General features: G+C 68.9%; 107 protein-coding genes, 1 tRNA gene and 1 pseudogene (2 of these 109 running past the window's edge). 49 read left to right on the top strand and 60 right to left on the bottom strand.

Annotation, left to right across the window (positions count from 1 at the left end; translation table 11 throughout):
- Positions 1-633, bottom strand: the start of a protein-coding gene (pdxR, locus tag LA521A_RS04560) for a MocR-like pyridoxine biosynthesis transcription factor PdxR (protein WP_281781177.1). 807 nt of this gene lie to the left of the window's left edge; the window shows 633 of its 1,440 coding nt (coding positions 1-633); its start codon is at positions 631-633; its stop codon lies off the left edge, out of view.
- 125 nt (positions 634-758) lie between these two features.
- On the opposite strand from pdxR, the gene LA521A_RS04555 reads away from it, so the two are divergent.
- The 4 genes from LA521A_RS04555 to LA521A_RS04540 all read left to right on the top strand — a co-directional run bounded on the left by LA521A_RS04555 (position 759) and on the right by LA521A_RS04540 (position 3,397).
- The gene (locus LA521A_RS04555) at positions 759-1,277 is read left to right on the top strand and encodes a hypothetical protein (RefSeq protein WP_281781176.1); all 519 of its coding nucleotides are present in this window, start codon (positions 759-761) and stop codon (positions 1,275-1,277) included.
- A gap of 205 nt (positions 1,278-1,482) precedes the next feature.
- Complete coding sequence (locus LA521A_RS04550; protein WP_281781175.1) at positions 1,483-2,322, top strand: helix-turn-helix transcriptional regulator; 840 nt, start codon at positions 1,483-1,485, stop codon at positions 2,320-2,322.
- On the top strand, positions 2,310-2,831 hold the full coding sequence (locus LA521A_RS04545) for a hypothetical protein (RefSeq protein WP_281781174.1): 522 nt from the start codon (positions 2,310-2,312) through the stop codon (positions 2,829-2,831). Before LA521A_RS04550 ends, LA521A_RS04545 begins: the two co-directional genes overlap by 13 nt.
- Before the next feature lie 92 nt (positions 2,832-2,923).
- On the top strand, positions 2,924-3,397 hold the full coding sequence (locus LA521A_RS04540; RefSeq protein ID WP_281781173.1) for a hypothetical protein: 474 nt from the start codon (positions 2,924-2,926) through the stop codon (positions 3,395-3,397).
- An 88-nt stretch (positions 3,398-3,485) separates the two neighbouring features.
- On the opposite strand, the gene LA521A_RS04535 is transcribed toward LA521A_RS04540, so the two are convergent.
- The gene (locus LA521A_RS04535) at positions 3,486-4,877 is read right to left on the bottom strand and encodes an NAD(P)(+) transhydrogenase (Re/Si-specific) subunit beta (RefSeq protein ID WP_281781172.1); all 1,392 of its coding nucleotides are present in this window, start codon (positions 4,875-4,877) and stop codon (positions 3,486-3,488) included.
- The gene (locus LA521A_RS04530) at positions 4,874-5,173 is read right to left on the bottom strand and encodes an NAD(P) transhydrogenase subunit alpha part 2 (protein ID WP_281781171.1); all 300 of its coding nucleotides are present in this window, start codon (positions 5,171-5,173) and stop codon (positions 4,874-4,876) included. The genes LA521A_RS04535 and LA521A_RS04530 overlap by 4 nt, the downstream gene beginning before the upstream one ends.
- Positions 5,174-5,350: 177 nt before the next feature.
- Here LA521A_RS04530 and LA521A_RS04525 point away from each other — a divergent pair, with 177 nt between their 5' ends.
- From LA521A_RS04525 to LA521A_RS04510, 4 genes are all read left to right on the top strand, one after another.
- A complete protein-coding gene (locus LA521A_RS04525; protein ID WP_281781170.1) occupies positions 5,351-5,980 on the top strand; it encodes an RNA polymerase sigma factor in 630 nt (209 codons plus the stop codon).
- Entirely contained in the window at positions 5,977-6,384 is a 408-nt protein-coding gene (locus LA521A_RS04520) for a hypothetical protein (protein ID WP_281781169.1), read from the top strand. The genes LA521A_RS04525 and LA521A_RS04520 overlap by 4 nt, the downstream gene beginning before the upstream one ends.
- Before the next feature lies 1 nt (position 6,385).
- On the top strand, positions 6,386-6,841 hold the full coding sequence (locus LA521A_RS04515; RefSeq protein ID WP_281781168.1) for a DUF3106 domain-containing protein: 456 nt from the start codon (positions 6,386-6,388) through the stop codon (positions 6,839-6,841).
- A gap of 141 nt (positions 6,842-6,982) precedes the next feature.
- Complete coding sequence (locus LA521A_RS04510) at positions 6,983-8,125, top strand: NAD(P) transhydrogenase subunit alpha (RefSeq protein ID WP_281781167.1); 1,143 nt, start codon at positions 6,983-6,985, stop codon at positions 8,123-8,125.
- A 375-nt stretch (positions 8,126-8,500) separates the two neighbouring features.
- Here LA521A_RS04510 and LA521A_RS04505 read toward each other — a convergent pair whose 3' ends face one another.
- Positions 8,501-10,774, bottom strand: a complete 2,274-nt coding sequence (locus LA521A_RS04505) for a DUF1631 family protein (RefSeq protein WP_281781166.1) — start codon at positions 10,772-10,774, stop codon at positions 8,501-8,503.
- 143 nt (positions 10,775-10,917) lie between these two features.
- Between LA521A_RS04505 and LA521A_RS04500 the strand changes: the two genes are divergently transcribed.
- The 3 genes from LA521A_RS04500 to LA521A_RS04490 are packed head-to-tail and all read left to right on the top strand — an operon-like array spanning position 10,918 to position 13,059.
- Complete coding sequence (locus tag LA521A_RS04500) at positions 10,918-11,520, top strand: nitroreductase family protein (RefSeq protein ID WP_281781165.1); 603 nt, start codon at positions 10,918-10,920, stop codon at positions 11,518-11,520.
- Entirely contained in the window at positions 11,505-12,455 is a 951-nt protein-coding gene (locus LA521A_RS04495) for a 5'-3' exonuclease (protein ID WP_425494566.1), read from the top strand. Before LA521A_RS04500 ends, LA521A_RS04495 begins: the two co-directional genes overlap by 16 nt.
- 37 nt (positions 12,456-12,492) lie before the next feature.
- A complete protein-coding gene (locus tag LA521A_RS04490) occupies positions 12,493-13,059 on the top strand; it encodes an NUDIX hydrolase (RefSeq protein ID WP_281781164.1) in 567 nt (188 codons plus the stop codon).
- 50 nt (positions 13,060-13,109) lie between these two features.
- On the opposite strand, the gene LA521A_RS04485 is transcribed toward LA521A_RS04490, so the two are convergent.
- Both LA521A_RS04485 and pip read right to left on the bottom strand, forming a co-directional pair.
- Entirely contained in the window at positions 13,110-14,522 is a 1,413-nt protein-coding gene (locus LA521A_RS04485) for a sugar porter family MFS transporter (RefSeq protein ID WP_281781163.1), read from the bottom strand.
- A 130-nt stretch (positions 14,523-14,652) separates the two neighbouring features.
- Positions 14,653-15,597: a prolyl aminopeptidase gene (gene pip / locus LA521A_RS04480; RefSeq protein ID WP_281781162.1), complete on the bottom strand. Its 945-nt coding sequence runs from the start codon at positions 15,595-15,597 to the stop codon at positions 14,653-14,655.
- 165 nt (positions 15,598-15,762) lie between these two features.
- Between pip and LA521A_RS04475 the strand changes: the two genes are divergently transcribed.
- Positions 15,763-16,386 carry a hypothetical protein gene (locus LA521A_RS04475; protein WP_281781161.1) on the top strand — a complete coding sequence of 208 codons (624 nt, stop codon included), beginning with the start codon at positions 15,763-15,765 and terminating at the stop codon, positions 16,384-16,386.
- A 69-nt stretch (positions 16,387-16,455) separates the two neighbouring features.
- On the opposite strand, the gene prmC is transcribed toward LA521A_RS04475, so the two are convergent.
- Complete coding sequence (prmC, locus tag LA521A_RS04470; protein ID WP_281781160.1) at positions 16,456-17,316, bottom strand: peptide chain release factor N(5)-glutamine methyltransferase; 861 nt, start codon at positions 17,314-17,316, stop codon at positions 16,456-16,458.
- Positions 17,317-17,534: 218 nt separating this feature from the next.
- Here prmC and ahpC point away from each other — a divergent pair, with 218 nt between their 5' ends.
- The 3 genes from ahpC (at position 17,535) to oxyR (ending at position 20,934) form a co-directional block, all read left to right on the top strand.
- Positions 17,535-18,098, top strand: a complete 564-nt coding sequence (ahpC, locus tag LA521A_RS04465; RefSeq protein WP_281781159.1) for an alkyl hydroperoxide reductase subunit C — start codon at positions 17,535-17,537, stop codon at positions 18,096-18,098.
- 211 nt (positions 18,099-18,309) lie between these two features.
- A complete protein-coding gene (gene ahpF, locus LA521A_RS04460; RefSeq protein WP_281781158.1) occupies positions 18,310-19,896 on the top strand; it encodes an alkyl hydroperoxide reductase subunit F in 1,587 nt (528 codons plus the stop codon).
- Between the two features lie 102 nt (positions 19,897-19,998).
- On the top strand, positions 19,999-20,934 hold the full coding sequence (oxyR, locus tag LA521A_RS04455) for a DNA-binding transcriptional regulator OxyR (RefSeq protein WP_281781157.1): 936 nt from the start codon (positions 19,999-20,001) through the stop codon (positions 20,932-20,934).
- A 110-nt stretch (positions 20,935-21,044) separates the two neighbouring features.
- On the opposite strand, the gene LA521A_RS04450 is transcribed toward oxyR, so the two are convergent.
- The gene (locus tag LA521A_RS04450; RefSeq protein WP_281781156.1) at positions 21,045-21,566 is read right to left on the bottom strand and encodes an adenine phosphoribosyltransferase; all 522 of its coding nucleotides are present in this window, start codon (positions 21,564-21,566) and stop codon (positions 21,045-21,047) included.
- A 47-nt stretch (positions 21,567-21,613) separates the two neighbouring features.
- Positions 21,614-21,889 (bottom strand): putative signal transducing protein, encoded by a 276-nt coding sequence (locus LA521A_RS04445; RefSeq protein WP_281781155.1) that lies wholly within the window; start codon positions 21,887-21,889, stop codon positions 21,614-21,616.
- A 142-nt stretch (positions 21,890-22,031) separates the two neighbouring features.
- Between LA521A_RS04445 and LA521A_RS04440 the strand changes: the two genes are divergently transcribed.
- The 5 genes from LA521A_RS04440 to LA521A_RS04420 all read left to right on the top strand — a co-directional run bounded on the left by LA521A_RS04440 (position 22,032) and on the right by LA521A_RS04420 (position 26,750).
- Positions 22,032-23,798, top strand: coding sequence for a glutamine--tRNA ligase/YqeY domain fusion protein (locus tag LA521A_RS04440; protein WP_281781154.1), 1,767 nt, complete (start codon positions 22,032-22,034; stop codon positions 23,796-23,798).
- A 20-nt stretch (positions 23,799-23,818) separates the two neighbouring features.
- On the top strand, positions 23,819-24,271 hold the full coding sequence (locus tag LA521A_RS04435; RefSeq protein WP_281781153.1) for a hypothetical protein: 453 nt from the start codon (positions 23,819-23,821) through the stop codon (positions 24,269-24,271).
- Positions 24,271-24,846: a nucleoside deaminase gene (locus LA521A_RS04430; protein WP_281781152.1), complete on the top strand. Its 576-nt coding sequence runs from the start codon at positions 24,271-24,273 to the stop codon at positions 24,844-24,846. The genes LA521A_RS04435 and LA521A_RS04430 overlap by 1 nt, the downstream gene beginning before the upstream one ends.
- Positions 24,847-24,859: 13 nt before the next feature.
- The gene (rlmM, locus tag LA521A_RS04425; RefSeq protein ID WP_281781151.1) at positions 24,860-25,930 is read left to right on the top strand and encodes a 23S rRNA (cytidine(2498)-2'-O)-methyltransferase RlmM; all 1,071 of its coding nucleotides are present in this window, start codon (positions 24,860-24,862) and stop codon (positions 25,928-25,930) included.
- A gap of 121 nt (positions 25,931-26,051) precedes the next feature.
- On the top strand, positions 26,052-26,750 hold the full coding sequence (locus tag LA521A_RS04420; protein WP_281781150.1) for an EF-hand domain-containing protein: 699 nt from the start codon (positions 26,052-26,054) through the stop codon (positions 26,748-26,750).
- Positions 26,751-26,804: 54 nt separating this feature from the next.
- Here LA521A_RS04420 and LA521A_RS04415 read toward each other — a convergent pair whose 3' ends face one another.
- Together LA521A_RS04415 and ubiH are read right to left on the bottom strand one after the other, a co-directional pair.
- Positions 26,805-27,998: an FAD-dependent oxidoreductase gene (locus LA521A_RS04415; RefSeq protein WP_281781149.1), complete on the bottom strand. Its 1,194-nt coding sequence runs from the start codon at positions 27,996-27,998 to the stop codon at positions 26,805-26,807.
- Entirely contained in the window at positions 27,995-29,194 is a 1,200-nt protein-coding gene (gene ubiH, locus LA521A_RS04410) for a 2-octaprenyl-6-methoxyphenyl hydroxylase (protein WP_281781148.1), read from the bottom strand. Before ubiH ends, LA521A_RS04415 begins: the two co-directional genes overlap by 4 nt.
- 158 nt (positions 29,195-29,352) lie before the next feature.
- Between ubiH and LA521A_RS04405 the strand changes: the two genes are divergently transcribed.
- The 3 genes from LA521A_RS04405 to LA521A_RS04395 are packed head-to-tail and all read left to right on the top strand — an operon-like array spanning position 29,353 to position 31,469.
- Positions 29,353-29,979, top strand: a complete 627-nt coding sequence (locus tag LA521A_RS04405) for a DUF6580 family putative transport protein (protein ID WP_281781147.1) — start codon at positions 29,353-29,355, stop codon at positions 29,977-29,979.
- 10 nt (positions 29,980-29,989) lie between these two features.
- Positions 29,990-30,544 (top strand): cob(I)yrinic acid a,c-diamide adenosyltransferase, encoded by a 555-nt coding sequence (locus tag LA521A_RS04400; protein ID WP_281781146.1) that lies wholly within the window; start codon positions 29,990-29,992, stop codon positions 30,542-30,544.
- 13 nt (positions 30,545-30,557) lie between these two features.
- Positions 30,558-31,469: a histone deacetylase family protein gene (locus LA521A_RS04395; RefSeq protein WP_281781145.1), complete on the top strand. Its 912-nt coding sequence runs from the start codon at positions 30,558-30,560 to the stop codon at positions 31,467-31,469.
- Between the two features lie 15 nt (positions 31,470-31,484).
- Here the strand turns inward: LA521A_RS04395 and msrB are convergent, their stop codons facing one another.
- Positions 31,485-31,904 carry a peptide-methionine (R)-S-oxide reductase MsrB gene (gene msrB, locus LA521A_RS04390; protein ID WP_281781144.1) on the bottom strand — a complete coding sequence of 140 codons (420 nt, stop codon included), beginning with the start codon at positions 31,902-31,904 and terminating at the stop codon, positions 31,485-31,487.
- 128 nt (positions 31,905-32,032) lie between these two features.
- On the opposite strand from msrB, the gene lptD reads away from it, so the two are divergent.
- The 6 genes from lptD to LA521A_RS04360 all read left to right on the top strand — a co-directional run bounded on the left by lptD (position 32,033) and on the right by LA521A_RS04360 (position 39,176).
- On the top strand, positions 32,033-34,504 hold the full coding sequence (gene lptD / locus LA521A_RS04385; RefSeq protein ID WP_425494565.1) for an LPS assembly protein LptD: 2,472 nt from the start codon (positions 32,033-32,035) through the stop codon (positions 34,502-34,504).
- Positions 34,501-35,862, top strand: coding sequence for a peptidylprolyl isomerase (locus LA521A_RS04380; protein ID WP_281781142.1), 1,362 nt, complete (start codon positions 34,501-34,503; stop codon positions 35,860-35,862). The genes lptD and LA521A_RS04380 overlap by 4 nt, the downstream gene beginning before the upstream one ends.
- A gap of 12 nt (positions 35,863-35,874) precedes the next feature.
- Complete coding sequence (pdxA, locus tag LA521A_RS04375; protein ID WP_281781141.1) at positions 35,875-36,867, top strand: 4-hydroxythreonine-4-phosphate dehydrogenase PdxA; 993 nt, start codon at positions 35,875-35,877, stop codon at positions 36,865-36,867.
- Positions 36,868-36,874: 7 nt separating this feature from the next.
- Positions 36,875-37,699 carry a 16S rRNA (adenine(1518)-N(6)/adenine(1519)-N(6))-dimethyltransferase RsmA gene (rsmA, locus tag LA521A_RS04370; RefSeq protein ID WP_281781140.1) on the top strand — a complete coding sequence of 275 codons (825 nt, stop codon included), beginning with the start codon at positions 36,875-36,877 and terminating at the stop codon, positions 37,697-37,699.
- A gap of 72 nt (positions 37,700-37,771) precedes the next feature.
- Positions 37,772-38,155, top strand: a complete 384-nt coding sequence (gene apaG, locus LA521A_RS04365) for a Co2+/Mg2+ efflux facilitator ApaG/CorD (RefSeq protein ID WP_281781139.1) — start codon at positions 37,772-37,774, stop codon at positions 38,153-38,155.
- Positions 38,156-38,165: 10 nt separating this feature from the next.
- The gene (locus LA521A_RS04360; RefSeq protein ID WP_281781138.1) at positions 38,166-39,176 is read left to right on the top strand and encodes a symmetrical bis(5'-nucleosyl)-tetraphosphatase; all 1,011 of its coding nucleotides are present in this window, start codon (positions 38,166-38,168) and stop codon (positions 39,174-39,176) included.
- Between the two features lie 664 nt (positions 39,177-39,840).
- On the opposite strand, the gene LA521A_RS04355 is transcribed toward LA521A_RS04360, so the two are convergent.
- The 8 genes and pseudogenes from LA521A_RS04355 to LA521A_RS04320 form a co-directional block, all read right to left on the bottom strand.
- Positions 39,841-40,335, bottom strand: a complete 495-nt coding sequence (locus tag LA521A_RS04355) for a dihydrofolate reductase (protein ID WP_281781137.1) — start codon at positions 40,333-40,335, stop codon at positions 39,841-39,843.
- A 2-nt stretch (positions 40,336-40,337) separates the two neighbouring features.
- Positions 40,338-41,132, bottom strand: coding sequence for a thymidylate synthase (locus LA521A_RS04350; RefSeq protein ID WP_281781136.1), 795 nt, complete (start codon positions 41,130-41,132; stop codon positions 40,338-40,340).
- A 15-nt stretch (positions 41,133-41,147) separates the two neighbouring features.
- Positions 41,148-42,029, bottom strand: coding sequence for a prolipoprotein diacylglyceryl transferase (gene lgt / locus LA521A_RS04345; RefSeq protein ID WP_281781135.1), 882 nt, complete (start codon positions 42,027-42,029; stop codon positions 41,148-41,150).
- A gap of 81 nt (positions 42,030-42,110) precedes the next feature.
- Positions 42,111-42,599, bottom strand: a complete 489-nt coding sequence (locus tag LA521A_RS04340) for a TPM domain-containing protein (protein WP_281781134.1) — start codon at positions 42,597-42,599, stop codon at positions 42,111-42,113.
- Positions 42,600-42,609: 10 nt separating this feature from the next.
- Positions 42,610-43,469 (bottom strand): annotated as a pseudogene (locus tag LA521A_RS04335) (TPM domain-containing protein).
- Positions 43,470-43,572: 103 nt separating this feature from the next.
- The gene (locus LA521A_RS04330) at positions 43,573-44,232 is read right to left on the bottom strand and encodes a LemA family protein (RefSeq protein ID WP_281781133.1); all 660 of its coding nucleotides are present in this window, start codon (positions 44,230-44,232) and stop codon (positions 43,573-43,575) included.
- Between the two features lie 242 nt (positions 44,233-44,474).
- Complete coding sequence (locus tag LA521A_RS04325; RefSeq protein WP_281781132.1) at positions 44,475-45,209, bottom strand: TerC family protein; 735 nt, start codon at positions 45,207-45,209, stop codon at positions 44,475-44,477.
- Positions 45,210-45,227: 18 nt separating this feature from the next.
- The gene (locus LA521A_RS04320) at positions 45,228-45,608 is read right to left on the bottom strand and encodes a diacylglycerol kinase (protein ID WP_281781131.1); all 381 of its coding nucleotides are present in this window, start codon (positions 45,606-45,608) and stop codon (positions 45,228-45,230) included.
- A 294-nt stretch (positions 45,609-45,902) separates the two neighbouring features.
- Between LA521A_RS04320 and LA521A_RS04315 the strand changes: the two genes are divergently transcribed.
- Together LA521A_RS04315 and LA521A_RS04310 are read left to right on the top strand one after the other, a co-directional pair.
- Positions 45,903-46,205, top strand: coding sequence for a putative quinol monooxygenase (locus LA521A_RS04315; RefSeq protein ID WP_281781130.1), 303 nt, complete (start codon positions 45,903-45,905; stop codon positions 46,203-46,205).
- A 73-nt stretch (positions 46,206-46,278) separates the two neighbouring features.
- Complete coding sequence (locus tag LA521A_RS04310; protein WP_281781129.1) at positions 46,279-46,749, top strand: VOC family protein; 471 nt, start codon at positions 46,279-46,281, stop codon at positions 46,747-46,749.
- A 201-nt stretch (positions 46,750-46,950) separates the two neighbouring features.
- Here the strand turns inward: LA521A_RS04310 and LA521A_RS04305 are convergent, their stop codons facing one another.
- The 6 genes from LA521A_RS04305 to LA521A_RS04280 all read right to left on the bottom strand — a co-directional run bounded on the left by LA521A_RS04305 (position 46,951) and on the right by LA521A_RS04280 (position 54,026).
- The gene (locus tag LA521A_RS04305; protein WP_281781128.1) at positions 46,951-47,979 is read right to left on the bottom strand and encodes an isoaspartyl peptidase/L-asparaginase family protein; all 1,029 of its coding nucleotides are present in this window, start codon (positions 47,977-47,979) and stop codon (positions 46,951-46,953) included.
- 293 nt (positions 47,980-48,272) lie between these two features.
- A complete protein-coding gene (locus LA521A_RS04300) occupies positions 48,273-49,514 on the bottom strand; it encodes an ABC transporter permease (RefSeq protein WP_281781127.1) in 1,242 nt (413 codons plus the stop codon).
- Positions 49,511-50,224, bottom strand: coding sequence for an ABC transporter ATP-binding protein (locus tag LA521A_RS04295; RefSeq protein ID WP_281781126.1), 714 nt, complete (start codon positions 50,222-50,224; stop codon positions 49,511-49,513). Before LA521A_RS04295 ends, LA521A_RS04300 begins: the two co-directional genes overlap by 4 nt.
- The gene (locus LA521A_RS04290; protein ID WP_281781125.1) at positions 50,221-51,777 is read right to left on the bottom strand and encodes an efflux RND transporter periplasmic adaptor subunit; all 1,557 of its coding nucleotides are present in this window, start codon (positions 51,775-51,777) and stop codon (positions 50,221-50,223) included. The genes LA521A_RS04295 and LA521A_RS04290 overlap by 4 nt, the downstream gene beginning before the upstream one ends.
- Before the next feature lie 245 nt (positions 51,778-52,022).
- Positions 52,023-53,300, bottom strand: a complete 1,278-nt coding sequence (locus LA521A_RS04285; RefSeq protein ID WP_281781124.1) for a sensor histidine kinase — start codon at positions 53,298-53,300, stop codon at positions 52,023-52,025.
- 9 nt (positions 53,301-53,309) lie between these two features.
- Complete coding sequence (locus tag LA521A_RS04280) at positions 53,310-54,026, bottom strand: response regulator transcription factor (RefSeq protein ID WP_115843669.1); 717 nt, start codon at positions 54,024-54,026, stop codon at positions 53,310-53,312.
- Between the two features lie 106 nt (positions 54,027-54,132).
- On the opposite strand from LA521A_RS04280, the gene LA521A_RS04275 reads away from it, so the two are divergent.
- Positions 54,133-54,474 (top strand): DMT family protein, encoded by a 342-nt coding sequence (locus LA521A_RS04275; protein ID WP_281781123.1) that lies wholly within the window; start codon positions 54,133-54,135, stop codon positions 54,472-54,474.
- 510 nt (positions 54,475-54,984) lie between these two features.
- Here LA521A_RS04275 and LA521A_RS04270 read toward each other — a convergent pair.
- The 4 genes from LA521A_RS04270 to nudE all read right to left on the bottom strand — a co-directional run bounded on the left by LA521A_RS04270 (position 54,985) and on the right by nudE (position 57,705).
- Positions 54,985-55,287, bottom strand: a complete 303-nt coding sequence (locus tag LA521A_RS04270; protein WP_281781122.1) for an Mpo1-like protein — start codon at positions 55,285-55,287, stop codon at positions 54,985-54,987.
- 22 nt (positions 55,288-55,309) lie between these two features.
- Positions 55,310-56,131, bottom strand: a complete 822-nt coding sequence (gene mazG / locus LA521A_RS04265) for a nucleoside triphosphate pyrophosphohydrolase (protein WP_281781121.1) — start codon at positions 56,129-56,131, stop codon at positions 55,310-55,312.
- Positions 56,132-56,341: 210 nt separating this feature from the next.
- Positions 56,342-57,157, bottom strand: a complete 816-nt coding sequence (gene cysQ, locus LA521A_RS04260) for a 3'(2'),5'-bisphosphate nucleotidase CysQ (protein WP_425494564.1) — start codon at positions 57,155-57,157, stop codon at positions 56,342-56,344.
- On the bottom strand, positions 57,154-57,705 hold the full coding sequence (gene nudE / locus LA521A_RS04255; protein ID WP_281781120.1) for an ADP compounds hydrolase NudE: 552 nt from the start codon (positions 57,703-57,705) through the stop codon (positions 57,154-57,156). The genes cysQ and nudE overlap by 4 nt, the downstream gene beginning before the upstream one ends.
- 173 nt (positions 57,706-57,878) lie before the next feature.
- Here nudE and bioA point away from each other — a divergent pair, with 173 nt between their 5' ends.
- Together bioA and LA521A_RS04245 are read left to right on the top strand one after the other, a co-directional pair.
- Complete coding sequence (gene bioA / locus LA521A_RS04250) at positions 57,879-59,204, top strand: adenosylmethionine--8-amino-7-oxononanoate transaminase (protein ID WP_281782011.1); 1,326 nt, start codon at positions 57,879-57,881, stop codon at positions 59,202-59,204.
- Positions 59,195-59,932 (top strand): 16S rRNA (uracil(1498)-N(3))-methyltransferase, encoded by a 738-nt coding sequence (locus LA521A_RS04245; protein ID WP_281781119.1) that lies wholly within the window; start codon positions 59,195-59,197, stop codon positions 59,930-59,932. Before bioA ends, LA521A_RS04245 begins: the two co-directional genes overlap by 10 nt.
- 23 nt (positions 59,933-59,955) lie before the next feature.
- Here the strand turns inward: LA521A_RS04245 and LA521A_RS04240 are convergent, their stop codons facing one another.
- From LA521A_RS04240 to pilG, 9 genes are all read right to left on the bottom strand, one after another.
- The gene (locus tag LA521A_RS04240; protein WP_281781118.1) at positions 59,956-60,294 is read right to left on the bottom strand and encodes a hypothetical protein; all 339 of its coding nucleotides are present in this window, start codon (positions 60,292-60,294) and stop codon (positions 59,956-59,958) included.
- 20 nt (positions 60,295-60,314) lie between these two features.
- A complete protein-coding gene (locus LA521A_RS04235) occupies positions 60,315-61,373 on the bottom strand; it encodes an acyltransferase family protein (RefSeq protein ID WP_281782010.1) in 1,059 nt (352 codons plus the stop codon).
- Positions 61,374-61,462: 89 nt separating this feature from the next.
- Positions 61,463-61,978 carry a chemotaxis protein CheW gene (locus LA521A_RS04230; RefSeq protein WP_281781117.1) on the bottom strand — a complete coding sequence of 172 codons (516 nt, stop codon included), beginning with the start codon at positions 61,976-61,978 and terminating at the stop codon, positions 61,463-61,465.
- A gap of 17 nt (positions 61,979-61,995) precedes the next feature.
- On the bottom strand, positions 61,996-63,735 hold the full coding sequence (locus LA521A_RS04225; protein ID WP_281781116.1) for a chemotaxis protein CheB: 1,740 nt from the start codon (positions 63,733-63,735) through the stop codon (positions 61,996-61,998).
- A complete protein-coding gene (locus tag LA521A_RS04220) occupies positions 63,728-70,240 on the bottom strand; it encodes an Hpt domain-containing protein (protein WP_343226709.1) in 6,513 nt (2,170 codons plus the stop codon). The genes LA521A_RS04225 and LA521A_RS04220 overlap by 8 nt, the downstream gene beginning before the upstream one ends.
- 79 nt (positions 70,241-70,319) lie before the next feature.
- Positions 70,320-72,341, bottom strand: coding sequence for a methyl-accepting chemotaxis protein (locus tag LA521A_RS04215; RefSeq protein WP_281781114.1), 2,022 nt, complete (start codon positions 72,339-72,341; stop codon positions 70,320-70,322).
- Positions 72,338-72,937: a chemotaxis protein CheW gene (locus LA521A_RS04210; protein WP_281782009.1), complete on the bottom strand. Its 600-nt coding sequence runs from the start codon at positions 72,935-72,937 to the stop codon at positions 72,338-72,340. Before LA521A_RS04210 ends, LA521A_RS04215 begins: the two co-directional genes overlap by 4 nt.
- 14 nt (positions 72,938-72,951) lie before the next feature.
- The gene (locus LA521A_RS04205) at positions 72,952-73,317 is read right to left on the bottom strand and encodes a response regulator transcription factor (protein ID WP_281781113.1); all 366 of its coding nucleotides are present in this window, start codon (positions 73,315-73,317) and stop codon (positions 72,952-72,954) included.
- A gap of 18 nt (positions 73,318-73,335) precedes the next feature.
- Positions 73,336-73,734: a twitching motility response regulator PilG gene (gene pilG / locus LA521A_RS04200; RefSeq protein WP_115843698.1), complete on the bottom strand. Its 399-nt coding sequence runs from the start codon at positions 73,732-73,734 to the stop codon at positions 73,336-73,338.
- 455 nt (positions 73,735-74,189) lie between these two features.
- On the opposite strand from pilG, the gene gshB reads away from it, so the two are divergent.
- Both gshB and LA521A_RS04190 read left to right on the top strand, forming a co-directional pair.
- On the top strand, positions 74,190-75,140 hold the full coding sequence (gshB, locus tag LA521A_RS04195; RefSeq protein ID WP_281781112.1) for a glutathione synthase: 951 nt from the start codon (positions 74,190-74,192) through the stop codon (positions 75,138-75,140).
- A 55-nt stretch (positions 75,141-75,195) separates the two neighbouring features.
- Positions 75,196-76,071 carry an energy transducer TonB gene (locus LA521A_RS04190; RefSeq protein ID WP_281781111.1) on the top strand — a complete coding sequence of 292 codons (876 nt, stop codon included), beginning with the start codon at positions 75,196-75,198 and terminating at the stop codon, positions 76,069-76,071.
- Between the two features lie 148 nt (positions 76,072-76,219).
- Here the strand turns inward: LA521A_RS04190 and tsaB are convergent, their stop codons facing one another.
- The 4 genes from tsaB to mrcB all read right to left on the bottom strand — a co-directional run bounded on the left by tsaB (position 76,220) and on the right by mrcB (position 82,334).
- Complete coding sequence (gene tsaB / locus LA521A_RS04185) at positions 76,220-76,933, bottom strand: tRNA (adenosine(37)-N6)-threonylcarbamoyltransferase complex dimerization subunit type 1 TsaB (RefSeq protein WP_281781110.1); 714 nt, start codon at positions 76,931-76,933, stop codon at positions 76,220-76,222.
- A 131-nt stretch (positions 76,934-77,064) separates the two neighbouring features.
- A complete protein-coding gene (yoaA, locus tag LA521A_RS04180) occupies positions 77,065-79,173 on the bottom strand; it encodes a DNA repair helicase YoaA (protein ID WP_281781109.1) in 2,109 nt (702 codons plus the stop codon).
- A 243-nt stretch (positions 79,174-79,416) separates the two neighbouring features.
- Positions 79,417-79,953: a tetratricopeptide repeat protein gene (locus LA521A_RS04175; RefSeq protein ID WP_281781108.1), complete on the bottom strand. Its 537-nt coding sequence runs from the start codon at positions 79,951-79,953 to the stop codon at positions 79,417-79,419.
- On the bottom strand, positions 79,953-82,334 hold the full coding sequence (mrcB, locus tag LA521A_RS04170) for a penicillin-binding protein 1B (RefSeq protein WP_425494563.1): 2,382 nt from the start codon (positions 82,332-82,334) through the stop codon (positions 79,953-79,955). Before mrcB ends, LA521A_RS04175 begins: the two co-directional genes overlap by 1 nt.
- A gap of 56 nt (positions 82,335-82,390) precedes the next feature.
- Here mrcB and LA521A_RS04165 point away from each other — a divergent pair, with 56 nt between their 5' ends.
- Positions 82,391-83,734 (top strand): glycosyltransferase family 4 protein, encoded by a 1,344-nt coding sequence (locus LA521A_RS04165; protein WP_281781107.1) that lies wholly within the window; start codon positions 82,391-82,393, stop codon positions 83,732-83,734.
- On the top strand, positions 83,731-85,119 hold the full coding sequence (locus tag LA521A_RS04160) for a glycosyltransferase (RefSeq protein WP_281781106.1): 1,389 nt from the start codon (positions 83,731-83,733) through the stop codon (positions 85,117-85,119). Before LA521A_RS04165 ends, LA521A_RS04160 begins: the two co-directional genes overlap by 4 nt.
- Here LA521A_RS04160 and LA521A_RS04155 read toward each other — a convergent pair.
- Together LA521A_RS04155 and LA521A_RS04150 are read right to left on the bottom strand one after the other, a co-directional pair.
- Positions 85,116-86,777: a tetratricopeptide repeat protein gene (locus tag LA521A_RS04155; RefSeq protein ID WP_281781105.1), complete on the bottom strand. Its 1,662-nt coding sequence runs from the start codon at positions 86,775-86,777 to the stop codon at positions 85,116-85,118. The two genes, LA521A_RS04160 and LA521A_RS04155, sit on opposite strands and share 4 nt — an antisense overlap.
- Before the next feature lie 68 nt (positions 86,778-86,845).
- Complete coding sequence (locus LA521A_RS04150) at positions 86,846-89,020, bottom strand: RelA/SpoT family protein (protein ID WP_343226708.1); 2,175 nt, start codon at positions 89,018-89,020, stop codon at positions 86,846-86,848.
- A gap of 80 nt (positions 89,021-89,100) precedes the next feature.
- Between LA521A_RS04150 and LA521A_RS04145 the strand changes: the two genes are divergently transcribed.
- Both LA521A_RS04145 and LA521A_RS04140 read left to right on the top strand, forming a co-directional pair.
- Entirely contained in the window at positions 89,101-89,592 is a 492-nt protein-coding gene (locus LA521A_RS04145) for a hypothetical protein (RefSeq protein ID WP_281781104.1), read from the top strand.
- 64 nt (positions 89,593-89,656) lie between these two features.
- Entirely contained in the window at positions 89,657-90,133 is a 477-nt protein-coding gene (locus tag LA521A_RS04140) for a hypothetical protein (RefSeq protein WP_281781103.1), read from the top strand.
- A gap of 20 nt (positions 90,134-90,153) precedes the next feature.
- Here the strand turns inward: LA521A_RS04140 and hrpA are convergent, their stop codons facing one another.
- A complete protein-coding gene (gene hrpA / locus LA521A_RS04135) occupies positions 90,154-94,101 on the bottom strand; it encodes an ATP-dependent RNA helicase HrpA (protein ID WP_425494562.1) in 3,948 nt (1,315 codons plus the stop codon).
- Positions 94,102-94,185: 84 nt separating this feature from the next.
- On the opposite strand from hrpA, the gene LA521A_RS04130 reads away from it, so the two are divergent.
- The 9 genes from LA521A_RS04130 (at position 94,186) to LA521A_RS04090 (ending at position 100,609) form a co-directional block, all read left to right on the top strand.
- Positions 94,186-94,740, top strand: a complete 555-nt coding sequence (locus LA521A_RS04130) for a Dps family protein (RefSeq protein WP_281781102.1) — start codon at positions 94,186-94,188, stop codon at positions 94,738-94,740.
- 155 nt (positions 94,741-94,895) lie between these two features.
- Complete coding sequence (gene recQ / locus LA521A_RS04125; RefSeq protein ID WP_281781101.1) at positions 94,896-96,710, top strand: DNA helicase RecQ; 1,815 nt, start codon at positions 94,896-94,898, stop codon at positions 96,708-96,710.
- Positions 96,711-96,816: 106 nt separating this feature from the next.
- Positions 96,817-97,221, top strand: a complete 405-nt coding sequence (locus LA521A_RS04120) for a GFA family protein (RefSeq protein WP_281781100.1) — start codon at positions 96,817-96,819, stop codon at positions 97,219-97,221.
- Positions 97,222-97,250: 29 nt separating this feature from the next.
- On the top strand, positions 97,251-97,685 hold the full coding sequence (locus tag LA521A_RS04115) for a GFA family protein (RefSeq protein WP_281781099.1): 435 nt from the start codon (positions 97,251-97,253) through the stop codon (positions 97,683-97,685).
- 541 nt (positions 97,686-98,226) lie between these two features.
- Positions 98,227-98,616 carry a hypothetical protein gene (locus LA521A_RS04110; RefSeq protein WP_281781098.1) on the top strand — a complete coding sequence of 130 codons (390 nt, stop codon included), beginning with the start codon at positions 98,227-98,229 and terminating at the stop codon, positions 98,614-98,616.
- Between the two features lie 175 nt (positions 98,617-98,791).
- The gene (locus tag LA521A_RS04105; protein ID WP_281781097.1) at positions 98,792-99,190 is read left to right on the top strand and encodes a hypothetical protein; all 399 of its coding nucleotides are present in this window, start codon (positions 98,792-98,794) and stop codon (positions 99,188-99,190) included.
- Between the two features lie 90 nt (positions 99,191-99,280).
- Positions 99,281-99,553, top strand: a complete 273-nt coding sequence (locus LA521A_RS04100; RefSeq protein ID WP_281781096.1) for an HU family DNA-binding protein — start codon at positions 99,281-99,283, stop codon at positions 99,551-99,553.
- 186 nt (positions 99,554-99,739) lie between these two features.
- Positions 99,740-99,934: a hypothetical protein gene (locus LA521A_RS04095; RefSeq protein ID WP_281781095.1), complete on the top strand. Its 195-nt coding sequence runs from the start codon at positions 99,740-99,742 to the stop codon at positions 99,932-99,934.
- 351 nt (positions 99,935-100,285) lie between these two features.
- Complete coding sequence (locus LA521A_RS04090) at positions 100,286-100,609, top strand: hypothetical protein (protein ID WP_281781094.1); 324 nt, start codon at positions 100,286-100,288, stop codon at positions 100,607-100,609.
- A 105-nt stretch (positions 100,610-100,714) separates the two neighbouring features.
- Here the strand turns inward: LA521A_RS04090 and LA521A_RS04085 are convergent.
- The 14 genes from LA521A_RS04085 to ruvC form a co-directional block, all read right to left on the bottom strand.
- Positions 100,715-100,790 (bottom strand) — tRNA-Lys (locus LA521A_RS04085).
- Positions 100,791-100,907: 117 nt separating this feature from the next.
- The gene (gene queC / locus LA521A_RS04080) at positions 100,908-101,606 is read right to left on the bottom strand and encodes a 7-cyano-7-deazaguanine synthase QueC (protein ID WP_281781093.1); all 699 of its coding nucleotides are present in this window, start codon (positions 101,604-101,606) and stop codon (positions 100,908-100,910) included.
- Between the two features lie 41 nt (positions 101,607-101,647).
- Positions 101,648-102,325: a 7-carboxy-7-deazaguanine synthase QueE gene (gene queE / locus LA521A_RS04075; protein ID WP_281781092.1), complete on the bottom strand. Its 678-nt coding sequence runs from the start codon at positions 102,323-102,325 to the stop codon at positions 101,648-101,650.
- Positions 102,326-102,342: 17 nt separating this feature from the next.
- Positions 102,343-103,146, bottom strand: coding sequence for a tol-pal system protein YbgF (gene ybgF, locus LA521A_RS04070; RefSeq protein ID WP_281782006.1), 804 nt, complete (start codon positions 103,144-103,146; stop codon positions 102,343-102,345).
- Positions 103,147-103,155: 9 nt separating this feature from the next.
- On the bottom strand, positions 103,156-103,665 hold the full coding sequence (gene pal / locus LA521A_RS04065; RefSeq protein WP_281781091.1) for a peptidoglycan-associated lipoprotein Pal: 510 nt from the start codon (positions 103,663-103,665) through the stop codon (positions 103,156-103,158).
- 80 nt (positions 103,666-103,745) lie between these two features.
- On the bottom strand, positions 103,746-105,062 hold the full coding sequence (gene tolB, locus LA521A_RS04060) for a Tol-Pal system beta propeller repeat protein TolB (protein WP_281781090.1): 1,317 nt from the start codon (positions 105,060-105,062) through the stop codon (positions 103,746-103,748).
- A 158-nt stretch (positions 105,063-105,220) separates the two neighbouring features.
- Positions 105,221-106,192: a cell envelope integrity protein TolA gene (tolA, locus tag LA521A_RS04055; RefSeq protein WP_281781089.1), complete on the bottom strand. Its 972-nt coding sequence runs from the start codon at positions 106,190-106,192 to the stop codon at positions 105,221-105,223.
- Positions 106,192-106,656 (bottom strand): protein TolR, encoded by a 465-nt coding sequence (gene tolR, locus LA521A_RS04050; RefSeq protein WP_281781088.1) that lies wholly within the window; start codon positions 106,654-106,656, stop codon positions 106,192-106,194. The genes tolA and tolR overlap by 1 nt, the downstream gene beginning before the upstream one ends.
- Positions 106,657-106,794: 138 nt before the next feature.
- Positions 106,795-107,580 (bottom strand): protein TolQ, encoded by a 786-nt coding sequence (gene tolQ / locus LA521A_RS04045; RefSeq protein WP_281781087.1) that lies wholly within the window; start codon positions 107,578-107,580, stop codon positions 106,795-106,797.
- A gap of 108 nt (positions 107,581-107,688) precedes the next feature.
- Entirely contained in the window at positions 107,689-108,123 is a 435-nt protein-coding gene (gene ybgC / locus LA521A_RS04040; protein WP_281781086.1) for a tol-pal system-associated acyl-CoA thioesterase, read from the bottom strand.
- 1 nt (position 108,124) lies between these two features.
- Positions 108,125-109,153 (bottom strand): Holliday junction branch migration DNA helicase RuvB, encoded by a 1,029-nt coding sequence (gene ruvB, locus LA521A_RS04035; RefSeq protein ID WP_281781085.1) that lies wholly within the window; start codon positions 109,151-109,153, stop codon positions 108,125-108,127.
- A gap of 138 nt (positions 109,154-109,291) precedes the next feature.
- Positions 109,292-111,214: a potassium transporter Kup gene (locus tag LA521A_RS04030; RefSeq protein ID WP_281781084.1), complete on the bottom strand. Its 1,923-nt coding sequence runs from the start codon at positions 111,212-111,214 to the stop codon at positions 109,292-109,294.
- 47 nt (positions 111,215-111,261) lie between these two features.
- Positions 111,262-111,852: a Holliday junction branch migration protein RuvA gene (ruvA, locus tag LA521A_RS04025; RefSeq protein ID WP_281781083.1), complete on the bottom strand. Its 591-nt coding sequence runs from the start codon at positions 111,850-111,852 to the stop codon at positions 111,262-111,264.
- A protein-coding gene (gene ruvC, locus LA521A_RS04020) for a crossover junction endodeoxyribonuclease RuvC (protein ID WP_281781082.1) crosses the window boundary here: on the bottom strand, positions 111,849-112,260 show its 3' portion. It continues 116 nt past the right edge of the window; only the last 412 of its 528 coding nucleotides appear in the window; the start codon falls outside the window, past its right edge; its stop codon occupies positions 111,849-111,851. The genes ruvA and ruvC overlap by 4 nt, the downstream gene beginning before the upstream one ends.

Raw genomic sequence — 112,260 nt, 5'->3', positions numbered from 1 at the left:
CGGTTCTTCCAACAGCACGTCGTCGCCCGGATCGAGCAGCACGCGTGCGGTGAGCGCGACCGCCTGCTGCGTGCCGGCGACGATGACCACGTCCTGCGGCTCGGCCTGGATGCCGCGACGGCGGGCGAGGTAATCGCACACGGCTTCGCGCAGCGCGGGCACGCCCTGCGACGCGGGATAGTTCGGCGAGGTGTACGCCGCGGCGTGCGCGAGTTCGCGCGCCCACGCGCTGGTCAGCGCGGGATTGGTCAGTGGCACGCCGTACTGGAAGGCGTAACGCACGCCGGGAATCGCGCGTCCGGGAATGCGCAGGTGGTCGTGCACGATGCGCGCGCGCCGGGCGAACTGCGATTGCGCGGGCAGCGGCGAATCGACCGCGTGCAGCGGGCGCGCGTCCTGCAGCGGCGGCGTCACGTAACTGCCCGATCCCACGCGGCCATCGACGAAGCCTTCGGCGCGAAGCTGTTCGTAGGCGGCGAGCACCGTGTTGCGCGAGACGCCAAGCTCCCGCGCCAATTGCCGCGTGGCCGGCAGACGGGCGCCCTCGCTGACGCGACCGGCGAAGACCGCACTCTTGAGCGCACGCGTGAGCTGCGCATGGAGCGGGCCGCGGCCGTCGAGCTGCAGGTGCATGGCGGGCTCTCCCATCGATGAACGCGCCGGACGGCGAATGGCCCCATTCAACCCCCTTGAATTGGCCCTTGCCAGTGCCAATTCCGCGCGGCCTCATAGGGCCATTCGCCCGCCGGAGTGCGTCGATGAAAGCCCTCGTCCGACCGTTCGCCCCATCCCGCGCCCGCGCGGTCCGTTCGCGTCCCGCACTGTGGGCCTGGATCGCCCTGGGCGGCCTCGCCGTCGGCAGCGCGGACATGCTCTTCGCGATGGCCTGGTGGGCGCAGTCCGACGTCCCGGCGGCGCGCATCCTGCAATCGGTGTGGGCGTGGGTCGCCGGACGCGAGGCGGCGTTCGGCGGTGGCGCCATGACGGCCTTCGCCGGCGCGGCGCTGTACTTCGTGATGATGTCGATGATCGTCGGGCTCTATCACGCCGCCGCGCGCGAACATCGCGTGCTGCGCGAGCGCCCGGTGCTGTTCGGCGCGCTGTACGGCGCGGGGTGGTTCGTGCTGCTGCACGTGATCGTCGTGCCGCTGTTTTCCGCCGCGCCGCCGAAGCGGTTCCTGCCGGACTGGGACCTCGCCTGCCTGCTGGCGCACATGCTGCTCATCGGCATTCCCAGCGCGTGGATGGCGCGGCGCTGGTACGCGGGAACCGGCTGATCTCCCGTCCGGGGCGCGGCCTTCGGCCTGACCGCCCATAACCGCATGATCGATGCGCGCCGGCCGTGGCTCACGGCCGGCGCATCCGTTTGCGTGCGACAACGCGAATGGCCCCTGCAGGCGGCTCCGGATTGGTTCTCCAAACGCACCGCCGGCGCGACTAGCGTGGAGCCAATGGGCGCGATCGCCCGACCGGAATGTCGACATGACGCTGCATCGCTACGTCCCGCCGTTCTCGCTTCCACCGCATGGCGATGCGCTCGCCGCCGATGGTTGGCATGTCATCGCCGGACGCGGCGCCGCAACGCTGCAACTGCCTGCCCACTGGCCGTCGCTGTGGATGCCGATGCGCGGCCGGTTGTCGATGCAGGCGCCTGACGCGAACTGGACGCTCATCGGCGGCGAGGCGCAGCTGTGGCGCGGCGGCACGTTGAACGTGCACGCGTCGCACGAATCGCGCTGGCTTGCGCTGGTCGCCGCGCCGGCGATGTGGGCGCGCGCGTTCGGCGACGTCGTCACTGAACACGAGCCGCTGCCGTGGCGTGGCGATCCGGGCGAAGGCGTGCACGATGCGATGGAGCGGCTCGCACACGACGACGAAGCGCTCGCATTGCTGTTCCCCGCGCTGATCGAACGGCAACGCGACGTCGCGGCCTGCCTACCGCGCTGCCGCGGCCGCACGCTCGCGCATCGCCGCCAGGCGCTGCTGCGGCTGCTGAACCTGCGACACCTCATGCTATGCCACGTCGATACCGATGACGACGCGGGCATCGACGTGCCGTGGCTCGCCGAACGCGCGCATTATTCGGCGGGGCATCTCATCCGCCTGCACCGCGCGGTGTTCGGCGAAACGCCGAGCGACTACTTCACCCGCCTTCGCCAGGCGCGCGCGTGGGAACTTGTGCGCGAAACCGACATGCCGGTGGCGACGATCACGCACCGGCTGGGCTTCGAAAGCCAGAGCGCGTTCTGCCGCGCGTTCAAGCACGCGTTCGGCATGACCGCGACGCAGGCGCGCCGGGAGGCCGACGCATGCGCCGCGTGACCGCACGCGTGCTCGCGTGGGGCGCCCTCGGCGGCCTGCTCGCCGGGACGCTGGACATCCTCTACGCCACCGGCTTCTGGGCGCTGCGCGACGTACCGGCGCAGCGCATCTTCCAGAGCATCGCGGCGGGCGCGCTCGGTCGTCCGGCGTTCGCCGGCGGATGGGCGACGGCGTTGCTCGGCCTGTCGCTGCATTACCTCATCGCCTGCGCGATGGGCCTGGCCTACGCGTACGCCGCGCGCGACGTGCCCGCGCTGCGCGATCGTCCGTGGCGCTACGGCGCGCTGTACGGACTGCTGCTTTATGCGCTCATGAACTTCGTCGTCGTGCCGCTTTCGGCGTCGCCGCGCGGCGGTGCGCTGCCAACGTCGTGGACCGTGTGCAGCGTGATCGCGCACGTCGTGCTCGTCGGCTGGCCGTGTGCGTGGTTCGCGCGACGCGGCTGGCTCGGCCGATGGCGGTCGTCGCGAACATCGCCGTCGTCCGCGCTCGCCGGCTCGATTCCCTGATTCCCGCCGCATTCCTTCTCGCTCGCGCGCCCGCCGGGAGCACGCGCGGTGCCGCACTGCGCGCTGCGGCCCGCAACGCATGGAGTCCTGCCATGAACGTCGTGAAGCCTGCCCTGCTCGCCCTGCTCGTCGCGAGCGCATCGATCGCCCTTCCCACCCTCGCCGGCGAGTGCAAGAAGATCCACGCCGACCTCGACGAGATCCAGTCCACGCAGGGCTGCAACGCGGGCCTGGCGAGCTGTTTCCTCGGCGAGGTCGACGGCAACCATGGCCTGCGCGGCACCACGCATTTCGCCGCCGACAGCGCGCGTGCGGGCCCGGCCACCTCGCCGACGTTCGTGTCCTACAGCGGACCGTTCGAATACCGCACCGGACGCGGCAACATCACCGTGCGCGAAACCGGGGTCACGACCAGCGGTCCCGAGGGCGTGGTCACCGCCTATCAGCAGATCGTGTCGGGCACCGGCGATTTCGCGGAGGCGACCGGCTACTTCTTCGTCAGCGGCCACAAGACGGGCGGCACCATCGACACCTTCGTCAACGGCGAGATCTGCGGGACGCGCTAACGCGTCGTCCGTCATCCCGGCCTGCGCCGGGATGACGTTGAGGCGGTTGCCGAGCGGCCGCGACGACGCAGCGGCCGTCACGTACCCCTCAGTGCCCGCCGCCGTCCAGTGCCTTGAGCTCGCTCACCAGCGCACTCGCCATCTCCGCGCCGTCGCCGTAGAGCATGCGCGTGTTGTCCTGGTAGAACAGCGCGTTTTCGATGCCCGCGAAGCCCGTGCCCTTGCCGCGCTTGATCACGATGGTGTTCTTCGAGTTGGCGACATCGAGGATCGGCATGCCGTAGATCGGCGAGGCCGGATCGGTCTTCGCCACCGGGTTCACCACGTCGTTCGCGCCGATCACCAGCGACACGTCGGTGTTGGGGAACTCGGGGTTGATGTCGTCCATGTCGGCGATGAGGTCGTACGGCACGCCGGCTTCGGCGAGCAGCACGTTCATGTGGCCGGGCATGCGGCCGGCGACGGGATGGATGGCGAACTTCACCTTCACCCCGCGCTCCATCAGCTTCTGCGTGAGTTCCCAGATCTTGTGCTGCGCCTGCGCGACGGCCATGCCGTAACCGGGCACGATCACCACGCGTTCGGCGTAGGCCATCATCGCCGCGACGTCGCCGGCTTCGATCGGTTTCTGCGAGCCGCTGATCTCCTGTGCCTGCCCGCCGCCGCCGAAACTGCCGAACAGCACGTTGCGGATCGGTCGGTTCATCGCCTTGGCCATCAGCTGCGTGAGCAGCGTGCCGGCCGCGCCGACCATGGTGCCGGCGATGATCAGCGCCTCGTTGCCCAGCACGTAGCCCTCGAACGCGACCGCAAGGCCGGTCAGCGCGTTGTAGAGCGAGATCACCACCGGCATGTCGGCGCCGCCGATGGGCAGCGTCATCAGCACGCCCAGCGCGAGCGCCAGCACGAAGAAGCCGACGATCGCCGGCACGCTGAGCGAGTGCACGACGATGCCGCCGAGCACCAGCATCGCGACGAATACCGCGAGGTTGAACAGCTGCTGCCCGGGGAACACCACGCGCTTGTCGAGGCGGCCGTCGAGCTTGGCCCACGCGATGATCGAACCCGACAGCGAGATCGCGCCGATCGCGGCGCCGATCACCGCCAGCACCAGCGCCGTCGGCGACGGTGCCTGGCCTGCCGACGAAAAACGCAGCAGTTCGACCGCGCCGATGGCCGCCGCCGAGCCGCCGCCCATGCCGTTATAGAGCGCGACCATCTGCGGCATGTCGGTGATGGCGACCTTCTTGCCGGAGATCCACGCCGCCGCCGTGCCGATGACCAGCGCGAGCACGATCAGCGGCAGGTTGTGCAGGCCCGGCAACAGGAACGTCGCCGCCGTGGCGATCACCATGCCAAGGCCAGCCCACCGGATGCCGCTACGCGCGGTCACCGGCGAGGCCATGCGTTGCAGGCCCAGCAGGAACAGCGTGGCGGCGACGAAGTAGCTGGCCGAGGCGACCCACGCGAGGGCGCTCATGCCTTGCCCCCGGGCTTCCGGCTCGACTTGAACATGTCCAGCATCCGCTCGGTCACCACGTAGCCGCCGGCGGCATTGCCCGCCCCCAGCAGCACGGCGAGGAAGCCGATGACCTTCTCCAGCGTGGTGTCGGCGTGCCCGAGCACCACCATCGCGCCGATCAGCACGATGCCGTGGATGAAGTTGGAACCCGACATCAGCGGCGTGTGCAGGATGACCGGCACGCGCGAGATGATCACGTGGCCGGCGATGGCCGCCAGCATGAAGATGTACAAAGCCACGAACCCGTCGCCCATCCGTCATCCCCATCGAGTTGTCTTCCGCATCATAACCGCGGATGAATGCGGCGCCACTCGTGTCAACCGCCCCGCGCGCCGGGCGTTCCCCTCCGCGCAAGGCCCCTCCGGGCCGAGGACGAGGCGGGCACCGATGGACCAGCTCTCCCTTGGCACGGCCATCGACACGGACCCCGTATGCTCCGACGCGTGAATCGCGAACTCGACGACGACACGCCGTCCGTCCCGGCGGCCGACGCGCATGCGCGCGCCGCGGCCGAAGCGGTCGCGCCGGAGGTCGGGCAGGCGCCGGTGCGGTTGCCCGCATCGCTGGAGGAATTCCTCGCCGGCATCGGCACGCGTGCGTTCCGTTTCGCCGAGCTGGGCCTGCGCAACCGCGACGACGCACTCGATGCGGTGCAGGACGCGATGATGAAGATGCTCGCCTATCGAGAGCGTCCGTCGGCGGAATGGACGCCGCTGTTCTGGAGCATCCTGCGCAGCCGGATCATCGACGTGCAGCGACGCCGCACGTTTCGCCTGCGCTGGCTGATGCCGGCGCCGGAGCGCGAGGAAAGCGCCCTGGACTGGGCCGACGACGCGCCCGATCCGTCGCGCGCGCACGAGGGCCGCGAGGCCTACGGGAAGCTCGCCGATGCCTTGGCGGCCCTGCCCGCCCGGCAGCGCGAAGCGTTCACGCTGCGCGTGCTGGAAGAACTCGACGTCGCCACGACCGCGCGGGCGATGGGTTGCAGCGAAGGCGCGGTGAAGACCCATCTGTCGCGCGCGCGCGAAGCGCTGCAGCGGCAACTGGAGGATTGGCGATGACATCCCGCGAACACGACACGATAACCACGAACGACGAACGCTTCGACAACGCCATGCGCGAGTTGCACGCGCAGGCGGTCTCGCAGGTGTCCTCCGCGACGCGCGCACGCCTTCGCGTCGCCCGCCATGCAGCAGCGCGCCCGACCGCGGAGCGCGAACCGCGCCGCGGTTTCCACTGGGTGCTCGGCAGCGGACTGGCGGCGGTGTTCGCGATCGCGATCGGCCTGCAGCTTCGTCCGGCGCAGACGCCGACGCCGTCGGCCTCCACGCCGATGGTGGCGAGTGCGCCCACTGGGGCGAGCCCGTTCGACGCCGACACGGCCATCGCCGCGCTCGACGAAAATCCCGACCTGTACCTGTGGCTCGCGTCGAACGACGACGCGGTGCCGTCCCTGGAGCCGTGACATGCGCAACGCCCTGACGTCCCTCGCCTTCGCCCTGCTGATCGCCAGCGCGCCGGTGCTGGCGGCCGATCCGCCCGCGGCCGACGCCAAGCCGCTGCCGGCGTGGGAACAGCTGACGCCGGCGCAGCGCGAAACGCTGCTGGCGCCGATCCGCGACCGCTGGAACACGCAGCCCGACGAACGCGCGCGCATGCTCGAGCGCGCCCAGCGCTGGCAGCAGATGACGCCCGAACAGCGTCAGCGCGCGCGCCACGGCATGCAGCGCTGGGAAAGCATGAACCCCGAGCAGCGCGAGCAGACGCGCGCCCTGTTCGCGAAGATGCGCACGCTCGACGAGGCGCAGCGCAAGGAACTGAAGGCGAAGTGGCGCGCGATGTCGCCAGAGGAACGCAAGGCATGGGTGCAGGCCAATCCGGCCCCGGCCGACATGCCGCCGGGCCCGCCGCCGCGCCATTGAGGTTCTCGGCCAGGCGCTTGCTTGCGCCCCGTCATCCCGGCGAACGCCGGCACCCAGGCCCGTAGCTTCGGCGCCGTCGCCCGGCCCGCCCACAGGCGAGCCCTTCCGCTACGATGCGGAAAAACCGACGGGGAGCAGGCGATGGCGGGCATCACCATTGGCGTGGCAAGCGAGACCGCAAGCGGCGAACGGCGCGTCGCGCTGACGCCGGAAACCTGCAGGAAACTCGTCGCGCGCGGCGCGCAGGTGCGCGTGCAACGCGGCGCGGGGCGGTCCTCGTCGTTCACCGACGAGGCCTACGCCGAAGCAGGCGCCGAACTCGTCGATGGCGCCGCCGCCGCATTGCGCGATGCCGACCTCGTCCTGTGCGTGCAACCGCCGACCTCGCCCACCCTGATGAGCCTGCGCAAGGGCGCGGCGATCGTCGGCCTGCTCGCGCCGCAGGCCGACTCCGCACGCGGCGAAGCGATCAACGCGCGCAACCTGCTTGCCTTCCCGCTCGAGCGCCTCCCGCGCACCACGCGCGCGCAGGCGATGGACGTGCTGAGTTCGCAGGCAGGCATGGCCGGCTACAAGGCCGTGCTGATCGCCGCGCAGCTCGCGCCGCGTTTCTTCCCGATGCTGACCACCGCCGCGGGCACGATTCGCCCTTCGAAGGTGCTGATCGTCGGCGCGGGCGTCGCCGGCTTGCAGGCCATCGCTACGGCCAAGCGCCTGGGCGCGCAGGTCGAAGGCTTCGACGTGCGGCCGGAAACGCGCGAGCAGATCGAATCGCTGGGCGGACGCTTCCTCGACCTGGGCGTTAGCGCAGCGGGCGAAGGCGGCTACGCGCGCGCGCTCACCGATGAGGAACGCGCCGAACAGCAGCGCCGTCTCGCCGAACACCTGAAGAACGTCGACGTGATCGTCTGCACCGCCGCGGTGCCGGGCCGCCCCGCGCCGAAGATCGTCACCGCCGCGATGGTCGCCGGCATGCGCCCGGGCAGCGTGATCGTCGATCTCGCCGCGGAAACCGGCGGCAACTGCGAACTGACGCGACCGGGCGAGACCGTGGATGTCGGCGGCGTCACGATCGCCGGCCCGCTCAACCTCGCCAGCATGGGCGCGGTGCACGCCAGCGAGATGTATGCGCGCAACGTCTTCAACTTCGTCAGCCTGTTCGTGACAGACGAGGCCTCGCGCGAGGGGAAACTGGCGCTGGACTGGAACGACGAACTGCTCGCGAAGACGGTGTGGCCCGAGCGCGTGGTGGCGAGTGCTACGGCGGAGGCGTCGGCGACGTGAGCGCGTCGTCGTGCGGCTGCTTCGCTGGTTCGATCACGGGTGAGTGCGTTGCGGTACGAATCGGGAATCGGGAATCGGGAATCGATTTTCGTTGAGCGAGCGGGGAAAGCGACTTGGCGCGACAGGCGGTCGGAAAGCTTCGTGGGTGATTCTTTGATGCGCTGAGTTGGAAGCGTGGAAAGTCCCTGGATCCCCGCCTTCGCGGGGATGACGATCAGGTACAGGGACAACGACGATGGCAACGGCTCTTGTAGCCCGGGTAAGCGAAGCGCACCCGGGACGGAGGAGTGGCGTGCCCCCGGGTGCGCTTCGCTTACCCGGGCTACAAAGGCGCTGTTGCTGTTGCTATCGACCGCGGTTGCGACCAAGCGCCACTCAGCGTGTCGCCGATGCCCGGTCCAGATGCCGCTTCACCTGCCGCATCGCCTCGTCGAACGCCGTGCGTTCGGCACCGATGGTCAGGCGGCCGGCGCCGGCGAGCGCCGCCAGCTCCTCGGCCGACGCGACCAGCACGCGCAGGCCGCGGCGGTTCACCAGCAGGTAGCGCGAGGTGAGCGGGCTCAGCCAGGCGACCTTCACCGCCGTGCTTTCGCCTTCAACATTGGTCAGGCGCAGCCAGTCGCCCACTTCCAGCGTGCTCATGCGCTCGGCGAGCAGCGGGTCGTGGCGGACGGTATCGGTGCCGGCGGCCAGCCACAGGCGACGCTCGGCTTCGCCGGAATCGTCTTCCGGCATCGACAGCGGTTCGGCCGGGCGTTGGCGACGCGGCGTGTCGGGCGTGGCTAGGGCGCGCACCAGCCCCGCCATGCCGTGCTGGGCGGCACTGTCGTCCAGGCCGGAGCTGGCGAGGCAGTCGATGATGGCCGGCTGCAGGGCCAGCAGCTGGTCGGCGAGTTCGCGTCCGCGACCTTCCCCGGCGAGGCGGTCGGCCATCACCAGCGCGTCGCCGAGCGCGATCGCCTCCGCGTGGCGGCGCTGGTCGGCGTTCTCGCGCAGCAGCGTCTGCACGACATGGTGGCGCCACGGCATGGCGAGGAAGTCCGCCACCGCCTGCGTCAGCGTCGTGTCGCCCAGGCGCTCTTCCAGCGCGGACTCGGCCTGCGCGCGCGCGGCGCCCAGACGCTCTCGGCCGTAGGTCGCCTTCGCGGCGCGCTGCTCCTGCAGCTCGAAACGGCGGCGCTGCTGCGCCAGGACAGCGTCGAGCTCGGCGTGCGCCATCTCGAACACCGCGAGGTCTTCGTTGTAGTCGGCCACGATGCGCTGCGAAATCTCGGTCGCGCGATCGAGCAGCTCGCGATCCTGCGGCGTCTCGCCATCGTTGCCTTCGCAGGCCTCGGTGATCGCGTCGAGCAGGCGACGCGCCGGATGCTCGCGCTTCACGAACACGGCGTTGTCGGTCAGCGCGACCTTCACGTACGGCAGCACGAGGCGCGCGTACAGGCGGCGCGCACGATCCTGCAGCGCGTTGTGGCGGAACAGCGAGTCGAACAGCATCGCGACCAGGTCGATCGCGTCTTCCTCTTCCGGACTGAAACAGGCCTGGTCGGGATTGAGGCCGAGGCGGCGCGCGCCGTCCTGCAGGTGGTCCCGGATGGTTTCGCCGAGGCGGCCGGTGACGGCCAGCGCGCGTGCGAACGCGTCCGGCGGCTCGGCCTGCAGCAGCGAGGCCACGCTGAGGATCTCGTCCACGCGCATTTCGCGACGCTGCCCCACCGGGCGCTCGGGCGCATGCGTGCCGCCGCTGCCGGTGGCGACGTCGCCGCGCGAGATGGACTCGCGCCAGGCGTGCAGCTGGCCGCGCAACTGGGCCAGTTCCTGGGCCATCGCGGCGATGTCCTGCTGCGACATCGGCGGGGCCGAACCGCGTCCCGGTTCGCCGACCGTGCCCGGGCCCGGGCCGTAGCCGCCGGGGGCGCCGTAGCCGTCCTGCGGACCATAGCCACCACCGTAGCCGGCCGGCGCAACGCCTTCAGCACCGCGGCGCAGTTCTTCCGGCGGACGCGGCGCGAGCGGCGCGCCATAGCCGGAGCTGCCCAGCAGCGCGTTGATGCGTGCGTAGAGGTCGCCGAGCAGTCGGATCAGTTCGGTTTCGTAATGACGGAACAGGCGGCCGCGCAGCGTGTCGGGCACCTGGGCGTCCTGCAGGGTCTGCGAGAACGCCGTGACCAGGCGTTCCGGCCCGATCGGGTTGAGCCCCGCCGGCACGCGCAGCGACTCGGAGAGCGCCTGCAGGCGGCTCTGCAACGTGTCCAGCGGGCGGGCGAAGCGCGCGACCAGCGATTCATTGAGGCGGCCGCTGGCCAGCTCGTATTCCAGTTGCTGTTCGTCGAGCAGGCGCAGCGGGACTTCGCCGCCGCTGCGGATGCGCAGCGCGCGGAAGTCGTCGAAGGCCTGGGCGATCTGCTGGCGGAACTTCATGACGTGCGTGGCCTGGTGCTGGCGCAGCACCCACAACGCCGCCTGTTCCTCGTAATGGTTGGTCTTGCCGTCGCCCTTGAGCATGGCGACCTTGAGAGCGTCTTCCACGGGTCCATACAGCGTGCCCGGCAGGCCGCCGAGGACCTCCAGGGACAAACGCTTGATTTCCTCGAGCACGCGCAAGGGATCGGTACGCGTGGCTTGAGCGACGCCGTGCGGGTAGCCGGACACTTCGATGTCCCCTGTTACATCATGAAGCGGTGCGAAGAGATGACGCGGAACTTGGACCAGACCTGCCGCTCGCCGGCAGTTCCCCGGCGCATAGTGGCAAGATACGACACCTCTTGCAGGCCCACATTAGATAATTGTGACTGATGTCGCTAAACACTTCTGACCCTCGGCAAATCGACCTGGCCCTGGCCGGGCTGGACGCCCGCCGGTCGGTCCCGCCCAAGCAGCTCGGCGAGCCCGCCCCCGATCCCGACACCCTCCTGCGCATGCTCCAGTCGGCCGTCCGCGTGCCCGACCACGGCAAGCGGGTTCCGTTCCGGTTCCTGAGCTTCCGGGGCGACGCCCGGCACGCGTTCGGCGAGCGCCTGGCCGCCCGCAGCCGCGAGCGCGACCCCGGCGCCAGCGAGGCGGTATTCGAGAAGGACCGGAGCCGATTCTCTCACGCGCCACTGGTCGTGGCCGTGATCGCCGTGCTCGGTCCGGACGAAAAGATTCCTGAATCCGAGCGGTTCTCCACGGCCTCGTGCGTCTGCCTGACCCTGCTCCAGGCCGCCCAGGCGCTGGGCTTCGCCGGGATCTGGCTGACCGGCTGGCTCGCCTACGACGAGGAAGTCGCCCGCTGGCTCGGCCTGGCGGGGCATGAGCGCGTGGTCGGCTACATCCACCTCGGCACGGCCAAGCTGGACGCCCCCGAGCGCGACCGCCCGGATCCGCGCGAGCTGCTGACCGAATGGACGCCGTCGTGAGCACGCCCGCCGCAACGCCCGGCACGGGCACGCTTTATCTGGTCGACGCGAGCATGTACGTGTTCCGCGCGTGGCACTCGATGCCCAACGAGTTCCACGACACCGACGGCTGGCCAACCAATGCCGTGCACGGTTTCGCGCGCTTCCTGCTGGAACTGCTCGACCGGGCGCGTCCGCAGCACATCGCCATCGCCTTCGACGAGGCACTGGACTCGTGCTTCCGCAACGCGATCTACCCCGCCTACAAGGCAAATCGCGAATCCGCGCCGGAAGAGCTGCGCCGCCAGTTCGTCCACTGCCGAACGCTGTGCGCGGCGCTGGGCCTGGCGGTGCTTTCGCACGGCGAGTACGAAGCCGACGACCTGATCGGCAGCGCGGTTGCGGCTTCGCGCGCGCACGGGTTCCGCTCGGTCATCGTCTCGGCCGACAAGGACCTGTCGCAGTTGCTGGGCGATCACGATGAGCAGTGGGACTTCGCCAAGGGCCAGCGCTGGGGCGCGGCCGGCGTGCCGGAGCGCCACGGCGTCGGCGCGCACCAGATCGCCGATTACCTCGCGCTTACCGGCGACGCGGTCGACAACATCCCCGGCGTGCCCGGCATCGGCTCCAAGACGGCCGCCGCGCTGCTGGGGCATTTCGGTTCGCTCGACGCGCTGCTCGAACGCGTCGAGGAAGTGCCGTTCCTACGCCTGCGCGGCGCCGCGTCCACCGCCGCGAAGCTGCGCCTGCATCGCGAACAGGCGTTGCTGTGCCGCCAGCTGACGACCATCGCACTGGACGCGCCGCTGGGCGAGACCTCGCTGCACTTCGCGCGCGGCAACGCCGATGCGGCGATCCTCGGTGCGTTGTGCGACTCGCTGCGCTTCGGTCCGATGACGCGCCGCCGGCTGTACCAGTCGGCCGGGCTCGACTTCGCCCCGTCACAGGCGTCGTAATAGCATCGGACGCAAACGCAACGAGCCCCCGCACCGCATGAACGCCAAGCCCGCCGGACACGACGACGAACCCGTGGAAACCCTGTACGAAGGCCCGTGGCTGCGCATGCTGCGGCGCGGTCGCTGGGAGTACGTCGAGCGCACCACCGGCGACGGCATGGCGGTGATCGTCATCGCCGTGACGCCCGAGGACAAGCTGCTGTTCGTCGAGCAGTTCCGCGTGCCGCTGGGCGCGCCGACGATCGAAATGCCCGCCGGCCTGGTCGGCGACAACCACGACACCGACACGCTGGAAGCCGCCGCCGGTCGCGAACTGATCGAGGAAACCGGCTGGGCCGCGCAGCGACTGGAAGTGCTGCTGGTCGGCCCGACATCGGCCGGCATGAGCAGCGAACGCATCGCCTTCGTGCGTGCGCGCGGCCTGACGCGCGTGGGTTCCGGCGGCGGTGTCGACAACGAGGACATCACCGTCCACGAAGTCCCGCGTGCGCAGGCGCCGGCGTGGCTCATGCAGAAGCAGCGCGAAGGCTACGAGCTCGACCTGAAGCTCTGGGCCGGGTTGTGGATGCTCGAACACAATCCGGACGGCTCGCCGGCGGATTGATCCGCCAGGCCATCCCTCTCCCACCGCAGGAGAGGGAGGCCGCGCGGGCCTCAGCCCTGCATGTCTTCCAGCTCGATGCCGCGCGTTTCGCGCACGGCCTTGAGCACGAACACCAGCGACACCAGCGCGAACGTCGCGTACAGGCCGTAGGCGAAGCTCAGGCCGATCTCCGCCAGCTTCGGGAAGCTCACCGTGATGGCGAAATTCGCCAGCCACTGCGCCGATGCCGCCACGGCGAGCGCGATCGCGCGGATGCGGTTGGGGAACATCTCGCCCAGCAGCACCCACACCATCGGGCCCCAGCTCAGGCCGAAGAACACGACGTACGCATTCGCCGACACCAGCGCGACCATGTTCCACGGCTGCGGCAACGACAGCGCCGTGCCGGTGCCGGTCGCCTGCGCGAAGCACAGCGCCATCAGGCCCAGCGTCACCGTCATGCCGATGGATCCCACCACCAGCAGCGGCTTGCGGCCGATGCGGTCCACCAGCGCGATGGCCAGCAGCGTCACCAGCACGTTCACGATCGACGTGACGACGGTGATGGTGAAGGCGTCCGACTCGCTGAAACCGACCGAATGCCACAACGTCGAGCTGTAATAGAAGATGACGTTGATGCCGACCGCCTGCTGGAACACCGACAGCGCGATGCCCACCCACACCACCGGCAGCAGGCCGAAGCGCGGACCGCGCAAATCGCGCAGGCGCGGACGCACTTCGCTGGCGAGGCTGCGGCGGATGTCCTGCAGCTTCAGTTCCAGGACCGGTCCATCGCCCAGCGCAAGCATCTGGCGCAACACGTCGCGCGCCTCGTGGATGCGCCCCTTCGCCACCAGGTGGCGCGGCGATTCGGGAACGCCCAGCACGAGCGTGCCGTAGATCAGCGCCGGCACCGTCGCGACGAGGAACATCCAGCGCCACGCTTCCAGCCCGAGCCACGCCGGCTTGGCCGCACCGCCCGCGACGCCGGCGATCCACGCATCGCTCAGCAGCGCGGCGAAGATGCCGAGCACGATGGCCAGCTGCTGCAGCGATCCCAGTCGACCGCGCACGTGTGCCGGCGAGACTTCGGCGATGTACGCCGGCGCGATCACCGACGCGACGCCGATGCCGACGCCGCCGACGAAGCGCCACGCGATCAGGTCCCACAGTCCGACGACCAGCCCCGACCCGAGCGCGCTGGCAGCCAGCAACACGGCCGCCACCTGCATCGTGCGCACGCGCCCCCAGCGATCGGCGACCGGCCCGGCGTACCACGCGCCCAGCGCCGCGCCGAGCAGCGCGCACGACACCGCGAAGCCGATGCGCGCCGCGTCCAGCGCGAAGCCGCCGCGGACCGCGTCCACCGCGCCGTTGATCACGGCCGAATCGAAACCGAACAAAAAGCCGCCCATCGCGGCGGCCAGGGAAACCAGCACCACGCGCGAGGTGGCGTGCTGCTGTGCGTGCATCGTCGTATCCATCGTCTCTCCGGGACGCCCACAACGGGCGCCGTGCGCGGCCGATTGTGCGTGGCCGCGCGCGCAGCGGAAGACGTGAATACGTATGCATGCGCCCGGACCGGTCGATCCGGCCCAGGCGCATGAGAAAAAGTCAGCCGGCGAAACGATCCGTGGCGCGCACCAGTGCGTCGACGTTCTCCGCCTCGAACGCGGAGTGGCCGGACGCCGGCGTGATCTCCAGGTCCGCTTTCGGCCACGCTTTTTTCAGGTCCCACGCGTTCGCGACCGGGCACACGACGTCGTACCGGCCATGCACGATCACCCCCGGGATGTCGGCGATGCGATGCGCGTCGCGAAGCAGCTGATCGTCGACTTCGAAAAATCCGCTGTTGACGAAGTAGTGGTTTTCGATACGCGCGAACGCGAGCGCGAACTGCGGATCCTCGTGACTGGCGGCGAAGTCCGGATCGATGTGCAGGAAGCTCGTCGCGCCTTCCCACACGCTCCACGCCTTCGCGGCAGCAAGGCGCGTGGCTTCGTCGGGCGAGGTCAGGCGACGATGGAACGCGCTGATCAGGTCGTGGCGCTCCACCACCGGGATCGCGGCGAGGTAGTGCTCCCACGCGTCCGGGAACAGGCGCGAGGCACCCTCCTGGTAGAACCATTCCAGTTCCCAGCGACGCAGCATGAAGATGCCGCGCAGCACCAGCTCGGTCACGCGCTGCGGATGCGCCTGCGCGTAGGCAAGCGCGAGCGTCGAGCCCCACGAACCGCCGAACACCTGCCACGCCTGGATGTCGAGCTTCCCGCGCAGGCGCTCGATGTCGGCGACGAGGTCCCACGTGGTGTTGTCGACCAGGTCGGCGTGCGGCGTCGAACGCCCGCTGCCGCGCTGGTCGAACAGCACGATGCGGTAGCGCGCCGGATCGTGGAAACGCCGCATCTTCGCGCTGCACCCCGCGCCCGGACCGCCATGCAGCAGCACGACGGGCTTGCCGTCGGGGTTGCCGCACTGCTCGTAGTACAGCGTGTGGCGCTCGTCGACCTTGAGCGTGCCGCTGTCGAAGGGTTCGATCTCGGGGTAAAGCGTGCGCATCGCGTGATCTCGCCGAATGAGTGGACAAATTCTAGCGCGCGCACCGACGACGACGTTTTCTCGCCAAACGAATTTTTAAGAACCGTCCGATGGGGCACGGCGTGCAGGCGCGGGTTTACTGCGCGCCCGGCCGTTGCCGGATTGCCCCCTCATAAGGAACACCCCGTGAAGAAGTCCCTGTTTGCCCTGGCGCTCGTCGCCGCTCCCTTCTTCGCCCATGCCAGCGAGTCCAACGGCATCGGCTACACCTACGCGCAGCTCGACTACGTCTATCAGGACGGCGCGCAGATCGACGGCTTCAACACCTACCCGAACGGCTTCAACCTGAGCGGCTCGTACGCGTTCACCGACAACGTGTTCGCCACCGCCTCCTACGGCGGCACCGAAGACTCGCGCTACCACGCCAAGTACAAGAACCCGAACTGGTCGCTGGGCGTGGGCTTCAACAACGCCATCGGCGCGAACGCCGACTGGGTCTCGCAGCTCACCTACGTCGACAGCGACGCACGCGTCCGCCTGGATTCGGATTTCTGGGGCTGCACCGACTGCCGCGCCAACATGAACTACCAGGGCGGCACGATCACGACCGGCGTGCTCGGTCGCGTCGTCGACGGACTCACCGCCAACGCCTACCTGGGTTACGAGGATTACAACCACCGCTACGACGGCAACTTCTTCGCCGACTTCGGCGTGGTCTACGCGTTCAACAAGACCTGGGGCCTGCACGGCGGCCTGAAGCTGGCCGAAGGCGTCGACACCTACACGGTCGGCGTGCGCGCAAGCTTCTAAGCGTCACCGCCTCGTCGTTTCGGAGGGCCCGCATTGCGGGCCCTCTGCTTTTGCCGGACTGGAACGCACTCAACGTCGGCCGAGCGTCACGCGGTCGCGCTGTTCCCAGTCCTGCGCGGTCTCCACCTGTTCGAAGCCGGCGCGTTCGAAGATCGCACGCACCACCGGGCCCTGGTCCCAGCCGTGCTCCACCAGCAGCCAGCCGCCGTCGTTGAGATGCGCCGGTGCATCGGCGGCGATCCGGCGGATGTCGTCGAGCCCGTCCGCCCCGGACGCCAGCGCACTCGCCGGTTCGAACCGCAGATCGCCCTGCGACAGGTGCGCATCGTCGTCGGCAATGTACGGCGGATTGCTGGCGATCAGGTCGAAGCGCTCGCCCGCGAGCGGTACGAGCCAGTCGCCTTCGCGGAACTCCACGCGCGTCAGTCCCAAGGCTTGCGCGTTGCCACGCGCGACGAGCAGCGCCGGCGCGCTCGCGTCGGTCGCCACGACGTGCGCGAGCGGACGTTCGTACGCGATTGCCAGCGCGATGGCCCCTGTACCGGTGCCCAGGTCGGCCACGCGCGATGGCGTGTTTTCCGGCAGGCGCTCCAGCGCGAGTTCGACCAGCCGTTCGGTCTCCGGCCGGGGAATGAGCGTCGCCGGCGTCACCGCCAGATCGAATCGCCAGAACCCGCGCCGGCCGAGCAGGTAGGCGACCGGCTCGCCCGCCACGCGGCGATCGACGAGCCCCTGGAACGCGGCAACCTGATCCGGCGCAGGGACGTCGTCGCGATGCGTGTAGAGCCAGGTCGGCCCGACGCCCAGGGCGTGGGCGAGCAGGCGATCGGCCTCCGCCCGGGCTTCGTCGCCGGGCAGCCGGCGGGCGGCTGCGGCGAGGAGTTCGCCGACCGTGGCGGCCGGTTGGGGGGAACTGGGGGTAGTGGGCATCCGGCCATTCTGGCGTGCCGCACGCCGGCCGGCAGCCCTTGCGCCGCGCGGCGGTACCCGCATGTCGAATGGATGCCGGTTCCTATCGACCCGGCACGCTCATAGACAAAATCTATCGTATTGATCTCATCAATCAACTTGATGGATAGGATTGGCGACCCTAACCTAGTCGCACTGGTTTTCCACCCCTCACCCACCCAGCCAAAGGAATCATCCTGATGTCGCTGATCAACACCGAAGTCCTTCCGTTCAAGGCCACCGCCTACAAGAACGGCGAGTTCATCGAAGTCACCAATGCCGACCTGAAGGGCAAGTGGTCCGTCGTGTTCTTCTACCCGGCCGACTTCACCTTCGTCTGCCCGACCGAGCTGGGCGACCTCGCCGACAACTACGCCGAATTCCAGAAGCTCGGCGTCGAGATCTACGGCGTGTCGACCGACACCCACTTCACGCACAAGGCGTGGCACGACACCTCCGACACGATCAAGAAGATCCAGTACCCGCTGGTCGGCGATCCGACGGGCGTGATCACCCGCAACTTCGGCGTGATGATCGAGGAAGCCGGCTTGGCCGATCGCGGTACCTTCGTGATCGATCCGGAAGGCAAGATCCAGATCGTCGAGATCAACGCCGGTGGTATCGGCCGCGATGCGGGCGAGCTGCTGCGCAAGGTCAAGGCCGCCCAGTACGTCGCCGCGCATCCGGGCGAAGTCTGCCCGGCCAAGTGGAAGGAAGGCGAGCAGACCCTGAAGCCGTCGCTGGACCTGGTCGGCAAGATCTGACGACCGCAGGCCGCGCCCTGCCAGCAGGGCGTGGCATGGACGGGGCGGCGATCCGCGCAGCGCGCAGCCGCCCCGCTCCAACGCCTCCGTCGCGAGGCCATCCGGTCGGATCGACCGCCTCTTTCGAATGTCGCGACGCCCGGGCCTCTCTCCCTCCCTCCGCCCGGGCGCTCGCGGCGTTCACCCTCACCAAACGCATTGGAGTCATCGCATGTTGGACGCCGATCTCAAGACCCAGTTGAAGGCCTACCTCGAAAAGGTCACGCAGCCGATCGAGCTCGTCGCCTCGCTCGATGACGGCGAGAAGTCGCGCGAGCTGGAAGGCCTGCTGCAGGACATCGCCGCGCTGTCGGACAAGATCGCCTATTCGCGTCGCGACGACGACGCGCGCCGCCCGTCGTTCGCGATCAACCGCGCCGGCACCGATGTGGGCGTGCGCTTCGCCGGCATTCCGATGGGCCACGAGTTCACCTCGCTCGTGCTCGCCCTGCTGCAGGTCGGCGGGCATCCGTCCAAGGCCGCGCCGGAATTGCTGGAGCAGGTGCGCGACCTCGAAGGCGAATACCACTTCGAAACCTATTTCTCGCTCTCGTGCCAGAACTGCCCGGACACGGTGCAGGCGCTGAACCTGATGAGCGTGATCAACCCGAACATCCACCACGTCGCCATCGACGGCGCCCTGTTCCAGAACGAAGTCGAGCAGCGCCAGATCATGTCGGTGCCGACCGTGCTGCTCAACGGCCAGCCGTTCGACCAGGGCCGCATGACGATCGAACAGATCATGGCCAAGCTCGACACCGGCGCATCAACGCGCGACGCCGAGAAGATCAGGGCCAAGGACGCATTCGACGTGCTCGTCATCGGCGGCGGCCCGGCTGGCGCCGCGGCGGCGATCTACGCCGCGCGCAAGGGGATCCGCACGGGCGTGGCGGCCGAGCGTTTCGGCGGCCAGGTGCTGGACACGATGGCGATCGAGAACTTCATCTCGGTCACCTACACCGAAGGCCCCAAGCTCGCCACGGCGCTGGAACAGCACGTTCGCGAGTACGACGTCGACATCATGAACCTGCAGCGCGCGAGCAAGCTGATTCCGGCCAGCGAGCCGGGCGGCCTGATCGAAGTGCAGCTGGAGAACGGCGCGTCGCTGAAGTCGCGCAGCGTCGTGCTGTCGACCGGTGCGCGCTGGCGCCAGATGAACGTGCCCGGCGAGCAGGACTACAAGAACAAGGGCGTGGCGTACTGCCCGCACTGCGACGGTCCGCTGTTCAAGGGCAAGCGCGTGGCGGTGATCGGCGGCGGCAATTCGGGCGTCGAGGCCGCGATCGACCTCGCCGGCATCGTCGCGCACGTGACGCTGATCGAGTTCGATGCGCAGCTGCGCGCCGACGAAGTGCTGCAGCGCAAGCTGCGTTCGCTGAAGAACGTGGACGTGATCGTCAGCGGCCAGACGACCGAAGTGCTCGGCGACGGCCAGAAGGTCACCGGCCTGGTCTACAAGGACCGCATCGAGGGCGACGCGCACCGCATCGACCTGGAAGGCGTGTTCGTGCAGATCGGCCTGCTGCCCAACACCGAGTGGCTGAAGGGTTCGGTGGCGCTGTCGCCGCGTGGCGAGATCGAAGTCGATTCGCACGGCCGCACGTCGGTGCCGGGCGTCTTCGCTGCCGGCGACGCGACGACCACGCCGTTCAAGCAGATCGTGATCGCGATGGGCGAAGGCTCGAAGGCGGCGCTGAGCGCCTTCGACCACCTCATCCGCACCAGCGCACCGGCCCAGGCCACCGCCGCCGCTGCATGACGAAACCCACGCGCCCTTCGCTCGCTTGCGGGCGGGGGGCGCGGGGTTGATGCTTCACCCGACACGCCGCCTCCACGCAGTCATCGACGCGAGGGAACCGCCTTGAACCTGCGCGATCTCAAGTACCTGGTGGCCCTGGCCGACCACAAGCATTTCGGCCGCGCCGCGGCGGCGAGCTTCGTCAGCCAGCCCACGCTGTCCACCCAGATCAAGAAGCTCGAGGACGAACTCGGCGTCGCGCTCGTCGAACGCGCGCCGCGCCGCGTGATGCTCACGCCGGTCGGCCGCGAAGTCGCCGAACGCGCGCGCAAGGTCATCGCCGACGTCGAACAGATGGCGGAAATCGCGCGGCGCAGCCAGGACCCGGAAGCCGGAACGGTGCGTCTGGGCCTGTTCCCGACGCTCGGCCCGTACCTGCTGCCGCACGTGGTCCCGCGCTTGCGGCAACGTTTTCCGCGACTGGAACTGCTGCTGATCGAAGAGAAGACCGACCAGATCCTGCAGCGTCTGCGCGACGGCCGCCTCGACGCGGGGCTGCTCGCGCTGCCGATCCACGACGACCAGTTGCACGTGGAAGTGCTGTTCGACGAACCGTTCCTGCTGGCCGTGCCGCAGCAGCATCCGATGGCCGAACAGGATTCGCTGGAACTGGGCGACCTCGACAACCAGCACCTGCTGCTGCTCGAGGAAGGCCACTGCCTGCGCGACCAGGCGCTGGATGTCTGCCACATGGCCGGTGCCGACGAGCGCGACGGCTTCCGCGCCACCAGCCTGGAAACCCTGCGGCAGATGGTCGCCGCCGGCGTCGGCATCACGTTGCTGCCGGTGCTCGCCGTGCAGCCGCCGGTGCCGTCGTCGCCCGACATCCACCTGCTGCGTTTCCGCGGCAACCCGCCGCATCGCCAGATCGCGATGGTGTGGCGCCGCAGTTCGGCGATGGGCGATTTCCTGAAGCAGCTCGCGGCGCAATTCCGCTCGCTACCCGAGCAGTTGCTGCGGCCGCCGCAGCCGGCGCCGTCGCAGGACAGCCGGCTGTAGTAGCCAGGCTTTAGTAGCAGCCCGGTTTTTGTCGCGTAGTTTTTGTAGCCCGGGTAAGCGAAGCGCAGCCGGGCTACAACAGCTACAACAGCGTCGACCGCGTCGAACGATCAGTAATGCAGCAACGAATGCAGGCGCACGTCGGCGCCCCAGCGTTCGCGCCCACCCAACGCATCCAGTTCGATCAGCACGCTCGCGCCGACCAGGTTCGCGCCGAGCTTCTCGACCAGCTCGCGCGCGGCCGCCAGCGTGCCGCCCGTGGCGAGCACATCGTCGACGATCAGCGTGCGCTCGCCCGGACGCAGCGCGTCGCTGCGCGCCTGCAGGCGATCGGTGCCGTATTCCAGCGCGTAATCCACCTCGACCAGCGGCGGCGGCAGCTTCCCCGGCTTGCGCAGCGGGACGAAACCCGCGTGCAGTTTCTGCGCGAGCGCCGCGCCGAAGATGAAGCCGCGCGATTCGATGCCGCACACGGCCTGCACCTCGCTGCCCTGCCACGGCTCGGCCATCGCGTCGATGCAGCGCGCGAAACCGCCCGCGTCGGCCAGCAACGGGGTGACGTCGCGAAAGGTGACGCCGGGCTTGGGGAAATCCGCGACGGCGCGGATCAGGGAATCGAAATCGAAGGACATGGCGCGAGGTCCGCGAAACGGCCGGTCACGATACCGGAAAGCGCCGTTCAGGCCGGAAGCCAGCCCTGCGAAGAATCCGGGGCCGCATCGTCGTCGGCCAGCGGCTCGACGGGCTGGTTCAGCGGCAATGCGTCGACGATCTCCTTCGCCTGCGGCCAGATCACGTCGGGCACGCACACCAGGATGGCCCCGAACAGCGGCAGCTCGCCCATGCCGCCCGTCAGCGCCTCGCCCTGCAGGAAGACGGGGATTTCCCCCGCCTCCAGCGCGTGCCGCACGAGGTGGGCGTCGATGAGGTTCGCGGCCTGGTAGACGATTTTCATTGCGATGCTCCGGGGGAGAGGCTTGCGCCAGCATACGCCGGGCCTGAACGAGCGGCTCGCGGCGTTCGCCGCCGCTGAGATGACGGCGGGGACCGGCCGCACCGGCTAAACTTGCCGGTCTTACCCGCTCCCGGCTTCAAGCATGTCCGCTACGCCCCACCACGCCGCTCCCGCCACTGCGTCCGCCCCCGAAGCCGTCGCGCCCGCGAAGCAGGACTTCATCCGGCAGATCGTTCGCGAGGACCTGGCCAGCGGCAAGCACCACGCGATCCGCACGCGTTTCCCGCCCGAGCCCAACGGCTACCTGCACATCGGCCACGCCAAGGCGATCTGCCTGGACTTCGGCATTGCCGCGGAGTTCGGCGGCGACTGCAACCTGCGCCTGGACGACACCAACCCGGTGAAGGAAGACCCCGAATACGTGCGCGCGATCCAGGACGACGTGCGCTGGCTCGGCTTCGAGTGGCACGACCTGCGCCATGCGTCGGACTACTTCGGCGTGCTGTACCTCGCCGCGGAAAAGCTGATCCGCCAGGGCGATGCCTTCGTGTGCGACCTCACGCCGGAACAGGTGCGCGAATACCGTGGCACGCTGACCGAGCCGGGCCGCGAATCGCCGTTCCGCAACCGCAGCGTCGAGGAAAACCTGGACCTGTTCCGCCGCATGCGGGCCGGTGAATTCCCCGACGGCGCCCGCACGCTGCGCGCGAAGATCGACATGGCCAGCGGCAACATGAACCTGCGCGATCCCGCGCTGTACCGCATCAAGCACGTCGAGCACCAGAACACCGGGCACGAATGGCCGATCTACCCGATGTACGACTTCGCGCATTCGCTCAGCGACGCGGTGGAAGGCATCACGCATTCGCTGTGCACCCTGGAGTTCGAAGACCACCGTCCGCTGTACGACTGGTGCGTCGACAAGGTCGACCTGGCGAACTCGCCGGAGCTGCTGGAGCCGGTGCTGTCGAAGGGGTTCCCCAAGGAAGCGAGCAAGCCGCGCCAGATCGAGTTCTCGCGCCTGAACTTCAACTACCTGGTCATGAGCAAGCGCAAGCTGCTCGCGCTGGTGAACGAAGGCCTCGTCGACGGTTGGGACGATCCGCGCATGCCGACGCTGCAGGGCATCCGCCGTCGCGGCTACACGCCGAGCGCGCTGCGCCTCATGGTCGATCGCGTCGGCATCAGCAAGCAGAACTCGCTGCTCGACATCTCCCTCCTGGAAGGCGCGCTGCGCGACGACCTCGACGCCGCCGCGCAGCGCCGCATGGCCGTGATCGATCCGTTGAAGCTGGTCATCACCAACCTCGATGCGGGCCACGAGGAATCGCTGACGTTCCCGAACCACCCCAAGGACGAGAGCGCCGGCACGCGCGCCGTGCCGTTCTCCAACGAGCTGTGGATCGAGCGCGAGGACTTCGAGGAAGTGCCGCCGAAGGGCTTCAAGCGCCTGATTCCGGGCGGCGAAGTGCGCCTGCGCGGCGCCGGCATCTTCCGATGCGATGAGGTGATCAAGGACGGCGACACCGTCGTGGAGATCCGCGGCGTGCTCGATCCCGAATCGCGCCCGGGCATGGCCGGCGCCGATCGCAAGATCAAGGGCACGATCCACTGGGTCAGCGCGAAGCACGCGGTGAAGGCGCAGGTGCGCCTGTACGACCGCCTGTTCGTCGTGCCCGATCCGGACAGTGAGGAAGGCGGCAAGACGTACAAGGACCACCTCAATCCCGAATCGCGCCGCGTCGTCACCGGCTACGTCGAACCCGCCGCGGCGAACGCGAACCCGGAGCAGTCATTCCAGTTCGAGCGCATCGGCTACTTCGTCGCCGATCGCTACGACCATCGCAGCGATGCGCCGGTGTTCAACCGCAGCGTCACGCTGCGCGACACCTGGACCACGAAGGGTTGAACAACGCGAAGGAGCACGCCATGCGCCGCCTGCTGACCGCACTGCTGGTTACGTCCCTGCTCGCGCTCGCCGCGTGCGCCGCGCCGTCGCATGAAGGCGCGCAAGCGGCCGTCCCGGCGGCGAGCGATGTTCAAGCCGCCCCGTCGGCGGCCGACGATGCGCAGGCGGCCGCGCAGCCGACGCGCGCACGCGCGCCGGAGCCCGCGCCGAAGGAGCGCACCGCGGGCACGCCCGTGAAGCTCGACTTCGCCTGCAAGACCGATTCGGACTGCGCGGTGAAGAACGTCGGCAACTGCTGTGGCGCCAAGCCCGCGTGTGTCAACGCGAACAGCCCGACCGATCCGGCTGGCGTCAAGGCCGAATGCGCGCGCAAGGGCATGATGTCGGTATGCGGCTTCAAGCCCATCGACGGCTGCCAGTGCGTGCAGGGCCAATGCAAGGACAAGATCGCCCAAGTGGAGATGGTGCACTGATGCTCTACGCGCAGGTTCACCTCACCCTGCCCGCCTGGGTCCACGAATCGGTCGATACGCAACGCCTCTACGTCGGCGACGCCGCGAAGGTCGAGCTCGCCATCGCCTTGTCGCGCATGAACATCGAAGCCGGCAGCGGCGGGCCGTTCGGCGCGGCGGTGTTCGGGCCGGACGAGCGCATCATCTCGATCGGCGTGAACCGCGTGCTGCCGCATACGTGCTCGCTCGCGCACGCCGAGACGATGGCCTACATGCTCGCGCAGCAGCGCACGCAGCGCGCGCGGCTCAACGAGGACGCGATCGGCGAGCGTCTCGGCCCGATCACGCTGGCGACCTCGTCGCAGCCGTGCTGCCAGTGCTACGGCGCGACGATCTGGGCCGGCATCGACCGCCTGGTCATCGGCGCGCGCAGCGAGGACGTGGAAACGCTGACCGAATTCGACGAAGGCCCGCTGCCCGCGGACTGGATCGGCGAACTCGAACGCCGCGGCATCGAAGTCGTGCGCGACGTGCATCGCGACCTCGCACGCGACGTGCTGCGCGCATATGGCGAGTCCGGCGGCGAGCGCTACTGACGACCGCAGCGACATGATCCCGGCCGACGCCCTGCTCTGCTATTGCCGCCCCGGCTTCGAGCCCGAACTCGCGGCCGAACTGGGCGAGCGCGCGGCGCTCGCCGGCCATCCCGGCTACGCGCGTACCGATCGCAACAGCGGCTACGTGGAATTCCTCGGCGCCGACGCCGGCGCGCTGACGCGCGCAATGCCGTTCGATTCGCTCATCTTCGCGCGGCAGAAGCTTGCGCGTTTCGCCGAGCTGCGCGGCCTGGATCCGAAGGACCGCATCACGCCGATCCTGCGCGCGCTCGAAGCGACGCTCGGCAACACCTACACCTTCGGCGAGTTGTGGGTCGAGCATCCCGATTCCGACGAAGCCAAGCCGCTGGCCGGCCTGGCGCGCGCCTTCGGCAACGCGCTTCGCCCCGTGCTGCGCAAGGGCGGCTGGCTCACGCAGTTCGACGATTCGCGCAAGTCCCGCCTGCATGTCGTGTTCCTTTCCGGCGACCACGTGCTGCTCGCCATCGGCGAAGCGGGCGACAGCGCGCCGTGGCCGCTGGGCATTCCGCGTTTGCGCATGCATGCCGATGCGCCGAGCCGTTCCGCGCTGAAGCTCGAGGAAGCGCTGATGGTGCTGATGAGCGAGAAGGAACGCGAACGCCTGTTCCGCGACGGCATGCGCGGCGCGGACCTCGGCGCGGCGCCCGGCGGCTGGAGCTGGGTGTTGATGCGCCAGGGATTGCGCGTGATCTCCGTCGACAACGGACCGCTGCAGGACAAGCTGTTGGAAAGCGGCCGCGTCGAGCACCTGCGCGAGGACGGTTTCCACTGGCATCCGCGCGCACCGCTGGACTGGATGGTCTGCGACATGGTCGAGCAGCCGCGCCGCGTCGCCGAGCGGATGGGCACGTGGTTCCGCGAGGGCTGGTGCCGGCACGCGATCTTCAACCTCAAGCTTCCGATGAAGAAGCGCTGGGACGAGACGCGTCTATGCCTGTCGCTGTTCGAGGAACGCGCCGGGAAACCGCTGCAGGTACGCGCGCGCCAGCTCTACCACGACCGCGAAGAGATCACGGTATTCGCCACCGGGCGTTTATGCTGACGCCGCTGTCACGTCGGTGAACATTGCGCGCGCCGGCGCGTGAATTCAGGCGTGAATTTACCTGTGGTTGATGCGTGCGGGACTAGCGTCGGCCTCGCCACCCCAACAGGCGAGACGCACCATGAAATCAGCGCATGTTCTTTCCCCGAAGCTGCTGGCGGCCGCGATCGTCGCGACGATGGCCCTTGCAGGCCCTGCGGCTGCCGAGCGCACGCAGGCGCAGCCGGCGAAGTCGCAGCAGCAGGCCGAAGCCGCGGCGCAGGCGGCGACCGCTGAAGCGGAAACCGCGCGCGATGCCGCGCAGAGCGCACGCGACGCGACCAAGATGACGACTGGCGGATACACCACCACGCACCAGCAGGCCGACGAGGCGCAGCGCGCCGCCAACAAGGCGACGAACGCATCGCATACGGCGCACGACGCGCACTCGGCGGCGCAGGCTGCGGCCAACCCGGCGATCCCGGCGGCCGAGGCGCGTCAGGCTGCCGCCGCGGCCGGTGATGCCAGCCTGCAGGCGCAGGACGCCGCGGATGCGGCGGCCCAGTCGGCCAATCCGCCACCGGCCCGTCCGACGACCTCGACCACGACCGGCGCCACCACGACGAGCACGCCGACGCAGCAGGAAGTCAACGCGACGTCCAGCACGCCGAGCTCGACGCTCGCCAACAAGGTGAACTTCGACTCGCTCGACGCCAATCACGATGGCAACCTGACACGTGCCGAGGTCAAGTCCGAGACGACGCTCACCGCGGACTTCAACTCGATCGACGCCAACCGCGACGGTCGCATCAGCAAGGCCGAGCTTGCCGGCGGTAAGTGATTCCTCGAAACCGCAGGCGATGGCGAACCCCTCCCGGCCCGGGAGGGGTTCGCTTTATTGTCCGGCCGCGTGACGCCAGAAGGCGTGCGTGAGCGGCGGCAGCTTTCCCGCCAGCCCCAGCAGCGGACCGCGCAGCAGCGTCGCGGTGATCGAATCGTTCGAGAACAACCGGTTGATGCCGTCGAAGGCATGCGCCGACAACGCGTTCTCGCTGCGTTGCGTGCGCGCCCAGCGCGGCAGGCGCGCGGCGAGGTCCAGCCCACGCGACCGCGCATCGACCAGCGTGCGCCGCAGCGTCGCCACGTCGCGCAATCCCAGGTTCACGCCCTGCCCCGCGAGCGGATGCACCGCGTGCGCGGCATCGCCGATCACGGCAACACGGCCTTGCGCCAGCGATTGCGCAAGCTGCAGGCGCAACGGAAACGCGGCACGTCGTGATACCCGCCTCGACGCGCCGAGCGTCCCGGCGAACGCGTTGTCGAGTTCGCGCAGGAACGCCGTGTCGTCGACGTCGAGCAGGCGCTGCGCTTCGACCTCCGGCAGCGTCCAGACGATCGAGCTGACGTGCCCGTCGTCGAAGGGCAGGAAGGCGAGCGGGCCGGTTGGCAGGAAGCGCTGCCAGCACGTCTGCCGATGCGGCCGCTCGCTCTCGACGAACGCCACCAGGCCGCGCTGCCCGTAATCGTGGCGCGACGCCTCGATCCCGGCGAGCGAACGCAGCTTCGACTCCGCGCCATCGGCGGCCACGACAATCCTCGAACGCAGCGAAAGCCCGCTCTCCAGACCCACCGTTGCGCCCGCGTCGTCCTGTTCGAGCGATACGACGCTGTCGGGGCAATGCAACTGCACTCCAGCGGCGGGCAACGCATTCCACAGGCGGTCGACGAGCAGCGCGTGTTCGACGATCCAGCCCAGTTCGCGCCGGCCGAACGCATCGGCATCGAAGGCAAGCTCTCCGCCACCGGCTGCATCCCACACGCGCATCGCGCGATAGGGCTGCACGCGTGCGTTGCTTACTTGGCGCCAGATGCCGAGATCATCGAGCAGCGCCGCGTTGTCGGGCGCGAATGCGTACACGCGCAGGTCGATGCGATCGGAATCGATCGGCAACGGCTGCCATGCGGGCGGCTGCCGCGTTTCCACCAGCGCAACCTGCAGTCCATCGCGCGCGAAGGCCAGCGCGGCGGCTGCACCGACGACACCGGCGCCGACGACGACGACATCGAGTCCGGATCCGCGGCGGCTCATGCGCGCACCTCCCGGCACAGCGCCGGCACGTCGCCGCGATACCCCATGGCGCCGCCGACGAGGAACGATTGCACCGACGCCACCCGATCGACCGCGAACAGCCCGAGGCTGCGCAACGGCCGCAGCAGCGTCGCGTCGTTGGCGGTCAGCCGGGCGAGGCCATCGGAGAAACCGATGGTGCGTTCGCGATCCTCGCGCCGCCGCTGCGCATACCGTTGCAGCAATGCATCACTGCCGACGTCGGCCTGCGCCTGCGCAGCGCGCGCGTCGGCGATGAGTTCGGCCAACGTGAGTGCATCGCGCAGGCCGAGGTTGAAGCCCTGCGCGCCGATCGGATGGATCGTCTGCGCGGCATTGCCGACGAGCACCGCGCGCGGCGCGGTCGTGCGCTGTGCAACGACGCGGATCGCCGCGTGCGAACTGCGCGGCCCGCACGAAAGGAAGCGCCCCGCGCGCCAGCCGAACGCCTCCTGCGCGCGGGCGAGGAAGCCGGCTTCGTCCAGCGCGGCGACGGCGTCAGCGTCTTCGCGCGCGACGGCGTGGATCAGGCCGTAGTGACGATCGCCGCGCGGAAGCAGGGCGGTCGGCCCGTCGCGGGTGAGGCGTTCGTATGCGGTGCCGTCCGGCGCGCGCGAGCCGCGCACGCGGGTGACGAACAGCGTCTGCGCGTAATCGTGCTCATCCACGCCGATGCCCAGTGCGTCGCGCACCGCACTGCGCGTGCCGTCGGCGGCGACGACCAGGTGTGCGTGCAGCAGGCGTTCGCCATCGGCATCGGCGACGCGGATCGAGCGCACGTCGCCGGCGTTCTCCTGGAACCCGAGAAAGCGCAACGGCCGATGACGCACCAGTCGCGTCGCGTCGGCGAGCCGCGCTTCCAGCGCTTCGCCGAAATCGCGCGCGACCACGACGCGGCCGAACTCGGTGCGTCCGTAGCGCGAGGCCTCGAGCAACCCCCGGCCGAAATCGCCGCGACGGCTGACGTGGATGCGCGCGATCGCCCCGGTGGGCGCACGCAGCTTCTGCATCACGCCCAGCGCGGTCAACGCGTTGACGGTGGCTTCGGCGAAGCTGAGGTTGCGCTCGTCGAACACCGCCGGTAGCGCGCCGGCAGGCGTGGCTTCGATGAGCCCGACACGCAGGTCCAGCCGCTCCAGCGCGATGGCCAGGCTGGCGCCGACCAGTCCACCGCCCACGATCAGGACGTCGTGGAGATCGGGGAGCGGGCCCTGGGCGGGGCGTGGGTCGAGGGCGTCTCCGGGCGCGCCGGAGGGCGGATTTGAGGGGGCCGCGACAGGCATTGCGCTATGCTAGCGGTTCCTGAAGGCCGTGACCTTCTCAAGACCCGAACACGATGAACCGTCCCGCTTCCGCCTCGCCTGTCACCTCCGGTCCGACCGCGTCCGGCCTGTTCGCGCCCGGTCCGCTGGTGCTCATCGGCATGATCGTGATCGCCGCGCTCACGCGCCTGATCCCGCACCCGCCGAATTTCTCGCCCGTCGAAGCGGTGGCGCTGTTCGGCGGCGCCTACTTCGCCTCGCGTGCGATGGCCATCGCAGTGCCGCTGGTGGCGATGCTGGTGTCGGACCTGATCCTCGGCGCGACGCTGGGCGGGACCTACTTCGAACACTTCACCAGCCCGGCCTACCTCGTGACGTGGCTGTCGGTGTATGCGTGCATCGCGCTGTCGGCGGCGTTGGGCTTCGGCCTGCGCGGCCGCGTGAACGGCGCGCGCGTGCTGGGCTATTCGCTCATGGGTTCGGTGCTGTTTTTCGTGGTGACGAACTTCGCCGTGTGGGCGACGGCCACGCCGATGACCGCGCACCCGTCGTGCATGGTCGGCCTGGCGCCGTGCTACGCCGCCGCGCTGCCGTTCTTCCAGTGGACCGTGCTCGGCACGCTGTTCTACGCGGCGCTGCTGTTCGGCGGCTTCGCGCTGCTGCGTCGCCGCGTCCCGGCGCTGCGCGCGCAGACGGTGTAAGCCCCGTCGCGTGGGCAACCGTCTTTCGAAGATCTACACCCGCACCGGCGACGACGGCACGACCGGTCTGGGCGACGGCAGCCGCGTCGCCAAAGATTCGGACCGCGTCGCCGCCTACGGCACCGTGGACGAAGCCAATTCGTGCATCGGCCTGGTGCTGGCGTCGGAGATTCCCGACGACGTTCGTGCGCTGCTGACGACGGTGCAGCACCAGCTGTTCGACCTCGGCGGCGAGCTGTGCATCCCCGGGCACGCGGCGATTTTCGATGCCGACATCGAGCGCCTGGAGCAGCACCTTGATGCGTTCAACGAGCCGCTTCCGCCGCTGAAGGATTTCATCCTGCCCGGCGGCGGCGAAGCGGCGGCGCGTTGCCACATCGCACGCACGGTCGTACGTCGTGCCGAGCGCGAGGCGGTGTCGCTCTCGCGCGTCGAGGACGTCCGCCCCGAGGCGGTGCGTTACCTCAACCGCCTGTCCGACCTGCTGTTCGTGCTGGCCCGCGTGCTCGCGCGCGCCAGCGGCCAAGGCGAAGTGCTGTGGAACCACGAGCGGCGCAAGGCCTGACGCGCCGCGCGCCATGCGCATCTACACGCACCCGGCGTGCACGCGCCACGATCCCGGCCCCGGCCACGCGGAACGTCCCGAGCGGCTTGCGGCTGTAACCGACGCCTTGCGTGACGCCTTCCCTGCCCTGGCGTGGGAAGAAGCGCCGCGCGCGACCCGCGGGCAGTTGCTGCGCGTGCACGATGATGCGCTGCTCGCGCTGGTGCTCGACACGCCCGTCGACGGGCCCATGCCGCTGGACCCCGACACCGTGCTCGGCCCAGGTTCGGCCGAAGCGGCCCTGCGTGCAGCCGGTGCCGGCATCGCCGCGGTGGACGCGGTGATGCATGGCGAAGCGCGTCGCGTCTTCTGCGCGGTACGACCGCCGGGCCATCACGCCACGCCCTCGGCGGCGATGGGCTTCTGCCTGTTCAACAACGTCGCCGTCGCGGCCGCGCATGCCTGCGACAAGCACGGCCTGTCGCGCGTGGCCGTCGTCGATTTCGACGTCCACCACGGCAACGGCACGCAGGCGATCTTCGACACCGATCCGCGCGTCATGTACCTGTCCTCGCACCAGATGCCGCTGTATCCGGACACCGGTTACGCGAACGAGCGTGGCGTGGGCAACATCATCAACGCGCCGCTGCCGCCGGGGTGCGACAGCGACGGGTTCCGCCGCATCTGGCGCGAACAACTGCTGCCGACGCTGGATTCGTTCCGGCCGCAGCTGCTCTTCATTTCGGCCGGGTTCGACGCGCACGCGCGCGATCCGCTCGCGCAGATCGAGCTGGTCACCGGGGATTTCGAGTGGATCACGCGCGAACTCGTCGCCATTGCGCGCCGGCATGGCGACGGTCGCGTCGTGTCGATGCTGGAAGGCGGCTACGACCTCACCGCGCTTGGCGAAGCCAGCGTCGCCCACGTCGGCGCACTGGCCGAATGAGCGACGCCCCGGCGCTTAGGCGTCGGGCGTGAACTCCAGCGACGCCGAATTGATGCAGTAACGCAGGCCGGTCGGCGGCGGGCCGTCGGGGAAGACATGCCCCAGGTGCGAGTCGCAGCGCGCGCATTTGATCTCCACGCGGCGCATCCCGTGGCTCTCGTCCACGTGCTCGGTCACGGCGTCCCGGGACACCGGCTCCCAGTAGCTCGGCCAGCCGCTGCCGGAGTCGTACTTGACCTTCGACGAGAACAACGCGGCGCCGCAGGCGACGCAGGTATACGTACCGGCTTCCTTGTGGTTCCAGAAGCGGCCGGTGAAGGCGCGTTCGGTGGCCGAGCATCGGCACACCGCGAACTGTTCCGGACTCAGGCGCTCACGCCATTCGTCGTCGGTCCGGCAGACCGGTGCATGGTCGGAAGAAGGTTGCTGGGACATGGGCCACCTCGTCTTGACGCGGAAATGAACAGTGCCGGGAGCAAGATGGTGCTCGCGTTGCCCCCTTGCAAGGGATACGGCAAGCTAGCGACCCCGTTTTCCTGAACGCCGACGATCACGGTTCCCGAGTGCACCGACCCCTCCGCTTGCTCCCGTTATCGCTGTGCATCGCGCTGGCCCTGCCGGCGCACGCTGCCGATGGCGACCAGGACGACTGGGGTCTGTGCCCGATCATCGACGTCGTCCCCGTGTTCGAGGATGCGCCCGCACCGGTGGGCGGCATCGAGAACCGCGGCAGCGAACCCACCGACATCGACGGCGGCCAGCTCGAACGCGCCGGCACGGCGGAGGACATCGTCGTGCAGGACAACGTCCGCCTCAATCGCGGCGACCAGTTCCTCGGGACGGACAAGCTCACCTACAACGCCGAGACGGGCCGCTACAGCGCGGTCGGCAACGTGCGTTACCAGGACAGCGGCATGCGCATCCTCGCCGAGCGCGCCGAAGGCGACCAGAACGCCGACCGCCATCGCATCGAGGACGTGCAGTACCAGCTGACGCAGCGCCGCGGCAACGGCGGCGCCGAGCGCATCGAGCTGGAAGGCGCGCGCGGTCGCATGATCGGTTCGACCTACTCCACCTGCGCGCCGAACCAGCGCGCGTGGGAGCTGCGCGCGAACAAGATCGAGATCGACACCGCCAAGGGCATGGGCGTCGCACGCAACGCCACGGTGCGCATCGGCAAGGTGCCCGTGCTCTACGTGCCGTGGTTCATGTTCCCCGTCGACGACCAGCGGCGTACCGGCCTGCTGTATCCGCAGTTGTCGATGTCCGGTCGCAACGGCTTCGATTACAAGCAGCCGATCTACCTCAACCTCGCGCCCAACTACGACGCGACGCTGTATCCGCGCATCATGGCCGATCGCGGCGGGCTGCTCGGCGCCGAATTCCGCTGGCTGTACGAGCGCGGCAAGGGCGAGGTCTACGGCAACTGGATGCCGAGCGACAAACTGCCGGGCGACGAGCCCGACCGCTATCTCAACCCGGAAGTCGGCTTCCCGGTGTCGAGCCTGCCGGAGAAGAACCGCGGCCAGTTCGCGCTGTCGGCCTCGCACAACATCAACAGCGCCTGGTACGCCAACACCAACCTCGGCTGGGTCAGCGACACCCACTACTTCGAGGATTTCAGCAGCAGCCTGTACGGCATCTCGGCGTACTCGATCCGCAGCGACGCAGGCGTGTACGGCCGCGGCCGGTTCTGGTCCGGCGGCGTCATGGCCGACCATTACCAGCTCGCCGACTACACGCTCAACGAGACCAATCTTCCCTTCGACCGCCTGCCGCGTGCCTTCGTCAGCTGGTCGCAACCGTTCACGCCCTGGCTGCAGGCCGGCGTGGATGCCGAAGGCGCGCGTTTCGAGCACCAGGAATTCCTCGGCGGCACGCGACTGGACGTGAAGCCGTTCGTTAGTGTCCCGCTGGAAGGCGCGAGCTGGTTCATCCGGCCCAAGCTCGCCTGGCGCTACACGGCGTACCAGCTGGACGGCAACGCCCAGACCCGCGCGGCCGAGTTCGTCGCCCGCAACGGCGGTACGGTGACACCGGAACTCATCCAGCAGTTCCAGGACAACAACCTCACGCGCAGCCTGCCGATCACCTCGATCGATGCCGGCGTGTACTTCGACCGCAACACCACCTTCCGCGGCACGAGTTACCTGCACACGCTCGAACCGCGCCTTTACTACCTGAACGTCCCGTACCGGGACCAGGACAATTTCCCCGTCTTCGACACCGGCCCGATGACCTTCAGCTGGGGCCAGCTGTTCCGCGACAACCGCTACACCGGCGCGGACCGGCAGATGGACGCCAACCAGCTGACCGCGGCGCTCACCACGCGCTTCATCAGCGAGGAAGACGGCCGCGAGCGCCTGGCCGCGAGCATCGGCCAGATCCAGTACTTCGACGACAGCCGCGTCACGCTGCCGAACCAGTCCACGATCGAATCGGGCAAGTCGGCCTGGGTGGCCGACGCCAGCGTCTCGCCGAACGATCGCTGGAACCTCGGCGCGACCTACATCTGGAACCCCAAGTACCGCGGCGAGGACTTCGTCAGCGCGCGCGTGCGCTACCTGTTCGAACGCGGCGGCGTGGTGAACCTGGGCTACCGCTATCGTCGCAACGCCGCTTTCCGCGAGGGGATCGATCCGCCGGCGTTCCGCGACCAGCTCGAGCAGGCCGACTTCTCCTTCCTCTATCCGATCAACGAGACCTGGAGCGTCGTCGGGCGCTACTACTACTCGATCCTGGACAAGAAGGAACTGGAGACGATCGCCGGTGTCCAATGGGAAAGCTGCTGCTTGGCCGCGCGCCTGGTGGGCCGCCGATACCTGCGTAATCGAGACGGTGAACTGGACACCCGCATCATGTTCGAATTCGAGCTGAAGGGCCTTGGCTCCGCGGGCCAGAACACGGAGCGCGTCCTGCGCCGTGGTATCCTCGGCTACGACCGCGACGACCTCTATCTCGTGCCGCCCACCTCCACGCAGCGCCTGAACAACGGCGGCGGCCAAGTCGAATCCACCCCCGACCCGACCCTATGAAGAAACTACTCGCGTCCGCCCTTGCCGTCGCGGTGCTCTCCGGCGCCGTCCTGCCCGGCGCGACCGCGCTCGCCCAGACGGCGGCGTCCGTCCAGCCCATCGATGGCATCGCCGCCATCGTGGACGAGGACGTGATCCTGAAGACCGAGCTGGATCGCGCGGTGAACAACATCCTGGCCCAGTACGCAGGACGCGAGAACCAGCTGCCGCCGCGCGACGTGCTGCAGCGCCAGGTGCTCGAGCGCCTGGTGCTGGTGAAGCTGCAGGTCGCACGCGCCCAGGGCACCGGCGTCCGCGTGACCGACCAGGAAGTCGAGCAGGCCATCGCCGGCATCGCGCAGCAGAACCGCGTCAGCCCCGAGCAGCTGCGCCAGCAGCTGGCGCGCGAAGGCACGCCGTACACCGATTTCCGCAATTCGATCCGCGACGAGCTGCTGATCCAGCGCCTGCGCCAGCGTTTCGCGCAGAGCCGCGTGTCGGTGAGCGAGGCCGAGGTCGACGCCGCGATGGCCGCGCAGGCCAACCAGGGCGCGCAGTACCACCTCGCCCACATCCTCGTGGCGCTGCCCGAGGGCGCGACCGCCGAGCAGATCGCCACCGCCCAGAAGAAGGTCGAAGGCGTCAAGTCGCTGATCGACAAGGGCGAGATGGACTTCTCCGCCGCTGCGGTGCGCTACTCCGACAGCCCCAACGCGCTGGAAGGCGGCGACCTGGGCTGGCGCAGCATGGACGAGATCCCGAACGCGTTCGCCTCGCTGATGCGCAACATGTCGGCCGGCCAGGTCACCGACCCGATCCGTGGCCCGAGCGGCTTCCAGCTGCTCAAGCTCGTCGAGGTGCGCGACGCCTCGCAAGCCGGCCCGAACATGGTCACGCAGTACCAGGCGCGCCACATCCTGATCCGCATCAGCGACTCGGTCGACGACGCCAAGGCCAAGGCACAGATCCAGACGCTGCAGGCCCGCCTGATGGGCGGCGCCGACTTCGCCCTGCTCGCGCAGGAGAACTCGCAGGACCAGAGCTCCGCCGGCAAGGGCGGCGAGCTGGGCTGGTTCACGCGCGATGAATTCGGCCCCGAGTTCGGCAACGCCGTCGCCGGCCTCCAGCCGAACCAGGTGTCGCAGCCGATCCGCACCCAGGCCGGCTACCACCTGATCAAGCTCGAAGGCACGCGCGAGACCGACGTGGGCGACCGCAACCGCCGCGCGCAAGTCCAGGAAACGATCGGCCGCCGCAAGCTCGAGGACGAATGGAACCGCTTCCTGCGCGAGATGCGCGGCGAAGCCTTCGTCGACGTGCGCGTCGGCAAGACCGCCGACGCCGAAGCCACGCCTGCCGCCCCGGCCAGCAACGGCTGAGGTGAGCCGGACATGACCCCAGTTCGGCTCGCGCTGGTGCCGGGCGAGCCGGCGGGAGTCGGTCCGGAACTCTGCGTCCGTCTGGCGCAGCAACCCCGCGATTACGCCCTGACGGCCTTCGCCGATGCGCGCACCCTGCGCGCCGCGGCGCAGGCCGTTTCGCTACCGCTGCGCCTGCTGGGCCCGGACGATGCGGCAACGCGGCCCGGCGAGCTGGCGCTGGTGGATATCCCGAACGCGGCGCTCCCTGAATTCGGCCAACCCGATCCGCGCAACGCGGCAGCGGTGATCGACGCGCTTCGCGAGGCCGCGCAGGGATGTCTCGACGGCCGCTTCGATGGCGTGGTCACCGGCCCCGTACACAAGGCGGTGATCAACGAAGGCGGCATCGCCTATACCGGCACCACGGAGCTGCTGGCAGAACAGGCGGGCCGCGACGTGGTGATGATGCTCGCCAACGACGTGGTACGCGTGGCGCTGGTCACCACGCACCTGCCGTTGCGAGAGGTCGCCGACGCGATCACCGCGCCAGCCCTGGAACGCACCCTGCGCATCACGCACGACGCGCTCCGCCGCGACTTCGGCATCGCCGAGCCGGTGATCGCCGTGCTCGGCCTCAACCCGCACGCCGGAGAGGCGGGGCATCTGGGGCACGAGGAAATCGAGGTCGTCGAGCCGCTGCTGGCACGACTGCGCGACGGCGGCATGCACCTGGTCGGGCCGCTTCCGGCCGATACGGCGTTCCTGCCGGCCAAGCTGCGCGGCTTCGATGCGGTGGTCGCGATGTACCACGACCAGGGGCTGCCGGTGCTCAAGTTCAGCGGGTTCGAGCGCGCGGTGAACCTGACCCTCGGCCTGCCCTACCCGCGCGTCGCGGTCGATCACGGCACCGCGTTGGAGCTGGCCGGCCGCGGCACCGCCGATCCGTCCAGCCTGTTCGCCGCGGCCGACACCTGCGCTCGCATCGCACAGCTCCGCAACCCGACCCGCCAGCCCCCGGCATGATGCCCGCATGAGCACGCGCAGCCCCCATTTCACCGAGCCCGCCAAGAAGCATCTCGGCCAGCACTTCCTGACCGACCGCGGGATCATCGACAACATCGTGCGCGCCGTGGACCCCAAACCCGGCGATCGCCTCGTCGAGATCGGTCCCGGCCAGGGCGCGATCACCTTCCCGCTGCTCGATCGCCACAAGGAACTGACGGTGATCGAGTTCGACCGCGACCTCATCTTCCCGCTAACCGAGGCCGCGCGTGCGCACGGCACGCTGGAAGTGATCCATCGCGACGTGCTCACCGTCGATTTCACCGCGCTGGCGCGCAACGCCGGCGACGAGGGCGGACAGATCCGCCTGGTCGGCAACCTGCCGTACAACCTGTCCTCGCCGATCCTGTTCCATGCGCTGGAACATGCGGCGGCGATCCGCGACATGCACTTCATGCTGCAGAAGGAAGTCGTCGATCGCATGGCCGCCGGGCCCGGCAGCAAGGTGTACGGGCGCCTCGGGGTGATGCTGCAGGCGTACTGCCATGTCACCGCGCTGTTCGACGTCCCGCCGGGCGCCTTCCGCCCGCCGCCGAAAGTGGACTCGGCCGTGGTGCGGATGGTGCCGCGCGCGCCCGAGTCGATCGGCATCGACGACCACGCGCTGTATGCGGCCGTAGTGCGCGACGCCTTCGGCCAGCGCCGCAAGACGCTGCGCAACGCGCTGTCGAACCAGTGCGACGCCGCCGCGATCGAAGCCGCGGGCGTGCGCCCGGATGCGCGCGCCGAACAGATCGAGGTCGCCGACTTCGTGCGGCTGGCCAACTCGCTCGCACGACAGCGCAACGCGTGACGTGACGTTCGCGGCCACGCGGTCTCCACGACGCGTTGACCTATCGTGCACCGCAGCCCCTACACTGTCCGCATGAACCGCAGTACCGACTATTCCTTCGACATCACCGTGGCGACCCGCTACCTCGACAGCCAGTCCGAGCCGGGGCAGGACCGCTACGTGTTCGCCTACACCATCAGCATCCGCAACAACGGCAGCGAGCCCGCGCGGCTGACGCGTCGCCATTGGCTGATCACCGACGGCAACGGCAAGGTGCAGGAAGTCGAAGGCGAAGGCGTCGTGGGCGAACAGCCGTGGCTGCGTCCCGGCGACGATTTCGAATACACCTCCGGCGCGGTGCTGGAGACCACGCACGGCATGATGGAAGGCACCTACACGATGGTGGGCGACGACGGCACGCCGTTCGAGACGCCGATCCCCGCCTTCACCCTGTCCGTGCCCCGCACGCTGCACTGACGGACGCGCCATGAGCATCTGGGCCATCGGCGACCTGCAGGGCTGTTACGACGCGACGCAGCGACTGCTCGAGCGCATCAACTTCGATCCGGCGCGCGATCGCCTGTGGTTCTGCGGGGACCTCGTCAACCGCGGCGGGCAGTCGCTGGAAACCCTGCGCCTGGTGCATTCGCTGCGCGAACACAGCGTGGTGGTGCTCGGCAACCACGACCTCTCGCTGCTGGCGATCGGCGAGCGTCGCGAGGACGAGCAGCGCAAGGTCAATCCCGACCTGCAGCGAATCGTGCTGGCCGAGGATCGCGACGTGCTGCTGGACTGGCTGCGCCTGCAGAAGCTGGTGCACGTGGACCGCTCGCTCGGCTGGATGATGGTGCACGCCGCGCTCGCGCCGCAGTGGACCACGCAGATGGCCGAACGCTTCGCGCGCGAGATCGAGGAGCGCCTGCACGGCGACCAGTTCCGTCGTCTGCTCAAGAACATGTACGGCGACAAGCCCGCGTGGCATCCCAAGCTCGCCGGCATCGACCGCCATCGCGCGATCATCAATGTGTTCACGCGCATGCGGTATTGCACGCCGCGCGGCCGGATCTCGTTCGAGGACAAGGGCGCGCCGGGTACGCAGCCGGTCGGGCTCTATCCCTGGTACGAAGTGCCGGGCCGCGCCGAGCGCGACCTGAAGATCGTGTGCGGCCACTGGTCGACGCTGGGGCTGTTCATCGGTCACGGCGTGCACGCGATCGACACCGGCGCGGTCTGGGGCGGCAAGCTCACCGCGTTGCAGCTGGATACCGACGAGCTGCGTATCGTGCAGGTTGCGGGCCGCGACGTGCCTGCGCAGCCGCCGCGTCCGCGCCCGCCGCACCACGGCGACGACAAGCGCGCGCAGCGTCCACGTCCGAACCACAACGGGCAGCCGCGCCGCCACCACCACGGGCGGCCGCATGCCAACGGACAGCAGGGACCGCGGAACGACGCGCCCGCTTCCGCCCCGGGCCCTTCTGTTGAACGCGATCGGGACTGATCGGGTTGCGGCAATCCGAAGGGAGTTCCAGCGCCCGCTGGAATGACGGTGAAGTGTGGAGGCGGCATCGCGCGCTGATGCGCTTTCAGCCTGGATCCCGGCCTTCGCTGGGATGGCGGTGAAGTGTGGAGCCGGCGGCATCGCGTGCTGATGCGCTTTAAGCCTGGTCTTGGCCTGCGCCGGGATGACGGCGTAAAGCCCCTCTCCCACCGGGAGAGGGGTTGGGGTGAGGGTCGGGGCGTGCGAGCACACTGGCACTCGCGGTGCGCAATCCGCTCGCGCTCCAGAACACGCGTCCGCGTATGCGCGCGCGAAGCAAAAATGGTTTCCAGCGTTCGCTGGAATGACGGTGAAGTGTGGAGCCAGCGGCATCGCGCGCTGATGCGCTTTCAGCCTGGATCCCGGCCTTCGCCGGGATGACGGCGTAAAGCCCCTCTCCCACCGGGAGAGGGGTTGGGGTGAGGGTCGGGGCGTGCGAGCACGCTGGCACTCGCGGTGCGCAATCCGCTCGAGCTCCAGAACACGCGTCCGCATATGCGCGCGCGAAGCAAAATGGTTTCCAGCGTTCGCTGGAATGACGGTGAAGTGTGGAGCCGGCGGCATCGCGTGCCGATGCGCTTTCAGCCTGGATCCCGGCCTTCGCCGGGATGACGGTACAGGCGAGTTAAGCGCGCACGTAATCCACGAACTCGAACGCGAACGCGTGCTTCGCGTCCGCCTCGCGCCGTTCGCGTGCCACCGCGCGCCACTGCGACGCGTCGAATGCCGGGAAGAACGCCTCAGCCCCCTCCACCTGCGTGTCCACATGCGTCAGCAGCAGGTGCGTCGCGATCGGCAGCGTCAGCACGTACACCTCGCCGCCGCCGATCACGCACAGCTCGTCTGCGTCATCGGCTTGCGCGATACGCAGCGCATCGTCGATCGAGCCCACGGCCTGCATCCCGTCGAACGGCACCGCACCCGAACGCGTCAGCACCAGGTTTCGGCGGCCCGGCAGCGCACGACCGAGCGACTGCGCGGTCTTGCGCCCCATCAGCACCGGCTTGCCAAGCGTCAGCGCCTTGAAGCGCTTGAGATCGTCCGGCAGGCGCCACGGCAGATCATTGTCGCGGCCGATCGCGTTATGGCGATCGAGCGCGGCGATCAGGCTCACCTTCATCGTCAGACCGCCACCGGCGCCTTGATGGCCGGCAGCGGGTCGTAGTGCTCGATGGCGATGTCGTCGAAGGCGAAGCCGAAGATGTCCTTCACGTCCGGATTCAGGCGCAACTGCGGCAGCGCGCGCGGCGTGCGCGAGAGCTGTTCGCGCGCCTGATCGAAGTGGTTGGAGTACAGGTGCGCGTCGCCCAGCGTGTGGACGAAATCGCCGACGCCCAGCCCGCACACCTGCGCGACCATGTGGGTCAGCAGCGCGTAACTGGCGATGTTGAACGGCACGCCGAGGAAAATGTCGCCGCTGCGCTGGTACAGCTGGCAGCTCAGCTTTCCGTTCGCGACGTAGAACTGGAACATCGTGTGGCACGGCATCAGCGCCATGCGCGGCAGGTCGGCGACGTTCCATGCACTGACGATCAGCCGCCGCGAATCGGGATTGCGCTTGATCTCCTCGACGACCCAGCGGATCTGGTCGATCTCGACGCCGTCGGCGCCCGCCCAGCTGCGCCACTGCTTGCCGTACACCGGGCCGAGTTCGCCCTGCGCGTCGGCCCATTCGTCCCAGATCGAGACCTTGTTGTCCTTCAGGTACGCGATGTTCGTTTCGCCCTGCAGGAACCACAGCAGTTCATGCACGATCGAGCGCAGGTGCAGCTTCTTCGTGGTGACCAGCGGGAAGCCTTCGGACAGATCGAAACGCATCTGCCACCCGAACACGCTGCGCGTACCGGTGCCGGTGCGGTCGGACTTGTCGGCGCCGTGCTCCAGCACGTGGCGCAGCAGGTCGAGGTACTGCTTCATCGCGATCTCTCCGGCTTACTTCACGGGCACGAACGGCCGCGGTTCCAGCGTCGGCTGCCGGCGCGACCACACGAACAGCCAGAACAGGCCCAGCGCGATCAGCGGCAGGCTCAGCACCTGGCCCATCGTCAGCCAGCCGAACGCGAGGTAGCCGATCTGCGCGTCGGGCACGCGGACGAATTCGACGAGGAAACGGAAGCTGCCGTACAGCAGCGCGAACAGGCCCGACACCGCATAGCGCGGACGCGGTTTGCTGGAGAACCACCACAGCAGCAGGAACATCGTCAGGCCTTCCAGCGCGGCCTGGTAGAGCTGCGACGGATGGCGTGCCAGACGGTCGAGCGCACCGGTCGCGAACTGCGCCTGCAACTGCGGCAGGCTCATGCCGGCCAGCTCCGCTTCGGCGCGCGGGAAAATCACGCCCCAGCCGGCCTGCGTGTACTTGCCCCAGAGTTCGCCGCCGATGTAGTTCCCCAGCCGGCCGAAGCCCAGGCCCGGCGGCACCAGCGGCGCGAGGAAATCGACGGTGTCCATCAGGTGCAGCTTGTGTTTCCACGACCACCACCAGGCCGCGGCCACGACGCCGATCAGCCCGCCGTGGAAGCTCATGCCGCCTTCCCAGATGCGGAAGAGCATCAGCGGATCGCGCAGCAGGTCGCTGAAGGAATAGAAGAAAACGTAGCCGAGCCGGCCGCCGAGCACGACGCCCAGCATCGCGTAGAACAGCAGGTCGCCGTAGGACTGCTCGTTGACGCCCGGCAACCGGCCGGCGCGCACGCGCATGCGGCCCAGCCACCACGCCGTGCCGAAGCCCAGCAGGTACATGATCCCGTACCAGTGCACCTGCAGCGGGCCGAGGTGGAAGGCGATCGGGTCGATCTGGTGCAGGACGGTCATTCGGCGGCTCGGGAAGGCGTCGCCGTATTGTGCCGCAGCCCGGCGCGCCGCGGATCGCCCGGGCCGCGCCGAAGCCGCACGTCAGAGCACGTACGGCAGATCCGGCAACTCGTTGACGTCGTGGGCGCCTTCCTCGCGCGGGAAATGCTCGACGAGGATCGCCGTGAGCGCCTCCACGCCTGCCAGCACGCCGGCTTCGGCCTCTCCGGCGCGAAGCCGCTCTTCGATCAGTTGGCACACGCCGCGCCATTGCTCGTCGCTCACGCGGCCCTGGAAGCCGCGGTCGGCGACGATCTCGATCCGGTGATCGGCCAGCAGCAGGTACAGGAGCACGCCGTTGTTGGCGTGGGTGTCCCACACGCGCAACTGGGCGAACGCCTCGTGCGCGCGGTCGCGGGCCTGCGCGCCCGACATCACGGCGCGCGGATGCAGCGCCGGTTCGACGGCGAAGCAGATCTCGCCGGAATGATGGCGCTCGCTCTCGGCGATCGCGTCGGTGATGCGCTTGAGGCTGTCGCCGGGGAACAGGCGCTTGGCCGATGGCGCGAACAGGTGCTTGAAGAGCCTCATCGCGTGCGCCTCACCAACTGCCGGAGGCGCCACCGCCTCCGCTCATGCCACCGCCGCCACCCCAGCCGCCACCGCCGCCGAAGCCCCCACCCCCACCGAAACCGCCGCCACCCCAGCCGCCACCGCCCCAACCGCCGAAGCCGCGATCGCGTGCGTAGCGACCGGTTGGCGCCGAGGCGAGGCCGAAGAAGAACCGATGAAGGCGCCGATGCCGCCCACCACGAGCAGCGACGACAGCAACCAGGCGGCACCGCCCGCGGCCGCGCCGCCCAGCACGCCGCGGATGAGCGACGGCGCGCGGCCGAAGATCCCGCGAACCACCTGCGCCACGACGAACGCCACGAACAACGCGACCAGCCAGCCGCTTCCGCCGCCCTCTCCACGCGTCGACCGGTGGTCGGCCATCGGCGCGGGCAGCGGTTCGCCGTCGATCAGCTTGACCAGCGCGGCGGTCGCGTCGGTGATGCCGCCGCCGAAGTCGCCGTTGCGGAATTTCGGCACGAGGTATTCCTGGATCACGCGCGCCGAGGTCGCATCGGGAATCGCGCCTTCCAGCCCGTAACCCACTTCGATGCGCACGCGCCGGTCGTTCTTGGCGACCACCAGCAACACGCCGTCGTCGACACCCTTGCGACCGATCTTCCACTGCTCGAACGCGCGCACGGCGTATTGCGCGATGTCCTCCGGCTCCGTCGTCGCCACCATCAGCACCTGAAGCTGGCTGCCCTTGCGCTGCTGCAGCGCCAGCGCCTGCGACTGCAATTGCTGCTTCGTCGCCGCATCGAGCGTGCCGGTGGTGTCGATCACCGGCGAATCCAGCGGCGGAACGGGCGCGAGCTCCTGCGCCTGCGCGATGGCGCACAGGAGCATCAGCACGATCGCGGCGAACCCGCGTCGCCAGGACGCGCCCTCCCCGCGAAGGCGCGGGAAGGACGCGAGGCGGCTGCGCATCGACATCACCGGCTACGACCGGTCAACCGTTCGACGGCGCCGGCTGCTGCTGCGGCGGCTGCGGGGTTTGCGGCGTCTGCGGTGCCTGCGGCTGCGCCGGCGCACCGAAGTCGACCTTCGGCGCTTCCTGGATCTGCGCCTCGTTCTCCACCGTGAAGTTCGGGCGCGCCTTGTGGCCGAACATCATCGCCGTGAGGTTCACCGGGAAGCGGCGGATGGTGGTGTTGTAGTCCTGCACCGCGCGGATGAAGCGCTGGCGCGCGACCGTGATGCGGTTTTCCGTGCCTTCCAGCTGCGCCTGCAGCTGCAGGAAGTTCTGGTCCGCCTTGAGCTGCGGGTAGTTTTCGCTCACCACCAGCAGCCGGCCGATCGCGCTCTGCAGTTCGCCCTGCGCCTGCTGGAACTGCGCGAGCGAGGCCGGGTCGTTCGCGTTGACGTTGATGCTGCCCACGCGCGATCGCGCTTCGGTCACCTGCGTGAGCACCTGCTGCTCGTGGCTGGCGTAGCCCTTCACGGTCGCGACCAGGTTGGGCACGAGATCCGCGCGGCGCTTGTAGTTGTTGAGCACTTCCGACCAGGCGGCATTGGCCGCCTCGTCCTTTTCCTGGATCGTGTTGTAGCCGCAGCCGCTGAGCGTGGCGACCATCACGAGCAGCACGAACGCTTGCACCAGACGGACCATGGGGAACTCCTGAGGTGACGATTGGCCGGCATTGCAGCACCGGGGCGGTCGAGACGCAATGAGGGTCTTGGACAGCTCGTTACGAACGCGTTACGACGCAGCCGGACGCGGGAACGAGCGAACAGGAACGAGGAACGAGTGAAGGCACGCCTGAAACGAAAACGGCCTTCCGCGAGGAAGGCCGTCGTGGGCAGCGATGACCGCCGCGCGTTCTCGTTCCTATCGACTCGACGCCGGGAACATCACTCCGGCTGCAGGCGACGCTGCGCGCGGCGCTTCGCCCACAGGTTGAGGCATTCCACCAGCGCCGAGAACGCCATCGCGCCGTAGATGTAGCCCTTCGGGATGTGCAGCTCGAAACCGTCGGCGACCAGATACACGCCGACCAGCACGATGAAGGCCAGCGCCAGCATCTTGATCGTCGGGTTGTGGTCGATGAACTGGCCCAGCGGCTTGGACGCCAGCAGCATCACGGCCACGGCGAGCAGGATCGCGGCGACCATCACCGGCGTGTGGTTGGCCATGCCGACCGCGGCGATCACCGAGTCGAGCGAGAAGACGATGTCGATGACCGCGATCTGCGCGATCACGCCCATGAACGATGCCTTGGGCTTGGTGTGGATGTCCTCTTCCTCGGACTCGCCGACGATGAGGTCGCGGATCTCCATCGAACCCTTCACCAGCAGGAACGCGCCGCCGAGGATCAGCACCAGGTCGCGCACCGAGATGCCCTGGCCGAACACGTTGAACAGGTCGTTGGTGAGCCCGGCCAGCCACGCCAGCGTGAGCAGCAGCGCGATTCGCGTGATGCACGCCACCGCGATGCCGAACTTGCGCGCCTTCTCGCGCTGCGCGTACGGCAGCTTGCTCACCGCGATGGAGATGAAGACGAGGTTGTCGATACCCAGCACGATCTCGATCGCGCTCAGCGTCACCAGGGTGAGCCACACATGGGGGTCGGTCAGCAGTTCGATCACTTTCGATTTCCTACCTGATCAGAGCAGCCGGGGCAGCACGATCGCGCCCCAGGTCAGCAAGACGTTCATCATCACCACGAACACCGCCGCAGAACCCATGTCCTTCGCGCGGCCGGCCAGTTCGTGGAATTCGGGGCCATAGCGTTCGATCACCGCCTCCACCGCCGAGTTGAGCAGCTCGACGCTGAGCACCAGCATCATCGAGCCGATCAGCAGCACGCGTTCCACCGGCGTCTGCCCGAGCCACCAGCCCAACGGGGTGAGGATCACGAACAGGTACACCTCCAGGCGGAAGGAGGACTCGTGCAGCCAGGCGGCACGCAGGCCCTGCATCGACCACTGGGTGGCTTTGGCGATCCGCGCCGGACCGCGCGGAAGGTGTCCGAATTCGTCGGCCATGCGTTGGACTCAGGCCGCCGGCCGGGCGCGACCGGCCCCGCGCACGACGGGGACGCGGCCGGGAATCCCGGCGGGCGCGCACACGGCATGGAGCGGATCGACGATCGGCATGGAGGCGGTCGTGGAGGAAAAGGTCGCGGACGGGCCGCGGCAGGGGGCCGATTTTGCCACAAACCCCTGAACCCACCCGGGCCGTTGGTTGGGCTTGGCGCCTGTCATGGGCCGGTAGCAGGTTTTTCGCGCCCCCTTAGCGGGCCGGGCCGTAGCCTGACCGACCCGCCCGGAGGATGCGCCATGTCCCGCTGCGCGTTGCTCGCCCGCCTGGAGGCCAAACCGGGCAAGGAAGAGGAAGTCGAGCGCTTCCTGCGCGGCGCCCTGCCGCTGGCCGAGGCCGAACCCGGCACGCGGACCTGGTTCGCGCTGCGCTTCGGTCCGACGTCCTTCGGCATCTACGACACCTTCGACACCGAGGCCGCCCGCCAGGCGCATCTGGACGGCCCGATCGCCGCCGCGCTGATGGAACGCGCCGGCGAACTGCTGGCCAGTCCGCCCCAGATCGACCGCGTCGACCTGCTCGCGAGCAAGTTGCCGCATTGAGCGGCCGCTTCACGTTCGTCTTCGGAAGTTTCCCCACAGGCGCAACCGCGCCGCCCACGTCCATGGAGGTCGTATGAGTGTCCCCACCACTCCCGAGGGTTATCACAGCGTCACGCCGTACCTGGTCGTCGACAACGCCAGCGCTGCGCTGGACTTCTACCGCGATGCGCTCGGCGCGCAGGAGATCTACCGCCTGCCGATGGGCGGCAAGATCGGCCACGCCGAGATCCGCATCGGCAACTCGATGCTGATGCTGTCGGACGAATGGCCCGACATGGACGCCTATGGGCCGAAGCATCGCGGCGGCGCGACGGCGACGTTCGTCGTATACGTGCCGGACGTGGACGCGGCGTTCGACAAGGCCGTGCGCAGGGGCGCGAAGGTCGACCGTCCCGTGCAGGACCAGCCCTGGGGCGATCGCATGGGCACGGTGGTCGATCCGTTCGGCCACAAGTGGAGCCTGGCCACGCACGTCGAGGACGTATCGCCCGAGGAACTCAAGCGCCGCATGGCGGAATGGCAGGACCAGCAGGCGACGGCGTAGGTCGCGCTTTCTAGCCCCTCTCCCGCAAGCGGGAGAGGGGTTGGGTGAGGGTCGCGACGTGCGGATGCGCTCCCGCTTGCGAGGCGTTGCCGCAATTCGAAGATCAAGATGGATTCCAGCGTTCGCTGGAATGACGATGACACGTGCGTTGGGCCAGACGCTTGGGAGCCCCCGGCATTCGCCGCCGCGACAGGCCCGCCCTTACTCCTCGTGGATCGCCGTCCCCCGGCTGCCATCGGGCTTGATCCAGCCGCGGAACATGCTGCCGCTGTTGAACGGCATCGCGATGTTGCCGTCGCGGTCCAGCGCGATCGCGCCGCCGTCGCCGCCGGCCTGGGTCACGATCTTGTTGACCACGTCGTTCGCCGCGACGTCCAGCGAATCGCCGCGGTACGCCACGCGCGCGCAGATGTCGTGCGCGACGGCGTTGCGGATGTAGAACTCGCCCCAGCCCGTGCCGGAAACGCCGCAATTCTCGTCGGCCCACGTGCCGGCACCGATGATCGGCGCATCGCCGACGCGGCCCCACTTCTTGTTGGTCATGCCGCCGGTGCTGGTCGCGGCGGCGATGTGGCCCTGCGCATCCAGCGCGACCGCGCCGACCGTGCCGAGGTACGTCGGCGGATCGAGCGTGCCGTCGAACGCCTGCCGCTTGCCGGAGGCGGCCTCCTTGGCTTCCTTCGCCTGCGCGCGTTGCAGCTGCTCGCGGCGCTTGTCGGTGTCGAAGTAGCTGTTGGGCACGCGCTGGATTTCGGGATGTTCGTCGGCGAACGCTTCGGCGCCCTCGCCGGCCAGCATCACGTGCGGGCTCTTCTCCATCACGGTGCGCGCGAGCTTGATCGGGTTGCGGATCGTCGTGACGCCGGCGATCGCGCCGGCGCGGCGCGTGTGGCCTTCCATGATCGCCGCGTCGAGTTCGTGCCCGCCCTTCGCGTTGAACACCGCGCCCTTGCCGGCGTTGAACTGCGGCGCGTCTTCCAGCACGACGACCGCCGCGGTGACGGCGTCGAGCGCGCTGCCGCCGCGGCTGAGCACGGCGTTGCCGGCGTCGAGCGCGCGGTTCAGGGCTTCGTGGTACGCCTTGCGCTCGCCGGGGGTGATCGACTGCAGCGGCACGAAGCCGGCGCCGCCGTGGATGACCAGCGCGGTCTTGCCGGTGGCCGGCGCTTCGGCTGCGGGAAGGTTGAAGGACATGGCGAGCAGGACAGCAAGCGGGAGCGCGAGACGCATGGCAAGGCCGGATGGGGACTTCGGCCGAGCATAGCGACTTTTTCCCATGCGACAGAGTCGCAGTCTGGCGGACGTTCGGGCCTTCGCGTCTGTCGTGGCGCTCCGTCCGCCCGCCAATGGCGCGCGTCCCGTCGCCCCTGGTCGTCCTCCCAGTCGTTCCGCGTGGAGCGTCCCGCCCTTCGGAAGACGGGATCGCGACGGGGCGTTGGATCCCCGCCTACGCGGGGATGACGGTGATGTGGGCCGGCGCCCACGGAGTGCCCGTGCGCGGCGTTTGCCGGGATGCCGCGCCCTTACTGCTGCCGCAACGCCTCGATCGGATCCAGCTGCGATGCCTTTCGCGCCGGGTAATAGCCGAAGAAGAGACCGGTCATGATCGAGAACGTCGCGGCCAGCGCGATCACCTGGCCGTTCAGCGCCACCGGCAGGTCGCTGAAGCGTCCGACCACCAGCGCGCCGGCGATGCCGATCACGATGCCCAGCACGCCGCCGCCGAGCGACAGCAGCATCGCCTCGGCGAGGAACTGTCGCCGCACGTCCGATGGCCCCGCGCCGACCGCCATGCGCAGGCCGATCTCGCGGATGCGCTCGGTCACCGACACCAGCATGATGTTCATGATCCCGATGCCGCCGACGATCAGCGAGATCGTCGCTACCGCGCCGAGCAGCAGCGACATCAGGCGCGTCGTCGCGGTTCGCGTGGCGACGATCTCGGAGATGTTGCGCACGTTGAAGTCGTCTTCCTCGCCCGGCTTGATGCGATGGCGCTGGCGCAGCAGCGCTTCGACTTCGCCCTGCGTGTAGGACAGGTCCTTCGCGTCGGCCACCGTCAGCGCGATCTGCATCACCGCGCCGGAGGGCAACCCCATCGCGCCCAGCAGGCGACGGCGCGCGGTTTCCAGCGGCACCATCACCACGTCGTCCTGGTCCTGGCCGAAGCCGCCCTGCCCCTTCGGGTTGAGCGTGCCCACGACGGTGAACGGGACGCGTCCCAGGCGGATCGTCTGCCCGACGCCGGTTTCGTCGCCGAACAACGTGCGCCGCACGGTCTCGCCGATGATCACCGACTTGCCGGCGCTGGTGTAATCCTGCGTGTCGAAGCCCGCGCCGTTGGCGATGGTCCAGCCGTTGATGTCGAAGAAATCCGCCTGCACGCCCTGCCAGCTCGTCGACGCGTTGTTCTCGGCGTAGACCACCTGCGTGTTGCCGCGCAACGCGCCGGCGACGTACTGCACTTCGGGGATCTCGTTGCGGATCGCGTCGACGTCGCCCTCGTTGAGCGTGAAGAAGCTCGACGAACTCATGCGCACGCCGCCACCGCCCGGCCCACGTCCCGCGCCGGGGCTGATGTCCAGGCGCTGGGAGCCCAGGCCGGATACCATCTTGTCGATTTCCTGCTGCGTGCCCTGGCCGACCGAGACCATCACGATCACCGCCGCGATGCCGATGATCACGCCGAGCGAGGTCAGCGCGCTGCGCATCCAGTTGCCGCGCAGCGCGTAGATCGCGGTGCGCAGGATGTCGGAGAAGTTCATGCCGCGCCCTCCGGATGCAGCTCGCCGTCGCGCATGACGTAGGTGCGGTCGGCGTGCGCCGCGACGTCGGCATCGTGCGTGATCAGCACCACGGTGTGGTCGTCGTCGCGCAGGCGCTTGAACAGCGCGAGGATCTCCTCGCCGGTGCGGCTGTCGAGCGCGCCAGTCGGTTCGTCGGCAAGCAGGATCGGCGGACGGTTGATGAGCGCGCGCGCGATCGCCACGCGCTGCTGCTGCCCGCCGGAAAGCTCGCTGGGTTTGTGGCCGACGCGTTCGCCCAGGCCCACCGACACCAGCGCTTCGCGCGCACGTTCCAGGCGCTCGTGCGGCGGCACGCGCGCGTAACTCAGCGGCATTGCGACGTTATCCAGCGCGCTCATGCGCGGCAGCAGGTTGAAGCCCTGGAAGACGAAGCCGATCTTGTCGCGACGCAATGCCGCCAGTTCCTCGGCATCCAGCGTGGCGACGTCGACGCCATCGCATTCGTAGACGCCGGCCGTGGGCGTGTCGAGGCAGCCGATCAGGTTCATCAGCGTCGACTTGCCCGAGCCCGACGGCCCCATGATCGCGACGAACTCGCCGCGATCGATGCGCAGGTCGACACCGCGCAGCGCCTGCACCTCGGCCTCGGTGTGCGCCGCATAGGTCTTGCTCAACGCGCGGGTGAGGATCACCGGCACGTCCGGCCGTTCGCGCGGGGCCGTGCTCATTCGCGTGCGGCCCGTTCGCCGGTCACGATCGCATCGCCCGCCTGCAGGCCACCGCCGGAGATTTCCGTGTCGGTGCCGTCGCTCGCGCCCAGGCGCACCATCACCGGCTGCGGCTTGCCGTCGACGAGCTTGTAGACCTGCACGCGCTTGGCGTTGACGAGGTTCGCTATGGCGGCGTCCCACTGCTTCTTCTGCGCGTCGTCGAGCGTGGCGCGGAAGGCGGCGAAGTCTTCCTTGAAGCGATCGGTCATGCGCTGGCGCATCTGCGCCTGCAGGTTGCCGGCGCCCGCGCCGCCCACCATCACCGGGCCACGCCCGCCGCCACCACCACCGCCGAAGAGGCGATTGCCGCCGCCGGATTGCGTGGCCTGCTGCTGTCGCGCCGCCTGCCGTGCACGTATGGCCTCGGCGGCGGTGTCGAAGGCGGCCTGCTGGTTGGCGTTCAACTTCATCGACGCGGCGGTGCGCGCCAGATCGTCAAGCATGCCCGTGCCGCCGCGCGGGCCACCGGCGCCCGGCGACGCGCCCGCGGTCGCGCTCTGCGCGTCGTCCGCCGGCTTGTAGCGCAGCGCGGCGTTGGAGATCTTCAGCACGTCCTCGCGCTTGCTGACCTCGATTTCCGCGTTGACCGTGAGGCCCGGCAGCAGCGTGCCGTCGCTGTTGTCGACGGTGACGACGACCGGGTACGTCACCACGTTGTTGGTGGTGGTCGCCGACAGACGCACCTGTTCGACCGTGCCGCGGAACTGGCGGTCCGGAAACGCATCGACGGTGAACGACACGTTTTGCCCGGTGCGCACCTGGCCGATGTCGGCTTCATCCACCGCCAGTTCGATCTTCATCTTCGCCAGGTCTTCGGCGATGGTGAACAGCTCCGGCGCCTGCAGGCTCGCCGCGACGGTCTGGCCGGGTTCGATGCTGCGCGTGAGCACCACGCCGTCGACCGGCGAGCGGATCACGGTGCGTTCCAGGTTCACCTGCGTGGTCTGCGTGGACGCGGTCTGCTGGCGGATCGACGCCTGCGCCGCGTTGACCTGCGCACGCGCCTGGTCGAGCGCCGCCTTGGCGAGGTCGACATCGCTGCGCGCGACGAGCTGACGCGCGCCGAGGTCGCTCTTGCGCTGGTAATCGAGCTGCGCGTTGAGCAGCGTCGCCTGCGCCTGGCTCAGCGATGCGCGCGCGCTGGCGATCTGCGCGTTGCCCTGCGCGATCTGCGCCTCGTAGGTCTTCGGATCGATGCGCGCGATGACCTGGCCCCTGGTCACCGGGTCGTTGAAGTCGACCAGCACGTCGGTCACCTGGCCGGAAATCTGGCTGCCGACGGTAACGGTGGAAATCGCGCTGAGCGTGCCGGTGGAGGAGATCGCCACGCGGATGTCGCCGCGCTCGACCTGCACGGTGCGGAACGCGCCCTCGGCGGCGTCCGCGCCGCGCTTGCGATAGAAGTACACGCCGCCGGCGATCAGCGCGATCGCGACCGCGGCGACGATACCGTGGCGGATCCACGGCGTGGGCTTGCGTGCATTGCGGGACGACGGGCGGGCTGCGCTCATGGGGCTCGATCGAAGGGTTATGCCGGCGCGAACGCACCAGCGTCGTGTGCGTTGACAACGGGGCGGCGGAATCGTTCAGGCGTCCATTCTCCCTCCCCCGCTCGCACGGGTGAAAAGGGACCGCTTGCGCGCCACTGGCGTGGGCGTCAGGGCGAACTTCCTCGCGAGCGAGCCACCTGCAACTCATCGCATCGCACGCCCCGCCCCTCACCCGAACCCTCTCCCCGGGGGAGAGGGGCTCAGCATCACCGCGCGAAGCGGATCACCGCCGTCGTGCCCTGCCCCGGCGCGCTCGCCAGACTCACCGGCCAGCCGAAGCGTTCGCCGAGGCGGCGCACGATCGACAGGCCCATGCCCTTGCCGTCGCTGTCGGCGGAATCCGCGCGGAAGAACGGGTCGAACGCCTTGGCCAGGATTTCCGGCGACATGCCGATGCCGCTGTCGCGGATGACGACGCGATCGGGCATCAGCCGCACCTCGATCTCGCCCGATTCGGTAAACCGCGCCGCGTTGCCGAGCAGGTTGCCGACCATGACCCGCAGCACGTGCGGCGGCGCGACCAGGCGCGGCGCGCCTTCGTCGTGCAGGCTCACGGTGACGGGGCGGTCGCCCAGCAGCGGGCGGATGCGTTCGACTTCGGCGGTGACGATGTCGCGCACCTCGAACTCCTCGCTCTGCGGCGCCACGTCGGCCTCGCGCGCGAGGATCAGGAACGCCTCGATCACCGCTTCCATGTCGCGCCCGGCCTGCTGGATGCGCGAGAGCGAACGCCGCGTGCGCGAGCTGTTCTCGGTGTCGGCCAGCATCAGGTCGGTCGCGACGCGGATCACGGTGAGCGGCGTGCGCAGCTCGTGGCTCGCATCGCGGGTGAAGTTGCGTTCGCGCTGCACGAAATCGCCCACGCGCTGCGACAGGCCGGTGAGTGCACGCGACAACTTGCGCACCTCGTCCCCGGCTTCGGCCGGCAGATGCGCCGAAGCGATGGCACTCGCGTCGGGATCGCGCGGGTCCCAGTGCGCGACCTGGTTCGCCAGCCAGCTCACCGGCGTGACCATGCGCTTGGAGGTGCGGTACGTCATCCAGATCAGCACGCCGCTGGTGACCAGCGACAGGATCAGCGACACCAGTCCGGTCAGCAGCACCGACTGATCGGCGAGCCAGGCGGAAAAGATGATGTACAGCGTGCCCTGCGGGCGCCGGTCGATGTACACCAGCCGTCCGCTGTCGGGCAGCCGCTGCACGCCGCTGCCGGTCACCGTGCGCAGTTCCGCCGGAAGCGGCGCCTGCAGGTTGCCCGGCACCACGAGGTAGCTCGACATCGTCGAGCTCCCCGGCAAGCGGTGCGAGGGGTCTTCGGCGTAGGCGTGCCAGAACGCCTCCGCCTCCTGCGCCACGCGTTGCTCGACGACTTTCTGGCGCACGATGATGCCGGTGAGCAGGATGCCCACCGTGATCACGATGCTGCCGATCAACGCCTGCGTGATGAACGCGAGTTTGATCCTGCGCGGAAGTCCGTGCGCCATGTGCTGCCGTTACTCGGGCGGCTGCGAGATGTCGGCCACGCGATAGCCCGCGCTCTGCACCGTGTGCAGCAGCTGCTTGTCGAAAGGCTTGTCGATGGTCTTGCGCAGGTTGTACAGATGGCTGCGCAGCGTGTCCGAATCCGGCAGGCCGTTGCCCCAGATCTCGCGCTCGATTTCCTGCCGGCTGACCACGCGCGGCGATTCGCGCATGAGGATCGTCAGCAGGCGCAGGCCGATGGGCGAGAGCTGCAGCTCGCTGCCGCCACGCGTGACGCGCAGGCTGGCCGGATCGAGTACGAGGTCGGCGACCTTCAGCACTTCCCCGCCGACCTGGCGACGTTCGCGACGGATCAACGCGCGCAGGCGCGCTTCCAGCTCCTGGATCGCGAACGGCTTGGTGAGGTAGTCGTCGGCGCCGGCGCCCAGGCCGGTAAGCTTCTCGTCGAGCGTGTCGCGCGCGGTGAGCATGAGCACCGGCGTCGACTTGCGCGCTTCCTCGCGCAGCTTCTTGCACAGCTCCACGCCGTCCATGCGCGGGAGCATCAGGTCCAGCACGATGACGTCGTAGTTGTTTTCCGTCGCCAGCCGATAGCCGTCGAGGCCGTCGCTCGCGTAGTCGACCTCGAAGCCACGGCCCTCGAGGTATTCACCGACCATCTCTGAGATGTTGCGGTTGTCCTCGACAATGAGGACCAGGCCGCCATCCCGTGTTCCGGTACCCTGCATGCAAAACCTCCCGACGCTTCAGCTTTGTGAAGGCTGCCGGGCCGCGGGTGGAGAGGCCGTGAAGGCCCACCACAGAACCTGAACGAAACCCTAGCGAATCCTTCCCATGCCCCTGGAACGCATCCTTCCCATCGCCCTGCTGCTGGGCTCGAACGTCTTCATGACCTTCGCCTGGTACGGCCACCTCAAGTACAAATCCGCGCCGCTGATGGTGGCGATCTTCGCCAGCTGGGGCATCGCGTTCTTCGAGTACTGCCTGATGGTGCCGGCCAACCGCATGGGCAGCTCAGTCTACTCGGCGCCCCAGCTCAAGGGCATGCAGGAGGTGATCACGCTACTGGTCTTCGCGGGCTTCTCCGCGTGGTACCTGGGCCAGCCGCTGAAGTGGAACCACTGGGCGGGCTTCGCGCTGATCGCCGTGGCGGCGTGGTTGATCTTCCTGGAGTGACGCGGGTCGCGTCGTTCGCGCCATCATTTTTTTGCACCGTCATCCCGGCGAAAGCCGGGACCAGGCCATCAACCGATCCGATCGTCCCCGTCATTCCAGCGAAAGCTGGAACCCATCTTGATGTTCATGCGGCTGCATCGCGCCCGCTCTTGTAGCCCGGGTAAGCAAAGCGCACCCGGGGTGGCGTGACAGCTCCCGGGTGCGCTTCGCTTACCCGGGCTACAAAAGCTGGTCTTCCTGTAGCGGGCGCGTTCGCGGTAGCGATCACCTTCGCGAACGTCATCCCGGCGAAAGCCGGGACCCAGGCCATCAACCGATCCGATCGCCCCCGTCATTCCAGCGAAAGCCGGAGCCCATCTTGATGTTCATGCGGCTGCATCGCGCCCCGCTCTTGTAGCCCGGGTAAGCGAAGCGCACCCGGGTGGGCGTGACAGCCCGCGGGTGCGCTTTGCTTGCACGGGCGACACAAGCCAGAAGCCAGAAGCATTGCGAGCGCGGCCGAAGCGGCAGCTAGAACCGGATCTTTCCGCTGAGGATGTCCTTGAACATCACCCAGTCGCCGACGAACGAATAGAGCGGGTGCTTGAACGTCGCCGGCCGGTTCTTCTCGAAGAAGAAGTGCCCCACCCACGCGAACCCGTAACCGCAAACCAGCGCGGCCAGCAGCCACCACGCGTTGCCCAGCACGATCGCCAACGCGACCAGCACCAGCACGCCGCAACTGCCGATGAAATGCAGGCGCCGACTGGTGCGGTGGCTGTGTTCGCTCAGGTAGAACGGGTAGAACTCGCGGAAGCTGGCAAAGCGCGGCATGTCATCCTCCGGTGTCGGGCGCTCAGGCCTTTTCGTCGGCCTTGGCGCGATTCCAGAGGCGATCCTGCGCCTGCAGCGGCAGGTCGGCAAGCGAGGTTCCGTCGGCCTGCGCGAGCGCTTCCATCGCGCGGAAACGCCGTTCGAACTTGAGGTTCGCCCGGCGCATCGCGGCGCCGACATCCACCTGCGCATGACGCGCGAGATTCGCGCAGACGAACAGCACGTCGCCGATCTCGTCCTCCAGCCGATCGCGCGCGGCCGCATCGCCCGGGTTCGCGTCGAGTGCGGCGAACTCCGCGCGCACCTCGTCGATTTCCTCGTGCAACTTGGCGAACACGGGCGTCACGTCGGGCCAGTCGAAGCCGACGCGCGCGGCGCGTTTCTGCAGCTTCGTGGCGCGCTGCCACTCGGGCAGCCCGCGCGCGATACCGGCGAGCGCGGAACGGTCTTCGTGCCCGTTCGCCTCGCGCTCGCGGCGCTTGGTTTCCTCCCACGCGATGGTCTGCGCCTCGGCGTCTTCCACGGACGCATCGGCGAAGACGTGCGGATGGCGACGCACCATCTTGTCGCAGATCGCAGCGACCACGTCGCCGAACGCGAACGCGCCCTGCTCCGACGCCATCTGCGCATGGAAGACCACCTGCAGCAGCAGGTCGCCGAGCTCGTCCTTCAGGTCGGACAGGTCGTTGCGGTCGATCGCGTCGGCGACTTCGTAGGCCTCTTCGATCGTGTACGGCGCGATGGTCGAGAAGTCCTGTTCCAGATCCCACGGGCAACCGCCGTTCGGATCGCGCAGGCGCGACATGATGTCGAGCAGGCGCTGGATGTCGTGGGGGTTTTGCATGTGTTCGTTTCCGAAGATGATTTCGTCAGCGGTCAAGTGTTGGCCGTCGTCACGCCTGTCGACTGTCAGCCCTGTTTACCGTCATCCCGGCGAGGGCCGGGACCCAGGCTGTCTGGCCTTCCGCAACAGAGCATCGCGATCGTCGAACTTTGCGAGCCTGGGTCCCGGCCTTCGCGGGGATGACGGCCCAGGATCGACCGCTCTCACGCGTCATGCCTCGCCCAGCCACTCCCGCCACGGCAGTGACACGTCGCCCAAGCCGATGAAATCGCCGTTGAGGATGCGTTCACGCTGGTTGTAGCGGAACGGGCGCCCCTGCGGGTCGAGCACCGCACCGCCCGCACCTTCGAGCACGCACTGGCCGGCGGCCGTGTCCCATTCGCTGGTCGGACCGAAGCGCGGGTACACATCGAGCGTGCCCTCGGCGAGCTTGCAGAACTTCAGCGACGAGCCGAGCCCGAGCGGCTGCGTCTCGCCCATGCGGTCGATGAACGCCTGCGTGCGGCCATCGCGATGCGAACGGCTTGCGGCCACGCGCAGCGGCGCGGTCGCCGGCGCGCGCACGCGCAGTGCGCTATCGCGCGAGCCCACGCGCAGGAACGCGCCGAACGCCGCGCCGCCGTGCCAGCACTCGCCCGTCACCGGCGCCTGCACGACGCCCCACACGGCCACGCCGTCGACGATCAACGCGATGTTCACCGTGAACTCGCCGTTGCGCTTGACGAACTCGCGCGTGCCGTCGAGCGGATCGACCAGCCACAGCCGCGACCACTGCCGGCGCATCGCAGTGGGCACCTCGTGTGCGGATTCCTCCGACAACACGGGGATGTCCGGCGTGATCCGCGCCAGTCCGTCGACGATGCAGCGGTGCGCGGCGAGGTCCGCCGCGGTCAGCGGCGAATCGTCGTCCTTGTGCTGCACGGCGAATTCGCTGTCGTAGATGCCCAGGATCGCGGCGGCGGCATCGTGCGCCAGCGCGATGACGTCCTCGCGCGTCGCGGCGTCGGGAAAGGCGGACGACATCATCGGGTTTGCATCCTCAGCCACTCGCGGGCGATGAACAGGGCGGCGATGCTGCGGCCTTCGGAGAAATCCTCGCGAAGGATCAGCTCGTGCAGCGCGTCGAGCTTCCACGGCACCACTTCCAGCTCTTCGGGCTCGTCGCCGGGCAGGCGTTCGGGGTACAGGTCGCGCGCGATCACCAGGTGCGCCTGGTGGCTCATGTACGTGGGCGCGAGCGTGAGCGCGCGCAGCACATGCACGTCGCGCGCGCCGTAGCCGGCTTCTTCCTTCAGCTCGCGGTCGGCCGCCTGCTCCGGCGTTTCGCCCGCGTCGATGCGACCCTTCACCAGCCCGAGTTCGTAGCGGTGCACGCCGGCGGCGTATTCGCGCACGAGCAGCACGGTGTCCTTATCGATCATCGGCACGACCACGACCGCGCCGTGTCCGCGCCCGTGCAGGCGCTCGTAGTGGCGGCGCTCGCCGTTGGCGAATTCCAGGTCGAGGCGCTCGAGCCGGTACGGCCCGGCGTCGTGTTCGGTGATGCGGTGGATCGTGGGCAGGCGACGCGACATGCGGGCTCCGGACAGGCCATCTCGCAGGCGCACGCGGCGGGCTGGAAGGTCCCGGCCGGTCGCGCGGCTAGAATGGCGGGATGCAGCGATTGGACGACATCATAGCGCGCAGCGACACGGCGGCCGCCTGGCGCGAGCGCGACCTGGCCGTGCTCTGGCATCCGTGCACGCAGATGCGCGAGCACCTCGATCCCGCCGGCACCCTGCCCCTGTTGCCCGTCGAACGCGGCGAAGGCGCGTGGCTGATCGGACGCGACGGGCGACGGTACCTGGACGCGATCAGCAGCTGGTGGACCAACCTGTTCGGCCACGCCGAGCCGCGCATCGCGGCGGCCATCGCGAAGCAGGCGACGACGCTGGAACACGTGATCCTCGCCGGCGTGTCGCACGCACCGGCGGTCGAACTCGCCGAGACGCTCCTGTCCATCGCACCGCGCGAAACCGGCCGCGAACCGCTGGCGAAGGTGTTCTACGCCGACAACGGCTCGGCCGGCGTCGAGGTCGCGCTGAAGATGGCGTTCCACTGGTTTCGCAATCGCGGGATCGAGGGCCGCACGAAGTTCATCGCGCTCGACAACGGGTACCACGGCGAAACGCTGGGCGCGCTCGCCGTCGGCGACATCCCGCTGTACCGGCGCGTATACGCTCCGCTGCTGACCGAAGCCATGTTCGCGCCCTCGCCCGATGCCTACCTGTGCGAGGACGGCGAAACGCCGGCGCAGCGAGCGCATCGCGCCGCGGACGCGCTCGCCGCGTTGCTCGAACGCCATGCGGGCGAAGTCTGCGCGCTGATCCTCGAACCGCGCGTGCAGTGCGCCGGCGGCATGCGCATGCACGATCCGGTCTACCTGAAGCGCGCACGCGAACTGTGCGACGCGCACGGCGTGTTCCTGGTCTGCGACGAGATCGCCGTCGGTTTCGGCCGCACCGGCACGCTGTTCGCCTCCGAGCAATCGGCCGCGCAACCCGACCTGCTTTGCCTGTCGAAGGGACTCACCGGCGGCGCGTTGCCGCTGGCGGCGGTGCTGGCGACGCAGACCATCTACGACGGCTTCCTCGACGACTCGCGCGAGAAGGCGTTCCTGCATTCGCACAGCTACACCGGCAATCCGCTCGCGTGCGCGGCGGCGCTGGCGTCGATGGCGATCTTCGCGCAGGACGACGTTCTCGCGCGCAATCGCGCCACGTCGGCGCGAATGGCCCGGCTCGCCAAGGATTTCGTCGATCACCCGCACGTCGCCGATGTGCGACAGGCCGGCATGATCGTCGCGTTCGAACTCACCAGGCACGGCGACAAGCGCACGCCGTTCGATGCATCGGCGCGCATCGGCCTTCGCGCGTACCGCGAAGCTTTGCGTCGGGGCGTGCTGCTGCGCCCGCTCGGCGACGTGCTGTACTGGATGCCGCCGTACTGCGTCGACGACGACGCCCTGCAACTGCTCGCCGACACCACGCGCGCGGCGATCGACCACGCCATCGAGGAAGCCGCATGCGCCTGACCCGCGTCCACGTCGACGAACCGCTGGCCGTCGGCCGCGAAGTCGCGCTGCCCGAAAGCGCCGCCGCGCACCTGGTGCGCGTGCTGCGCCTGGGCGTGGGCGACGCCTGCGTGCTGTTCAACGGCGACGGCCACGATTACGCGGCGCGCATCGTCGCCTCGACCAAGCGCGAATTGCGTGTGGCGATCGACTCGGCCGGCGCGGTATCGCGCGAATCGCCGCTGCGGCTGGTCCTGCTTCAGGGCGTCGCGCGCGGCGAGAAGATGGACCTGATCCTGCAGAAGGCCACTGAACTCGGCGCGCACGCGTTCCATCCGCTCTGGTCGCAGCGCAGCGAGGTGAAGCTCGACGAAGCGCGCACGGAGAAGCGGCTGGCGCACTGGCGCAGCGTCGTGTCGTCGGCCTGCGAGCAGAGCGGGCGCGCGTTCGTGCCCGACGTCACGGCGCCCGTGTCGCTGTCCTCGACGTTGTCCGCGCTGCCCGAGGGCGGCCTGCGCCTGATCCTGGACCCGTTCGGCGAAGTCTCCTTCGGCACGCTCCAGGTCGATACCGCGCAACCGGTCTTCCTCGCCATCGGCCCGGAAGGCGGCTGGTCGGACCTGGATCGCACGCAACTGCGTGCGGCGGGTTTCCACGGCCTGAAACTCGGTCCGCGCATCCTTCGCACCGAAACCGCGGGGCTGGCGGCGATTGCGGCGCTGCAGGCGAAGTTCGGGGATTTCGCCTGACTGTCACTTCCTTGCCGCGGCGCTCAGCGGAGCTGCATCGAAAGCAGCGCCATGAGCAAGGCGAAGAGGACGAACACGACGATGGCGACCATCGTCGCGTAGCGCGTCAGCAGCGACGTGTCCGGGTGATCCAGCATCGCCTCGAACGCTTCCGCATCCACCTGCAGAGTCGGCTCGTGTGAGGAGTCGTGCAGCACGCGGCGAGCATCGTCCGCTTGCTCGTTGATGCAGCAGAACAGCGCCCAGAAGCTTGGACTACGCCCGCCGCCCGGCGCGACGTGCGTCGGGATGCCCTTGCTCCTCAACAGCGCCCGGGTCGCGGACAGATCGCCCTTGTCATGGAACCGCATGATGAACTCCACCGGCTGGACTCCTGTCCCGTTCAGATCTTGAAGTAGATCTTCCGCGCATCCAGCACGCGCACCACGATCCACCACACGAGCACGAACGCGATCGCGTACGAAAGCGATGCGACGTACGGCCCGAAGCGGGGCGTGATCGGGCCGGCGAACGCATGCTGGTACAGCGGATCGAGCCCGCCGAAAGCGACCAGCGCGTAGAGCATGAACGCCGAGCCGGCGTAGGCGGCGATCGCATTGACGCCGAAGGCGCGACCCAGCGGCGGCCAGCCGCGCAGGTCGATGAGCGAATGGAAGATCGCGAGGATCCAGCACGCCAGCCCACCGGTCCACAGCACGTAGGACGGCGTCCACAGGTTCTTGTTCAACGGCTGCCCCATCGACCAGACCCACCCGGCGGCGATGGCGAGTGCGCCGGCGATGACCAGCGAACGACGGTCCCCACGGCGCAGCCAGTCGCCCGCTCGCAGACCGAACAGCGTCGTCGCCAACGCGCCGAGCGTGCTCACCAGGCCTTCCGGATCGTGGCCCCGTCCCGTCGCCGGATCGAGCTGGTACACGTGCACGCCGAGCAGCGCGTGGTCGATGCGGCTGGCGAGGTTCACGAACGGATCGAGCGTGCCGCCTGCCGCGAGCAGGGCGGCGTAGCCCACGAGCAACGCGCCGAACGCGATCCACTGCGTCCGCGGCCGCGTATACAGCGCGAGCACGCCGACGGCGGCGAAGCACAGGCCGATGCGTTGCAGCACGCCGAACACGCGGTAATGCGGCAGGTCGAACGCCCACAGCGCGCACAGGTGCAACAGCAGGCCGAGGCCAACGATGCGTGCGCCGCGGACCAGGACGGTCTTCGTCAGCGCGCGGAGGTCGTCGCCGCGTTCGACACGGGGCATCAGCGCCAGCGCGATCGACACGCCGACGATGAACAGGAACATCGGGAAGATCAGGTCGGTCGGCGTGAAGCCGTGCCACGCCGCGTGTCCGAGCGGCGCGTACACGTGGCCCCAATCGCCCGGGTTGTTGACCAGCAGCATCGCCGCCACGGTGAGGCCGCGCAGCGCGTCGACGGACGCGTAGCGCATCGCGCCTTTGCGCGGCGCGGTCGTCGTGTTTGCGTGATTGCGCCGTGCCGGGCCGACGCGCGTGGCGTCGCCCGGCACCGGGGCGCCGCTCAAGCGGCCTGCGCCTGCGCCAGCGCGATGCCGATCTGGTCTTCGATCGCGCCCAGGTCGGGCAGGAACGCGGCGTCTTCGTTGAGCAGCACGCGCGCCTGCACGCCGTTGGGCAGCGCGTTGTGGTCGTCGACGGTCATCAGCGTGTCGCGCGACACGGTGACCAGTCGCGGGAAGCCCTGCGTCAGCAGCGCGAAGTACGGCGTGCGTCGGCCTTCGACCGGCGAACTGCCGCCCAACGCGCGCAGCACGAGCACCTTGCTGCCCAGGCCGCCGCGTTCGTTCGCCAGGCCCGAGAAGCGCCCGAAGGCGATCAGCGGCAACTGCCAGCCGCGCCAGCGGATGCGGCCGAGCAGCCAGTCCGGTGCGCCGGCGACGGCGTCGGGTTCGGCGTAGGACAGCACCTCGGCGATGGTCGCATTGGGCAGCAGCAGGCGCCCGCCGGCGACCTGGATCAGCACGCCCCGGATGTCGTTCTCGGCGCCGGAAGGTTGGGCAGCGTAGTCGGTGGCCATCTCGTAATCCTCGTCGCTCAGCGCCAGCGTTCGGCCAGACGCGCCGACAGTTCGGCAGGTTGGCCCGACTGCGCGCCGCGCGCGATCAGCGCCGACGCTGCGACCGCATCGTAGCAGCCGTCGCCCGACTGGCCGGCGACCAGCGCGCCGGACGACGACAGTTTCAGGGCCGCATCGACCTGCGCCGGGTCGGCGCCGCTGAGCATCAGCACGGCGGAATCGCCTGCGGGGAGCGTGCCGAGCACGTCGCCACCGCCTTCGACGAAGCGCATGCCCGACTCGCTCACGGTGATCGAAATGTCGGCCGGCAGGATGTAGATCGTGCCGGCCATCGCGATCAGGCCCGGTTCGGCCAGACGCACCTGCAACGGCGTGGCGCGCTGCATCTGCGCGACGAGGCGGTCGTAACGGCCACCATCGAGGCGCTGCTGCACGAGCACGGGGCGCGGGAATTCTTCCGGCAGCCCGCCGAGCAGCTGGCGCACCGCGTCGGGGCCGCCGATGCCGGCGAGCACGAGGATCGCGCCCGGCAACTGCGTTACTGCACGTTCTTCGACCAGCTCCAGCGAGGAAATGCGGCGCTCGATGTCGCCCAGGTCGCGCTGGAACTTGTGGTTGGGGTCGTTCTCGCGCGAGACCGGCGCGGCGGTGGTCGCCTCGTCGGTGAACGACCAGTCCGGTGCGGACGGCGCGGCGACCTTCGGCGCGGCCGGGGCGGCAGCGCCCTCGCGGCTGGCTTCGAACATCAGCACCGGCGCAGCAGCGTGCGTTTCGCTCGCGGGAAGTTCCACGACCTCGACGGCCGAGGCCGCGAACTCGGGAGCATCGGACACAGTCGTGTCGAACGCGGGCGTTTCGAAGACGGGCGCCGCCGTGTCGGCGACTTCGTAATCGAAGCTCGATTCGAACGGCTCGATCACCAGCTCCGCGGAAAGCTCGATCGCATCGGCGGACACCATCGGCGCGTCGGCGGCGAAGGTCAGCTCGATGTCGGTCAGCCCCGGCGACGGCTCGGCCGTTCCGGCCAGGTCGAAATCCGCTTCCGCGGCGACCGGGTCGAACGGGCTGTAGCTGGCCTCGTGCGTGAACTGGACCTGCGGCGTGTCGTCGGTGAGCGCCAGCGTGCTTTCGGCGAACGATACGTGCTCGACGGCAGGCAGCTGTACGTCGGCCGGTTCGGACGGCGACACCGCTTCGATCGGCGCCAGCGAGAGCCCGCCCGGCGATGCGGCTTCGATCGGTGCGACTTCGAGCGGCGAGGCTTCAATCGGTGCGGCCACCGGCGCTTCGACGACCGGCGCGGCACGCGGCGCGTCCACGGCCGACACCGGGGCGGCCGGCGCCACCATTTCGACCGGGCGCGACGGGATCGCCGGCTCCGGCGGCTCCATGCCTTCGGGCTCGTGTCCGGGCGGCAGGACGTCGCCATGGCCGTGCAGCTTCGCGCCGAGGTGACGCGCCCAGCGCGCCAGGTCCCAGCCTTCGCGCGTGGCGGCCAGCGCGGCTTCTTCGTAGATCACTTCGACCGACGGATCGGCGAGCACGGGATCGAACTTCTCGATCACGTCCTCGGTGACCGGATCCAGCGCGACCACGATCACCTGCGGCGCGACCTGGCCCAGCGTTTCGAGCTGCAGCGTGGTCGGGTCGGCTTCCAGTACGACGTGGGCGCCTGCGTCGGACAGCGCCGAGCGCAGTCGTTCGCAGGCTGCGCCCGGTCGCGCCAGAAGGACCGCGCGACGGGAGGACTCACTCATTCCGCGTGGCCCCCGCGTCGATGCCGAGCAGGTCGTACACGTTGCGCATCAGCTCCGGCTCCTGGTACGGCTTGCCCAGGTAGCGCTCCACGCCGATCTCGAACGCGCGCTGGCGATGCTTGTCGCCGGTACGCGAGGTGATCATCACGATCGGCACGCCGCGCAGGCGCGCGTCGCCCTTCATCGCGGTGGCGAGTTCGTAGCCGTCCATGCGCGGCATTTCGATGTCCAGCAGCATCAGGTCGGGCACGCGCTCGACCATGCGCTCCAGCGCATCCACGCCGTCCTTCGCGGTGAGCACCTCGAAGTTGTGGCGCTCCAGCACGCGGCCGGTGACCTTGCGCATGGTGACCGAGTCGTCGACGACCATGACCAGCGGGACGCGGCGCGTTTCGACCGGCGCGACCGGTGCGACGACGTGGTCGCGCGGCAGCAGCGCCTGGCGACGCACGAGCGGTGCGACGTCGAGGATCACGACCACGCGGCCGTCGCCCATGATGGTCGCGCCGAAGATGCCCGGCACCGAAGCGACCTGCGGACCGACCGGCTTCACCACGATTTCGCGGTTGCCGACCACCTGGTCGACGCACACCGCGGCGCGCAGGTCGCCCGAGCGGATCAGCAGCAGCGGCATCTGCAGCGCGCCTTCGGCCTTGGCGGTGCCATGGCCGACCAGCGTGCCCAGGTCGTGCACCGCGTAGTCCTCGCCGCCGTAGCGGTAGGTCGCGTCGACCATGTCCAGGCGGTCCCGGGCGATGCGGCCCACGCCGCGCACCGAGGCGATCGGCACGGCGAAGGTCGTCTCGCCGATGCGCACGAACACGGCCTGCGTGACCGCCAGCGTCTGCGGCAGGCGCAGCGTGAAGGTGACGCCCTTGCCCGGCCTGGAGGCGATGTCGAGCGTGCCGCCGAGCTGGCGGACTTCGCTGGCGACCACGTCCATGCCCACGCCGCGGCCGGCCAGGCGGCTGACCGATTCGGCGGTGGAGAAGCCCGGTTCCAGGATGAGCGCGTCGATCGCGGCATCGGACAGCGTGGCGCCTTCCGGCACCAGCCCGCGCTCGAGGCCGCGACGCAGGATCGCCTCGCGGTTGAGGCCGGCGCCGTCGTCGCCGACTTCCAGCACGACTTCCGAACCTTCGCGGCGCACCGCGATGCGGATCGTGCCTTCGTCCGGCTTGCCGGCCTGCTTGCGCTTGTCCGGCGTTTCAAGACCATGCGCGACGGCGTTGCGGAGCATGTGCTCCAGCGGCGCGGTCATGCGCTCGAGCACGTTGCGGTCGAGTTCGCCCTGCGTGCCGTCGAGCTTGAGCGCGACGTGCTTGCCCAGTTCGCCCGAGGCCTGGCGCACGACGCGGCGCAGGCGTGGCAGCAGGCCGTCGAACGGCACCATGCGCGTGCGCATGAGGCCTTCCTGCAGCTCCGAGCTCACGCGCGACTGTTGCAGCAGCAGCGTTTCGTACTGGCGCGTCAGGTCGTCGAGCGTGGTCTGTAGGCTGACCTGGTCGGCCGCCGATTCGGCGAGTGCGCGCGAAAGCTGCTGGAGCGTGGAGAAGCGGTCCAGTTCCAGCGGATCGAAGGCCTGCTCGCCGTCGTCGCCTTCGCGCTGGTAGCGCGCCACGATCTGCGCTTCGGTTTCGATTTCCAGGCGACGCAGCTGGTCGCGCATACGCGTGTTCGTCGCCGCCATTTCGGCGATGGCGCCGCGGAACGCGCCCAGCTGCTGTTCCAGGCGCGCGCGGTAGATCGCGACTTCACCGGCGTAATTGACGAGGCGGTCGAGCAGGTCGGCGCGGATGCGCACCTGTTCCTGCGGCGCGCGCACGCCGATGTCGTCGTCGTCGGTCAGCGGCTGGTCGCTGATCGGCGCGGACAGCGGCTTGAGCTCGACGTGCGGCGTTTCCTCGTGCGCGACGACGGGCGTTGCAACGACCGGGGCCGCGGGCTTGGCCGGCGCGACAGGCCTGGCGGCCTGTGCGGCGGCAGCCAGGTCGCCCAGCGTCGTCTCGCCGCGCGAACGCGCGTCGAATTCGGCGATGAGCGCTTCCGGCATGGCGACCGCGCGGCGTTCGCCGACGCGGGTGACCATCGCGTGGAGGCGGTCGAAACCGCGCTCGAGCAGCGGCACGCCGTCGCGGCCGAGTTCGCAGCGGTTTTCCACCACGCCTTCGAGCAGCGATTCCATGGCGTGGCCGAGTTCGCCCACGGCCATGATGCCGGCCATGCGCGCGCCACCCTTGATGGTGTGCAGGTCGCGCTGCATGCCGACCAGCGTTTCGCGTTCCGTCGGCGCTTCGCGCAGTTGCGCGAGCAGGCCGTCGGAATGATCGAGCAGGTCGCTGGCTTCCTCGACGAAGATGTCGACCAGCTCCGGATCCAGTTCGCTCAGGTCCAGCGCTTCGTCCGGATCGTCGGCGCCGGCCAGCGCCTGGGCGATGAGCGCGGCCACGGCCGGTTCCTGCGCCTCGATGGACGGCACGGACGCGAAGTCGTGCGCCGGCTCGTCGGCGGGCGCCAGCGCGAAGGCGTCCTGCGCGAACTCCTCCACTTCCGGCAGCTCGTCGCGCAGATCGCCGATGGCGGGCGCGTCGACGAAGGCGTGACCGACGGCGCTGGCTTCCAGCGAGGCGGTTTCCAGCGAGGCCGCTTCCACGGCGGCGTGCTGTTCGCGCGTGATGCGTTCGGCCTCGGCGTACTCGGCTTCCAGGCGCGCGTACTCGGCTTCCTCGTCGGCGATGCGCGCCGCTTCCAGGCGCTCGGCTTCCAAGCGCTCGGTGGAGATGCGTTCGGCTTCGAGCAACTCCGCTTCGATGCGCTGCTGTTCGGCCAGCGCCGCGGCAGCCTGGCGCTCGGCCATGGCGGCTTCCACGGCAGCCTGGTGCGCGGTCTCGGCCGCCAGGCGCTCGGCGCGCTCTTCGGCGGCGCGGCCTTCCGCAGCACGTTCCGCTTCGGCCTGCTCCGCCGCGAGGCGTTCGGCGTCGGCCTGCTCTGCCGCGATGCGTTCGGCTTCCGCCTGCTCGGCGGCAAGACGCTCGGCCTGCGCACGTTCGGCTTCCACGCGCGCGGCGGCTTCGGCGGCGGCCTGTTCGGCAGCAACGTGCTCCGCTTCGATGCGCGCGGCTTCTTCCGCGGCGGCGCGTTCGATCTCGGCCTGTGCGGCCGCAGCCTGTTCGGCGGCGATGCGTTCGGCTTCGGCGGCTTCGGCGGCCAGCAGTTCGGCTTCGCGACGTTCCGCTTCGGCGCGCGCGTCTTCCTCGCGCTTGAGCAGCGCCATGCGCTCGGCTTCGCGCTGCTGTTCTTCCAGCGCGAAACGTTCCGCTTCCAGGCGTTCGACTTCGATGCGCTCGGCGTTGGCGCGTTCGATCGCCTCGCGTTCGGCCTCGATGCGGCGCGCTTCGGCCAACTCGGCCTCGATGCGCTGCGCGTGGTCCGGCTCGGACAGGTAATCCGGGCCGACGTTGGCGGCCAGATCGGTGAACTCGCTCAGGTCGATCGCGGTGAACGCGGGCTCGACCGGCTCGTGCGGCATCGGCTGGCGCGCGTCCGGCAGGCTGTCGCGCAGCGCGCGCATGCGCTCGGCAAGGCCGGCGAAGGTCGGGATGCGCGGCGCCGGCGTCTTCAGCGTCGCCAGCGTGCGGCGGATCGCGTCGGCGACCTCGCCCATCGCGGCCACGCCTTCGGCGCTGGCGGGCTGGCCCGAGGCCAGCAGGCGCTTGACGTACACCTCGGTCGGACCGGTGATCTCGGTGATCACCGGCACTTCGGTCATCGCGAAGGCGCCGTTGAGCGTGTGGAACGCGCGCTGCAGGCCGTCGTCGGCCGGGCGCGGCTGCGCGGCGGCGAGCCACTGCTCGATCGTCGCGAGGTGGCCGCTGACTTCGGCGTCGAGGATTTCCAGCAGCACCGAATCGACCGACGCCGGCACGCCCGGTTCGGGCTCCAGCACGGGTGCGATCTCGGCCGCCAGTTCCGGCTCGGCGATGTCGTCGAAGCTGATTTCCTCGACTTCGATCGTGCCGCCGTCCAGGCCGTCGAAGCTGACGGCTTCCAGCGTGATCTCTTCGGCCAGCGGCTCGAACACCGGTTCGACGACCGGCTCGATCGCTTCCACCACCGGCTCGACGACCGCTTCCACCTTCGGCGGCGCGGGCGTGTAGACGGTTTCGTCGCCTTCGGCGAGGCGATCGGCGTGGGATTCCATCGCCGACAGGTCGGCCGTGATGGCGCCTTCGTTGCGCAGCGCGGCGTGCAGCTGCGGCAGCGTGGCATAGGCGTGGCCGACCAGTCCGATCACCGCCGGGCTCGCCGGGCGGGTGCCGTCGAGCACGCGGTTGAGCAGGTTTTCGATCTTCCAGCTGAACTCGCCCAGCGTCTTCGCGCCGACGAGGCGGCCCGAACCCTTCAGCGTGTGGAACACGCGACGGATCGGACGCAGGCGCTCGCTGTCTTCCGGCAGCGCGTGCCATTCCGGCAGCAGGTCGCCGAGGTGACGGATTTCCTCGTCGAGCTCTTCGAGGAAGACCTCGCGGATCTCGTCGTCGATGTCGTCGCTGTGTTCGAAACCGCCCGCGGCGATCTGCTGCGGCGTGCTCGCGACGGGCGCAGGCGTCGGCGCGGCCGGCGCGGATGCGGCGACCTGCGCGACCGGGACTTCGGCGGCCAGCGTCGGCGACGGCGCCAGTGCGTTGGCGTCGAACGCCGGTGCGGTCGGCGTGCCGAGCGTGATCTCGTCGGTGAGTTCGAAATCCGGAACGCGCGCCAGGTCTTCGCGGCTGATCGGCGAGGACGGCGCCATCGTCGCGGCGATGTCGAATTCCGGCAGCGGCCAGTAGCGCAGCGTTTCCAGGCTCTGGCGCGTGATGTCGAGGATGTGGTTGCGGTTCGGGCGCTGCTCGCGCAGCGCTTCGAGGTAGTACTCCAGGCTGGCGAGCGCGTCGGCGAGCGTGTCCAGCTGCTGGCCGTTGGGCACGCGCTTGCGGCCGATCAGCTCGACCTCGGTGTAGCGCTTCACGCCGGTGAGGTAATCGGCCGGCTGCGGCAGTTCGAGCATGCGCAGCGCGCCGGCGACTTCGTCCAGCACGCGCGGGACTTCGGCCAGTTCGGCGTGGTCCCAGTTGGTTTCCACGAACGCGACGAATGCCTGGCGCGCATCGCCGAAGTTGGCGATGGCCTCGCGCACGAGCACGTCGAGCACCTTGCGCGCCTCGCCGGCGAGCAGGTCGTCTTCGGCGCCGGCGTCGGGCAGGCCCAGGCGCGAGACCTGGTCGTCCAGCGACGCGTCGACGTAGAGCAGCGCGCCGGCGACATCGAGCAGCGCGCCTTCGTCGGCCGGACGCTTGCCGGAGACGATCTCGTGCATCGCGTCGCGCTGCTGCAACACGACAGTGCGGGCGACGCCCAGGCCCATCATGCCGAGCGTGTCGCTGACGCGACCAAGCGCTTCCACCTGCGGCTTGAGTTCGGCGACGTCGGTCTGGCCGGTGCGCAGGTGCAGGTCGAGCGCGTCCTTGACGCGCAGCAGGTCTTCCTTGATCGCCGCGGCGACGGTGTCCAGCAGCGCGCGGTTGCGACCGGACAACGAGCCGCGGGCGTGTTCGAGTTCGGACTCGCTGGGCAGGTGCGCGGCGAGTTCGAAGGTGTGGCGCAGGTCGTCCAGCGCCGGATGGCGGCCATCGCTGTGGGCGACGTGGTAGAGCAGCTGGCGGGTCGGTTCGGCGGCCGGTTCGGAGCGGTGCGCGCCGAAACCGTCGTCGGCGAGCATCAGGCGCGCTTCGCGCTCGACGCCACCGAAGGCCTGGCGCAGCGCGCGCGTGGCCGGCAGCGCGCCGTCGCGCAGGGCGCCAGCAACGGACGATGCGACCCAGAGCATGCGGCGCACGGGTTCGAGCACGACTTCGCCGAGCAGGCCGTCGATCGCGCTGGAGAGTTTTTCGGGCTGCGCCGGATTGCCTTCTTCCGGCCAGTTCGCCAGCGCGTCGCGCAGGGCGGCCAGGTGCGGCGACGTCGCGCCGCGCGTCGGCGCGGCCACGGGCACCGCGCTGGGCAGGTTGGCCGGCAGCGGACGGTCGAGGTCCGGCGCGAACAACACGCTTTCGTTGAGGCCCGCCTCGCCGCGCGTGGCGCGCAGTTCGTTGAGCAGCGGCAGCAGCACGATCGGAATGTCGCGATGGCCGCCCTGCAGGCGTTCCAGGTAATCGGGCAGCAGGACGACGCCGCGCATCAGCGCCGCGCAGGCTTCGTCGCGATCGGCGACCTTGCCCTGCTGCAGCGCCAGCGCCAGGCGCTCCATTTCCTCGGCGACCATCGCCGGCGCGTACAGCTCGACCATGCGCAGCGTGCCGTGCACCTGGTGCAGCTGTTCGGCGCACAGGCGCATGCGGCTGGCGTCGGCCGGATTCTCGGCGTACGCCTCGATCTCCTGCTGGGCCAGGCGCAGGGTCTCGTCCAGCTCGGGCTTGATCCAGCCCAGCGTGGTCGTGTCGATGGCCTCACGCATGACGGTCATCGTCCGGCCCCCATGAGGGCGAGGCGGCCCCGCTTACGGTGGCCGGTGATCAACATTTTCATGGACCCTGCGTCCCTGCTCAGGCCGGCAGCTTGAAGTCGGCGACCGAGCGGCGCAGGTCGGCGGCCAGTTGCGCCAGGTTTCCAATCGATGCGGCCGTCTGGTTCGCACCCTGCGAGGTCTGCGCCGTAATCGACTGGATGGTGTTCATCGTCGCGGTGATGTTCGATGCCGCGCTGGACTGCTGCTGCGCCGCGCTGGAAATGCCCTGAATGAGGTTGGACAAGTCGGACGACACCTTTTCGATCTCGCCCAGCGCCGTACCCGCGTCCTCGGCCAGTCGCGCACCGGCGACCACTTCCGAGGTCGTCTGTTCCATCGAGGACACCGCTTCGTTGGTGTCGGACTGAATCGTCTGCACCAGCGTTTCGATTCGCTTGGTCGCGTTCGATGCGCGTTCTGCGAGTCGCTGCACTTCGTCCGCCACGACCGCGAAGCCGCGGCCCGCTTCACCCGCCGAGGCCGCCTGGATCGCGGCGTTCAGCGCGAGGATGTTCGTCTGTTCCGAGATGTCGTTGATCAGTTCAACGATCGAGCCGATTTCCTGCGACGACTCGCCCAGTCGCTTGATTCGCTTCGAGGTTTCCTGGATCTGGTCGCGGATGCTGTCCATGCCGGCGATCGTCTGGCGCACGACGCCCGCGCCCTTGGTCGCGATCTGCACAGAGCGCTGCGCCACGTCCGCCGATTCGGCCGAGTTGCGCGACACCTGGTTGATCGACGCCGCGATTTCGCTGATACGGCTGGAAGCGGAGTTGATTTCCTGCGCCTGGTGTTCGGCGGCCTCGGCCAGGTGCATGGCGGTGGCCTGCGTTTCCTGCGCGCTGGCGGCGACCTGCACCGAGGTGTCGGTAATGGTCTGCACCAGGCTGCGCAGCTGTTCGACGGCGAAGTTGATCGAGTCCGCGATCGCGCCGGTCATGTCCTCGGTCACGGTCGCCTTCACGGTCAGGTCGCCTTCTGCGAGCGAACCCATTTCGTCCAGCAGGCGCATGATCGCCTCCTGGTTGCGGTCGTTGAGTTCCTTCGTGGTCAGGTAGCGCTTCTTCTGCTGGCTGTTCAGCGACACGACCAGGAAGACGATCGCGAACAGCGCGATCAAGCCGGAGACGATGGACACCAGGATGTGGCCGATCGGGTTGGTGCTGCGCACCGAACCGAACGAGGTGAAGGCGCGGAACAGCGCCTGGCTGTCGGTCAGCAGCTTGTTGGAGCCGCCGGTGATCGACTCGGCCGCGGCCTGCGCGGCGAACAGGTTCTGCGAAGAGGACAGGATCGCGTCCAGGTCCTTCTTCATTTCCTGCCAGAGCGTCTCGGCCTGGCTGAGCGCGGTGATCGCGTTCTGGTTGCCCAGCGGAGTTACGCCGAACGCGGCGTCGCCCTTGCGCAGGCCCGTGAGCACGTTGCCGAACACCGCCGCGTCGCGGCCCAGCGCTTCACCGGCGAGCGCGGCGCCGCTGCCGCCGGCGCGGATCTGCGTGATGCGCTCGGCCATCTTGCCCGACAGCACCACCTGGCGAAGGGCGATGTAGACCTGCGAGGACGGCGAACCGGACGCCGACATCGCGCGGACCAGCTCGTCCAGGCGCGCCTGCAGCTGCGGCACGCGGCTGGAGAAGCTGTCAGCGTTACCGGCGAGCGCCAGCACGGCCTTTTCGGAGGCGACCACCTGGTCGGCGCTCTTGCCCAGCGGCGCCCAGGTGTTGGTGACGGTCTGGATCGGGCCGGACACGCCCGCGGTCCCGCCGAAGTTGGCGTTGAGCTGCTCGACGTCCTGCACGATCGCCGAGCGCGTTTCCTTGAACGCGGCGAACGCGGAGGCGTCGCCGCTCACGGCTTCCTGGCCCTGCACGGCGAGCTTCTGCGAGTTCACCTGGAGGTCCGAAGCCGACGAGCTGGCACCGCCCAGTCGCGCGGCCTTCCACGTTGCGTAGCCTGTGTTCAGGCCGAAGATGAGCACCGAGACGCCCAGCACGATCAGCCAGGTGTTGACGCCAAGATTGCGGCCCTTGCCGGCAGCGCTATCCATAACAGTGCTCATGGTTGAACCTCAACGTTGCTGATGCGGTGCGGCATGTCGGATGCCGCCTGGCGGAATTCGGGCGTGCGGGCCAGCCTGTCCAGGCTGAAGATGCCCCACGTGTGTGCATCGAGCCGGTAACCGCGCTCGACGAAGTTGGCGTAACGGCCCTGGGTCAGCGCGACGACGGCTTCGTCGTCGACCTGCTCGGGCGAAAGTTCGATGCGGTGCTGCTCGTGGAAGCTGCGCTGGCCGTAGAGCTCGTCGATCAGCACCGCCACGTCGCCGCCGGGCTGGCGGACGAGCAGGATGCGCTGGCTCTCGTGCAGGACCGTGCGCTCGCCTTCCAGGAACTGCTTGAGGTCGACGATGGGGAGCAGGTTGCCGCGCACGTTGGCCAGGCCCAGCAGCCAGGGCTGTGCGCCCGGCACCTGGGTGACCTGCGGCAGCGGCAGGATTTCCAGCACTTCGCCGAAACCCGAAGCGAGGCGGCGCGCGCCGATGCGATAGCCCACGCCGCGCCACAGGCCCGGCGCGTCGAGCTGTTCGGGCAGGCCGACCACGTGCGCCAGGCTGCGGCGCTCGTAGTCCACCAGCACGTCGAAGGGCGACTGCAGCATCGCGTCCCGCCTCAGGCGCCCAGCAGGGCGTTGATGCGGGCGATCAGTTCGTCCTCGCGCGGCGGCTTGACGATGTAGTCGCGCGCGCCCTGGCGCATGCCCCACGCCTTGTCGGTGTCCATGCCCTTGGTGCTGACGATCAGCACCGGGATGGCGCTGGTGTCCACGTCGCGCGACAGCGCGCGCGTGGCCTGGAAGCCGTTCATGCCCGGAAGCACGACGTCCATCATCACCAGGTCCGGCTTCTCGCGCTTGCAGGTCTCGATGCCGTCCTCGGCATTGCCCGAGGCCAGCACCTGGTGTCCGTTGCGCTCCAGGAGCTGGGTCAGGACCGCCGTGTCGGTCGGCGAATCCTCGATCAGAAGAATACGTGCCATTGGTGCCCTACCCCCCGGTCAGGCGTTTACGTGCGTGCGGATCGCGTCGAGCAGTTCTTCGCGTGTGAATGGTTTGGTGAGGTACTGCTCGGAGCCGACGATGCGACCGCGCGCCTTGTCGAACAGGCCGTCCTTGGACGACAGCATGATGACCGGAGTGCCTTTGAACAGATGGTTGTTCTTGATCAACGCACAGGTTTGGTACCCATCCAGCCGCGGCATCATGATGTCCACGAAGATGATCTGCGGCTGTTGATCGGCGATCTTCGCCAGCGCTTCGAAGCCGTCGGTGGCGGTCACCACCTCGCAGCCCTCGCGCTTTAGCAACGTCTCGGCGGTTCGGCGGATCGTCTTCGAGTCATCGATGACCATGACCTTGAGACCGCCGAGGCTGCCGTTGCGGACCTCGTCTAGCATTTTCGAATTCCCCCATGCGAATGCCGCCGTGTGCAGGCACTTCGCCAGTCGCCTTTATTCCAAGCCGCGCCGAAAGTGTCAAGCAGCGGTTCACGTGAATGCCCGGGATTCAAGCTGAATTGGTCGCGAGTCGGATCAAGCGGGCGGTTCCGGCGGGTCCGGCCCGCGGACCACCCCGCAAAACCGCCGCGGATCGCGCGGATCGTCCGGGCATGCGCATTGCATATACCTGAATCCCATGACATTTCCGAGCCCGGAAAGCCCGAGCCGGGACGGGCGTTCCAACTCGCCTGACCCGTCCGGGCCCGACGGCTCGTCCGGCCGGTGGCGGTGCCGCCCGGACAGGAACCACCCGACAGCCGGCGGACGCCTCATTCCGCGCACCAGCCCGGCCGGCGGGGCTTGGTGCGCGAGGCGCCTGCTACCATCGCGCAATTCGCGCCCCAGTGACCCCTATGCCGCTCGACATCGTCGTCGTGATGGACCCGATCGGGTCGATCAAGATCGCCAAGGACTCCACTTTCGCCATGCTCCTGGAGGCCCAGCGCCGCGGGCATCGGCTGCACTACGTGCGACCCGGCGGGCTGTCGGTCCGCGACGGCAAGGCCGAGGCGATCGCCGCCGCGCTGACGGTGCGCGACGACAGGAACGGCTGGTTCGAGCTGGGCGAATTCGCGACGCTGCACTTCGGCCCCGGCCAGGTCGTGCTGATGCGCAAGGACCCGCCGGTCGACAGCGAGTACATCCACGACACGCAGGTGCTCGGCCTGGCGCAGAACGCCGGCGCGCTGATCGTCAACGATCCGCAAGGCCTGCGCGACTACAACGAGAAGCTCGCCGCGCTGCTGTTCCCGCAATGCTGTCCGCCGACGCTGGTGAGCCGCGATCCCGCCGCGCTGAAAGCCTTCGTCAACCAGCACACCGACGCCGTGCTCAAGCCGCTGGACGGCATGGGCGGGCGTTCGATCTTCCGTGCGCGCGCCGGCGAAGCGAACCTCAACGTGATCCTGGAAACGCTCACGCAGGGTGGCCACAGCCTGGCGATGGCGCAGCGTTACCTGCCGGAAATCACCGACGGCGACAAGCGCATCCTGCTGGTCGACGGCGAGCCGGTGGACTATTGCCTCGCACGCATTCCGCAGGGCGACGAGTTCCGCGGCAACCTCGCCGCCGGCGGCCGCGGCGAAGGCCGTCCGCTGAGCGAGCGCGACCGCTGGATCGCCGCCCAGGTCGGTCCGGAAATGAAACGTCGCGGCATGCTGTTCGTCGGCCTGGACGCCATCGGCGATTACCTCACCGAAGTGAACGTCACCAGCCCGACCTGCATCCGCGAACTCGACGCGCAGTTCGGCATCAACATCGCCGGCCTGCTGTTCGACGCGATCGAACGCCGGATCGGCGCGTGAAATCCGGACGCGGTTCCCGTCCGGCCGCCACGACCAGCGCATACGCTACGCAGGCATGAACGCAGCAGTCGCCACTCCCTACGAATCCGCCGGAAACGGCCGCGTCAGCGCGACCTTCGTGCTCTCGCTGCTGGTGCACGGCATCGTGTTGCTGGGCGTGGGCTGGACGCTGGAAACCGCCGCGCCGGTGATGCCGACGCTGGACGTGATCCTCACCCAGACGACGAGCGCGCTCACGCCGAAACAGGCCGATTTCCTCGCGCAGGCCAACAACCAGGGCGGTGGCGAACACGACAAGAGCACGCGTCCGCGCGAAGCGCAGTCGGGCCCGCTGCCGCAGGCCGCGACGGGCATCGCACCGCGCACGCTGCGCGCGCAGTCGCCCGCGCCGCAGCCGGCACCGCAGGCGCGCGTGGTCGCAAGCACACGCGGCGAAACGCCGACGCCCACCCCGCGCAGCACGCCGTCGCCGAGCGAACGCCCATTGCCGCGCGGCGAACAGAAGATCGAACGCGACATGCAGATGGCGCGCCTTGCGGCCGAAATCCACATGCGCTCGGAGCGCTATGCGAAGCGGCCGTCGCGCAAGTTCGTTTCGGCGAGCACGCAGGAATACGTGTGGGCCGGCTACCTGCGCGAATGGGTCGATCGCGTCGAGCGCGTGGGCAATCTCAACTATCCCGACGAGGCGCGTCGCCGTCACCTTGCAGGCCAGGTGGTGATCAGCGTGGCGATCCGTCGCGACGGGTCGGTGGAACGCGCCGACATCGTGCGCACCAGCGGCATTCCGCTGCTGGATGCGTCCGCGCTGCGCATCGCGAAGCTCGCCGAACCCTACCCGCCCCTGCCGCGCACCGAGGAAAACCCGGACATCCTGCATGTCACGCGGACATGGAACTTCCTGCCGGGCGGCACGCTGGTGGACGACTAGGGCCGGATCGCGCAGTGGTTGCAGGCCGGGTAGGCGAAGCGCGTACCGGTCTCGCGATCACCCTTCGGCTGGGATGACAGCCTGGATCCCGGCCTTAGCCGGGATGACGAAATAAGTGGAGTGAAGGCGCCAACGCGACCTGCGTGACTTACCGCTTCGACTCGCGCAACGCCTGTTGTTCCTTCAACGTCAACGCCACGTTGTTGCGCAGGTACGCCGGTTCGATGCGCTCGGCGGCGATGGCTTCGCCGCGCGCCAACGCCTTCGCTGCGAGCCGCGCGATGTCGCAGGCATGGGGCAACTGCGTTGCGTCGATCGATGCGAAGCGCGAAGCAAGCCGCTGCGCCAGCGCATTGTCCGCGGCGCCAAAACCCGTGCCCACGCCGATCCAGCCGCCCTCACCGTCGGGCACGACGACATCGCCGGGCGCACTGACGCGCTCATCGCCGATGGCACGCACGTCGCCGTCGCGCAGTTCGAACGCCGCCGAATACACCTCGCCCATGCGCGCATCGATCGCGGCGAACACGCGCGAGGCCTCGGCACCGTCGGTATCGGCGCGCATCGCCAGCGCGGCGAGCGTCGACACCGGCACGACCGGTCGATCCAGCGCGAGCGCGATGCCCTGCGCCAGCGCGATCCCGAGGCGCACGCCGGTGAACGCGCCCGGGCCACGGCCGACGGCGATCGCGTCGAGCTGCGAGCGCTCGAGGCCCGCCTCGGCCAGCAGCGCTTCGGCCCACGGCAGGGCGAGCTCCGCGTGCCGCCGCGGCGCCAGTTCGAACCGCTCGCGCACGTCGCCGTCAATGGACAGCGCGACGGACAAGGCTTCGGTGGAGGTTTCGAAGGCGAGAAGGTTCATCGATTCGGCATTCGGGATTCGGGATTCGGGATTCGGGATTCGGGATTCGAAGAGCCTACCGTTTTTGCTCGCCGTCCCCGCGAAGGCGGGGATCCATCCGTCCGAACCGTCCATCCGGACCGGGTGAAGTATCAGAACATGCGCTCGCCGGCGCCCTGGTCCCGCGCCTCGAAAAACGCCGCCACGTCCTCCACGCGCCGCGTCTTCGGTAGCGGCGGCAGCGAGTTGAGGAAGACGCTGCCGTAGGTCTTGCTGGTCAGGCGCGGGTCGCACAACACGAGCACGCCGCGGTCGTTCTCGTTGCGGATCAGGCGACCCGCGCCCTGCTTGAGCGCGATCACCGCCTGCGGCAGCTGCTCATCGCGGAACGGGTTGCCGCCGTTGCGGCGGATGGCATCCAGGCGCGCTTCGAACACCGGATCGTCCGGCGCCGCGAACGGCAGCTTGTCGATGACCACCACGCTGAGCGCATCGCCCGCGACGTCCACGCCTTCGCGGAAACTCGCCGCGCCGAGCAGCACGCCGTTGCCGGAAGCACGGAAGCGTTCGAGCAACACGGCGCGCGGCGCCTCGCCCTGGACGAACAGCGGCCACGGGCCGTCCTTCAGCAATTCGGCTGCTTCGCGCAGCGCGCGATGCGAAGCGAACAGCACGAACGCGCGCCCGTTGGACGCTTCGAGCACGGGCCGGATCTTCTCGACCATGCTCTCGTTGTAGTGCCGCACGATGGGCTCGGGCAGGCCACGCGGCAGATAGCACAACGCCTGCGTTTCCCAGTCGAACGGACTGGGCACGAGCAGCGTGTGCGGCGGATCCTCGCCCTTGAGGTACAGGCCGAGCTTGATCGCGAAGTGTTCGAAACGACCGCCCACGGCGAGCGTGGCGGAGGTGAAGATCCACGACGCCTGCGAACGCGCGCGATGCTGCGCCAGCGGGCCGGCGACGTCGAGCGGCGTGCGGCTCAGGCGGAAGCCGCGCGCGGTGAGTTCGTACCAGAGCACGCTCTCGTCCGCGCGTTTGCGCGCCGGCTTCGCATCAACGGCCTCGGCGCCCGCGTCGGCAGCGGCTTCGTTGTCCGCGGTTTCCTCGTTCTCGTCGACCGGAACGTCCTCGCCGTCGCGCCAGCGCTTGAGCCGGCCTTCGAATTCCACCGCGCGCGCCGCGCACGCATCGAAGCCCGGGGATGCGGACGCGAACGGCACCACCGCCGAATGGAAGCCGCGCAACGCATCGTCCAGCCCGTCGAACGCCTGCTCGACGCCGGCGTCTTCCGCGGCGCGGCGTCGCGTTCCGCGCACGGGCAGCTCGTCCATTGCGGCGCGCAACGCCCGCACGGCCTGTTCGAGCGCGCGCGCGGGATCCTGCACGGCGGCGAGCGCGGAGGGCACCTGCTTGCATTCGGTGAGCGCGTCGCGCGCGAGTTCGACCAGCGGCCGCGCACTCAATGCTTCGCCGAAGAACTGCGCGGCGAGTTCGGGCAGCTGGTGCGCCTCGTCCACGACGAAGGCCTGTGCGCCCGGCAGGATTTCGCCGAAGCCTTCCTGCTTCAGCGCCAGATCGGCGAGCAGCAGATGGTGGTTGACGACGACGAGATCCGCGGCCTGCGCGCGTTGCCGCGCCTGCACGACGAAGCAGTCGTTGAAGAAGGGGCACTCGTTGCCAAGGCAGTTTTCCGCGGTGCTGGTGACCATCGGCAGCAGCGGCGAGTCTTCGGGCAACGCCTCGAGTTCGGCAAGATCGCCCATGCGCGTGCGGCCCGACCACGCGACGATGCGCTGGAACTGCGCCGCCATCTCGCGCGAGGTAAAGCGGGGTTCACCCTGCGCCTGGCGCATCCGGTAATGGCACAGGTAGTTCGCGCGGCCCTTGAGCAGCGCGGTCTTCAGCCCGACGCCAAGCGCATCGCGCACGCGCGGCAGGTCGCGGTGGTAGAGCTGGTCCTGCAGCGCGCGCGTGCCGGTGGAGACGATGGTCTTCTTGCCCGACAGCAGCGCCGGCACGAGGTACGCGAACGTCTTGCCAGTGCCCGTGCCCGCTTCGGCGAGCAGCGTGCCGCGGCGATCCACGGCGTCGGCCACGGCGGCCGCGAGGTCCAGCTGCGCCGGGCGCGAGGAGAACGACGGGATGTTCTTCGCCAGTTCGCCGCCTTCGGACAGCGCATCGCGACTCGCCTGCGCGAGCCGGCTCGGCACGCGCGCGTCGACCGCCGTGCCTTCCGCGGGCGCGCCGTCCGCGGGCATGCGGTCGAGGGTCGTTTCGGTTGGCGATGGCGCCGCGGCTTGCATGATCTCGACGGTTCCTGTGATGGCGCGGCGCGAGGGTCGCGCATCGGCCATCCCACGTGGCCGCCCCACTCACGACACCTGCCGATCACGGGAATCCGCGGAAGAACCCGCGGGCATGGACGCATTCTAGCCGGCGGGGCGCGCCCTCGCCGGCGAGGCCTTCAGGTGCATGAACCGCCGGCGCGGCGGTTCGTCGCGTCAGTACCGCGCCGGTGCCGCGACCGTGCAGGCGTCTCGCTCACGGCGCGCGTCGGCGACGGTGTCGCCCGGCACTTCCAGCGGAATCGGACGCGCCTGGCGCACCTGCGCGATGGTTTCCCAATGACGGCGGCACAGTGGACCAACCTTCGAACCGCGTTCGATGCCGAGCCTGGCGAACCGCTCGGCACCGGCGAGATCCTTGACCAGCAGCGCGGCTTCGGCGCGTTCCTGCAGCAGCGCCGGATCGTCCGGATTGAGCTGCAGCGCCTGGTCGAGCGCGGCGACGGCCTGCGCGTACTGGCCGGCCTTTTCGAAGGCTGCCGCGTCCTCGCGCAGGTCGTCGACCTGCGGATCGCGGATGGGCTGCACGTCGAGTTCGGTGCTCGCGGCGCCGCCGGCGGCACGGATCGCGGTGACCGCGGCGACGGCGTCGATGCTCGGCGCCGGCGGAGCCGGCGGCGTGCTGGTGCAGGCGGCGAGCACCGCCAGGGCCAGAGCGTGTACTGCGATGCGGGGGATAGTCGGGTGCTTCATTACGGGGTCTCTTGCGGGGGCGCCTGCTCGCGCGGGGCCTCCTCTTCCTTCCTGCCGATGCCGAACCAGTCGCGCCAGCCGCCGCTTTCCTCCTCGACCGGCTCCGGCTGCGGGCACGGCGCGTACTGCGGCGCGAAGCCGGCGACGTAGGCGAAGCGGCGCGCCCCGGGGCAGTCCGGGTCGGTGGTGTTGGACGCGATGGTCCACTGCCAGTCGATGCCCTTGTTGCCCACTTCCAGCGGCGCGGTGGGCAGGCGCGAGAAGATCGCCGACCACACGCGCATCGCGCCCGTCGCGCCGTACAGGCCGGTTTCCTTGTTCTGGTCGTTGCCGACCCAGATCACCGCGAGGTGGTCGCCCGTCCAGCCGGCGAACCAGCTGTCGCGGCCGTCGTTCGACGTACCGGTCTTGCCGGCCGGCGACAGTCGACCCAGGCCGTCGCGCACCAGCTGCGTGCCGGTGCCGTTCGACACCGCCTGCTGCAGCGCGATGGTGATGAGCCGCGCGGCGATCGCGTCGCCTTCCTGCGCGGGCGCGGGTTCCTTGTCGTAGCGGTTGAGCGCCTTGCCGTTCGCGTCCAGCACGCCGCGCACGGCATGCAGCGGCTGGATCTCGCCGCCGGACGCGAGGAACTGGTACAGCTGAGCCATCGCGTACGGGCTCTGGTCGACGGCGCCGAGGATCAGCGCCGGGTTCGGCGCGGCCTCGATGCCCGCCAGCGTGCGGATCAGGCCCGCGATGCGCTCGGGATCGACCTGCATGCCCACGCGCACCGTGGCCTGGTTGTAGGACATCGCCAGCGCGTCGACCAGGCGCACGGTGCCGTGGCTGCGGCCGTCGGAGTTGCCGGGATTCCAGTTCTTGTTCTTGCCCAGCGCGACGGTGACCGGCGAATCGTCGACCCAGCTGGCCAGCGAGTACTTGCCCGGCTGCGCCAGCGCGAGCAGGTACACGAACGGCTTGAGCAGCGAGCCGACCGGGCGCTGCGCCTCGACCGCGCGGTTGAAACCGTGCTCGGCGACGCTGCGGCTGCCGACGACGGCGACGACGTTGCCGTTGTGGACGTCGGTTACCACCAGGCCGGCCTGCAGCGGTGGGCGGCGCTTGTTGTCCAGGCCCTTGAGCGTGCGCGCGACGGCGCCCTCGGCCATCGCCTGCGCGGACGGCGACATGCCGCTCATCACGCTCAGGCCCGCGCCGGCGAGCGCGTCGGCGGGATAGTCGCGCGCCAACTGGCGGCGGATCAGGTCGATGTACGCCGGGAACCGGTTCGCCGCGATGCTGCCCGGGTCGGTGGTCACCCCGAGCGGCGCCTTCAGCGCGCGCTGGTACTCGGCGTCGCTGATCAGCTTCGTCTCGTGCATCTCGCCGAGCACGAAGTTGCGGCGCTCCAGCGCGCGATCGGGATTGCGGCGCGGATCGTAGTACGACGGGCCGCGCACGATGCCGATGAGCAGGGCGATCTGCTCGGTGCTCAGGTCCGACAGGTCGCGCCCGAACCAGAACTCCGAGCCGGCCGCGACGCCGTGGATCGCCTGCGCGCCACGCTGGCCCAGATACACCTGGTTGAAGTACGCCTCGAGGATGGTGCCCTTGTCGTAGCGCGCTTCGATCAGCAGCGCGTAGAGGATCTCCTTGCCCTTGCGGCTGAGCGTGCGCTCGCGGCCGATGCCGAGCAGGCCGCTGCGTGCGAGCTGCTGGGTCAGCGTGCTCGCGCCCTGCGTGCTGCCGGTGGCCGTCTTGAAGGCCGCGCGGACCATGCCGCTGACGTCGATGCCGTGATGGCTGTTGAAGTCGCGGTCCTCGACCGCCTGCAGGCCCGTGACCAGCAGTTCGGGCACCTCGCGCAGGCGCACGAGGCGGCGTTCCTCGTTCTTCTGCCCGTAGAGCGTGGCGATGCGCGCCGGGTCCAGGCGCACGGATTTCAGCGCGCCCCTGGCCGAGGCATCGCGAAGGGACGCGACCTTGCTGCCGGACAGGACGACTTCGATGCGGCGCGCCGGCACCGGGCCGTCGACGTCCTGGAAGCCGCGGCTGGCGATTTTCCAGCGGCCGCCGTTGCGCGCGTACGTGCCGGGGCGCGTGCCGTCGCCTTCGTGATAGGCGGCGGCATCGAGTTCGGTCTTCAGCGTGGCGGCGTCGAGCGTGCGCCCCGGTGCGAGTTCGAGCGGGCGCGCATAGACGCGCGTGGGGATCTGCCACTTCAGCTGGCCGAAGCGCTCGCCCACTTCATGGTTCAGGTAGAGGGTGTACGGAATCAGGAAGCCGAGCCCCAGGCCCACCGCCGCCAGCACCCAGATGACCAGTCGCCGACGCCACTGCGGGGCCTCGTGCTGGTTGGTATCGTCGTTGTCGTCTTCGTCGTACTGGATTCGGGCCACGGCATGGGACAATGGCGGGGCTGCGCCCTCGTGCCCGCGAGTCTAGCGCAGGCCCCATGGCTTCCGGCCCGGAAACCCCGGCATCTTCCCTTCCGCTTCCCATCGATTCCGTGCTCGTTAATCTCAAATTCCTCCTCCAGCGCTATGCCGCCCGAGCCAGGCGCGCGCGTTTGAGGCTGCAATCCGCGGGATTGGCAAGCACCGCGCGCCAGGCGATCGCGATGCGGTCCCGAACACCGTTCGATGCCGGCGGCGCGACGGGCAACGAAATCGTCCATACGATCTGGAAACTCGGTACGCCGTGGATCCTCGTCGTCGACTCGGGAATGCCGGCACCGGATCAGGACTCCGGATCCAAGCGCCTGGTCGGCCTCCTCCGGCTGTTACTGGACAGCGGACATCGTGTGGCCTTCGTCTCGGACGATGGCAGCCACACGGGTCCGCGCGCCGATGCGCTTCGCGCCATGGGCGTCCACGTTCCTCCCGCATCCGGCAGCCTCGGGCTCGCCGAGTGGGTTCGCCGCCAGGGTGCGACCTTGCAGGCCGCGATCCTCTGCCGCCATTACATCGCCGGCCATTGGATCGGCCTGGTGCGCAGCGCCGCCCCCCACGCGCGGATCGTCTTCGACACGGTCGACCTCCACTTCCTGCGCGAACAGCGCGAGGCGCGCGTGCGCGACAGCGGCGCGCTGCTGCGCCTGGCCCGCGGAACGCAGCGACGCGAACTGTCGCTGATCGCCAGGGCGGACATCACGTGGGTCGTCAGTCATGTGGAGCAGGCGCTGCTGCGCGAACTGGTGCCTCATGCCGACGTGAAGGTGCTTTCCAACATCATCGACACGGACGATGAAGGCGCTTCCTTCGAAGAACGCGAAGGACTGCTTTTCGTAGGGGGGATGCTGCACCCACCGAACCGCGACGCGGCGCATTGGCTGGCGACGGAGATTTATCCCGCGATTCGGCGCGGCTTGCCCGGCGTGCCGCTCCATCTGGTTGGCACGATGACGGACGAAATGAGGGCTGTCCTCGAAACCGTCCCGGGACTGCGCGTACACGGTCATGTTCCCGACATCGAGCCCTTTGCGGCGCAGTGCAGGATCGCGATCGCGCCGCTTCGATTCGGCGCGGGCGTCAAGGGCAAGATCAACCTCAGCATGTCGCATGGACAGCCGGTCGTCGCCACCTCTTGCGCGGTGGAGGGCATGCATCTCACGCCGGGGCACGATGTGCTGGTCGCGGACGATGCCGAAACGTTCGCCGGCCACGTGGCCCGTCTTTACAACGATGCCGCCCTTTGGCGCTCTCTTGCGGAAGCCGGTCGCGCCAATGTGCGCATGCATTTTTCTCCTGATGCAGCCCGCCGGATCCTTGAGGACAGCCTGTGCGAGATTCGCGCATGAGTGACCACCTACCGCCCTCCGCGAAGCGGGTCCTCCTGATCGCCTACGAGTACCCGCCAAGTCCCTCGCCGCAATCGCTTCGCTGGACGTATCTGAGCCGCGAACTGAGCCTGCACGGGCACCGGGTGGAGGTGCTGACGATTGATCTTGGCGGAACTACCCCGGGACTCCCAACGCTTCCCGACGACATCACAATCCATCGCACGTTTCCGGGCCCGTTTCGGGGACTGATCGCCTCGCGGCGCAAGCGGCGCGAGATGCTGGCGCTGAAGAACGCAGGCAGCGGCGCGCAGGCGGCAAGCTCCACCGACGCAAGCTCCAACGGCGCGCGCGCGAACGCCGCCAGGCCATCGCGGGGCGGCTGGAAGCACCGCGTGTCGATGTTCGTGCAAAACCTCTTCGAGCGTTTCGTTTTCCCCGACCTGCGTGGCGAGTGGTATCTGTCCGCGCGCAAAGAGCTCCGCAAGATGTTGCACACGTTCGAACCGGACGTTGTGATCAGCTCGCATGAGCCGGCAACGACGTTGCAGCTGGGGTTGATGGCCAGGCGACGCGGCATTCGATGGATTGCCGACCTGGGCGATCCCGTGCTGGCTCCGTACACGCCGGAGCGCTGGCGCAGAAAGTCGGCAAAGCTGGAAGCGGCCGTATGCATGGAGGCAGACCATGTGCTGGTGACCGCGGAGTCGGCGAGGCAACTGCTGCTGGAACGACACGGCGTCCATGCCCCCATCACGGTGTTGACCCAGGGCTTCGACGACCGGCGTCCCGGGAGTCCGCCGGGCGCGACCAACACCACCATGGAACTGCTCTACACCGGCAGCTTCTACAGCTTCCGCCGGGTCGATGCGCTGCTCGAAGCGGTCCTTGCAACGCCCGGGCTCCGGCTGAACATCGCATCGATCGTAGTGCCGCAGATGGTGCGTGAAGCCAGTGAAGCCAATCCCGAGCGCATCCGGCTGCTGGGATTTCTACCGCACGATGACGCTGTTGCATGGCAACGGCGCGCGGACGTGCTGGTCAATCTCGCCAACGCCGACCCCATGCAGGTGCCGGGCAAATTCTACGAGTACCTGGGCTCCGGACGTCCTATCCTGCATCTGGGCGAGAACGACACAGATGCCGCGGCCCGGCTGGTCATGGAGCGTCGTCGCGGCTGGATCTGCCAGCAGCAATCATCGGCACTCAGGGATAGGTTGCGCAGTCTGGTCGAACTCCACGCTCAGGGCACACTAACCGAAGGCCTATCACTGCACCGGGAGAGCGTCGCGGAGTTCGGGTGGAGTGCGCTTGGCGCTCGCCTGGCGCGCATCCTGGAAGACTTCTCGCCGCATGCGCTCGCGCGCGGAAGTCGCGACACGCGCCCTGACGAGATCGCCCGCTAGTTCGCCGCCGACGCTGCCCGCAGCCGGTCGGCGAATTCGATCAGTCCCGCCACCTGCGGGTCGAGTTCCCGCGCCGCGGTGAGCGCGGCCTGCGCGGCGCCGATTTCGCCGGCACCCAGGCGCTCGTCGCCTATCGCGATCCATCGCTGCGCCAGGCGACGGCGCGCGTCGCGCAGCGCGGCGCTTTCGCCTTCCAGGGCGGCGCGCGCATCGAGGCACTCGCGCGCGCGACGCAGACGATTGCCGCGCAGTTCGTCTTCGAAACATTGGCGTGCCGCCGGCAGCAGGCGCGCCATCGCGCCGCGCACGCGCGGATCCTGTGGCGCCAGCGCCTGCGCTGCACGCAACTTGTCGTAAGCGCTTTCGCCCGGCGGCGTCAGCAGGTCGCCGCGCGCTTCGGCCTGGCTGGCATCGGCAAGCAGCTGGTCGATGCGGCGCGCACGCTGCGCGGAGGGTTCGCGCTGGCCGTAACGCTGTTGCGTCTGCCGCGCCTGCACCAGACGCTGCTGCGCCTGCGCGATGCCCGGCGCCTGCAGCGAGATCGCACGCGCGTCGCGCAAGGCGGCTTCGGCCTCGTCGAAGCGGAAGTCGGCCGCGTAACGCTCGCTGCGCTGCGCGTACGTGTTGGCCACGTGCATCAGGCCGCTTTCGGCCGCGGCATCGTCGGGCATCGCCGCGAGCGCCGCCAGATAGCTGTGCAACGCTTCGTCCAGACGCCCGCGTTTGAGCGCTTCATCGGCGCGATTGCGATGCTGCTCGCCGGCGCGCGCGAGTTGCGCGAGCGCGTCGGGCAGGTCGACGTGGCCCGGATCGGCCGCCTGCACGCGGCGGATGCGCGAGGAAGCCTCCGCCAGTTCGCCACGCGATAGCGACGTGCGCGCGAGCTGGAGCAGGTCGGCGAGCGTGTCCTCGCGCCCTTCCAGCGCTTCCACGCGTGCCGGCTGCACCGCGAGCACGCGCTGGTACAGCGGCAGGGCCGCGTGTTCGTTGCCATCGAGCTGACCGGCCAAACGCGCGGCGGCCGCCTGCGCAAGAAGCGTGTCGACGCCGGCTTCGGCGGCCTCGCGGGCGCGCAGGCGTTGTTCGATCGCATCGACCTTGGCGCGCGGGACGGACAGATCGCGGGCCAGCGCGATGAGCGAATGCGCCTGCTTGTACTGGCGGGCGGCCATCGCCTTGTCGGCGCGGGCGAGCGCGGCTTCGCCGACTTTCGCCAGGCCCTCGCGCGCCTGCGCACGATCGGGATCGCGCGCCAGCGCCGCCGCATACAGTTCGCGTGCGCCGCGGCCGTCCGCGGAGGTCAGGCGGCCCTCAGCGAGTGCTCGCGCGGCATCGGCCTGCAACTGCTGCGCGCGCGTTTCCGGCCACAGCATGTCCGACAGCGGCTGGCGCATCACGTACAGGCCGGCACCGAGCGCGCCGAGCGCAAGCATCGCCATGACCCACGACCACGGACGCGACGGCGGCGGCGGCTCGACGGGTGCACGGGGTCCCTTGCCGGGGCGCGCACGGAAGTCGTCGACTTCCCAGCCGCCCATCGCCTCGCTTGGATCGGGACCGAGCGTCGGCTCGATGCGCCCACGCGCCGGCCCCGCATCGTCGCCGAGCGGGCCGTGCCAGGGGTCCGAGTTGGGGTCGCGGGGCGTCTTGGAACTCACCGGGCAAGGATAGCGCCGGCGAGGTCGTCGGCCCGTCTGGGTTTGGACCTGCGTTCAGCCGCGCGCGTTCAGCGCCGCTGCGCGTGCTCCACGCCCGGAAGCGCGGACAGCTTGCCCAGCAGCGTCGACAGCTGGCCGTAATCGCCCACGCGCAGCCGCAGGCGCAGGCGGACGCGCGCACCGTTGCGCTCGCTGTCGCTGCGGATGCTGACCACGTGCGCATTGCCCTGCGCGATGAGGTTGGTCACCTCCTTCAGCAGCCACTTGCGATCCAGCGCCAGCACTTCGACGTCCACCTCGTAACCACTGCCGGCGCGGCCCCATTCGACGGGCAGCACGCGCTGCGGCTGCGCGGCGGCGAGTCGCTCGAAGGCGGCGCAATCGGGGCGATGCACGCTCACGCCGCGGCCACGCGTCAGGTAACCGACGATCGGCTCGCCCGGCAGCGGCTGGCAGCAGCGCGCGAGCTGCACCAGCAGGTTGCCGACGCCTTCGACGGTGAAATCGGTGCTGCGACGGGGCGTGCGACGCGGCGGCGACGGCGTGGTGATGTGCGTGGTCGGCGCGGGCGCGGCCGCGGCGGCCTGCGCGGCTTCGCGGGCGCGCTCGTGTTCGAGCAGCGCGCGACCGACCTGGTGCGGCCCGATGTCGCCCAGCGCGACCTGCACGTACACCTCGCCATCGGTGGCGAGGTTGAACTTCTCCCGCGCCGGCGCGAGGTCCGCACCCAGCAGGCCCAGGCGTCGCAGTTCCTTGTCGAGCAGTTCCTTGCCGGCGGTTTCGTTGCGCGCGCGGTCGAGCTTGTGGAACCACGCGCGCACCTTGTCGCGCGAACGCCCACTGGCGAGGAACCCGTTGGCCGCGACGAGCCAGTCGCGACGCGGCTCGCCCGTCTTGGCGGTCATGATCTCCACGCGATCGCCGCTGCGCAGCTTGTGGTCGAGCGGCACGATGCGCCCGTCGACCTTCGCGCCACGGCAGCGATGACCGACTTCGGTGTGCACGTGATAGGCGAAATCCAGCGGCGTGGCGCCGGTGGGCAGGTCGATCACCTCGCCCTTCGGCGTGAGCACGTAGATGCGATCCTCGACCAGCTCGGTATCGAATTCGCCTGCGAGCGACGCGTCCTCGCGCCCCGCCTCGCCGCCGGCTTCGAGCAGGCGACGCATCCACGCGATCTTGCGATCGAACGCCGCGTCCGCGCTATGGCTGCCGACTTCCTTGTACTTCCAGTGCGCGGCAACGCCGAGTTCGGCCTGCCGATGCATTTCGTGCGTGCGGATCTGCACTTCCAGCGTCTTGCCTTCCGGGCCGATCACCGCCGTATGCAGCGAGCGGTAGTCGTTGCGCTTGGGCCGCGCGATGTAGTCGTCGAATTCGCTGGGAATCGGCGTCCACGTCGCGTGCACCACGCCGAGCGCGGCGTAGCAGTCGGCCAGGCTGTCGACCAGCACGCGCACCGCGCGCAGGTCGTACAGCTCGCCGATCGGCACGTTCTTGCGTTGCATCTTCTTGTAGATGCTGTAGATGTGCTTGGGCCGGCCGGCGATGTCCGCCTGCAGCCCCTGCGAGGCCATCGCCTCGCGCAGCGTGCGCTTCACCTGTTCGATGTACCGCTCGCGATCGACACGCTTCTCGTCGAGCAGGCGCGCGATCTGCTGGTAGGTCGCCGGTTCCAGGAAGCGGAACGCGAGGTCCTCCAGCTCCCACTTCAACTGCCAGATGCCCAGCCGGTTGGCGAGCGGCGCGTGGATGTCGCGCGTGAGCATCGCCAGTTCGCGGCGCTCGTCCTCGGGCAGGCGTTCGGCGTGGCGCATGCGCGCCAGTTGCCGCGCGAGCAGGATGGGCACCACGCGCAGGTCGCGCACGATCGCCAGCAGGAGCCGGCGCAGGCCTTCGTTGCCCGTCTGCCCATGACGCTGGGCGTGCAGCTCCCACACCTGCCCGGCCGCACGCTGGCCTTCCAGCAGCGGCGCGATGCCGGGGAAGTCACGCTCGATCCGCGGCCGCAGCGCCTGCTCCCACGCAGGATGGGCGTGCAGGATCGCGGCCGCGGCCGAGTCGCTGTCGGCGCCGAGCAGCGCCAGCGCATCGAGCATGCTTTCCACGATGTCGGGCGGATCGCCGCCGGCCGTGCCCGTCGTCGCCGCGACCTGCTGCATCGCCCTCAGCAGCGGCGCGGCGATGCCCGCACTGGCCGGATGGGACAGCGCCGGATGCGGCGTGGGAGACGGTGTTGCCATGGCGCTGAACGAGGCGGGCGTGGGGTCTGGCGACGCGGGGACGGTCTACACTAGCCCGCAACCGACTGGAGGAACAGCGCATGACCCGCATCGCCCCTGCCCGACTTCTCGCGCTCGCCGCGCTCCTGCCCCTGGCCACCACGGCGATGGCGCAGCAGAAGATCGAACAGCAGATGTCGTACGAGCAGTTCAAGGCATCGGGCCTGGAGAAGCTGTCCCCGACGGAGCTGGCCAACCTCAACGCGTGGCTCGCCGGCAAGCTGGAAGTCGAGACCGCGAAGGCCGTCGAGACCGTGCGCCAGGAGTCGGGCGACGACCGCCGCGGCCTGGCCGCCGAACGCGAGTCGCGCGACCCGGTGGCCGCCTCGATCGCCGGCGCGTTCACCGGCTTCGGCAAGGGTCGCCAGTTCTCGCTCGATAACGGCCAGGTGTGGCGGCAGATCGACGAGGTCGCGCTCAGCGCGAAGCTCGACAACCCGAAGGTGCGCCTCACCCCGAGCCTGATCGGCAGCGCGTGGTACCTCGCGGTAGAGGGTTACAACACCCGCGCCAAGGTCGAGCGCGTCAAGTAATCCGCAGTCGACGTCGCGCGCCCGCGTGGCGCGCGCGATTTGCCTTCCGTCACGAGGTGGACCGATGCGCCGTTCCGTGTTGTTCGCGATCGCGGTACTGCTGAGCCTGCCGGCGTCTGCCGGCGAACGCACGTGGGTCCCCGTCGAGCAGCGCCTCACCGCCGAGCAGCTGCGCGCCACCGGCCTGGACACGCTCTCCGGCGAGCAGCTCGCGCTGCTCAACCGGTTGCTCAGCGAGGACCGCGCCGAAGACCTGCGCGCCGCGCAGGCGCAGCGCACGCAGGATGAAGCCGGCATGCGCCCGAAGCGCACGCCCGCGCAGACGGTGAAGGCCATCGTTCCCGGTTCGTCGCGCGCCTGGGCGCAGGGCCAGACCCTGCTGCTCGATAACGGCCAGCGCTGGCGCGTGATGGATTCGGGCGTGAACTTCACCCGTCCGGTCACCGACGCCCGGGTGACCATCGCGCCGGGCATGCTCGGCGCATGGTACCTGCGCATGGACGACGGCACGCCGCCGATCAAGGTGCAACGCGTCGACTGACGCGCGCGATGCGGTGACCTTCAGCCGCGCAACTGCGAAAGCCGCTGCGCCAGCTTCTTCGGCGACACGCCGCCGCGCGTGCCCAGTTCCTGCGCGAACAGCGACACGCGCAGTTCCTCCAGGTCCCAGCGCAACGCCTGCCATTGCGGCGAATCGGCTTCGCCGGTTTCCACCGCGTCGGCCAGTGCATCGACGAACGGCTTGAGCTCGAGCATCCGCGCCTGGTCGCGCACGGGATCGCGCAACGCACGCTCGCCCCGCAGCGCGAGCGCTTTGAGGTAGCGCGGATACTCGCGCAGCGCATCGGCCGACACGCTGCGCAGGAACCCCGGCGGCGTGAGCGAGGCGAGGTGCGCGCGCATGTCGTCGAGGTTGCCGCTCGCCCAGCCCATCAATGGCGATTCCAGTTTCGCGCGCGCATCGGCCACGGCGGAGAGGATCGCCTCGGCCTGCTTCAGGCGCTCCATCGCATCGCCGAACACCTGCTTGCCGATGGCGTCGCGACGTGCGGCGAACGTGGCCGGATCGCGGATGTCGCCGATCGCGCCTTCGTCGGCCATCGAGGCGAACGCGCCATCGACCAGATCCGCGCGCAGGCGATCGCCTTCCTTGAGACCGTCCACGCGCGGCGCGGCCGCTTCGATCGAGGCGTACAGCAGGCCCATCTTCGGCGTGACCGGCAGTTGCTTGCGCGCCTGCTTGAGCTTGTCGGCGAGCGCGATGGCGAGCAGCCGACGCACGCCGCGCGGGTGCTCGCGGCGCGCGACGTCGCGTTCGGCATGCACGCGCAACGACGCGCTGTCGCCGTCGTCGTGCAGCGCCGGATACGCCGGCACGCCGCCAGCGCCGGGTACGGACGCCGGAATCGGCGCGTCGGGAAACGTGGTCAACCCGCTTTGTGCAAGGCCGTCGGCGGCCTTCGCCGCGAACGCCGCCGCCGCGCGCTCGCCGAAGCGCTCGCGCAGATCGTCCAGATCGCGCGATTCGGCGAGCACGGATTTGCCATCGCGATCGAACAACCGCAGGTTCATGCGCAGGTGTGGCTCCAGCGCGGATTCGTCGAAATCCGTCGCCGCCACCGCCACGTCGCCGAGTCGATGCAGGAAGCGCGCGAGTTCGCCGGTGATCGTGTCGGCCGATGGCTGCTGGTGCGCCTCATGGAAGGCACGCGCGAAATCCGGCGCCGGCACGAAATTGCGGCGGATGGTCTTCGGCAAGGTCTTGATCAGCGCGGCGGCCTTGTCCTGCACGAAGCCCGGCGCAAGCCAGGTCAGGCGCACCGGATCGAGCGCGTTGAGCAGGTGCAGCGGCACGGCGAGCGTCATGCCGTCGTCGCTCGCGCCGGGTTCGAAGCGGTATTTCACCGCCAGACGCACGTTGCCCAGCGCGAGATACGGCGGGAAGCGGACGGCATCGCTCTCGTCGCCGATCATCAGGTCCGACAGCGACCACTCCAGCGCGGCCTTCTCGTTCTGCGGCAGCTTGCCGTACCACGCGTCCAGCGCCTGCGCGTTGTGCACGTTCGCCGGGAGTCGATCGAGGTACCACTGCGCCATCCATTCCTCGTCGACGACGAGGCCGCTGCGGCGCTGCTTGGCTTCCTCGTCGCGCGCCTTGGCCAGCGTGGTGAGGTTGCGCGGCAGGAACTGGCTGCGCGTGTTGATCTCGCCGGTGACGAGCGCGTCGCGCGCGAAGATCGCGCGGCTTTCCTCGGGAAACAGCGCGCCGTAGTGCACCGGGCGTTTGGGTGCGAGCACCAGGCCGAACAGGCTGATCTGCTCGCTGCCGATCACGCGGCCCTGCGAACGCGACCAGCGCGGATCGTGCTGGCGGCGCGACAACAGGTGCGACAACTCGGCGATGGCCCAGTCGGGCTCGATCGCCGCGTTGGTCAGCGCCCACACGCGTTCGGTGTCGAGCAGCGTGGCCGACAGTACCCACGGCGGCGGTTTCTTCGCCAGCGGCGAGCCCGGAAACAGCTGGAACTTGCGGCCACGCGGGCCATCGAAGCCCTTGTCGCTCCGCGTGCCGATCTGCGTCGGCAGGCCGGCGAGCAGCGCCTTGTGCAACGTGGCGTAGGCGGATTGATCCAGCGCGCCGTGTTCGTTCAGCGCCGCGCGCGATTCCTTCCAGCTCAGCTCCTCGCCCATCAGTTTGAGCTGGCGGTGCAGCTCGCGCCATTCGCGCATGCGCAGGAAGCCGAGGAAGTGCTTCTCGCACCACGCGCGCAATTTCGACTGCGTAAGGTCCTCGTGCGCGGCGTTGTAGGCGTTCCACAGCTTGAGGATGCCGACGAACTCGGACTTCGGATCGGCGAACTGCGCGTGCGCGTTGTCGGCGGCGGCGCGCTGGTCGGCCGGTCGCTCGCGCGGGTCCTGGATGCCGAGGAACGACGCGATGACGAGCATCTCGCGCAACACGCCGTGCTCGTTCGCGGCGACGAGCATGCGCGCGAGCTTCACGTCCACCGGCAGGCGCGACATCAGCTTGCCGATCGGCGTGAGGCGACGCTGTTCGTCCACCGCCCCGAGTTCGGCGAGTTGCTGCCAGCCGTCGGCGACCGCGCGCGGATCGGGCGGTTCGAGGAACGGGAATTCCTCGATGCGGCCAAGACCCAGCGACAGCATGCGCAGGATAACGCCCGCCAGCGCGGCGCGGCGGATTTCCGGATCGGTGTAGCGCGGGCGCGAATCGAAATCGGCTTCGGAATAAAGGCGATAGCACGTGCCTTCGCTGATGCGTCCGCAGCGGCCCTTGCGCTGGTCGGCGCTGGCCTGGCTGACGGGTTCGATGTGCAGGCGATCGAGCTTCCCGCGAGGGCTGTAGCGCTTCACGCGTGCCAAGCCCGGATCGACCACGTAGCGGATGCGCGGCACCGTCAGCGACGTCTCCGCGACGTTCGTCGCCAGCACGATGCGGCGCTTCGGCCCGGGATTGAACACGCGATCCTGGTCGCGCACCGACAGCCGCGCGTAGAGCGGCAACACTTCGGTCTCGCGGTATTTGCGACGCTCGAGCGACAGATGCGCGTCGCGGATCTCGCGCTCGCCCGGCAGGAAGATCAGCACGTCGCCGCGCGGATCCTCGCGGGTGATCTCGTCGCATGCGGCGACGATGCCGTCGTTCGTGGTGCGGTCGCCGTCGTCCTCGCCTTCGCCTTCCAGCGGGCGATAGCGCACCGATACCGGATAGCTGCGGCCTTCCACGTTCACCACCGGCGCGTCGCCGAAATGCGCGGCGAAGCGCTCGGTATCGATCGTCGCCGACGTGACGATGACCTTCAGGTCACGGCGCTTGGGCAGCAGCTGCTTGAGGTAGCCAAGCAGGAAGTCGATGTTGAGGCTGCGCTCGTGCGCCTCGTCGATGAGGATGGTGTCGTACTGCGACAGCCAGCGGTCGGACTGGATCTCGGCCAGCAGGATGCCGTCGGTCATGAACTTCACCGCGGTCTGCTCGCCGACGTTCTCGGTGAAACGCACCTGGTAGCCGACGGCGCCGCCGAGCTGCGTCTGCAGTTCCTCGGCCACGCGCCGCGCCACGGCCCGCGCGGCAATGCGGCGCGGCTGGGTGCAGCCGATCATGCCCGCCGCGCCGCGGCCGGCGGCCAGGCACAGCTTCGGCAACTGCGTCGTCTTGCCCGAGCCGGTTTCGCCGGCGATCACCACCACCTGGTGCCGGCGAATGAGCTCGACGATCTCGTCGGCCTTTGCCGCGATGGGCAGGTCCGCGGCGACCGGCGCGGCGGGCAGCGCCGCCGTGCGGGCTTCGCGCTGGGCCACGGACGCCGCCAGCGCCTGCGCGAACGCGTCGCGCGCGCGCTCGTCGGCGGGCTTTGCGCTCCATCGCGACCACAGCCCGTGCAGGCGGCCACGGTCACGACTCAGCGCGCCGTCGATGGCGCGCCGGGCCTGGCGTAACGCATTGCTGACACTGGCGTGACTAGACTCCGCCGGATCCATAGACTTCATTGCATTGCCTGAAAGTAACCACCCCACATCGCGGACGGCATGGCCCATTGTCGCCGCAATGCCATGATCGAAGGGAGAACCGCAATGGCCAAAGACAAGAACGACAAGCCCGGCAAGCCCCAGAAGTCCGACCAGTCCCCGCTCACGCCGACGGCCAGCAGCCAGGCCATCGACATCGGCATCAGCGGCGGCGATCGCAAGAAGATCGCCGAAGGGCTGTCGCGCTTCCTGTCGGACAGCTTCACGCTGTACCTGAAGACCCACAACTTCCACTGGAACATCACCGGGCCGATGTTCAACAGCCTGCACGTGATGTTCGAAACCCAGTACACCGAGCAGTGGACGGCGCTGGACGAAACCGCCGAACGCATCCGCGCGCTGGGCTTCAACGCGCCGGGTTCCTACGCGGAGTTCATCCGCCTCAGCTCGATCCCCGAAGAGCCCGGCCTGACCGAAGCGCCGGACTGGAAGGAAATGGTCCGCCAGCTGGTCGCCGGCAACGAGGCCGTGGCCCGTACCGCGCGCAAGGTCCTCAAGACCGCCGATGAGGCCGGCGACGACCCGACGGTCGACCTGATGACCCAGCGCCTGCAGACCCACGAAAAGTACGCGTGGATGCTGCGCTCGCTGCTGGAGTGATGGCGGCGCGCGAGCGCTGATTCAAGGCTCGAAGGCCCCTCTCCCGCGAACGGAGAGGGGTTTTTCCGTTCAGGGGCGTGCGGTCTGGATTCCCGACGCGATTTCCCGCGGTTTTCCGAAGCCCCCCCGGCGCACCGCTTCGCTAAACTAACGCGATGTCAGACCCCGCACTCGACCTGCTCCGCCGCGTCTTCGGCCACCCCGGCTTTCGCGGCGAACAACGGCAGATCGTCGAGCACGTCACCGGCGGCGGCGACGCCCTCGTCCTCATGCCCACCGGCGGCGGCAAGTCGCTGTGCTACCAGCTGCCCGCGCTGCTGCGCGAGGGCTGCGCGCTGGTGGTCTCCCCGCTGATCGCGCTGATGCAGGACCAGGTCGAGGCGCTGCGCCAGCTCGGCGTGCGCGCGGCCTTCCTGAACTCGACGCTCGATGCCGCCGATGCGGCCGACGTCGAACGCCAGCTGCTCTCGGGCGAACTGGACCTGCTCTACGTCGCGCCCGAGCGGTTGCTGACCAACCGCTTCCTCTCGCTGCTCGACCGCGCGCGCATCGCGTTGTTCGCCATCGACGAAGCGCACTGCGTGTCGCAGTGGGGCCACGATTTCCGCCCGGAATACCGCCAGCTCACGGTGCTGCACGAGCGCTGGCCGGACATCCCGCGCATCGCGCTGACCGCCACCGCCGACGCGCCGACGCGGCGCGAGATCGCCGAGCGACTCGCGCTGGACGACGCGCGCCAGTTCGTCAGCTCCTTCGACCGGCCCAACCTGCGCTATCGCATCGTGCACAAGGACGGCGGTGGCGTGCGGCAGTTGCTGGATTTCCTCGACGGCCATCGTGGCCAAAGCGGCATCGTGTACGCGTTCTCGCGCAAGCGCGTGGAAACCGTCGCCGAGCAGTTGCAGGCCGCCGGCGTGAACGCCCTGCCCTATCACGCCGGCATGGACGCCTCGCTGCGCGCGCAGAACCAGCGGCGTTTCCTGCAGCAGGACGGCGTGGTGATGGTGGCGACGATCGCCTTCGGCATGGGCATCGACAAGCCGGACGTTCGCTTCGTCGCCCATGTCGACCTGCCCAAGTCGATAGAGGGCTATTACCAGGAAACCGGACGCGCCGGACGCGATGGCGAAGCGGCGGAGGTGTGGCTCAGCTACGGCCTTGGCGACGTGGTGAACCTGCGCCAGCTCATCCAGCAGGGCGAGGCCGGCGAGGAACGCAAGCGGCTCGAGCTTCGCAAGCTCGACGCACTCCTTGGATATTGCGAGTCCACGCAGTGTCGGCGCCGGGCGCTGCTGGGCTGGTTCGGCGAGGCGCATGCCGGCGCGTGCGGCAACTGCGACAACTGCCTGGATCCGCCGCGCAGCTGGGACGGCACGCAGGCGGCGCGCAAGGCCCTGTCGTGCGTGTACCGCACCGGCCAGCGCTTCGGCGCCGGTCACGTGATCGATGTGCTTCGCGGCGTGGCGACCGACAAGGTGAAGCAGTGGGGCCACGAAGGCCTGAGCACCTGGGGCATCGGCAGCGACCTCGATGAGCGCCAGTGGCGCGGCGTGTTCCGCCAGCTGTTGGCCGGGGGCCTGCTCGAAGCCGACATCGAACACCACGGCGCATTGCGCCTCACCGCGCTGAGCGGCCCGGTGTTGCGCGGCGAAGTCGAACTGCGCTTCCGCCACGAACCGGAAAAGCCCGCGCGCGGCCGCCGCACGCGTGGCGGCTCGTCGGCGGCAATCGCGATCGACCTGGATCCGCAATCGCAGCTGCGCTTCGAAGCCCTGCGCGAATGGCGCAGCAACACCGCTCGCGAACAGAACGTGCCGGCCTACGTGATCTTCCACGACAGCACGCTGCGGGCGATCGCCCAGGCCGCGCCGGACGACCTGGACGAACTCGCGCGCGTTCCGGGCATCGGCGCGAGCAAGCTGGATCGCTACGGCGAGGCGGTATTGCAGCAGTTGTTCGACGCGGCGTAGGCGGCGGTGCGGAGACCCGCGGCGCCCCCGAACCGTCCTCGCGCTCCCCACACACGACCCCGGATAGCCTGAAATCCTCCGCCACGTCAGGGTCGTGGAGGCCAGCATGGGAATGTCCATCGAAGGCGGCTGCCTGTGCGGGGCCATTCGATACCGCGCCACGGCACCGCCGGTCTCGCGCAGCATCTGCCATTGCCGCAGCTGCCGGCGCGCGAGCGGTGCCCCGTCGGTGGCGTGGTCGACCTTCCACGTCAACAGCCTGGTCTTCACGCGGGGGCTGCCGGTGCGCTTCCGCTCCTCGCCGGACGTGATGCGCACCTTCTGCGGCGTCTGCGGCACGCAGCTGAGTTATCGGCACGACGACGACGTCGACAGCATCGACATCACCACCGCGACACTCGACGCGCCCGAGCAGTTTCCGCCGACGAAGGAAATCTGGATCGAGCATAAACTGCCGTGGGAACGCGCCAACGAGGCGATGCGGCACTACCCGCGCACCAGCACGGGATGAACCGGAGAGGTTCGGACAAGGAGCAGGCAATGTCGGATGAGGCGATCTTCGAAGGCGGCTGCCTTTGCGGCGCGGTGCGCTATCGCGCCACGGCCGAACCGTTGCGGGGCGTGATCTGCCACTGCGGGATGTGCCGGCGGCATTCGGGCGCACCGGCACTCGCCTTCGTGCATTTCCCGGCCGACTCGTTCGCGTGGACCGGATCGCCGCCGACGTGGTTCCGCTCGTCGCGCAATGCCGAGCGTGGCTTCTGCGCACGATGCGGCAGCACGCTGGGCATGCGCGAGGCGGTCCTCGCCGATCGCGTGCAGGTCTGCGTGGGCACCTTGGACGAGCCCGCGCGCGTCCGCATCGACGACCACGTCTGGACACGCTCGCGCATCCCCTGGTTCGACACCAGCGACCGGCTGCCGCGCTTCGAACGCAGCAGCACGGCGGTGGCGAGCCTGGCGGGAGACGATTGAGCCAGCGCGAGGACGCAGGCGAAACCAGCATTCGCCAGGCGAAAAAAGCCAACGGCGCGCATTGCCGATCTTGAGAGTTATCTGAAGACGCATGCGTATTGCGGAGAACACGCTCGCGGTACGTGCAGAACCTGCGATCTCATTGTTCGGAATCTGTCTGCCAGAAATTTTCTGCGTGCCGCATACAGGCTGTGGCCAAGCAGCCGGTTTCCTCTTCCGGGAAAGGCGCGCGTTGCGAGCTGATCCGTTCGTTTTCCCGCAGGATTCCGGCGCTACACACCAGTCGGGCACAACAACCGTTCCCGCACTGAGAAAACTTCGCGTTGCTGATTCTCACGTCGGCGAAAAATGCTTACCCCTCGTCACAACGACAAAGGGGACGCGGCATGGAATTGCACCTGGACGATGACAGCAGCTCGACGACAAGCCGCGCTCGTCCCCCGGCCGTAGGCCGATCCTTGCGCGAGGTGCCGCCTACGGCAGCGCGCGGCGATGGAGCGTCTGGTGCGCACTGCTGTTTCATCGGGCTGGCCGCCTGCCCATGACCGGCACCGTCAATCGTGGCGCCGGCTGGATCGTCTACGAGGATGACGCCACGTTCGGAACGCCCTGCAGGTTGCTTTCGCTGTTGCCCGCCCACCGCAGCGTCGCGTCGATCGCGCGCTATGCCGAGCAGGTCTACGTCGATCGCTACGCATCGCTGGAAGAGCGCTTCCACTACCGGCGCAGGCCGCAGGATTCGCGTTACGCGGCCAAGACCGATCCGCGGCATGGCGGCATCTATGTCGGCCATTCGCCGCGATACGTTGGCGTGTATGCGCAGCGCATCGTGACGCATGTCGGCGTGCTGGAGTTCTGGTATCGCATCGCGACCGACCGCGGCGCGCCCGGGCCGGTTTTCGAGTGCCGGATGCTGCGGCTGCCGGTCTGAGAAACAGTGCTGCCCATGACACCGGGGGCAATGGCGACACGCACGCACCTCGTCGGGAAAGTCGAGAAGTCCGCGCACCTGATGCGTTCGCACGGAAAGAATGCTTTCGACGAACCACGATGCGCCCGCCTCCGGGCGGAGCACGACCGGGCCGAGCGACCAGGGAGTCGACGCCATGGACCAGAGCGCAGGTTGGGTGATCTACGAGGATTACGGCAGCCGCGAGGAACCGCGCCGGTTGCTGTCCCTCCTGCCTGCGCACAACAGCTATGCGACGGTCGCGCGCGTCATGGAGCAGATGTATGCCGAGCGGTTCGCGTCGATGGAAGAGCCGGTTCCGTCCTCGGCGCGACGTCCGCGACGGCCCCGTTTCATGGCGCAGAAGGACGCACTGGACGGCGCGATCTACGTCGGCCACCTGCCGGTCTACATCGGGGCGTACGCGCACCGCATGCGCGTGACCGAGACCACGCTGGAGTTCTGGTACCGGATTTCGACCCGGGCGCCGCCCTGCCGTCCGGTCTTCGAGGATCGGCACCAGGTGCTGACGATCGGCTGGAAATTCGACCCTTGACAGGGGCCGCGCGCCCGGCTGGCGGGCCGCGGACATGAGACATCGGCGGCTAGCCTGTATGCTACGCGGCCCTTCCAATCAGGAATCCGCATGAACAAGGCACAGCTGGTCGAATCCATCGCCGAGCGTTCGCAGCTCTCCAAGGCCCAGGCCGAGGCCGCGCTCAACGCGCTGGTCGAGTCCGTCACCCAGACCCTGAAGAACGGCGAAGCCGTGACGCTGGTGGGCTTCGGCACCTTCGAGGCGCGCAACCGCGCCGGCCGCACCGGCCGCAACCCGAAGACGGGCGAGGACATCGTGATCCCGGCGACGATCGTGCCGGCGTTCAAGCCGGGCAAGGCCCTCAAGGACGCGCTGAAGTAAGCGCCCTTCGCGATGCATGCGGCCCCGCTGCCGCATGCATCGTCTCCGCCGCCGCTGGCGTGACGTTCCGCCCGGCCTGAACACTCCCGAACACACCGCGCCGGCGTCTTAACGCCTGGGACGCGCCGGGTCCATCGTGTGCACTGTCGATGCAATCGCATCGAGTTTCGCAACACGAGGCCCACCATGAACCGCATCGATGAATACGCCGCCCTGCGCGCCGCGTTCGCCGCCGGCGCACGCATCCAGGCCTGGCATCTGGACGAGTTCGCCAGCAATTCCGCGCAAGGCCACTGGCACACGTTGCCGCGCGATCGCGAGCCTGCGTTTTCGTGTCCACCGCATCTGTATCGCGTGCATCCGGAGGATTCGGCGCGCTGACGCGATCTGCTGATGGCGGGGCGTCGCCGGGAATAGGACGATGGCTACGCGTGGAGACGCAGCGTGGTTGCGTTCGTAACGCGCATCACAAGCTCGCAGCACAGATCCGAACGCTCGGCAATGCGAATAATTCGGAAAGGTCCGATGTTCTCGCGGCCGCCCATCCGCGAACCTGTGTCGCGTCGGCCTCACTTCTGACTGGACTTCCACTTCGGGCCCGAATTCGCCGCTCCACATGGCGGCGATCCATTCCGGGCCGCGCTCAGAGCGCGCCCATCGCGGAAGCCCCTCGGCCAGCGCAATGCGGCCGAGGGGCCAGTGGGCCCGGCGCCAGATTCCAGTGAGGACGTCATGAAACGGTTTGTTACTGCATCAGTTGTCGTGCTCTGCACCGGAGTGGCGATCACGAACGCACACGCCTCCGACCTCCGCATCCTGATGACAGGCAGCGCGATCGCGCCGACATGCGCGCCGGGCGTCGTACCCGATGACGATTCCACGCTCGCGCGCGACCTGCACATGCAATGCCCGGAGGCGTCGCCCTCCGCGCACGACAACGTGCAACCGCAATCCGCTGGAACAGCGCGCGTAAGGCCGGTGGAGTATTACGACGGCGCGATGCGTGCGCCGGGAAACGAACTGGCAGTTCGGCGGCCGGCATATACGTACGAGTAACGTGCACGGGCTGCAGGGCGCGACGCGAGCCGCTCAGTCAAGACGCAGGCACGTGCCTACTGGCGCTTTATCGCGGGGCTGCAGTAGTGAAGGATCGCTCGGAGATGGTGGGCCGTGATGGATTCGAACCATCGACCAGCGGATTAAAAGTCCGATGCTCTACCGACTGAGCTAACGGCCCACTTGAAGATCGGCGCCCGCAATGCGGAGCGCGGCCCAGCGTTGCGCCGGGGCGTGCATTCTAGCGCAGGGCGCCGTGACGGTGCAGGTGAGGCGCGGTCGGCGTCACGCGCATCGCTCAGACGTAACGCGTGGGATCGGCGATGCCGGCCGCCGCGAAACCTTCCGCGCGCAGGCGGCAGGCGTCGCAATGGCCGCAGGCGCGGCCTTCGTTGTCGGCCTGGTAGCACGAGACGGTCTGCGCGAAATCCACGCCCAGGCGCACGCCCTCGCGCGCGATATCGGCCTTGCTCATGAACTGCAACGGCGCGTGCACGCGGATGCCAGCGCCTTCCACGCCGGCCTTGGTGGCGAGGTTGGCGAGTTTCTCGAAGGCTTCGACGAACTCCGGACGGCAATCGGGATAGCCCGAATAGTCCACCGCGTTGACGCCACAGAAGAGGTCGTTCGCGCCCAGCACCTCGGCCCAGCCCAGCGCGACCGACAGCATGATCGTGTTGCGGGCGGGCACGTAAGTGACCGGAATCGCGTCCTTCGGCGCGTCCTGCCCGACGGCGTGGCCATCGACGTCGGTCGGCACCGTGATGCTTTCGTCGGTGAGCGCCGAGCCGCCGATGCTGCGCAGGTCGACGTTGACCGTCTTGTGCTCGACCGCGCCGAGCGATTCGGCCACGCGCTGCGCGGCGTCGAGTTCGGAGGTGTGGCGCTGCCCGTAGCGCACGCTCAACGCGTGCACGGCGAAGCCCTGCGCGCGGGCCATGGCGACGACGACGGCGGAGTCCATCCCGCCCGAAACCAGGACGACAGCTTTCTTCATTGGTGTTTCCTTCAGGACGTACCCGTCGACGGCGTTTCCGCTCAGCGGCCGGGCTCGTCGTTCCACAGGATCTTGTGCAATTGCAGCTGGAACCGGACCGGCAGGCGCTCGGCGACGATCCAGTCGGCCAGGTCGCTCGGCTTGATCTGCGCGAAGCTCGGCGAGAACAGCACGTCGCAGACTTCGGTCAGGCGATGCTGCGCGACGATCTCCTTCGCCCAGTCGAAGTCCTCGCGCGAACAGATGACGAACTTCACCTGATCGTGCGGCGTGAGCAGCGGCAGGTTCGACCAGAGGTTGCGATGCACCTCCATCGAGCCCGGCGTCTTGATGTCGAGCACGCGCGACACGCGCGGATCGACCTCGGCGATGTCGATCGCGCCGGAGGTTTCCAGCGAGACGTCGTAGCCTTCGTCGCACAGTCGCTTGAGCAGCCCGATGCAGCGCTTCTGCGACAACGGCTCGCCACCGGTCACGCAGACGTGCCGGGCGCCGTGACAGGCGACCTCGGCCAGGATGTCGTCGATCTGCCACCACTCACCGCCGTGGAAGGCGTAGGCGGTGTCGCAGTATTGGCAGCGCAGCGGGCACCCGGTCAGGCGGACGAAGACGGTCGGCCAGCCGATCGCACGAGCTTCGCCCTGCAGGGACAGGAAGATTTCGGTGATGCGCAGCCGGTCGGGCGATGCGGCGGCCGCATCGAGGGGGACGGCGTTCATCCCGCTATTTTAGCGGATCAGCGCAGCCGGCCGAGCTGGATCGCGTTGAGGCGGTCGCTGGCGGTGCGGGCGGCGTCGGTGCCGGGGTATTTGGTCGAAACGTCGGCCAGGGTGCGCTCGGCGGCCTCGATCTGTTTCTGGTTGAACTGCGACAGGCCGATCTTGAGCATCGCGCCCGGGGCCTTGTCGTGGGTCGGATAGCGATCCAGCAGCGACTGGAACTGCAGCTGCGCCATCTGGTAGTTCTGGGTGACGTAGTAGCTCTCGCCCAGCCAGTACAGCGCGTTGGGCGTGTACGCGCCCTCCGGGTGGGCCTCGATGAAGGCCTGGAACAGGCGAGCGGACTCGACGTAATCGCCGCCCTTCAGCGCGTTGAACGCGGCGTCGTAGGCCACGCGCTCGTCGGCGCTCTTGGCGATGGCGCCCTTGTCGCCGTAGACCGCCGGCGGGCGGTCCTTGGCCGATGCCGACGGCGCGGCGGGCTTGGTGCCCGCCGGCGCCGGCGTCGTACCGGGAGCGGGCGGGACAACTGCGCCGCTCTCCAGACGATTGATGCGACCGTCCAGATCCAGGTACTGGGCCTTGGAACTCTGCAGCAGCTGCTGGTTCTGCTGCTGCAGTTCCTCGACCTGCGAACGCAGGGTCTGGATCTCGTTGCGCAGCTGGGTGACCTGGTTGAGGAGGTCGACGTTGCCCTGGTTGTTCGCCGCCTGCTGTTCGAGGACAGTCACGCGATCGGCCAGGCTGGCGCGCTGTGCAACGGCAGGCGCAGCGGCCGCGAGGGCCGCTGCGAATGCCATGGCGAGTACGGTCTTGCGCATCATCAACGCTTACTTCGCGGTGTAGACGATCTCGACGCGACGGTTCTTGGCCCAGCAATCCTCGTTCGAGTCGGTGCAGACCGGGCGCTCTTCGCCGTAGCTGGTCACGGTGATCTGGCTGCCCGAGGCGCCATTGGCCTGGATGGCCGACGACACGGCATTGCCGCGGCGCTCGCCCAGGCCGAGGTTGTACTCGCGGCTGCCGCGCTCATCGGCGTGGCCTTCCAGCGTCATGCGCGAGGACGGACGGTCACGCAGGTACTTGGCGTGGCAGCCGACGATCGCCTGGAATTCCGGACGCAGCGTGTCCTGGTCGAAGTCGAAGTACACGACGCGCTGGCGCAGGCAGGCATCGGTGTCGAGGTCGTTCGGACCATAGACGCCCGAGGTGGCCGGCTGCTCGGTCTGGGCCGGCGGCGGGGTGGTCTCGGCAACGGGCTGCTCCTTGACCTTCTTCGAGCAGGCCACGGCCGCGGTGCACAGCACGGCAGCCAGCAGGATACGGGTGGTGTTATTCATTGTTGTTCCTCGTCAAAATCGGGCGTGGGACAGATCGGGGCAAACAAACAGGTTTCTAGCGATACACCGCTTTGGTTATATCAACGCGGCAAACGGAACGGCCCCCAGGCCGGCTCACGCACGTCCCCATCCGCCAGCACCAGGCGCTGACGCACCCGGCCGTCGGACGAAACGGCGTAGAGCACGCCCCGGCGGCCCTCGCGCGCAGCATAAAGGATCATCGCGCCGTTGGGGGCAAAGCTCGGCGACTCGTCCAGGCTGCCCGGCGAAAGTGTGCTCCACCGCGCAGCGCCGAGGCTGCTGTCCATCAGCGCGATGCGGTAGTTGTTGCCGGCGCCCTGTGCGGTGGCGATCTTCTTGCCGTCGAACGACACGCTGGCGCTGGCGTTGTAGCTGCCCTGGAAGGTCACGCGCGTCGCGCTGCCGCCGCTGGACGGAACCGAATAGATCTGCGGACGACCACCACGATCGGAGGTGAAGTAGATCGTGCCGCCGTCGGCGCTCCAGGTCGGTTCGGTATCGATGGCGAAGTGGTTGGTGAGCTGGGTCAGGTTCTTGCTGCCCAGGTCCATCACGTAGATCTCGGGATTACCCGTGCGCGACAGCGTCAGCGCGAGGCGACGACCATCCGGCGAGAACGAGGGCGCACCGTTAATGCCGCGGTACTTGGCGACCAGTTCGCGCGCACCGGTGGAGATGTTCTGGATGTAGATCGACGAGTTGCCGCCTTCGAAGCTGACGTACGCGAGGCGGTTGCCGTCCGGGCTCCACGATGGCGACAGCAGCGGCTCGGGCGAGCGCACGACGGTCTGCGGGTTGAAGCCGTCCGAGTCGGCGACCATCAGCGCGTACTGCGCGGCGCGACCGGTGCCGGTGGCGGTGACATACGCGATGCGGGTGAAGAACGCGCCGCGCACGCCGGTGATCTTCTCGTACACGGCATCGGAGATCTGGTGTGCGACATCGCGCATCGCATTGGCACGCGCGGTCAGCGCGAAGCCGAGCAGGCGCTGCTGCTTGGCCACGTCGAACAGTTCGTATTCGACGCGGAAGCTGCCCGCGCCGGCGTCGAGCACGCGCCCGACGACGATGTAATCCTGGTTGAGTGCACGCCAGGTCGGGTAGTTGATCTCGCCGCCGCGCGTGGGCTTCTCGGTGATGTCGCCCGCCGGGAGCGGCCGGAACTGGCCGGAACGCGCGAGATCGGCCGATACGACTTCGCTGACGTCGGTCTGCGGCGCCGTCGCGCTGCCCTGGTAGGGCATCGGGACGACCACGATCGGCATGGCCGCGGCGTTGCCGCCGACGATGTCGATCTCGAGGCCTTGCTGGGCCATGGCGGACAAGGGCAGCAACAGGGCGAGCAGTGACGCCAGCCAGGCGAGGGATCGTTTCATCGGCACTCCAGGGTTCAATCCGTTCGGTTGGCGGATCGCCGGCGGGCGATCCGTTCAGCTTTGTAATTGTTAACGCCGGCAGGTGAACGCCGCCTCAAAGCTGAACCCTGCGTGCCCCGCGGTCGGAAATCCGCCGGCCACGCGGCCAGCGGCCGGCCTCAGCGGTCCTGCGCGGTGAAGTTCAGCGTCAGGTTGCGGGAGAACACCGACTCGAAACCGGCGTAGGGCAAGGGCTGTGCCTTGAGGACGGCCGCTTCGATCGAGCGCCGGCCCTGCTCATCGTAGGCGCAGGGCGATGACACTTCGGCGCTCATCACCTGCCCGCCGGGCAACTGGCGGATCTGCAAGGTGCAGCGCGCGCCCACCGGCACCGTCTCCGGGCGGGTCCACTTGGCGAGGATCGCTTCCTGCAGCGCTGCGGCGTAGCGGGCCTTAAGGCCGGTGTCGGTGCCGTTGTTGCCCGGCGGCGGGCTCGCGGTGTCGCTCCCGCTGCTCGGCGAAGTCTCGGAAGACTGGCGCGCGCGGACGTCGGCGATCTGGCGCAGGCGCTGTTCTGCCAGGTTCGCCTCGCGGGCCGCCTGCTCGCGCTTCTTGCGGATCTCGGCGAGCTTCTGCTGGCGCTCTTCTTCCTGCTGCGCGGCGAGACGTCGCTGCTGCTCGACTTCCTGCTGACGCTTCTGCTCGGTCAGGTCGACCTGCTCCTGCTTGCGCTTGAGTTCCTGCGCCTTTTTCTCTTCGGCCGGCGTCGGGGTCGGCGTTTCGACCACGGCTTCCTGGTTTTCGGTGTCTGGCACCGGGATGAAGTCCTGCGCCTGCTGCTGCGGCGGCGCGACGGCGTCCTGCGGCGCGGGCTCGGGCAGCGGTTGCGGCAGCGGCGCGACGTCTTCGGGTTCCGGCGGCGGCGGAATTTCCTCTTCGACCGGCTTGGGTCGATCGCGCAGCGTGCGTTGCATCGCCGGCGACAACGCGTTGGCGTCGATCAGCTCGGCGGCCACGGGCGAACCGGCCACCGACACCGGCGTCGAGGATCGCGTCCAGAACAGGCCGATGAACATCAACGCGAACAGCAGCGCATGCAGCAGCAGCGCCGCGATGACCGCCTGCGTGGTGTCTGCGCGCGTTTCCCGCATCAGCGACGGCCCTGGTTGGCCCGACCCTGCGTGGCCTGGTCAGGCTGGCTCATCAGGCCGACCTTCTTGACGTTGGCGCCCTGCAGCAGCACCAGCGCGTCCATGACCTTCTGGTAGTTGGCCTTCGCATCGCCGGCGACGAACACCGCCACGTCCGGGTTCTGCGAGACGATGCCGCGCACCTTCGCCGTCAGCATCTCGGCGGTCACGGCCTCGTTGCTGCCGGCTTTCACCGTGAGGAAGTAATTGCCCGATGCGTCGACGCTGACGATCACCGGGTCCTTCTTTTCCTGGATCGACTTGGCGTTGGACTGCGGCAGGTCGATGTCCACGCCGAGGTTCAGCAGCGGCGCGGTGACCATGAAAATGATGAGCAGCACGAGCATGACGTCGATGTACGGCACGACGTTGATCTCGGCCTTGAGCTTGCGCTTGCGATGGCGGCGCGCGGTGATTCCGGCCATGGCTTCCTCAGGTGGCCCGGCGCGTCAGCGACCAGGGCGGCAGTTGCACGGTCCGCACGTCGGCGTGCGGGTCATCGCGAAGGGCTCGCGTCGCGCAGATGCACACGGCGACCTGCGCGTTCCGGCGAGCCCGCCGCATCAGGTCTCGTCCACCTGGCGCTGCAGGATCGACGAGAACTCCTCGGAGAACGCGTCGTAACGCACGGCGATGCGTTCGACCTTGGTCGCGAAGCGGTTGTACGCCCACACCGCCGGAATCGCGGCGAACAGGCCCATCGCCGTGGCGACCAGTGCCTCGGAGATGCCCGGCGCGACGGTGGCGATGGTCGCCTCCTTCATGTTCGCCAGGCCCTGGAACGAAATCATGATGCCCCACACCGTGCCGAACAGGCCGACGTAGGGACTGATCGAACCGACGTTGGCGAGGAATTCGAGGTTGTGTTCGAGGCCGTCGATCTCGCGCGAGCCGGTCGCGCGCATCGCGCGCTGCGCACCTTCCAGCTGCATGCGGCTGTCGGCGCCGCGACGCTGGCGCAGGCGGCTGAACTCACGGAAGCCGGCTTCGAAGATGGCTTCCAGGCCCGAGATCTCGCGATTGCGCTCGGTCGAACCGGCATAGAGCTTGGACAGTTCGGCGCCGGACCAGAAGCGCTCCTCGAAGTTGTCGGCTTCGCGCACGGCGCGATCGAGCACGCGCTTCTTGCGGAAGATGATCACCCACGAGGCGATCGAACCGAACAACAGCAGCAGCATCACCAGCTGCACCGGGATGCTGGCGTGCAGCACCAGGGTGAGCAGGTTGAGGCTGTTGTCGCCGGCGGCGCCGGCGGTCACGGCCTGCGCGGCGTTCGCTGCGGTGTTGGCGGCGTCTTCCGGAAGGGCTTCGACCGTCGTGGCCTGCAGCGCGGTCAGCAGTGGCGTCATGCTTGGTTCTCCGTGCCCGTCGAACGGGACTGTTGCAACGTGTGTCCTTGCGGGACGTGTGTGTTTAACGGACGAGCGTCGTTTCGGGGTGAATGCCCCGCACGACGCTCATCGCGGCCGTTCGAGCGCCTGGAGCGCTTCCAGCAGCGGCGAGGGAATCCCGCGCGGGCGGAAACCGCCGGCGTCGAGCGCCGCCACGCGCACCTGCGCGGTCAGCAGTACCTCGTCGCCACGGCGCACCGTCTGCGCGAACACCGCGCTCGCGCGCCGGCATTGCGTGAGCTCGACCTCCACCGCCAGCGCGTCGTCCAGTCGCGCCGGCTTGAGGAAATCGATCTGCATCGCGCGAACCGCGAACACCAGGTCGTGCTCGCGCCGCAGCAGTTCCTGGCCGTAACCGTGGGCGCGCATCCACTCGGTGCGGGCGCGCTCCATGAAAGCCAGGTACTGCGCGTGATAGACCACCCCACCCGCGTCGGTATCTTCCCAATAGACGCGTGTCGGCCAACTGAACGTCGCCCCAACTGCCGGATCGACTGCCACCTCAGGCCTCCTCGAACAATCCGCCCGTGCCGGGCTTGGGCTTCAGGCCGATGTGGCGGTACGCCTTCGGCGTGGCCATGCGGCCGCGCGCGGTGCGGATCAGGAACCCCTGCTGGATCAGGTACGGCTCGATGACGTCCTCGATCGTGCCGCGCTCCTCGCTCAGCGCCGCGGCGAGCGATTCGACGCCGACCGGCCCGCCGTCGAAGGAATCGACGATGGTGTGCAGCAGGCGGCGGTCGATGTCGTCGAAGCCTTCCGGATCGACCTTGAGCATCGCCATCGCCGCGTCGGCGACCTCGCGCGTGATCGCCCCGCCCGCACGCACCTGGGCGTAGTCGCGTACGCGACGCAGCAGGCGGTTGGCGATGCGCGGCGTGCCGCGCGAACGGCGGGCGATTTCCGCCGCGCCTTCCGGCTCGCAGGAGATCCCGAGGATCATCGCCGAGCGCCGCACGATGCGCGTGAGTTCCTCGGCGTTGTAGAACTCCAGCCGCTGCACGATGCCGAAGCGGTCGCGCAGCGGCGCGGTCAAAAGGCCCGCGCGGGTCGTCGCGCCGATCAGGGTGAACGGCGGCAGGTCGAGCTTGATCGAGCGCGCGGCCGGGCCCTCGCCGATCATGATGTCGATCTGGTAGTCCTCCATCGCCGGATAGAGCACTTCCTCGATCGCCGGCGACAGGCGGTGGATCTCATCGACGAACAGCACGTCGTGCGGCTGCAGGTTGGTCAGCAGTGCTGCCAGGTCGCCGGCCTTCTCGATCACCGGGCCGGAGGTCTGGCGCAGGTTCACGCCCAGCTCGTTGGCGATGACGTGGCTCAGCGTCGTCTTGCCAAGGCCCGGCGGCCCGAAGATCAGCACGTGGTCCAGCGCCTCGCCGCGCGCCTTGGCCGCCTCGATGTAGATCTTCATCTGCTCGCGCACGGGCTGCTGGCCGAGGTACTCGTCCAGGCGCTTGGGACGGATCGAGGCTTCGATGGCCTCGTCCTCGCGCGTGGCGCCGGCGGCGATGATGCGTTGATCGTTCATGGGGCGGGAATCGGGAATGGGGAATGGGGCCTCGTCGAACGCTTGCCCATCCGGGAATGCTCGCACATCGCGCCATGGCCGGCAGGCGCCCGTGTCCCGATTTTCCTGTTCGCCCTTCTCAATTCCCGGTTCCCGTCTTCAGATCTCCACCTGCGCGCCCAGCTCGACCAGCCGGTTGCCCGGGATCCGGAAGAACCCCGTCGCCGGCGCGGCATTGCGGTGCATGAAGGCGAACAGGCGGTCGCGCCAGATCGGCATGCCGCGATGGCGGCTGGCCACCACGGTCTCGCGGCTGGCGAAATATGTGGTGTCCATCGGGTCGAAATAGGTGCCGCCGGCGTCGCACGAGCGCATCAGCGCGAGCGGCACGTCGGGCACTTCCATGAAGCCGAAGCGGATCAGGACGCGGTAGAAGTCCTCGCCCGCGATCGATTCGATCTTCAGCCGCTTCTCGCGCGGTGCGTACGGGATGTTGAGCGTCTCCACCGTCAGGAACACGTTGCGCTCGTGCAGCACCTTGTTGTGCTTGAGGTTGTGCAGCAGCGCGTGCGGCACGACGCCCTTGTCGGCGGTCATGAAGATGGCCGTACCCGGCACGCGCACCGGCGGCGCGAGCATCAGGCCGGGCAGGAACGTGTCGAGCCCGATGCCTTCCTTGCGTACTTCGTCGTGCAGCAGCTCGCGGCCGCGGCGCCACGTGCGCAGCAGGGTGAACACGACCACGCCCAGCAGCAGCGGGAACCACGCGCCGTCGAAGAACTTCGCGCCGTTGGCGACCACGAAGCCCACGTCGACGATGAAGAACACCAGGCACAGCGGCAGCACCCAGGTGCGCCAGCGCGGCCACAGCGCGCGCGCGACCAGCGCCAGCAGCAGCGTGTCGATCAGCATCGTCGCCGACACCGAAATGCCGTAAGCCGTCGCCAGCGCCGTGGAGCTGCGGAACATCAGCACGACCGCCAGCACGGCGACCATCAGCAGCCAGTTGATGCCCGGCACGTAGATCTGGCCGATGGTTTCGTGCGAGGTGTGCTTGATCTGCATGCGCGGCAGGAAGCCCAGCTGCATCGCCTGCCTGGCCACCGAATACGCGCCGGTGATCACCGCCTGCGAGGCGATCACCGCCGCCATCGTCGCCAGCACGATCATCGGGTACAGCGCCCACGGCGGCACGGCCTCGAAGAACGGGTTCTTCACCGCTTCCGGGTGCGCGAGCACGAACGCACCCTGCCCCAGGTAGTTGAGCGTCAGGCACGGCAGCACGAGGAAGTACCACGCGTGGCGGATCGGGCGCGCGCCGAAATGGCCCATGTCGGCGTACAGCGCCTCGCCGCCGGTGACGGCCAGCACGACCACGCCCAGGATCATCACCGACAGGCTGCCGTGCTCCATGAAGAAGCGCATGCCCCACATCGGGTTCAGCGCGGCCACGACGGCGGGCGCCTTCACGATGTTGTAGATGCCGATCGCCGCCAGCGAGAAGAACCACAGCAGCATCACCGGCCCGAACACGCGGCCGACCTTTTCCGTACCGAAGCGCTGCGCCAGGAACACCAGCACCAGGATCACCACCGACAGCGGCACGATGAAGCGGTGCAAGCCGGGCGCGGCGATTTCCAGGCCTTCCACCGCGCCCAGCACGGTGATCGCAGGCGTGATCACGCTGTCGCCGAAGAACAGCGACGCGCCGAAAATGCCGAGGATGCCGACCACGTACGCCGATCGCGAGCCCTTCGCCAGCGTGCGCTGGGCCAGCGCCATCAGCGCCATGATGCCGCCTTCGCCCTGGTTGTCGGCGCGCATGATGATGGTCACGTACTTCGCGGTGACCACGATCATCAGCGCCCAGAACACCAGCGACAGCATGCCCAGCACGGTCGCCTCGTTCACGACCATGCCCAGGCGCTCGGCGAAGTGCGGCGAGAACGCTTCCTTCAGCGTGTACAGCGGGCTGGTGCCGATGTCGCCGAAGACGACACCGATCGCGCCAACGATGAGGCCGGCGAGTCCCTTGCCCTGGCCGTGGCCGTGGCTGCGCGAATCGGTTGCGGAATGGGACATGGAAGGTTCGCAGGGCCGCGCCGGAGCGCGGCGGATCGGGATGGGTGTCAGCGAAGCGCGGACTTTAGCGCTTTGCGGATGATGGCGGCAGCGTCGGCGCCGTCTTCGGTGGCCTCGCGCGCCATGCGCACGGCCTCGGCGGGCTTGTAGCCCAGTTGCTGCAGGGCGATCACCGCTTCGCTCTGCGGATCGGCCGCACCGCCCGGTGCGCTCAGCGTCGCGCCGACGCCGGCCAGATCGGCCGCGCGGTCGCGAAGTTCCACCACCATGCGCTCGGCGGTTTTCTTGCCGATGCCGGGGATACGCGTCAGCGCGGTGATGTCGCCGGCCTGCACCAGGCGGGCGAACTCGTCCACGGAGACGCCCGAAAGCACCGCCAGCGCGATCTTCGCGCCGATGCCGGACACCTTCTGCACGTCGCGGAACAGGCGGCGCTCGCCCTCGCGCAGGAAGCCGTACAGCGACACGCTGTCTTCCTTCTGCGCGTAGTGCGTGAACAGCGACACCTCACGCCCCAAGTCCGGCAGGTCGTAGAAGGTGCTCATCGGCGCTTCCAGCTCGTAGCCGACGCCGTTGACGTCGACCACCAGCCAGGGCGGCTGCTTCATGACGAGCATGCCTCTCAGGCGTCCAATCATGCTCCACGTCTCCGCAACAATGCCGTCGAAAGCCCCGTGCGCGCCGCCGTGGCGCTCATGTGGGCGTGGGTGAGCGCGATCGCCAGCGCATCGGCGGCATCGGCCTGCAGCTTCATGCCGGGCAGGTTCAGCAGCAGGCGCACCATGTGCTGGACCTGTTCCTTGTCGGCGGCGCCGCGCCCGACCAGCGACTGCTTGATCACGCGCGGCGCGTATTCGCTGACCGGAAGGCGCCGGCGCACGACCGTCGCCAGGGCCGCACCGCGCGCGTGGCCGAGCTTCAGCGCCGAAGTCGCCGATTTCGCCATGAAGACCGTCTCGATCGCGATCTGCTGCGGCTGCCATTGGTCCAGCAGCGTTTCCAGGCCGTCGCACAGCAGGCCCAGGCGCGAGGGGAAATCCTCCGCC

Source organism: Lysobacter auxotrophicus, assembly GCF_027924565.1.
Lineage (GTDB): Bacteria > Pseudomonadota > Gammaproteobacteria > Xanthomonadales > Xanthomonadaceae > Lysobacter_J > Lysobacter_J auxotrophicus.
Note: the sequence above shows the minus strand (reverse complement) of the source record. Positions and strands in the feature narration are given on the sequence as shown.

Coding starts and splice junctions, on each gene's coding strand:
- LA521A_RS04555 (WP_281781176.1), top strand. CDS start 759: ATGAAAGCCCTCGTCCGACCGTTCGCCCCATCCCGCGCCCGCGCGGTC.
- LA521A_RS04550 (WP_281781175.1), top strand. CDS start 1,483: ATGACGCTGCATCGCTACGTCCCGCCGTTCTCGCTTCCACCGCATGGC.
- LA521A_RS04545 (WP_281781174.1), top strand. CDS start 2,310: ATGCGCCGCGTGACCGCACGCGTGCTCGCGTGGGGCGCCCTCGGCGGC.
- LA521A_RS04540 (WP_281781173.1), top strand. CDS start 2,924: ATGAACGTCGTGAAGCCTGCCCTGCTCGCCCTGCTCGTCGCGAGCGCA.
- LA521A_RS04535 (WP_281781172.1), bottom strand. CDS start 4,877: ATGAGCGCCCTCGCGTGGGTCGCCTCGGCCAGCTACTTCGTCGCCGCC.
- LA521A_RS04530 (WP_281781171.1), bottom strand. CDS start 5,173: ATGGGCGACGGGTTCGTGGCTTTGTACATCTTCATGCTGGCGGCCATC.
- LA521A_RS04525 (WP_281781170.1), top strand. CDS start 5,351: ATGCTCCGACGCGTGAATCGCGAACTCGACGACGACACGCCGTCCGTC.
- LA521A_RS04520 (WP_281781169.1), top strand. CDS start 5,977: ATGACATCCCGCGAACACGACACGATAACCACGAACGACGAACGCTTC.
- LA521A_RS04515 (WP_281781168.1), top strand. CDS start 6,386: ATGCGCAACGCCCTGACGTCCCTCGCCTTCGCCCTGCTGATCGCCAGC.
- LA521A_RS04510 (WP_281781167.1), top strand. CDS start 6,983: ATGGCGGGCATCACCATTGGCGTGGCAAGCGAGACCGCAAGCGGCGAA.
- LA521A_RS04500 (WP_281781165.1), top strand. CDS start 10,918: ATGTCGCTAAACACTTCTGACCCTCGGCAAATCGACCTGGCCCTGGCC.
- LA521A_RS04495 (WP_425494566.1), top strand. CDS start 11,505: ATGGACGCCGTCGTGAGCACGCCCGCCGCAACGCCCGGCACGGGCACG.
- LA521A_RS04490 (WP_281781164.1), top strand. CDS start 12,493: ATGAACGCCAAGCCCGCCGGACACGACGACGAACCCGTGGAAACCCTG.
- LA521A_RS04485 (WP_281781163.1), bottom strand. CDS start 14,522: ATGGATACGACGATGCACGCACAGCAGCACGCCACCTCGCGCGTGGTG.
- pip (WP_281781162.1), bottom strand. CDS start 15,597: ATGCGCACGCTTTACCCCGAGATCGAACCCTTCGACAGCGGCACGCTC.
- prmC (WP_281781160.1), bottom strand. CDS start 17,316: ATGCCCACTACCCCCAGTTCCCCCCAACCGGCCGCCACGGTCGGCGAA.
- ahpC (WP_281781159.1), top strand. CDS start 17,535: ATGTCGCTGATCAACACCGAAGTCCTTCCGTTCAAGGCCACCGCCTAC.
- ahpF (WP_281781158.1), top strand. CDS start 18,310: ATGTTGGACGCCGATCTCAAGACCCAGTTGAAGGCCTACCTCGAAAAG.
- LA521A_RS04450 (WP_281781156.1), bottom strand. CDS start 21,566: ATGTCCTTCGATTTCGATTCCCTGATCCGCGCCGTCGCGGATTTCCCC.
- LA521A_RS04445 (WP_281781155.1), bottom strand. CDS start 21,889: ATGAAAATCGTCTACCAGGCCGCGAACCTCATCGACGCCCACCTCGTG.
- LA521A_RS04440 (WP_281781154.1), top strand. CDS start 22,032: ATGTCCGCTACGCCCCACCACGCCGCTCCCGCCACTGCGTCCGCCCCC.
- LA521A_RS04435 (WP_281781153.1), top strand. CDS start 23,819: ATGCGCCGCCTGCTGACCGCACTGCTGGTTACGTCCCTGCTCGCGCTC.
- LA521A_RS04430 (WP_281781152.1), top strand. CDS start 24,271: ATGCTCTACGCGCAGGTTCACCTCACCCTGCCCGCCTGGGTCCACGAA.
- rlmM (WP_281781151.1), top strand. CDS start 24,860: ATGATCCCGGCCGACGCCCTGCTCTGCTATTGCCGCCCCGGCTTCGAG.
- LA521A_RS04420 (WP_281781150.1), top strand. CDS start 26,052: ATGAAATCAGCGCATGTTCTTTCCCCGAAGCTGCTGGCGGCCGCGATC.
- LA521A_RS04415 (WP_281781149.1), bottom strand. CDS start 27,998: ATGAGCCGCCGCGGATCCGGACTCGATGTCGTCGTCGTCGGCGCCGGT.
- LA521A_RS04405 (WP_281781147.1), top strand. CDS start 29,353: ATGAACCGTCCCGCTTCCGCCTCGCCTGTCACCTCCGGTCCGACCGCG.
- LA521A_RS04395 (WP_281781145.1), top strand. CDS start 30,558: ATGCGCATCTACACGCACCCGGCGTGCACGCGCCACGATCCCGGCCCC.
- msrB (WP_281781144.1), bottom strand. CDS start 31,904: ATGTCCCAGCAACCTTCTTCCGACCATGCACCGGTCTGCCGGACCGAC.
- LA521A_RS04380 (WP_281781142.1), top strand. CDS start 34,501: ATGAAGAAACTACTCGCGTCCGCCCTTGCCGTCGCGGTGCTCTCCGGC.
- pdxA (WP_281781141.1), top strand. CDS start 35,875: ATGACCCCAGTTCGGCTCGCGCTGGTGCCGGGCGAGCCGGCGGGAGTC.
- rsmA (WP_281781140.1), top strand. CDS start 36,875: ATGAGCACGCGCAGCCCCCATTTCACCGAGCCCGCCAAGAAGCATCTC.
- apaG (WP_281781139.1), top strand. CDS start 37,772: ATGAACCGCAGTACCGACTATTCCTTCGACATCACCGTGGCGACCCGC.
- LA521A_RS04360 (WP_281781138.1), top strand. CDS start 38,166: ATGAGCATCTGGGCCATCGGCGACCTGCAGGGCTGTTACGACGCGACG.
- LA521A_RS04355 (WP_281781137.1), bottom strand. CDS start 40,335: ATGAAGGTGAGCCTGATCGCCGCGCTCGATCGCCATAACGCGATCGGC.
- LA521A_RS04350 (WP_281781136.1), bottom strand. CDS start 41,132: ATGAAGCAGTACCTCGACCTGCTGCGCCACGTGCTGGAGCACGGCGCC.
- lgt (WP_281781135.1), bottom strand. CDS start 42,029: ATGACCGTCCTGCACCAGATCGACCCGATCGCCTTCCACCTCGGCCCG.
- LA521A_RS04340 (WP_281781134.1), bottom strand. CDS start 42,599: ATGAGGCTCTTCAAGCACCTGTTCGCGCCATCGGCCAAGCGCCTGTTC.
- LA521A_RS04330 (WP_281781133.1), bottom strand. CDS start 44,232: ATGGTCCGTCTGGTGCAAGCGTTCGTGCTGCTCGTGATGGTCGCCACG.
- LA521A_RS04320 (WP_281781131.1), bottom strand. CDS start 45,608: ATGGCCGACGAATTCGGACACCTTCCGCGCGGTCCGGCGCGGATCGCC.
- LA521A_RS04315 (WP_281781130.1), top strand. CDS start 45,903: ATGTCCCGCTGCGCGTTGCTCGCCCGCCTGGAGGCCAAACCGGGCAAG.
- LA521A_RS04310 (WP_281781129.1), top strand. CDS start 46,279: ATGAGTGTCCCCACCACTCCCGAGGGTTATCACAGCGTCACGCCGTAC.
- LA521A_RS04305 (WP_281781128.1), bottom strand. CDS start 47,979: ATGCGTCTCGCGCTCCCGCTTGCTGTCCTGCTCGCCATGTCCTTCAAC.
- LA521A_RS04300 (WP_281781127.1), bottom strand. CDS start 49,514: ATGAACTTCTCCGACATCCTGCGCACCGCGATCTACGCGCTGCGCGGC.
- LA521A_RS04295 (WP_281781126.1), bottom strand. CDS start 50,224: ATGAGCACGGCCCCGCGCGAACGGCCGGACGTGCCGGTGATCCTCACC.
- LA521A_RS04290 (WP_281781125.1), bottom strand. CDS start 51,777: ATGAGCGCAGCCCGCCCGTCGTCCCGCAATGCACGCAAGCCCACGCCG.
- LA521A_RS04285 (WP_281781124.1), bottom strand. CDS start 53,300: ATGGCGCACGGACTTCCGCGCAGGATCAAACTCGCGTTCATCACGCAG.
- LA521A_RS04280 (WP_115843669.1), bottom strand. CDS start 54,026: ATGCAGGGTACCGGAACACGGGATGGCGGCCTGGTCCTCATTGTCGAG.
- LA521A_RS04275 (WP_281781123.1), top strand. CDS start 54,133: ATGCCCCTGGAACGCATCCTTCCCATCGCCCTGCTGCTGGGCTCGAAC.
- LA521A_RS04270 (WP_281781122.1), bottom strand. CDS start 55,287: ATGCCGCGCTTTGCCAGCTTCCGCGAGTTCTACCCGTTCTACCTGAGC.
- mazG (WP_281781121.1), bottom strand. CDS start 56,131: ATGCAAAACCCCCACGACATCCAGCGCCTGCTCGACATCATGTCGCGC.
- cysQ (WP_425494564.1), bottom strand. CDS start 57,157: ATGATGTCGTCCGCCTTTCCCGACGCCGCGACGCGCGAGGACGTCATC.
- nudE (WP_281781120.1), bottom strand. CDS start 57,705: ATGTCGCGTCGCCTGCCCACGATCCACCGCATCACCGAACACGACGCC.
- bioA (WP_281782011.1), top strand. CDS start 57,879: ATGCGCGAGCACCTCGATCCCGCCGGCACCCTGCCCCTGTTGCCCGTC.
- LA521A_RS04245 (WP_281781119.1), top strand. CDS start 59,195: ATGCGCCTGACCCGCGTCCACGTCGACGAACCGCTGGCCGTCGGCCGC.
- LA521A_RS04235 (WP_281782010.1), bottom strand. CDS start 61,373: ATGCGCTACGCGTCCGTCGACGCGCTGCGCGGCCTCACCGTGGCGGCG.
- LA521A_RS04230 (WP_281781117.1), bottom strand. CDS start 61,978: ATGGCCACCGACTACGCTGCCCAACCTTCCGGCGCCGAGAACGACATC.
- LA521A_RS04225 (WP_281781116.1), bottom strand. CDS start 63,735: ATGAGTGAGTCCTCCCGTCGCGCGGTCCTTCTGGCGCGACCGGGCGCA.
- LA521A_RS04220 (WP_343226709.1), bottom strand. CDS start 70,240: ATGACCGTCATGCGTGAGGCCATCGACACGACCACGCTGGGCTGGATC.
- LA521A_RS04215 (WP_281781114.1), bottom strand. CDS start 72,341: ATGAGCACTGTTATGGATAGCGCTGCCGGCAAGGGCCGCAATCTTGGC.
- LA521A_RS04205 (WP_281781113.1), bottom strand. CDS start 73,317: ATGGCACGTATTCTTCTGATCGAGGATTCGCCGACCGACACGGCGGTC.
- pilG (WP_115843698.1), bottom strand. CDS start 73,734: ATGCTAGACGAGGTCCGCAACGGCAGCCTCGGCGGTCTCAAGGTCATG.
- gshB (WP_281781112.1), top strand. CDS start 74,190: ATGCCGCTCGACATCGTCGTCGTGATGGACCCGATCGGGTCGATCAAG.
- LA521A_RS04190 (WP_281781111.1), top strand. CDS start 75,196: ATGAACGCAGCAGTCGCCACTCCCTACGAATCCGCCGGAAACGGCCGC.
- tsaB (WP_281781110.1), bottom strand. CDS start 76,933: ATGAACCTTCTCGCCTTCGAAACCTCCACCGAAGCCTTGTCCGTCGCG.
- yoaA (WP_281781109.1), bottom strand. CDS start 79,173: ATGCCCGCGGACGGCGCGCCCGCGGAAGGCACGGCGGTCGACGCGCGC.
- LA521A_RS04175 (WP_281781108.1), bottom strand. CDS start 79,953: ATGAAGCACCCGACTATCCCCCGCATCGCAGTACACGCTCTGGCCCTG.
- LA521A_RS04165 (WP_281781107.1), top strand. CDS start 82,391: ATGGCTTCCGGCCCGGAAACCCCGGCATCTTCCCTTCCGCTTCCCATC.
- LA521A_RS04160 (WP_281781106.1), top strand. CDS start 83,731: ATGAGTGACCACCTACCGCCCTCCGCGAAGCGGGTCCTCCTGATCGCC.
- LA521A_RS04150 (WP_343226708.1), bottom strand. CDS start 89,020: ATGGCAACACCGTCTCCCACGCCGCATCCGGCGCTGTCCCATCCGGCC.
- LA521A_RS04145 (WP_281781104.1), top strand. CDS start 89,101: ATGACCCGCATCGCCCCTGCCCGACTTCTCGCGCTCGCCGCGCTCCTG.
- LA521A_RS04140 (WP_281781103.1), top strand. CDS start 89,657: ATGCGCCGTTCCGTGTTGTTCGCGATCGCGGTACTGCTGAGCCTGCCG.
- hrpA (WP_425494562.1), bottom strand. CDS start 94,101: ATGAAGTCTATGGATCCGGCGGAGTCTAGTCACGCCAGTGTCAGCAAT.
- LA521A_RS04130 (WP_281781102.1), top strand. CDS start 94,186: ATGGCCAAAGACAAGAACGACAAGCCCGGCAAGCCCCAGAAGTCCGAC.
- recQ (WP_281781101.1), top strand. CDS start 94,896: ATGTCAGACCCCGCACTCGACCTGCTCCGCCGCGTCTTCGGCCACCCC.
- LA521A_RS04120 (WP_281781100.1), top strand. CDS start 96,817: ATGGGAATGTCCATCGAAGGCGGCTGCCTGTGCGGGGCCATTCGATAC.
- LA521A_RS04115 (WP_281781099.1), top strand. CDS start 97,251: ATGTCGGATGAGGCGATCTTCGAAGGCGGCTGCCTTTGCGGCGCGGTG.
- LA521A_RS04110 (WP_281781098.1), top strand. CDS start 98,227: ATGACCGGCACCGTCAATCGTGGCGCCGGCTGGATCGTCTACGAGGAT.
- LA521A_RS04105 (WP_281781097.1), top strand. CDS start 98,792: ATGGACCAGAGCGCAGGTTGGGTGATCTACGAGGATTACGGCAGCCGC.
- LA521A_RS04100 (WP_281781096.1), top strand. CDS start 99,281: ATGAACAAGGCACAGCTGGTCGAATCCATCGCCGAGCGTTCGCAGCTC.
- LA521A_RS04095 (WP_281781095.1), top strand. CDS start 99,740: ATGAACCGCATCGATGAATACGCCGCCCTGCGCGCCGCGTTCGCCGCC.
- LA521A_RS04090 (WP_281781094.1), top strand. CDS start 100,286: ATGAAACGGTTTGTTACTGCATCAGTTGTCGTGCTCTGCACCGGAGTG.
- queC (WP_281781093.1), bottom strand. CDS start 101,606: ATGAAGAAAGCTGTCGTCCTGGTTTCGGGCGGGATGGACTCCGCCGTC.
- queE (WP_281781092.1), bottom strand. CDS start 102,325: ATGAACGCCGTCCCCCTCGATGCGGCCGCCGCATCGCCCGACCGGCTG.
- ybgF (WP_281782006.1), bottom strand. CDS start 103,146: ATGCGCAAGACCGTACTCGCCATGGCATTCGCAGCGGCCCTCGCGGCC.
- pal (WP_281781091.1), bottom strand. CDS start 103,665: ATGAATAACACCACCCGTATCCTGCTGGCTGCCGTGCTGTGCACCGCG.
- tolB (WP_281781090.1), bottom strand. CDS start 105,062: ATGAAACGATCCCTCGCCTGGCTGGCGTCACTGCTCGCCCTGTTGCTG.
- tolA (WP_281781089.1), bottom strand. CDS start 106,192: ATGCGGGAAACGCGCGCAGACACCACGCAGGCGGTCATCGCGGCGCTG.
- tolR (WP_281781088.1), bottom strand. CDS start 106,656: ATGGCCGGAATCACCGCGCGCCGCCATCGCAAGCGCAAGCTCAAGGCC.
- tolQ (WP_281781087.1), bottom strand. CDS start 107,580: ATGACGCCACTGCTGACCGCGCTGCAGGCCACGACGGTCGAAGCCCTT.
- ruvB (WP_281781085.1), bottom strand. CDS start 109,153: ATGAACGATCAACGCATCATCGCCGCCGGCGCCACGCGCGAGGACGAG.
- LA521A_RS04030 (WP_281781084.1), bottom strand. CDS start 111,214: ATGTCCCATTCCGCAACCGATTCGCGCAGCCACGGCCACGGCCAGGGC.
- ruvA (WP_281781083.1), bottom strand. CDS start 111,852: ATGATTGGACGCCTGAGAGGCATGCTCGTCATGAAGCAGCCGCCCTGG.